The following is an 82,198-nucleotide window of genomic DNA, read 5'->3' on the forward strand; positions in this document are numbered from 1 at the left end:
CAGAAGGCAAAGTGGGACAATGAAAAGTCTAGTGTTGACCAGATTAGCAAGATCAAAGAAGAGTTAGAACAGGTCAACCATGAGATTGACGAAGCTAAGAGAAATTACGATTTGGAAAAGGCGGCACAGTTACAGTACGGCAGACTGCCGGAGGTTCAGAAACGTCTGGAAGAGGCCGAAAAGAAGGTACAGAATAAAAATCTGGATTTGGTACATGAGAGTGTTACCGAAGAAGAAATTGCAAAGATTATTTCCAGATGGACAGGAATCCCGGTTGCCAAGTTAAGCGAATCTGAACGGGAAAAGACCCTGAATCTGGATACACTTCTGCATAAGAGAGTTGTTGGACAGGACGAGGCTGTTACGAAAGTAACAGAGGCAATTATCCGTTCAAAGGCAGGCATTAAAGACCCGACCAAACCGATTGGTTCATTTCTGTTCTTAGGACCTACCGGTGTCGGTAAGACAGAGCTTGCAAAGACACTGGCAGAGAGTCTGTTTGATGATGAAAGCAATATTGTCCGTCTTGATATGTCAGAGTACATGGAGAAATATTCTGTTTCGAGATTAATCGGAGCGCCTCCGGGATATGTCGGATATGATGAAGGCGGTCAGCTGACTGAGGCAGTCAGAAGAAAACCGTATTCTGTTGTTCTTTTTGATGAAATTGAAAAGGCACACCCGGATGTATTCAATGTATTGTTACAGGTACTTGATGACGGACGAATCACCGATTCGCAGGGCAGAACGGTAGACTTTAAGAATACAATTATTATTATGACAAGTAATATCGGTTCAACCTATCTGCTGGACGGTATTGATGAAAATGGCGGCATTAAGCAGGAAACAGAAGACCTCGTTATGAATGATCTGCGCGGACATTTCAGACCAGAATTTTTAAACCGTCTGGACGAGATTATTCTGTTCAAGCCGCTCACAAAAGACAATATCGGCAATATCATTCATCTGCTGATTGCAGACGTCAACAGACGTCTGGCAGACAAGGAATTGCAGGTACGTCTGACAGATGCGGCAGAAAGCTATATTACAGAACACGGCTTTGACCCGATGTACGGCGCAAGACCGTTAAAGCGTTACGTTCAAAAGACGGTAGAAACACTGGCAGCAAAGTTAATCTTAAAGGGTGACATCAATACGGGTGATGACATTGTGATTGATGTTGTAAACGGTGAACTTACGGCAAGAGCCGAGGGCAGAAAAGCCATCGAAGAAAAATAAAACAGCAGTAAAGAGCATAAGATTATAAAAAGCAAAGAAAAGGCGGGTGGTACTGTTATATTTCAGTGCCACCCGCTTTTTACGTGCGCCAAACATCAGATAAACTGATTGCGTGTAGTATCGTATTCGTAATCAATTCCTTTTAAAGTCTGTACGATTTCCGTTTCATCTACCATAAAGGCTTTGCAGAATTCTGAAAGATTCGGATAAAAGTCGCGAAGCTGTGTATTTGTAAATGAAAGCAGCATAACGGGATCTTTTGGTAACTGAGCCATAGTCATACAATCTCCTTTTGATACAAAACTGCTTTGAAAGCAGTCTGTGAATTTCTGTTGCCTAGCATACCGCAAAAATCAATCATTTTCAAGATAAATATTCACTTGTCTTTTGACTTTGTGGTATACTGACGGTAAATAGGCGAATAGATAAATGTGAATGGAGAGCGATATGATTATTTTAAAAGCGGAAGGCACTCTTGCGGCAGTCTTTCATAAAACAATAAAAGTCATGGAACAGAATGTAGAGTGGAATGAAACATTTGCAATTAATAATAACACGCTGATTCTGCCCGGTACATTAAAATCGTTGTTTTTCAGTTTTGATAATAAAAAAGTGCTTGGAAATGTCATAGAAGAACCCATTAAAGAAGAACCACGGCTAATGCTTGGAAATGCCCTGCTTGAAAATACCATTAATTTAGTTCTTTACATATTTGGTAAGTGGGGAAAAATTAAAGGGCTAACCGTTGAAAAGGATTACAGACAGTTAGAACAACAGATGAATGACATCCTGCGGGAAGTAGAAGTACAGGCATCCTTAGATGCCACGCAGTGCCGTTTCTATCATGAGGGAATACGCATTACCTATGAAGAAGTGATTGAGCGGATTTTAGAATACATGAAGCCGGATTATCTAAATGAGGAGGAAGAAGAACAAGACGATACGGAGATTCACGATGTTTCCGACTGGGAGAAAAAGTATCAGCTCGGATTGTGGCATAAAATTGTCTGGAAATCCTACGAAACCAGTATTAGCAAAAAGAAGTTATCCGCCAAAGAGCGGGCGGCAGGGCGAATTGGAAATGACTTTTACATCACGGGCTATCAGTGCCCGGAATGTAAAAAGCCAATGTACATGGTGGTTTATCCGAAAAATAAAGAGTTTCATATCGACACGGACGAGGGCAGGGTTATTCTTGCAAGGGCATATACCTGTATGGACTGTCATCGTTTTTATACGCCAAAGCCCTACAAACTGCTGATGGAAGGCAGTATTTATATGATGGATTTTGAGGACGATAACACGGCGTATGAGGATTATCAGGAACTGCTCGGCGCAGACGGACAGCGTATATCCAACAGCCGGTTTAACCGTTATGAGAGCAGTGCGCTACAGTCCGATTTTGAAAATGAAGCGGATGACCGTCTGGAAGAACTTTATAACAATATGCCTGAAATGTCTGTAGAAGAAATTTTTGATATTGCCGACATGCTGGATTCGGAATTCTATCCGCAGTCCCGGCGGGAAGCAATTGAAGAACAGGTAGACAAAGCGGCGGCAGATAAAGGCATGGACCGTAACGTTCCGCCAAAAAACTGGCAGAAGCACCGGGAAAAAGTGCAGAAAGAAAAACAAAAGAACGAAAAGGCACAAAAGGAAAAAGAGAGGTCAGAATCTGCGCAGGGACGGTCTGATGAGAAAGAACCGTCAGCAAGATACAGTACGCAGAATCTGCAGGAACAGTGGGATGGCGGACAAGTCAAAGACAGGACATTTACGGACAGTCAGACTGCGCCGCAAGACGGAACGAACCGACCGGACAGAGCAGCAGACGATTACGTGACATCACAGGACAAAGCTGCACCGTCTACAGCCGACACCCGGACACAAAAGCAGGGTACACATGTACAGCTGCAGACCAGCGGGGCAGACGCACCGCAGTCACGCAGAACTTCCGAAGAAGAAATTGCGGCTTCCCAGAAGGAAGTGTTGTCTATCGCACTGGCAGCAAAAAGCAAAAGCTATGCGGAATTAAAAAAGGCCTATCATACGATTCTTAAAAAAGACTGTCCGCAGTCGGCCAAAGATAGTGTGGCAGAAAATGTCAAAGACTGGATGCAGAAGCGCGGTGAGAAAGAACTGCAGGTGTTGGTAGAGCATTTTCCACAGCAGTATCAAAAGAAAGTCTATCAGCAGTTTCGTCAAAAATTTGAGGAATATAACGATATTGATAATACAAAATATATGAAGCAGCTTGAGGAAAAGCGTGATATGGCAGAGCAGAGCGCGTTGAAAGCATTTGTCAACCAGCAGAAAATCCGCCCGGGGGATAGAAAAAAGCTGTTGTCACTGGCAGAAGCAATCCGTCCTATGGAATATGAAGAAAAGAATAAACAAATCATCATTGACCAGCTAAAAGACCGCGTAAAAGATATTGACAGGAAAGCAATCGAACAAATCTGTCCGGACATTTTTGAGATGTCCTTTGACGAGGGGAAAGAAGCCTATCAAAGAATTGCGACAGGAGATTTTCTGCCGGAGCTAAAGACGGATATGTTAGGCAGAATCCGCAAGCGGCTTGAAGCCATGAAAAAGGATGAATGCAGAAGTCTTGTCAATAAAATGATTCGCGATACCGGTATTTCGGAGCAGACCATGGAAGGCTTTTATCCGTATGATATCCGCCGCATGAGCAATGAAGCCTGTGAAGATACCGATGCCATTATTGCAAATAATGCACTCAATACCTATGCGGGCGGAGAAGCATTTGAGTATCCGCTTCTGATATTTGATTCAACAAAAGGTGAAAACGGTAAAAAAGGCTTTGTGCTGACACCGGATCATGTCTACTACAATGGCAGTATGATGGCGGGAACGGTAAAGGTGCGTAATATCAAGGAATTTTACGCAGAGAGCGGATTGTTCCACAAGGGCATTTATATCCGTACCATGAATAACGGAGAAATGAAAATTACCGGAAACTACAAGGCAGATAAAGAAAAAATGGAACATTTTCTTGCTAAATTAAACCGCTTTATCCAGTATTTGCAGGAAAAGCCGGAGTCCCGCAGCGTGGAATACCTTGCCGAAGAAAAGCATCCGGTAAAATGCTGTTACCGCTGCGGTTATGTCTATGAGGGCGGCAATATCTGCCCGAAATGCGGCAGCCGCAATAACGACTAAAAGGAGTATACAAATGTTAGTAAAAATATATACAATGACCCACAAAAAATTCGATGTGCCAAACGACCCGATGTATGTTCCGTTACAGGTCGGCGCAGAAGGAAAAGAACCGCTCGGCTATGTGAGGGATAACACCGGGGAAAATATTTCCGCGTTAAATTGTTATTACAGCGAATTGACCGGGGTATACTGGATATGGAAAAACGATACTGAATCGGATATTGTCGGTGTCTGCCATTACAGACGGTATCTGTTAAATGAAAAAGGTGTGATGTTCCGTAAAGAGGAGATTGAAAAACTGCTTTCCGAATATGACTGTCTGACCAGCCGTCTGCTGACACTGGATTTTTCATATCATTACGGATTTTCCGACAATCACAATGTGCGGGATTTGGACGTGACAGGTGAAGTTATCCGTGAAAAATATCCGGAGGATTATCCGCTGTTTGAAAAGCTTGTCCATGAAAACCACACGTATTTTGGCAACATCTGCGTGATGAAAAAGCCGCTCTTTGATGCGTACTGTGCATGGCTGTTTGACATTTTTGCCGAGGTGCGAAAACGGATTAACATCGATTCCTATGACAGCTATCACAAGCGGGTATTTGGGTTTGTTTCGGAATTTCTGCTTTATGTGTGGGTGACAAAACACAAGCTGCGCGCATATGAGTGTATGGTGGGTATGATTGGCGAAAAGGCAGAAACAAAAGAAATGAAACAGCGGCTTGCGGATTATTTTGCGGAAAAAGATATTGTGGGTGCAAAGCAGTATTTTATGGAAATGTATACGAAACGACCGGATGTTTTAATGGAAGCGTCGGACATTACGGGCGATTTGCGGATTTGTATGCAGATAATTGCAACTGCGGAACGGGAGCTTGCCACAACCGGCGGCAGCATTTTAGACAGAAGCTGCACATTTGAAGATTATATGCACCTGTTTAAAACATTAAACGGCATTGTCAGAAGGTACTGCGTAGGCAGACAGACCACAAAGGATAAGGAAATGCTTGCAAAACTGCACTTATCGGAAGAAGCCGTCTATGTTTCCGTGCTTGCATTTTGCAAAGAAAAAGAAAAAACAGCAGAAATTCTAAATCAGATAAACATGGACATTTAGAGTGTAATGTGCTAATTTTAAGATAGAAATGCGTAATACAGGCTGCGTATTGCGGCAGAAATGGAGGGAAGTATGTCAGTTCAGGATTATATGAGTGCATCTAAAATCGGAAAAAGAGCATATCATGCCTGTGTCAACAAAGGCAGGTATCCATATCTTCCGGTATTGGAAAATATTGTAGATGAATCAGACATTGAGGCAGAGGTCAGTCTGGGAATCGACCAGATTCCGCTGCGGCTGGTTGTGGGAACGTGTAATGCGGGACGGACCAATGCCTTTGCAGATAATTTTATGCCGATTCTGGATTGGGGAACGGAATTTTCAGCAAAATGGGCGAGCTTAAGTGACAGCCAGAAAAATGAAGGCATCCGTGACCCGATTAAGGTCTATGAGTATATGAACAAGTTTTATGTACTGGAAGGCAATAAAAGAGTCAGCGTTTTAAAGTATTTTAAGGCTGTGACAGTCAATGCCGAAGTAATCCGTAAAGTGCCGAAGTATTCAGAAGACCCGGATGTTAAGATTTATTATGAGTTTATGGAATTTTATAAATGTACGAAGCTTAATGACATTTATTTCAGCAACGTCGGCAGTTTTCCGACCCTGATGAAGCTGGTCGGCATCAAAAAGGGGGAAAACATGGATGAAGATGCGAAAAAGGATTTTGTATCCTGTTTTCTATCTTTTAAAAACGCATATGATGCCAGAGGAGGCGAACGGTTTGATTATCCGGCGGGCGATGCATTTTTACGCTTTATTCATATTCACGGTTATGAGCATGTAAAGGATATGCTGCCGTCGGAAATGGCAAAAAATGTGGCAAAGACGTGGGCAGAGTTTGAACTGCTTTCTGAAAACAATGCCGTTGAGCTTCGTATGGATCCGACTTTAAACGAACCGAAAAAGAATATTTTAAGTTATCTGCTGCCAAAACCGGGAAATGGAAACAGAAAGCTAAAGGTCGGTTTCATTTACGAAAATACACCGCAGGATTCGGACTGGTGCTATACGCATGAGCTTGGCCGGCAGTATATTGACGATACATTTGGCGATCAGATTGAAACATTAAGTATTACGAATGTCAAACCGGATAAAGATGATGTGGCTGCCATTGAAATGATGGTTAAAAATAAGGCAGATTTAGTTTTTGTGACATCACCGTCCATGATTATGGCCTCTTTAAAAGAAGCGATTGCGCATCCGGAGGTCAAGATATTGAACTGTTCGCTGAACACGTCACACAAATATATCCGTACCTACTATGCGAGAATGTATGAAGCAAAGTTTTTGACGGGACTCATTGCAGGTGCGTTGACTGATAATGATAAAATCGGTTATGTAGCAGGGTATCCTGTGTACGGTGTGACGGCAAATATCAATGCTTTTGCGCTGGGAGCAAAATTTGTTAATCCACGGGCAAAGATTTATCTTGAATGGTCCTCTGTAAAGAATAGCAATCCGGCGGAAGCTTTTAAAAGAGAGGGTATCCGTTATGTATCGGATCAGGATATGATTACGCCGACCAGTACGGCACGCAGGTTTGGATTGTACAGCATAGATGATGAAACAACCCAGCATATCGCGATGCCGATGTGGCACTGGGGTGCATTTTATGAAAAACTGATTCAGAGTATTTTAAGCGGCTCATGGAACAGGGAACAGGATGCAGATAATGTAAAAGCGCTTAATTACTGGTGGGGACTGTCTGCAGATGTGGTTGACCTGATTATGTCAACGAAGCTTCCGGTAGAAACACAGCGGATGGTTACAACCTTTAAAGAGATGATTTCAAAAGATTTATTTGAACCTTTTGCGGACGAATTAAAAGATCAGAAAGGTAAGGTACGTAATCAGAAGGGCAGGGATCTGACACCGGAACAGATTATTACCATGGACTGGCTGCTGGATAATGTGATTGGTAAAATACCGGAACTGGAGGAGCTTGAAGAAGGCTGTGAGCCGATTGTAAAGGCACAGGGCATTATTCACCACGGATTATAAATGTAGAAAGTAGGAAGGCGGCAAAAAGAAGCTGCCACAATGAGAAAATATGAAGATACTGATATTAGCAGATGTGGAGTCAAAATACTTATGGGATTATTTTGACAAAAGTAAATTAGAAGGCGTTGATTTAATCCTGTCCTGCGGTGATTTAAATCCGCAGTATCTGTCTTTTCTGGCATCCTTTACGCAGTCACCGGTGCTTTACGTCAGAGGAAATCATGATGACTGCTATGAACAGACACCGCCGGAGGGCTGTATCTGCATTGAGGATAAGATTTATACGTATAAGGGGCTGCGGATTATGGGACTTGGCGGTTCAATCCGTTATAAAAAAGGTATCAACCAGTATACACAACGACAGATGCAGCATCGTGTCAGCCGTATGTGGCTCCAGTTAAAATGTAAAAAAGGCTTTGATATTTTGCTGACCCATTCGCCTGCTGCGGGCATTAATGACGGCTTTGACAGTGTACATCAGGGATTTACGGTATTTAACGAACTGCTTGACACGTATCACCCGGCTTATTTTATTCACGGTCACATACATAAGAATTATCAGGCAAACTTCGTGCGGGAACAGCAGTACAACGAAACAACGATTATTAACGGATATGAACGTTATATTATTGATGTTTAATAACAAAATAAAGTAATTTTGCAAAAAGTGTTGCATTCTGTAAGTTACTGTGATAATATCCTTTCAGAACAAAAAGACAAATGTCCGCCGTACAAAGACAAAAGCGGAAATTTGTTCTTGAAAAAAGAAAAGGGAGAAAGAACATGAGTGAGAAGTTAAGAGTTGGTATCCTTGGCGGTACAGGTATGGTAGGACAGAGATTTATTACACTGCTTGAAAATCATCCTTGGTTTGAGGTTGTATTGGTTGCAGCGAGCGGCCGTTCCGCAGGAAAGCTTTACGAAGAAGCTGTAGACGGACGATGGAAGATGACAGCACCGATGCCTGAATTCGTTAAGAAGATGACTGTTTATGATATGGATAAGGATTTCGATGAAATCGTATCAAAGGTAGATTTCGTATTCTGTGCAGTAAACATGCCAAAGGATGAAATCAAGGTATTAGAGGAAAAATATGCAAAGGCAGAAGTGCCGGTTGTATCTAACAACAGCGCAAACCGCTGGACACCGGACGTACCAATGGTGGTACCGGAAATCAACCCGGAACACTTAGAGGTTATTGAGGCACAGAAGAAGCGTCTTGGCACAACAAGAGGTTTTATCTGTGTAAAGCCAAACTGCTCAATTCAGAGCTATACACCGGCTTTAACTGCTTTAAAAGAATTCGGACCAAAGCTGGTTGTTGCAACAACTTATCAGGCAATTTCAGGCGCAGGAAAGACTTTTGAACAGTGGCCTGAAATGGTAGGAAACATCATTCCTTACATCGGCGGCGAAGAAGAAAAGAGTGAAAAAGAACCATTAAGACTCTGGGGTAAAGTAGAAGACGGAAAGATTGTTCCGGCTACAGATACTGTTATTACTTGCCAGTGTGTACGTGTTCCTGTATTAGACGGACATACAGCTGCTGTATTTGTGAACTTTGAAAAGAAGCCGACAAAGGAGCAGATTATTGAAAAGTGGAGAAGCTTCCGTGGCGAACCACAGGAATTAGACCTTCCAAGTGCACCAAAGCAGTTTATCCAGTATTTAGAAGAAGATGACAGACCACAGGTACAGTTAGATGTTAACTATGAAAACGGTATGGGCGTTTCTTTGGGCCGTTTAAGAGAAGATTCTGTGTTTGACTATAAGTTCATCGGTCTTTCACACAATACATTAAGAGGTGCAGCAGGTGGTGCTGTATTAATTGCAGAATTATTAAAGGCAAAGGGATATATTACTTCTAAGCAGTAATATGCAATAAAAAGTATAATATATGGCACAGAAAAAGACTGTTGCTTTGATGTTTCAAAATCGTCGAAGCACAGTCTTTTTTTGTTATGTATATTATTTTGAAATCCCGCACTTTAGTTGACATTAGTACGGCAGAATGGTAAACTAAATTCATATAATTTGTTGAACGGTTATGAGGTCAAGGGATAAAAATATGGATGGTAATGAAGAATTAAAGGAAAAATTATTAGATCACTCAATGACACGGGAAGAATTATTACTGGAACATACACATACATTTATTGCAGAATATTCTTATAAAACAGGACAGCTGGAAATTTATCCGGAAGATGGTCATTTTGTTGATTTTGATAGAAAGTCTTTGGATACGGATTTTGAACATGCCTTTTATAAAACTGTATTTAAACGGGATTTGCCACTGTACCAGCAGTTGATTGATTTTTCAGGGGTGACACACAGTGTTCAGCGGGATGCCAATATCCGTCTGTATGTTGTGCCGCATATTTATGAGTGGTTTCGGATTTCAGTGCTGTATTATATTGATGAGGACGGGGAAAGAGACCGGATTGTGCTGGCATTTACCAATGCCGAGAAAGAGCTGGAGGCTGTGCATGAACTGAAATCGCTGGTAACCGTGGATTCCCTGACACAGCTTCCGAATATCAATACCTTTTCCATGCAGACATGGGAATTGTTAAAGAATCATCCGGAGCGTGAATATGCCATTGTGCGGATGGATATCCGGAAGTTCCGCCTGCTGAATGAGTTTTATGGGACAAGTGAGGGCGATAATGTTCTCCGTTTTCTGGGTGTGAAATTACAGGAGTGTATGGATTCGGAAGAATTGTATACATATTGTCATCTGACTTCAGATATTTTTGCGGTCTGTATGTCCAGTGACATGGAGAGCATTTGCCGCGTGATTGACAGCATCCAGACTTCGATGAACCATTATCCGGTTAATTTTGAAATGGTCATGTCCTTTGGAATCTATATCATTACGGAAAAGGATAAGCAGGAAAGAATTCCGGTTGTAACGATGGTTGACCGTGCGGCAATTGCACAGCGGGTTAAGAATAATTACATGAATAAAATTGCCGTTTTTGATGATAAAATTGCTGAAAAAGAATATGCGGAACAGAATGTGATTATGGAGATGAATAATGCACTTGGTAGTGACCAGTTCCATATTTATTTACAGCCAAAGGTTGATATGATTACAGGCAGAATTGTCGGTTCAGAGGCACTTGTGCGTTGGATTCATCCGACAAAAGGTGTGATTTCCCCGGTGGATTTTGTGCCGATATTTGAAGGCAACGGCTTTATCTCGGAAATTGATTTTTATATGCTTGAGCAGGTTTGCAAAATGATCCGCAGATGGCTGGATAAAGGTCTTGAAGCAAAACCGGTATCAGTAAATTTATCCCGCAGCAATCTTTACAGCCCGCGTATTTTAAATGACATTATGACCTGTGTGGAAAGATACAGCGTGCCACATGATTTGATTGAATTTGAGATTACGGAAAGCGCATTTGCAGTTGATAATATTCATCTGAATCAGTTGATGGAACAGCTCCAAAAGAATCATTTCAGAGTACTGATGGATGATTTCGGAAGTGGTTATTCATCATTGAATGCACTGCGTGAGCTGAGTGTGGATATTTTAAAAATTGATATTAAATTCCTGCCGGTCAGCCAGAATGATAAAAGGGCAGATATTATATTAAGAAGTGTAACGCAGATGGCAGACCAGCTGGGACTGGAAATTGTTGTGGAAGGCGTGGAAACCGAAGCGCAGGCAGACCTGCTGAAAAAAATGGGCTGCAGGATTGCACAGGGGTTTTTATATTATAGACCGATGCCGATTGAAGAATATGAGCGTGTATTGAAAAAACAAAAATAGGGGAAAGCAGGAAATGAGTATGGAAGATTTGATTTTAATTGTAGATGATGCCCGCTTTGCAAGAAGAATAGAAACAAAAGCTTTGCAGGATGCGGGGTTTGAACACATTGTAGAGGCAAAGACTGCAAAAGAGGCATTGCAGATTTTTGAGGAGCAGGCACCGGAGCTGACATTGCTTGATATTACACTGCCGGATAATTCGGATCTGACACTGCTGCGGACAATGATAAAAATCCGCCCGGAAGCAAAGATTGTCATGAATTCGGCAATCGGCCAGGAACTGATTATTCAGGATGCACTGAATGCGGGAGCAAGAGATTTTATTACAAAGCCTTTTAAGGAGAAAGAATTTATAGAGAAAATCGTTAAAGTGATGAAGGGGAATTGATAAGGGGGAAAGCAAATGGAATTATTTCAAGGAAATGGCCAGTTAGATGAAGACGTCGAAGACATATTATATGAACTGGGAAATGTCGGCGTAGGAATGGTTAGCACAACGATTGGTTCAATGCTTGGTGTGCGGGCTGAAATCGGTATCCCGGTGATTACAAAAGCAGATATGCATATTGTGGAACAGATTGATAAAAAGCAGACTGAAAAGATAGGAATCTATCTGAATTTTGCTAATACACTTAACGGTGCGGTTCTTTTATTGATGGATATGCAGTTCATTCATCAGATTGTGGAAGTACTGCTGGAACAGCCTGTAGCAGAGCAGAAGCTGCTCACGGATGAGGAAAGTGCATCTGCCATTGCAGAATTTGCCAACATTATTGTGGCGTCTTACATGAATGCAATGGGAAGTTATACGGGAATCCGTATTTTTGTGACACCGGTAAGTGTAAAATTGGGCTATGCGGATGAACTGGTAGAGGATGCGTTGCAGAATTTGAATTTATGCTGCAATGAAGCGATTTGTGTTAATACCGGACTTTCTACAATTGATGCAAATGGCGGGGGACTTAGCGATGTCGGGCATTTTATTATGATGCCGGATGATGTGTCAGTGCAAAAAATTATGGAAGCAATTTCTATATGAGGTGGACAAAGCAATGGATGAACAGTTTGAAAAAACAGAAAATTCTATGAGCATTTACTATACTGTAAATAAGATGCTGATTGCATTACACATGGCGTTGCTGGTATTCTTTGTTGTGATGAGGGTTTATGTCATGGTGGCTTTCTGTGCGGCGGGGATTGTTGTATATATCTTTTCATACCGGCTGCTAGATAATCAGATGAATAAACACTATTACAAGATTACGTATTATGAAATCTGGATATGTGCGGCAGGTTCAGCCTGTATTATGGGACCGGAATACGGATTCCATCTGGCATTGATTGCAATGCTGCTGCCGGTAGCACTGGCTGTCAATACAGAAAATTTGGGGAATGATACGCGCTTTTTTAAATGCAGTTTTACGAAAAAAGAGGGAGTTTTTTTAGTTGCTGCAACAATTATTGTTTATGTCATGATGAAATTGGGAACTTATCATGACAGTTTTTTTGGCAGACATATTATTCTGCATAATTCGGTATTACAGAATGTTGTTTTTTTGGCCAATACGACATTTATTATTATATATATCTTTTATTATTTAAGCAGTTATGCAGTATATATTAATAAGAGTGAAGAATTTTTACGGCAGAAAGCTGATTATGATGAACTGACAGGGCTGTATAACCGAAACCGTATCCGTTTTATTTTAGAACACAATTATGCGGCAGCAAAAGAGGGAAATAATCCGTTTGGCGTTGCTATTATGGATATTGATGATTTTAAAAAAATTAATGACGGTTATGGACATAATGCAGGCGACTTTGTGCTAAAGCGTTTTGCGGGCATTGTAGACGGCATTGTAAGAAAATGCGAAGGACAGATCGTAGCCGGAAGATGGGGCGGAGAGGAATTCCTGATTCTGTATTACGGCGAGAATAAAGAAGACTTTTATATGCTCTTGGAGTATATCCGCATGAAGATTTACGAGGCACAGTTTTTATATGACCGAAACAGATTAAGTGTTTCCGTAACAATCGGTATGGCAGCGTTTGCAAAGGATATGTCTTTGGATGAGATTATCAACAATGCGGATATGAAGCTGTATGAAGGTAAAAAGAGCGGTAAGAATAAAGTTATGTAATGATTAAATAAGAGCTGAAATGACATCACGGCAGAGCTGTGATGTGAAATCGGAATATCAGAATATTGTGAGAATGGAGTATCAGATGAACAGCGGATATTTTTATGCGATGCTTTCCAGAATGAAATATATTAACCGCTGGGGGCTGATGCGCAATACGAAAAATGAGAATTTAAGCGAGCACAGTCTGGAAACGGCATTTATTGCACATGCATTGGGCATTATTAATAATGAAGTGTTTCATGGCAGTGTGAATGCCGAACATCTGGCAGTGCTTGCAATGTATCATGATGCAACGGAGATTATCACGGGTGATATGCCGACACCGGTCAAGTATTACAGTGAGCAGATCCGCAGGGCATACGGCGAAGTCGAAGATATTGCGGGGCGCGAGCTTTTGACCGCCATACCGGAAGAACTTAGAAGCCGTTATGAAGAACCGCTTTTGGAGTCCTCATGGAATGAGGAAGATTACCGCTTTGTCAAAGCAGCGGATAAATTATCTGCATGGTTAAAATGTATTGAGGAACGGAAAATGGGCAATACCGATTTTTACGATGCAGAGTGTACAATTCAAAACGAATTGGTAAAAATGCAGCTTCCCGAAGCAGATTATTTCTGCGAACATTTTATTCCGGCATATACAGAAACGATTGACCGGTCGGGAAATGCAGCAACGAATGGAGAATAAATGTGGGAAAATCAGTATTTATAGCGGAAAAGCCGAGCGTTGCGCAGGAGTTTGCCAAAGCCCTGCATGCGGACTTTAAAAGAAGGGACGGCTTTTTGGAATCAGAACAGTATATTGTGACATGGTGTGTCGGACATCTTGTGACAATGAGCTATCCTGATAAGTATGATGAACGTTTAAAACGCTGGAGTTTTGACACACTGCCGTTTTTGCCGAAGGAATTCAAATACGAAGTCATTCCTGCGGTGGAAAAGCAGTTTCAGATTGTAAAGGGTCTGCTGACCCGTGAAGACGTCAAGACGATATATGTATGCACCGACTCAGGACGGGAAGGAGAGTACATATATCGTCTTGTTGAACGTATGGCAGGCGTTAAGGATAAAGAGGAAAAACGTGTCTGGATTGATTCCCAGACAGAAGAAGAAATTTTAAAAGGAATCGAAACGGCAAAAGATCTGTCAGAATATGATAATCTCTGTGAAGCCGCTTATCTGCGGGCAAAGGAAGATTATCTCATGGGCATTAATTTTTCAAGGGTACTGACGTTAAAATACGGCAGAAACATTTCCAATTATTTAAAAATGGACCGTGCCGTTGTATCGGTCGGCCGTGTAATGACCTGCGTGCTGGGCATGGTAGTGCGCCGTGAACGGGAAATCCGCGCATTTGTAAAGACACCGTTTTTTAAAGTTATCGGTAAAACGGCGAATTTTGATGCTGAATGGCGCGTCTGTGAGCAGAGTAAATATTACAACACGCCGTATTTATATAAGGATAACGGATTTGTTGATAAAGAGAAAGCACAGGAGCTTGTTACATTTTTGTCAGACCCGCTTCCGGCACAGGCAGTCATTGAAAAAATAGAGCGGAAAAAAGAAACAAAAAATCCGCCGCTGTTATTTAACCTCGCTGAAATTCAGAATGAATGTGCAAAGCAGTTTAAAATCAGTCCGGATGAAACGTTAAATATTATTCAGGAACTGTATGAAAAAAAACTGGTAACGTATCCGAGAACCGATGCCAGAGTGCTTTCAACGGCAGTCTGTAAAGAGATTCATAAAAATATCGGCGGCTTGAAAAATTATCAGCCTGCCGCGGAATTTGCGGGAGAAATTTTAGAAAAACAGCTTCATAAAAATATTGCAAAAACGCGGTACTGCGATGATAAGAAAATTACCGACCACTATGCAATTATCCCGACCGGGCAGGGACTTTCTAATTTAAACCGTCTGTCACAGACCGCAGTACGGACATATGAGCTGATTGTCCGACGTTTTTTAAGTATATTTTATCCTGCGGCACAGTACAGTAGAGTAAGCATTACTTCCAAATGCAAGGCGGAAGCATTTTATGCAACCTTTAAGGTGCTGACAGATGAGGGCTATTTAAAGATTGTTAAGAACTCATTTTCCAAGCCATCCAAAGAGGATGAAGATGGAAAATGTACCCGGGAAGTCTTAGAGGCATTGAAAAAATATAAAAAAGGCGATATGATAGATTTTAATGGTTTTGAAATCAAAGAGGGTGAAACCTCGCCGCCGAAAAGATATAATTCCGGTTCGATGATTCTTGCAATGGAAAATGCAGGACAGCTGATTGAGGACGAAGAACTGCGTGCGCAGATTAAGGGAAGCGGTATCGGAACCAGTGCTACAAGAGCAGAAATTTTAAAAAAATTAAATACCATAAAATATATTTCTACAAATAAAAAGACACAGGTTATTACACCAACATTACTTGGTGAAATTATTTACGATGTGGTGGAATGTTCCATGAAGCAGCTTTTAAATCCGGAGCTGACGGCAAGCTGGGAAAAGGGACTGACCTATGTCGCAGAGGGCAGTATCACCTCACAGGAATATATGGATAAACTCGAAGGCTTTGTAGGAAGAAGAACACAGGCAGTAATGGGACTCAACAATCAAAGACAGCTGATCATGATGTTTGATGAGTCTGCGAAAAATTATAAGTAACAGAAAGGACTGGAAACAATGTGTGGAATTGTTGGCTATGTAGGTGACAGGGACTGCGCGGATGTATTAGTGGATGCGCTGTCAAAACTGGAATACAGAGGATATGATTCGGCAGGAATTGCTGTCGTTGAAAAAGGAGTTATTAAGGTTGAAAAATGCAAGGGACGTCTTGCTAATTTAGTTGATAAAATGGCAGTAGACGGGAAACCGCAGGGACATTGCGGTATCGGACATACCCGCTGGGCAACCCACGGAGAACCGTCTGATATTAATTCCCATCCGCACGGCAATAAGCGTGTTTCAATTGTACATAACGGTATTATTGAAAATTACAAGCAGATTAAGGACTTCCTGATTGAAGAAGGCTACAGCTTTGTGAGTGAAACGGATACGGAAACCGTAGCAAAGCTGTTAGATTACTATTATGTTGATGACCCGGTTGACACCATTATTAAGGTGCTTTCCGAAATTAAAGGCTCTTATGCACTCGGCATTATGTTCCGTGATTATCCGGATACTGTATTTGCTGTCCGCAAAGAGTGTCCGTTAATTGTCGGTGTCGGTGAAAATGAGAATTTTCTCGCGTCTGATGTACCTGCGATTATTAAGTACACCAGGGACTATTATCTTTTAGAGGCAAATGAAATTGCCGTGGTAAAAAAAGACAGTGTCCAGATTTATGATATGCACAAAGAACCGGTGCATAAAGAAATTAATACAGCAGACTGGGATGTCGATGCGGCTGAAAAGGGCGGATATGAACATTTTATGCTCAAGGAAATCCATGAACAGCCGGCGGCAGTCAGAGATACGGTCAGCCCCCGTATTATAAACGGTATGCCGGACTTGTCACAGGACGGCGTTGATATGCAGAAGTTAAAGGATTACCGTCAGATTTTCATTGTTGCCTGTGGTACGGCGATGCATGCAGGTATGGTGGGCAAGTACGTGATTGAAAAGCTTGCAAGAAAACCGGTGATAGTTGATATTGCATCGGAATTCCGCTACCGTGATCCGATTATCACAAAGGACGATCTGATGATTGTGATTTCACAGTCCGGTGAAACGGCAGATACCATGGCAGTACTGCGTCTTGCAAAAGAAGTCGGTGCGGCAACACTGGCAGTTGTCAATGTGGTCGGTTCTTCAATTGCAAGAGAAGCCGATATGGTCATCTATACCCATGCCGGTCCTGAAATTTCCGTGGCTTCAACCAAAGCCTATATGGTACAGATTTCGGTGATGTATCTGCTGGCATTTGAACTGGCATATGCAAACGGTACAATTGACAAGGAAAGGTGCATGGAACTGACGGCACAGCTTGGTCAGATGCCGGATATTATCAGAGAAACGCTGGAATTAAAGGATACCTGTTCCTTTGTGGCTTCAAAGCTTGTCAATGCAGAAAGTCTGTTATATATCGGACGGGGACTGGACTATGCACTGAGTATGGAAGGCTCTTTAAAATTAAAAGAGATTTCTTATATTCATTCTGAGTCCTATGCAGCAGGTGAATTAAAGCACGGGACAATTTCACTGATTACGGAGGGAATGCCGGTGATTGCCGTGGCAACGCAGAAAAAGCTGATTGAAAAAACGGTAAGTAATATCCGTGAAGTCAAAGCCCGTGGTGCGATGGTTATCTTGATTTGCGACAACAGTATTGAAGTGGGAGAAGGTGTGGCAGACTACATTATCCGTCTTCCGCAGACCGACGAACAGCTTATGCCGATGGCAGCGGCAGCTCCGTTACAGCTGATTGCTTATTATACCTCTGTTTTAAAGGGCAATGATGTAGATAAGCCGAGAAACCTTGCAAAATCGGTTACGGTAGAATAAAAAGGAAAGGCGGAAAATTTCATGAACGAACAGATTACAATTTCTGCACTTTATGACTTAAACGAAACAATCGCCGCAGACATTTTTAAGGATTGTACTTATCCGTGGGAAGTGCTTGCAAAAATCGGTGATTTTATCAAAGAACTGGGAAAGACCCTGCCGGAGGATGAATACGAACAGCGGGCAGAAGATGTCTGGGTTGCAAAGAGCGCAACTGTTTATCCGACAGCGTATATTAACGGTCCGTGTATTATCGGCAAAGAGGCGGAGGTACGTCACTGCGCATTTATCCGCGGCAAGGCAATTGTCGGAGAGGGCGCTGTTGTCGGCAATTCGACGGAATTAAAAAATGTGATTTTATTTAATAAAGTACAGGTGCCGCATTATAACTATGTGGGCGATTCCATTTTGGGATATAAGGCACACATGGGCGCCGGTTCGATTACATCCAATGTCAAGTCCGATAAAAAGCTGATTACAATAAAGGCGCCGGATATGCCAATCGATACCGGAATCAAAAAAATCGGTGCATTTTTAGGAGATGGTGTAGAAGTCGGCTGTGGAAGCGTATTAAATCCGGGTACGATTGTTGGCAGAAACAGCAACATTTACCCGCTTTCGAGTGTGCGTGGCTTTGTACCGGCGGGAAGCATTTATAAGAATAAGACGGAAATCGTCGAAAAAAATCAATAAAGCACATTGACTAATTACAGAGATTGTGAGAAAATAAGCAAAGTACGAATAAAGTAAGTACTGTATATTTGCTTTAAGTTACGAAAGGAGTATGAAAATGATTTATACACAAGAAGTAGAAAATATGTGTCCAGTAGCACAGGGCGTTCATCATGGCGCAGCCCCGGTTCCTACAGAAGGAAAATGGGTACAGAACAAGGAAGTTAAGGATATTTCAGGCTTTACACACGGTGTAGGCTGGTGTGCACCACAGCAGGGTGCATGTAAGCTCACTCTGAATGTAAAGGAAGGTATCATTCAGGAAGCACTCGTTGAAACAATCGGATGTTCAGGTATGACACATTCAGCAGCGATGGCAGCTGAAATTCTTCCGGGCCTCACAGTAATGGAAGCTTTAAATACTGACCTTGTATGTGATGCAATTAACACAGCAATGAGAGAACTTTTCTTACAGATCGTATACGGAAGAACTCAGAGTGCATTCTCTGAAGACGGTCTTGCAGTTGGTGCAGGTCTTGAAGATTTAGGTAAGGGACTTCGTTCTCAGGTTGGTACAATGTACGGTACATTAAAGAAGGGACCTCGTTATCTTGAGATGGCAGAAGGTTATGTAACAGGTATCGCTCTTGACAAGGATAACCAGATTATTGGTTACAAGTTCGTAAGTCTTGGAAAGATGACAGATTTCATCAAGAAGGGTGATGATCCGAACACAGCTTATGAAAAAGCAAGTGGACAGTACGGCAGAGTTGCTGACGCTGTAAAGATTATTGACCCAAGAACAGACGAAGAAGTAAAGTAAGGAGGAGATACGACAATGGCTTTATTTGAATCATATGAAAGAAGAATAGATAAGATTAACTCCGTATTGAACAGCTATGGCATTTCTTCTATTGAAGAAGCAGAAAAGATTACTAAGGATGCAGGCTTAGATGTATACAATATGGTAAAGGGCATTCAGCCGATTTGTTTTGAAAATGCATGCTGGGCATACACAGTAGGTGCAGCAATCGCAATCAAGAAGGGTGCAAGAAAGGCTTCTGAAGCAGCTGCTGCTTTAGGTGAAGGTCTTCAGGCATTCTGTATTCCGGGTTCTGTAGCTGACCAGCGTAAGGTTGGTTTAGGACATGGTAACTTAGGTAAGATGCTTCTTGAAGAAGATACAGAATGTTTCGCATTCTTAGCAGGTCATGAATCATTTGCCGCTGCCGAAGGTGCTATCGGTATCGCAGAAAAGGCAAACAAGGTTCGTAAAAAGCCTTTAAGAGTTATCTTAAACGGTCTTGGTAAGGACGCTGCAAAGATTATCTCAAGAATCAACGGATTTACATTTGTTGAAACAGAAATGGATTACAAGACAGGCGAAGTTAAGGAAATTTCCAGAACAGCTTACTCTGACGGACTCCGTTCTAAGGTAAACTGCTACGGTGCAAACGATGTAACAGAAGGTGTTGCAATCATGTGGAAGGAAAATGTTGATATCTCTATCACAGGTAACTCAACAAACCCTACAAGATTCCAGCATCCGGTTGCAGGTACATATAAGAAGGAAAGATTAGAAGCCGGCAAGAAGTATTTCTCAGTTGCTTCAGGCGGTGGTACAGGACGTACACTTCACCCGGATAATATGGCAGCCGGTCCTGCTTCTTACGGTATGACAGATACTATGGGACGTATGCACTCAGATGCACAGTTCGCCGGTTCTTCATCAGTTCCTGCTCACGTAGAAATGATGGGTCTTATCGGTATGGGTAACAACCCAATGGTTGGTGCTACAGTTGCAGTTGCAGTTGCTATTCAGGAAGCTGCTGACAACGGTAAGTTCTAATTAAAAACAATTCGTCAGGAATTAAAATCTAATAAAACCGCTTAACGTGGAGTTTACAGGGTAAATCAGATTCGATGTAATTCGGTTTGATTTATCCTGGTTTTTACTTTATAGGAAATTAAATAGGATAATTACATCAGCATAAAATGATGAACTGATGGTATTTGGACAGCTCGACATTGATGAGAGTGCAATCTGGAGCCTTTTGCTGGCAAGGAGATATTGAAGCGGTAAATTATTATATGAATAAAGTTGCATCAGAAATATTCAGCTTTTTTTGATGTTGGTATGATGCAGAGCTTATTGCAAGGGGCATTTCAAAGGAAAGAATAAAACATTATGGATTTGCGTTTGAAGGAAAAAATGTACTTATTGCACAAGCATAGAATATCAGTTGCAGTACAAAAATACTCTGAACAGAATAGGAGAAAGAAATGAATTTTTTTGTAACAAAAATCGTTGAAGATTCGGATGTGACGTATAACCTGACCGTGGCGGGATATGTGGCACTGGCGGCAGTGATGCTGGTCGTATTTGCGGCAGGCTGTATGTTTCGGGACGAAAATAAAAAAATGGATGCAAAGCAGATTGCATTCTGCGCCATGGCAATGGCACTTGCAGTTGTTACGTCCATGTTTAAAATTATTGATATGCCAATGGGTGGTTCGGTGACATTGTTTAGTATGCTGTTTATCGTGCTGACAGGCTATTGGTTCGGTGTCAGAACCGGTATTACAACGGCAGTGGCATACGGCATTTTGCAGTTACTGATTAATCCGTACATTATCAGTATCTGGCAGATGTTAATGGACTATATTTTTGCATTTGGCGCATTAGGACTTGCCGGATTATTTTCCAATAAGAAAAAGGGTCTGATAAAGGGATATATTGCCGGTATTTTAGGACGGTACTTTTTCTCATTTTTATCCGGATGGATATTCTTTGCCGTGTATACACCGGATTTTTTTAACAGTGCCATCTTATATTCGCTGGCATACAACGGTGCTTATATCGGGCTGGAAGCAGCAATTACATTAATTGTGCTGGCACTTCCGCCGGTCAATGAGGCAATGCAGGCAGTAAAAAAGCTGGTTTGTGAGGCGTAAAACCAGTAATTACATAATATATTTGTTCCAAACCAATAATGCAAAATAAAAAAAATTGCCTTGACTCTACAATCGTTATAGAGTTTATACTGTGTAAGCAATAAATGTAAAATACAAAAAGTGCAAAAATGATATGGAAATGAGGAAACATAGGATATGGAACAGGATTTAACAACGGGCAGTGTTTTCAAACGCATTGTATATTTTTCACTGCCGTACTTATTGTCTTATTTTTTACAGACATTATACGGTATGGCGGATTTGTTTATAACAGGGCAGTTTTACGGAGTGGATACGATTACAGCCGTATCAAACGGCAGTCAGATCATGCACATGATGACGGTCATTATTGTGGGGCTGGCAATGGGCACAACGGTTACAATCGGGCACAGCGTGGGCGCAAAATGCATGGAGCAGGCAGAAAAAATCATCGGCAATACCATTACGCTTTTTATGGGAATTGCCGTTGCATTTACCGTCATACTGGTTGCACTGGTAAAGCCGATAGTGGTTCTGATAGCAACACCGCAGGAAGCAGTGGCGGGAACAAGCATATATCTTTTAATCTGTTTTATCGGGATTCCGTTTATTACCGCTTATAATATTATCAGTTCGATTTTCAGGGGATTGGGCGATTCCAAAAGCCCGATGTATTTTATTGGAATTGCCTGTGTGATGAATATTGCATTGGATTACCTGTTTATGGGTGCATTTCATATGGGTGCGGCAGGCGCAGCACTTGGAACGGTCTGCGCGCAGACGTTTAGTGTACTGGTGGCATTATGGGTAATCCGCAGAAGAAAAACAGGCATTTCTTTAAAGAAAAGTGACTTTAAAATTGAAAGAGCAGTTATCGGGCAGGTATTAAAAATTGGAATTCCGGTGGCACTGCAGGACGGTTTTATACAGGTTGCATTTATGATTATTACGGTGATTGCCAATTCCAGAGGTGTATCCGATGCGGCGGCAGTCGGCGTTGTTGAAAAAGTAATCAGTGCTTTATTTATTGTTCCGTCATCAATGCTTGCGACAGTATCTGCGCTTTCCGCACAGAATCTCGGTGCGGGAAAAGAAAAGCGTGCAACGGATACCCTGCGTTATGCAACGGTTATTACGACAATATATGGCGTGATTGTTGCCGTGCTTATACAGTTTATCGCGGAAAATGTAGTTGGTATTTTTACATCGGATACGACCGTAGTTACCATGGGAAGTGCCTATATCCGTTCCTATATCTGGGATTGCATCTTTGCGGGAATCCATTTCAGCTTCAGCGGCTATTTTGCGGCATGTGGAAAGTCCTATATTGGATTTCTGCACAATATAATTTCGATTACATTTGTGCGTGTTCCGGGTTCGTATCTGGCATCGAAATATTTTACCGATACGCTGTATCCAATGGGACTTGCGGCACCGGCGGGGTCACTGGTATCCGTGGCAATTTGTGTGACTGCATTTATATTGTTAAAGAGAAAAAGCCGTGTGGCACAGACAGTATGAACCAGGATGGAAAATCGTTCAATAGGTGAAGTGGCGAAAGAGCGCAAAATTACACATCGGTTAAAACGCATTTTCGTCGGCATCGTGATTGCAAAAGAACAGTCGCTGATATAAAACTGACCATAAAGCCGCGACTATCTGGCTATAAAAGATAAAGCTGAAATGAGTATTTACGAAAAGACCAATGTCCGTTATTCTATTATGTAAATGAATTACGGGAAGGAATGGACAATAATATGAGTAGTAGTACAAATGCAGTAAAAAGAGAAAGTATCCATCTGAGTATGACGGATTTTTGTATGACGGCGGTGTGTATGGCACTGACCTGTATCGCAACCATGCTGATTCAGATACCGATTCCACTGGGATATGCACATCTTGGCGACAGTGTGATTTTAATAACCGCTTATTTATTCGGACCGGTGGTTGGAGCACTTGCAGGCGGTATCGGCTCGGCAATGGCAGATATTCTGACAGGATATCCGGTGTGGGCAGTACCGACACTTCTGATAAAGACAATAATGCCGCTCATTGCCTGCTATATTTTTCAGAATAAGGTTTCAAGAAAGCCGGTTATATCGGTACGCGTTCTTGTGGGAGCAGTTGTGACATTGCTGTTTATGACAGCAGGATATGTATTTTTCGGCGGAATCCTGTACGGAAGCTGGGCATTAGGACTGGCATCAGCACCGGGACTGCTGTTAAAATCCGTTGTCAACCTTATTGTATTTATAGTTGTAGGCACAGGCTTATCAAAAGTTGTAAAAAACAGATAAAATGAAAGAAGAAAATGAGTCTTGTTGAAATACATTACAGAGTATTTCAACAAGGCTCATTTTGCGTTATCGGCAAAAGCAGCCCGTAAAATATTGAAAAATTTAATAAAATATTTTCTGAAAATAATTTGCCCCACATACGTATTGTGCTATAATGTGCGTAAGCAATGAGCCGTGCCAGACGGAAGCGGAAAAAAGAGCTGTGCTTGTACAAAGCTCTTTTAGACGATTTCGTCTGATAGGGCGAACGCCCGACAGTGCAGGGGCGCGAAGCGTTCCTGCACATGCACGGCGAAAGAGAGCCGAAGGGAAGCGGAAAAAAGAGCTGTGCTTGCACAAAGCTCTTTTAGACGCATTCGTCTGATAGGGCGAACGCCCGACAGTGCAGGGGCGCGAAGCGTTCCTGCACATGCACGGCGAAAGAGAGCCGAAGGGAAGCGGAAAAAAGAGCTGTGCTTGCACAAAGCTCTTTTAGACGCATTCGTCTGATAGGGCGAATGCCCGACAGAGAGAGGAAATATACGAATGTTGAAGGTTTATTATTGTAAAAGTTGCAATAAAATATTTTATCTACAGCGGGAAACGGATATTTCCTGCAAAATCTGTTCAGAACCGATGATAAAACTCAGCAAGCCTTATGAAGAATACACACGGCTCGACGAAGAAGAACGTAAAGAATTTATCGGACAGGACATTCAAAAACATATTCAATCAGATATACGGAAGGGGGATTAAAGCGGTGTCGGAAGTCAGGTTAATGCTTGGAAACGAAGCGATTGCAAGAGGAGCTTATGAAGCGGGGGTAAAGGTTTCGGCGGCATATCCGGGAACACCGAGTACAGAGATTAATGAAAGTCTTGCGCAGTATCGTGAGGTATACTGCGAGTGGTCGTCCAATGAAAAGACCGCACTGGAAACGGCAATCGGCGCGTCGCTTTCGGGTGTGCGTGCTATGGCCTCCATGAAGCAGGTCGGAGTCAATGTTGCCAGTGACCCGCTTTATACGGCAGCGTATATGGGGGTAAACGGTGGACTGGTGCTGGTAGCGGCAGATGATCCGGGAATTTACAGTTCGCAGAATGAACAAGATACGCGTTGTATTGCAAAAGCGGCACAGATACCGGTATTGGAGCCTGCAGATTGCTGTGAGGCTAAGGCATTTATGAAAAAAGCATTTGAATACAGTGAACAGTACGATACGCCGGTAATTTTACATACAACCACAAGACTTTCCCACTCCAGAGAACCGGTTACGGAAGAACCACGCATTGCGAATACAGAAAAGCCCTATGTGAAAAATGCGGCAAAGAATGTTATGCTTCCGGGTTTTGCCCGCAAACGGCATATATTTGTTGAAGAACGCATGGAACAGTTGGAGCGGGAGTGTTCTGATTTTGACATCAATACCATAGAATATCAGGACATGGATATCGGTATTATTACAGGCGGTATAGCCTATCAGTACGTCAAGGAAGCCATGCCACAGGCTTCGGTTTTAAAGCTGGGTATTGTCAATCCACTGCCAAAAGACCTGATTACTGCATTTGCAAAAAAGGTAAAGCAGCTTTATATTGTTGAAGAATTAGAACCGGTGATACAGGAAAAGGTGCAGTCGTGGGGAATTGCCTGTCAGGGAAAGGAACTTTTTACACGACACGGAGAATACAGTGTGAATCTGATTCGCCATGGCATTTTAAATGAACCGTTAAAAGAAGCTATAACAGGAGATTTGATGCGCAGACCACCGTCTTTTTGTCCGGGTTGTCCGCACAGGGCAGTTTTTTCACTGTTAAAGCAGATGAATTATCATGTGGCGGGGGATATCGGCTGTTATACGCTTGGAGCACTTCCGCCGTTTGAAGTGATAGATGACGTGGTGTGTATGGGTGCGGGAATTTCAACCCTGCACGGCATGGAAAAGGCAAAGGGCAGTGCGTATATCAAAGACTGGGTTGCAGTAATTGGGGATTCAACTTTTATGCACACAGGAATAAACGGTCTGATAAATATGGTGTACAATAAAGGCACAGGCACAGTGATTATACTGGATAACGGTACAACAGCAATGACCGGACATCAGGACCATGCCTCTTCGGGTGCAACGCTTCAACAGGGCGAGGTTATGCCCATTTCTATTGCAAAATTATGTCGTTCACTGGGTATTTTGGATGTTTACGAGGTCAATGCATTTGATACAAAGAAAATGAAGGAACTGCTGTTGGAAGCAGTTCCGCGGAAAAGTGTTACGGTTATTATTGCACAGGCACCGTGTGTATTAAGAAAGAGGCACAGAGAATGATAAAAAATGTTATAATTGCAGGAGTAGGCGGCCAGGGTACGATCTTTGCAGGAAAGATACTTGGCACAATGGCATATCAGACAGGGCTGCATGTGAAAATATCGGAAATTCATGGAATGTCCCAGCGGGGCGGCAGTGTCGTGACACAGGTGCGCTTCGGGGAACATGTATATGCGCCGCTTGCACAAGCCGGAGAGGTTGATGTACTGATTGCCTTGGAAGAACTGGAAGCCCTGCGGTACGCATCATATTTAAAAGAAAATGGAATTTTGCTGATGTGTAACTGCCGGATTAAACCGACAGCATCAGACGGCGGTATATATCCGCAGAGTATCCGCACACAGCTTGAACAGAAATACTACGTATATTATATGGAAGAAATTCCACTTCGGGATAAGACATTAAACGTCCGTATGGTCGGTGCGGCAGCAGGATGCCTTGGATTTTCAAGGGAGGACGGAATAAAGGCACTGGAACAGAATGTAGCAGCCGAATTTTTAGAGAAAGATAAGAAAGCATTTCTTGAGGGCTGGGAGATTTATGAGCAGACACAAAAATCGCCTGCGGAATGGAGAGTAGTATGCACAACGAATTGACGAAAAATGATATAAAAAAAATGGAAGATGAAATTGAGTACCGTGTACAGGTTGTCAGGAAACAGGCTTTGGAGGATGTAAAAGAGGCGAGAGCGCATGGGGATTTAAGTGAAAATTTTGAATACCATGCCGCTAAAAAATTTAAAAACCAGAATGAAAGCCGTATCCGATATTTGCAGAGAATGATTAAATCTGCGGTTGTCATTTCCGATGAATCGGCAGAAGATGAGGCAGGGGTCAATAATACGGTTGAAATCTATTATGAAGACGATGGCTCGACAGAAACAATTAAGCTGGTTACGACGGTGCGCGGCGATTCGCTGGAAGGCTATATCAGCATTGAATGTCCGCTGGGAAAGGCACTGCTCGGACATAAGGTCGGTGACCGTGTACTCGTAGAGGTGAATGACCATATCAGCTATTATGTTGTGATAAAGTCGATTCAGAAAACAGATGATTCGGGGGATAAAATCCAGAGCTATTAAAAGAAAGCAAAAGAAAGGATGAGGCAGGAGATTGGAATTTCACAAAGCACAGTTAGAGGCAATCCGGCATTTTAACGGACCGTGTATTACGCTGGCAGGGCCGGGAAGTGGAAAAACCACTGTATTAACATACCGCATTTTAAATCTGATTGAAAAATGCGGTGTTGCGCCGGAGCATATTTTAGTGATTACTTTTACGAGGGCGGCGGCAACAGAGATGAAGGAACGATTTTTGAAATTGTCGGATAACCGGTATTCGGGTGTCTGCTTTCAGACGTTCCATAGCTTCTTTTTTATGATTTTAAGAAAAGCATACGGATACCGTGCAGATAACATTATTACACAGCAGGAGCAGACACGGTTTTTTAAAAATATTTTAAATGAGTATGAACTGGAAATTACAGATACCATGGAACTGATTCGGCACGCTACGGCGTGGATTAGCAATGTAAAGAGGAGTGGGAAAAGCCCGGATACACAGCCGGTGGCAGCTGCGGGAATCTGCCCGCAGGAGATTCTTTGTGAAATCTATCACAAATATCAACAATATCTTACGGCAAAGCGGCTGATTGATTTTGAAGATATGACAGTGTATTGTTATGACCTGTTTTCACAGCGGAAAGATATTTTGTGGCAGTGGCAGGAACAGTATCAATATATTTTAGTGGATGAATTTCAGGATATTGATGCACAGCAGTTTCAGACGTTGCAGTTACTGGCAGACAGATATCGCAATCTTTTTATCGTTGGTGACGATGACCAGAGTATTTACGGATTCCGCGGAGCCTGTCCGGATTATATGCAGGAATTTAAAAAGATTTATCCTGAAGCGGTTCAGATTAATCTGTGTGTGAATTACCGGTGCAGGGCTCCGATTGTGGCGGCGGCAAAATCTGTGATTGCACATAATAAAAACCGTTATGAAAAAGATATTGTGGCGGCGCAGACCGGGTACGGAATGCAGACCGCGTGTGTTGTCGTCAAAGAGTTTGAAAGTACAGAAAAACAGAATCAGTTTCTGGCAGAACAAATCTTAAAACATTCAAAGCAGGGGAAATTTTCCGATATTGCCGTACTGGTGCGGACAAATACCGGGGCACAGGATTTTCTACAGACATTTCTGCAATATAAAATTCCATTTACAATTAAAGAGCATTTCTTAAATCCGTTTGAACACTGGATTGCACAGGATATTCTGGCATATATTCATCTGGCAATGGGAAGCCGTGAAAGAAAATATTTTTTTCGTATTATCAACCGTCCGGTGAGGTATTTATCCAGAGAAGCATTTGCGGATACAGTAGTTGATTTTGAAAGGGCAAAAGCTTTTTATGCAGAAAAAAGTGCGCTGAAAGACCGGGTAGAACAGTTGGAAGATGATATTTTAATCTTGTCAAAATTTTCACCGTTTGCCGCAGTCAATTATATACGAAAGGCCATTGGATACGAGGACTACATCCGCCAGTATGCAGATGAAAAAAAGCAGGATAAAGCATCACTTTATGAAATACTGGACGAGATTTCACAAAGCACAAAAACGTGTCGGACTTTTCCGGAGTGGTTTGAATACATTAAAGCATATACAGAGCAGTTGCAGAATAAAAAGCCGGATAATGCAGGTGGCGACAGAGGCAGAAACAGCATGGACAGTGTCACCGTCAGCACTATGCACGCCTCAAAGGGGCTGGAGTATAAAAAAGTTTTTCTTGTCGGATTAAATGAGGGGAATGTGCCGTACCATAAGGCGGTACTGGAAAAGGAACTTGAAGAAGAACGCAGAATGTTTTACGTAGCAATGACAAGGGCAAAGGAAGAACTGCATTTATATTTTCCAAGGGAGCGCGCAGGAAAAGCACAGAAAATATCCCGCTTCTTACAGGAAATAGACAGAAGCAGTGTCGTATGGGAACTGATTGAGGATAAATAAAAAATCCCGACGGAAGTAAATATCAACTGCCGCCGGGATGATTTTCAGGGATGAAGCGTTTTAGGCTTCTTCGTTTTCTTCGTCTTCCTGTGCATATAAATCTTCATATTCCATCGCATCTAATTCTTCATCAAAAGCTTCGGAAACCAGTTCGTATTCTTCATCGGATTCGATGTTTAAAAGCGAAGGTTCCCGGCCGTCATTTTCAACATAACGGTACAGATAAACTTCGTCCTGTTCGGCGGCTTCGCCTTCTAACGGAAGCAGGGCAATATAATCATTTTCACCGGCAGGGAAAATGCGGATAATCGCACATTCACATTCAGTTCCGTCATCTAAAGAAAGGGTTACGGTATTATATTCACTATTGTTTGTCTGTTCTGACATAAAAATCTCCATTCTGCCGCAGATACGGCTTTTTATTAAAGTGTACAGTTCATTAAAACTTTAGCAGAAGAAGCAAAAAAAAGCAACTGCAATAAAGAATATTAAGCAAAAAGATGGAATTTTTTATATATTAAAAAAATTATTGCGCAAACGGACAAATTGTTGTATAGTAGCAATAAATAAATAACGATGTCAATGGGGACAATTTTAAAGGCGGTATATTATTTAAACCATACTTTAGAATTGTCCTTTTTATGTATTTTATATACAAAGACTTGAGAAATAAATGTCGTAAAAACGACGGAATGGAGAGCAAGATGGATAAGATTGATAAAAAACTCATTACATTATTACAGCAGAATGCGAGAATGCCGTTAAAGGCACTTGCCGAAAAGGTGTTTTTATCATCACCGGCGGTTTCTGCAAGAATTGAGCGTCTGGAGAAGGAAGAAATTATTGAAGGATATGAAGTAAAGATTAACCAGTTAAAGCTTGGCTACCATATTACGGCATTTATTAATCTGGAGGTTGCGCCGGTGCAGAAGCCGGAGTTTTATCCGTTTATTAAATCTTGTCCGAATGTGGTGGAGTGTAACTGTGTTACAGGGACGTATTCCATGCTGTTAAAGGTGGTGTTCCCAAGCACGATGGAGCTGGATACGTTTATCGGACAGCTTCAGAAGTTCGGCAGAACCAGTACACAGATAGTCTTCTCGACACCGGTTGCACCAAGAGGAATTGATGTCAATGCAGAAATGCCTGCAGACGAATAAATTATAAGAAAAGAATGAAAAAGTATGAAAAAACTGGCATTGTGTTGCGGCAATGACAGTTTTTTTGTTATACTCATAACAGTTGAATTAAAAAATCGGAGGGTATAAAAATGGGTATGAATTACCAGAAAAAAGCAATAGAAATTATGGATAATGTTTCCAAGGTGATTGTAGGAAAGGAAGACGTGACAAAACTGGTTCTGACAAGCCTGATTGCAGGGGGACATGTCCTGCTTGAAGATGTTCCGGGAACCGGAAAGACAATGCTTGCAAAGACCGTTGCAAAGTCTGTCGATGCACAGTTTAGCCGGATTCAGTTCACACCGGATTTACTGCCATCGGATGTAACGGGAATTAATTATTACAATCAGAAGGCCGGTGAATTTGTCTTCCGCAGAGGACCTGTATTTTCCAACATTTTGCTGGCAGATGAGATTAACCGTGCAACGCCGCGTACACAGTCGGCACTGCTTGAATGTATGGAGGAACATCAGGTGACGGTGGATTCCGATACGTACCGGTTAGAAGAACCGTTTTTAGTAATCGCAACGCAGAATCCGATTGAAACAGCGGGTACATATCAGCTTCCCGAAGCACAGCTTGACCGATTTCTGATGAAAATCTGTATGGGATACCCGGAAAAGGACGGAGAAATCGAGATTTTAAACCGTTTCTTAAAGGCAAGTCCGCTTACATCAGTGGAGAGTGTATGCAGTAAGGAAGAAGTCCTTAAAATGCAGCAGGAAGCAAAAGAGGTGTATGTACATCCGTCCCTTATGGGCTACATTGTAGATATTGCAGCGGCAACAAGAAAACACAGCAGTGTGGCAATCGGTGTCAGTCCGAGAGGAACGCTTACCATGGTTAATGCCGCACGCGCATTTGCGTATATTGAAGGACGGGAATATATTGTGCCGGAAGATATCCGCATACTCGCAGAGCCGGTCTTTGCACACAGACTGGTATTAAGACACGGACTGACTTATCAGGACAACAGAAATGCACTTATGCAGACAATTATGGAATCGGTAGAAGTACCAACCGAAGACTGGGGTAAATAATGGTAGTATTGATAATGCTGATTGGGGCAGGTCTGGTGTACTGGGCAGTCGGGCAGCTGTATGCGCGTTATTGGAATAAGGGGCTGTCCGTGGAAATCCGTTTTTCATCAGACCATGCCGTAAAAGGCGATGAAATTGAATTGATTGAAACCGTGGCAAACAGAAAATATCTGCCACTGCCGTATATTTATGTGAAATTTCAGACGGATAAAAGCCTGTTTTTTTTAGGAAAGGATGGAAGCAATGCGGTATCGGATAAGGCATACCGCAATGACGTCTTTTCATTAATGAATTATCAGCAGGCGGTACGGCGGATTCCGCTTCGCTGTACGAAAAGAGGCATATACCGTATCCGTAATGTGCAAATGGTGTCTACCGGTGCATTTATGGGAGATGTGCTTGCTGCGGAGTCAGCGCAGGATGCTGTCATTACCGTTTATCCGAAAACAGCAGACACGGATAGGCTGGCAGTGCCGTTTTTTCAGATGATGGGCACGGTGGAGCGCAATAAATATCTGTATGAAGACCATTTTATGTTTCGTGGAATCAGGGAGTATCAAAGCTACGATTCCATGAATCAGGTCAACTGGACGGCAACCGCCAAAAGCGGGCAGTTAATGGTCAACCAGTACAATGAAAGCACCTGCCAGCAGGTTTGCATTTTGTTAAATGTTGAGCCGGAGGGCATGATTCCAAAGGAAAAATTATCGGAGGAGAGCATTTCCATTGCATCAGGACTGGCGCAGATGTTTATCGAACAGGGTATACAGGTATCGTTATTGAGCAATGCAAGAAACGGTGAAACCGGGGAAGAAGCAGTTGTTTACGGCGCAAGCGGGCTGGCACATTTAAACAATGTGAATACGGTGCTTGCGGGACTTGATTTAAGCCTTTCCGTGCGGGAGTTTAAGGACATTATAAAGGAAATGCAAAACGGTGTGTACGGTGAGGATTACCGGGCGGTACCGGGCAGTACGAATATGACGTATATTATGATTTCGCAGAATCGCCGTGAAAATTTAAAAGAAGGCTACAGACAGCTTACCGGCGGCATATCGGGTAATGTGTCAGGCGGCGCGGGAAACGGCGGAATGTGGATTGTGCCGTACTTTATTGATGAAAGAGAAGAAGTATTCCCGGCGGGAATGACCGACAGTATGGATTTTACGGCATGGGAGGTGGACAGAAATGACGGATAAAAAGCTATCACGTTCCATGGAAATCTTGGAAGTTGTTATTCAGATGATTACATTTTACAGTGCATTTATGGCAGTTTATTTCGGTGCATTGCAAAAGCCGGTTTCACAGTTGTGGAAATCCCTGATTATCTTTGTGTTTGTGGCGGCGGCATATTACAGCCGCAGAAAAATCAAACTGTTTAAGCCGTTTATCGTGCTTCATATTGCGATTATTGCGGCGGCATTTTTTATGGGAACAACCGATGCGGAGCGGTTTTCATACTTTTTAATTGCGGCACTGATTGCGGGGTATTCGATTCGTTTAAAAACAATTACACTGCAAAAGAATGATTTGAGCAATACGCCGTTATCCGATGATGCCGACGGACTGGATTTGGCGGAACAGCTTGAAATCAAAAAAAATCTGGTGGCAAGCGAACAGATTCCGCTGCCGTTTTGTGCATTTATGATATTAGGATACATGATTGGACACCTTGTGGAGAGTAATCTTGTCATGAACAGCGAAGTTGTGCTGTTTGTGTTGTTTGTTCTGCTGGAGGTTGTCTACCGGGATTTAAAGAAATTAAACACAGTATTTCTTACTAACAAAGATAAGACCCATTTTCCGGTACAGCAGTTAAAGCAGGTCAACACCCGGATTATTCTCACAACAGTATTTTTAATGCTGATTGCAATGCTGTTGTTCTATAACGGCGAGTACGGCAATATATTTCAAGTGATAGGTGCCGGTGGCATGGCGGCGCTGAAAGGACTGTTAAAAGTTATTCTTGCAATATGGGGCAGTGGAGGTGGAGATTCGACCGTTGCGGAAGAACAGACAACGCAGGCTGAAACTGATGCGGATTTGAGTGATGTAGAGGAAATTTATGAACCTTCTGCGGCGGCATCGGCTGTTTTGGAAGCACTTGCGGTTATTTTAATCATTGCGGCAGCTGCCGGTATCTGTTATCTGATTTACCGCTATGTAAAGAACTTTAATAAAAAGAGAAAACCACAGGGTTATATTGAAGAAATTACAACGCTTGAAAAAGAAACCGTGCGTGTCAGAAAGCAGAAAACAGAAACAGATACCGTAAAGACGGCACCGGAAACGGAAAGCCTGCGAAAAGCGTATAAGCGGCAGGTGCTAAAAAAGGCAAAAGAACACCGGCCGGACGGTACACAGACCCCACAGGAGCTTACGGCAGAATATATTACAAAGGACGATGGATACGGTGCGCAGATTACGCAGTTATATGAAAAGGCACGGTATGCGAAAGAGCCGGTTTCCAAAGAGGAAACAAAGCATTTTAAAGAAATGTTAAAACAAGACTTGACATCTTAAAGTCAATCATGTATGATGATTACCATAATAAGTAAATGCAATGAAGAGGAATATTAGATGTCTACCGGAGTCAGAGAGTTATCGGTTGGTGTGAGATAACGGAAGGGAAGCATTGAACTCGCCTTGGAGCTGCTATCTGAAAAAAGCATGACATATAAGATTGTTTTGAGTAGGCGTAGCCGGGAGCCAGCCGTTATAGTGGACAGAATATAAGGTTTTTGCCCGTATTCAGTGAGTGCACGAGGATTTTCGTGAAATAAGAGTGGTATCGCGTGAGATTATGGTCTTTCGTCTCTTAGCATAGGTTTGATATGCTGGGACGGAAGACTTTTTGTTTTACTTATTATAATCAGATGCAGGGGCAATAGCTTTTAGATTTTTGCTTCGGGCATCATAATAATATTATTGGAGGAATGAAGAATGTTCGATTACAGACAGTATCAGAGAGGTTATTTTATGCCGCCGGTTTCCTGCATGGACTGGACAAAGAAGGAGTATGTTGATAAAGCACCGGTCTGGTGTTCCGTGGATTTAAGAGACGGCAATCAGGCTCTTGTTGAGCCGATGAGCCTGGAACAGAAGCTTGAATTTTTCAAACTTCTTGTAGCGGTCGGATTTAAGGAAATTGAAGTCGGTTTCCCGGCAGCTTCAGAAACAGAATATGAATTTTTAAGAACATTAATCGAAAAGGATATGATTCCGGACGATGTAACAATTCAAGTATTAACACAGGCAAGAGAACATATCATTAAGAAGACTTTTGAAGCGGTAAAGGGTGCGCCGAGAGCTGTTGTACATGTATACAATTCAACTTCACTGGCACAGAGAGAACAGGTATTTAGAAAGTCTAAGGAAGAAATCAAGCAGATTGCCGTTGACGGTGCAAAGCTGTTAAAGGAATTGGCTGAAAAAGAAGAGGGCAACTTCGCGTTTGAATACAGCCCGGAAAGCTTTACGGGAACAGAACCGGAATATGCGTTGGAAGTATGTAATGCCGTATTAGACGTCTGGGAACCGACCGCTGATAACAAGGCGATTATCAATCTCCCGGCGACCGTAGAAATGTCTATGCCGCATGTATTTGCAAGTCAGGTTGAATATATGAGCAAAAACTTACATTTCCGTGACAATGTAGTGCTTTCACTTCACCCACACAACGACAGAGGAACAGGTGTTGCCGATGCGGAACTCGGGCTGCTTGCTGGCGCAGACAGAATCGAAGGAACATTATTCGGCAACGGCGAGCGTACCGGTAATGTCGATATTATCACACTGGCAATGAATATGTATGCACAGGGTGTCAATCCTGAATTAGATTTATCCAATATGCCAAAGCTTGCTGAAACCTTTGAAAGACTGACAAAGATGAAGATTCATGAAAGACATCCGTACTGCGGAAAGCTTGTATTTGCAGCATTTTCCGGTTCTCATCAGGATGCGATTTCAAAGGGTATGCATTATCGTGTGGAAAAAGACCCTGCACATTGGACAGTACCGTATCTGCCAATTAATCCGGAAGATGTTGGACGTACTTATGATTCCGATGTTATCCGTATTAACAGTCAGTCCGGCAAGGGTGGCGTCGCATATGTCTTAGAGCATAACTACGGCATGATTATTCCGAAAAAAATGCGTGAAGATTTGGGATATGCAGTCAAAGATATTTCCGATGTACAGCATAAGGAAATTGCGCCGGACGAAGTGCTTGAAATCTTTGAAAAGCGTTATAAGAAATTTACACCGGTATTTAAGATTACGGAAGTTCATTTCAAACAGGTGGACGGTATCCAGACCGTTGTAACGATTGAGCAGGACGGTAAAAAGGTTGAAATCGAAGCCAGCGGCAACGGTCGTTTAGATGCAGTCAGCAATGCTCTTGCAAAGCATTTCAACAAGCCTTGTGAAATTATGTGCTATGAAGAACATGCTTTAAAAGACGGCTCAGATTCCAGCGCCATTGCTTATGTCGGCATTGAACACGGCGCAAAGGGCAGCTTCGGTATCGGCATCGACCACGATATTATCCGTGCTTCCATTGATGCACTTGAATCAGCAATGAACAGAAGCCTGATTGAAGAATAAATCATAAAATGCAGGGCCGCCACACCGGGCCGATTGTCTTAAAAAGGCGGGCTTTGTGTGGCGGTTTTTATGCGGTAAAAATAAATGGAGAGAATTATGCAGAAAATAATACTGGCATCGGGTTCGCCAAGAAGACGGGAACTCTTGACACAGATTGGAATGCCGTTTGAGGTTATCACAAGTGATGTGAAGGAAGTGACAACGGCCACACAGCCGGATGAGATTGTAAAAGAATTATCAAAGATAAAAGCAGAAGCCGTGGCACAAATCTGTAAGGAAAAGGGAGAATCGTACCGGGATGTGGTGATTCTCGGTGCAGATACGATTGTGTATCACAACGGAAAAGTGCTTGGCAAGCCAAAATCCGAGGAAGATGCGTACTTGATGATTGAAAGTCTTGCAGGAAAAGAGCATTTTGTATATACTGGAGTTACAATACTGACACCGAAGAAGCAGATTTGTTTTGCTGAGGCGGTAACGGTATCGTTATATGAGATGTCCGCGGAAGAAATTAAAAGCTACATTGCGACCGGTGAACCGATGGATAAAGCGGGGGCATACGGTATTCAGGGCAGATTTGCCGCATTTGTCAAAGGAATCAGCGGCGATTACAATGCAGTTGTGGGACTTCCGGTGGCGAGAGTTTATCAGGAATTAAAAAATGCAGAAGTGCTTAATATTTAGAAATGAGGATTAACATGATAAAACTGGTGGCAAGTGACCTTGACGGCACACTTTTGTTAAATGGTGCGCAGAGTGTAGAGGATTCCATGTTTGAAACGATTGGAAAGCTTTTGGACAGAGGAATTTTATTTGCTCCGGCAAGCGGAAGACAGATGACAAGTTTAAAACGGCTGTTTGCACCGGTGGCGGAAGAACTGGTATATATCAGTGAGAACGGTGCACTGGTTTCCTATAAAGGAAAGACGATTGCAAAGACACCGATGAAGCGGGAACTGGCACTGGAAATCATTGAAGATGTGCTGGCACAGGAATACTGTGAAGTGCTGGTATCCGGCGAAAAGACGGCATATATTAAGCCAAAGACCAAAGAATATCACGACAGAATGACAAAGGTGGTCAATTACCATACGACACTGGTGTCGGATTTTTCGGAGATTCAGGAAGACATTTTAAAGGTTGCAGTCTGTGATTTGTCGGGCATTGAACATTCAAAGGAGCATTTTTTCAAGCGCTGGGGAAATGAAGCAGCGGCAGTTGTATCCGGTTCGCTGTATCTGGATTTTATGGATTTAAAGGTCAGCAAAGGCAATGCCATGAAACAGATTCAGCAGTCTATGAATATTTTACCGGAAGAATGTATGGCGTTTGGCGATAATTATAATGATATACCGATGTTAGACAGTGTGGGACATGCTTATGTCATGGAAAAGGCAGTCGATGACATAAAAAAGCATGGTCAGTTTATTACGGCAAATGTTGAATATACTTTAAAAGATGTATTTCATTTATAGAAGAATTTAAAATCATCACGACAAATATTTTAAAAGGAAACAGGTGAAAAAATTATGGAGCAGTATTTAGAAGAATGTGCAGAAGTATTTTTAAAGGACCAGGGAAAGCTATTTGATGAACCGGTAGCAGAAACGATTGAAGAAGCAAAAGAATTTTTGGAAGACTGCTTTGCACAGGTATTTGAAAATATTTCAGAGGTGCGGGCATATTTAGACGAAGAAGGCATGGACGTATCAGGTGTATCCGATGAAGAACTGGCAGACGAACTGGAGGTATTTGCCATTTCAGATGGCAGATATTTTGTCGTTGAAGCGTAAGCGGTAAAAGCATAAGACAGGACAGAAAGGATACAGCGGAAAATGCATATTACAGTAATCTGTGTTGGCAAGATTAAAGAAAAATTTTATACAGATGCCCTTGCAGAATATCAAAAGCGGCTGTCAAAATACTGCAAGCTGGATATTGTGGAACTGGCAGACGAAAAGACAAAGGAAAATGCCAGCGCGCATGAAGTTGAACTTGTAAAGGCAAAAGAGGGCGAGAGGATTCTTTCGGCAATAAAGGAAGATATGTATGTCATTGCACTTGCGATTGAAGGGAAAATGCTTGACTCCGTGGAATTTTCCAAGAAGCTCGAGAATCTGGGCATTTCAGGCAGCAGTCATGTGGCATTTGTCATTGGCGGCTCTCTGGGACTGGATAAACGCGTTCTGGATCGTGCGGACATGAAACTGAGTTTTTCTAAGATGACATTTCCGCACCAGCTGATGCGCGTAATTCTTTTGGAACAGGTTTACCGTGCATACCGGATTATGACGGGTGCGCCGTATCACAAATAAAGAGCAGATGAAAGACGGATATTCTTAAAGATGAAATTCTTTGGGAATATCTTTTTTTTCAAAAATACTTGACTTAAAGTTAAGTTTAACTTGTATGATAAGGTTGTAAAGGTTCGTGAGGAACTGCCGGAACTTAAAAAAGTAGTTTAGCTGCGTTTGGCACGGGTGTTTGCGCCGCAGGCATCACAAATATCCTTTATTGCAGAATAAAAATCAGTTCCGTCCGCAATTTCTCCGGTATTGGAATGGAGGTTCATATGAAGACAACAAACAAAGAAGAATTTGAAAAACAGAATGTATTTGGTATGGGAAATGCCAATACGGCATATGCACAGTATTTTAGCGGTGAATCTTTTTTGAATCCGCTGACAAAGCCGGAAACAGGCGTTTTTCTTGCAAACGTGACATTTGAGCCGGGCTGCAGAAATAACTGGCATATTCATCATGCAACAAAGGGCGGTGGACAGCTGCTTGTCTGTACAGCAGGTGAAGGCTGGTATCAGGAAGAAGAAAAAGAAGCTGTCAGCTTAGTTCCGGGAACGGTTATTACAATTCCAGCAGAAGTCAAGCACTGGCATGGAGCAAAGAAGGACAGCTGGTTTTCACATATTGCCGTAGAAGTGCCGGGTGAAAATTGCAGTAATGAGTGGTGTGAGCCGGTATCTGATGAAGAATACGGAAAATTAGGTTAAAATCAGGAGGAAAAGAAATGTTACAGGAAACATATACTTTAAGTAATGGAAAGCAGATTCCAAAGTTAGGACTTGGAACATGGTTTATTGATGATGACAAGGCAGCAGAAAAGCCGGATACCGTCTGATTGATACAGCACAGGCGTATGGTAATGAGAGAGGTGTTGGTGAAGGAATTCGCACCGGTGGCGTGCAAAGAGAGGAACTTTTGGTAGTATCAAAAGTAGCTGCAGGGCACAAAACTTATGAAGACAAATGCAGAGGTTTTCCTGTTTATGATGGAAAGATATAATGTGAATAATAGGTTGTATTTATCCTAAAATTTGTATATACTATAGTAAATAAATCACGGAGGTGATCATATGACTATAGATACAAAAACAATGGTGTCTATTTCAGACGCTAACCAGAATTTTTCTAAAGTAGCAAGATTAGTGGACGAATGCGGTTCAGCAGTGATTTTGAAGAATAATGTACCAAGATATCTTATTATAGACTTTAGTAAAGCAGATAAGGATTTTACTGCATCTGATGAAGATGTGTTAAGTATTTCAAAGCAGCTTATGGAGCAGAATAAGGAAGCATATGAGGTACTGGCTAAATGAAAAAACTGAGCAAAAAGCAGATTCTTATGCTTCACACTCAATTGATTTAGCAGACTGGTGGAAGCGAAGGAGTTAGAGATTACAATTTACGGGACTCAGCTTTAGAAACTCCTTTTCAGTCTTTTGGAGGGGATGAATTGTATCCTACGATACAAGCGAAAGCCGCAAGATTAGGATATGGGTTGATTAAAAACCATTGTATGATAGATGGGAATAAAAGGATTGGAACGCATGCAATGTTGGTTTTTCTTGCTTTGAACGGGATAGAACTTAAGTATATGCAAAAAGAATTATACGAAACTATTCTTGATGTTGCAGCTGGGAAAATAGAATATGAAGACCTATTGCAATGGGTTCTTGACCATCGAAACTAAATAGTGTAACTGGAAAAAGACCGCTCAGAGATAATCTGTTCGGTCTTTTGTTTTGAACAAATTGGGATGGGATTTATAATTGAAACAATTACGCCGATATATATATTGTATATGAATAGGTAAACGGATTTACAATAAGATATGTGATTTTAAAATTAATTGATGTGAAAAAATTTGACAGTGATGCGGTGTGGATACGGTATCGGTGTTAGAAGTCGATTGCAATTCTGCCCCAACTTGAGGCAGAATTGGAGCTTTAGTAAAGCAGATATGTGGTGGAAGTTATGTATCTGCTTTTTATGTTGTAATTTGTAAGAAGTACAAATTAACTTTCATGCTCGAAAATAATATAATAATAAGCACAAAAGTCAAAGAGAAAAATGAAAGGAATGTATCAGATCAAATAATCCAGATTGCAAAAGAAAATAATGGAGTTGTAACAACTGCGGATATCACAGAAAGGGGAATTCTTCGTGGAAATATAAAAACTCTTTTGAATTCGGGAAAATTAGAACGAACAGCACGAGGTGTTTATATTTTGCCGGAAATATGGGAGGATGAGTTTGTGAATTTGCAGGCTCGTTTTAGAAAAGGAATTTTTTCTAACGAGACAGCACTTTTTTTATTGGATTTAACTGACAGAACGCCAAATAGGTTTGACATGACATTTCCTGCAACTTATAATCTTACGAATGTTAAAAAAGAACAAATCATTGCATTGACTGTGAAGAAAGAGTGGTACGAAGAAGGAATATTACAAGTAAGATCTCCTGGAGAAAATAATATAAAAGTATATAATATGGAGCGAACGTTATGTGATATCTTGCGTAAACGAAGTGGAGTAGATGCTGGAATTATAGTGGAAGCGTGCAAGCGTTATGCAGAAATGCATGATATTGAGGCGCTTTGCGTATGATAAAAGAAAGCGGAGGAGAAGAAAGAAGCAAAGAAAAAGGAGTTGTCAAAGCAAATTGAAGTAAGAAAATGCTTTTTAATCCGCCATAAATTGTTGTCCCCATTCGCACATAGAGTTCAATAAAGGAATCAGTGTTTTGCCTAACTCACTTAAGCTGTATTCTGTTTTGGGAGGAATTATAGGATATATTTTTTTGATGATTAAGTTATCACTTTCAAGCTCGCGTAACTGTTGGGCAAGCTTTCATTTCTTTAATATTGCAGACATGATTAGAAGACAAGGCAGTGAACCAATAATGGTTTACTGCCCTTTTCACAACAAAAAAAAGGTCATTTCACAACATTCCAGATAGATATTGCATGAACTTATCCGATATAATAGCTATAAATATATGTAAGCAAGGAAGTGACAATATGCGAATTGCTATCTGCGATGATGAAGTATCTATGGTTCAGATACTGGAAGAAAAAATAAAAAAGCTATTGCCGGATGCGGTTATAGAGAAATATTTATCAGGTGATGAACTGATTGCAAGTGGCAGTAAGCCGGATATTCTTTTTCTGGATATTCAGATGCCGGGAATGGATGGGATGGAAACGGCAAAGGTGCTTCGTCAGGACAATGAGGATATGATACTCATTTTTGTGACAGCAGCAGAGGAGTATGTCTTTCAGGCATTTGATGTCGGAGCATTTCAATATCTGGTTAAACCGTTTTCCGACGAGAAATTGAAAGAGGTTGTGACAAAGGCAGTCCATAACATAAAAAGGAGTTCCAGACTTGAAAAAGACGAAAAGTATATCATGGTACAGACCGCCGGAAGTCATATAAAAATTTTCCTGCGTGATATTGTGTATGCCGAGGTGTATAACAGAAAAGTTATTATCCATACACGAAGTACGGATATTGAATACTATGGTAAATTACAGGAATTAAGTGATATGGCAGGAACAGATTTTTTCCGAACACACAGAGCCTATCTTGTGCATTTTAAATATGTAGAAAAATATGATGCAACTTGTGTAACTATGAAAAATGGAACTGCATTGATTGCAAAAAAGAATTATCCGGAATTTGTGAAGCAATATCTGAAGTATAACCAGAGGAAAGGAAATGAAGTCAGATGAGTTTAGTGGAAAGATGCTGGATGATCACATCGAAGTTTTCTGTTATTGCAATTTTGATTATTACAGGAATCTGTTTTGGTGTTTTTGTATATCCATATATGAAAAAGAAAAGGGAAGCTGCTCTGGTCAGTATTGTTTATATTGGAATTATGTCTGTGCTGTATCTGATACCGCAGCAGATTGGCAATTTTTCTGCATATATGCTGGGGGTTGTGGCTGCATTTTTTGTGATGTATGTACGGGACAGAAGAAACATCTATCAGAAAATATTTCTTGCAGTGACATTTTTTTCTATCCGTTGGCTTGCGGTTGCAATGGCAGGCAGACTGGATGATTTTATCACAAAAGCTCTGGTTTTTAGGAATACGATTGCAGGAAGACAATGGCTGCAATATGGACTTTATGCTGGAACGAGAATTCTGGATATTGTGCTTTGTATCGTTTTCCTTGCAGTTGCAATCGGTCTGATCAATAAAGCATATGTATACAAAAATGATGAAATGAGCGTTAAAGAGCTGGTAATGCTTATCATACCTTCTCTTGTGGGAGTTACAGGATATGGCATTCTGCAATATTATCTGAATATTTATGAAAAAGATACAGGAAAGAGCCTGACAGATACCTATGGATTTTATGGAGCTTTAAGCTTTGTGCATTATTTTATCTCTATCATAGCAATTCTTGTTATGACTACGATGTTTCAAAACTGGAAGGTGGCACAGGAAGAACAGACAGGGCAGGAGCTGGTATTAAATCAGGTCAGTAATATGAAAAAGCATATCGGGGAAGTGGAAAAGCTGTATCAGGATATCCGCAGCCTGCGTCATGACATGGGGAATCATATACAGATGCTGGAACATCTTGTGGCAGAGAATCATATGGATGATGCAGCAGAATATATGGAGCATTTGAAAAAGGAGTGGAATGAAATATCTCCTGAGATAAAAACGGGGAGTCCTGTCATTGATGTGATTCTGATGGAAAAGTTAAGAGAAGCAAAGGAAAAGCAGATTCGTTTTATATCAGATTTTCATTATCCGGGGGATACGAAATTAAATGCATTTGATTTAAGCGTGATCTTAAACAATGCACTGGATAATTGCATGGAAAATGTAAGTGGAGAAAATCCTTATATCTGTATCTCTTCTTTTCGGAAAAACAGTATTTTTATGATAACCATAAAGAACAGATATGAGGGAGAGTTAAATTATAAGGACAGTGATCTGCCGGAAACAACGAAATCCGGGAAGGAGCATGGAATTGGACTGCATAATATCCGAAGGGTTGCAAGGATGTATATGGGAGATATATCTTTAGAGCAGGAGAATCAGGAAGTGGTTCTAAGTATTATGTTACAGGTAGAATAAGGACAAAAAGCACTAAGTAATCTGTGAAACATCAGAATATTTAGTGTTTTTTATTTGCTTCACAACAAAAAAAGGGCGGTTCACAACATCGCTGTTTATTGTAAAGAAAGATATGCCGAAAGAATCAGTAAAGAGAAATCATGTTGTACAGATTTTTAAGGAAACGGATTTCAGAATTTAAGCTCAAGGAGGCCAAATCCTCTCCTCACCAAAGGGTTCGGATTTTGCTTCGCAAAACAAGGAGGATTAAAATGAGAATCAATGGATTTAGTGGGACAAATACGCAGACAGGAACAATGGGAATGTCACAGGGGAATGATTCTGTAAGTAAAAATATTCAGAATCAGATTGCAAATGCACAGCAGAAGCTACAGGATTTATCATCAAATGAAGAAATGTCATTAGAGGATAAGATGAAAAAGCGTCAGGAGATACAGCAGGAGATTAACAATCTCAATCAGCAGTTAAGACGGCACCAGATCGAGCAGAGAAAGGAACAGCAGAGTAAAAATTCGTCATCTATGGATGATATGGTGGCTGGAACAAGTAGCACTTCTAAAAAGAAAGACACCGGATTGTCACAGGCAAGTATGCAGGCGATGATTTCCGCAGATTCTTCCATGAAACAGGCAAAGGTGCAGGAAAGTATGGCAACACAGATACAGGGACGTGCCAGTGTGCTTGAATCTGAAATCAAACAGGATGCCGGAAAAGGAAATACTGAGAAGAAGGAAGAAGAACTGGCAGAGCTGCAGGCAAAGGCACAGTCTGCGACAGCAGCACAGATGTCTACACTTGCAGATGCAAATAAATCAGTAGAAGAAGCTGCAAAAGCGGAGAACAGCAATACAGAAGACACTGCAACAAAGAACAATACTGATAAATCCGAGAAAACACAGGAATCTGCGGGGGCTGCGGCAGAGGAGACAGACAGCGTAAAGAATACGGATATCAAAGGGGAAACACAGGTGACAGTAGAAACACCGACTCTGGAAAATGCACAGAATGCAACACAGCAGGCAGTGTATACACCGATTGATATTCGTTTATAGTTGGTAAAGGAGAATGGTATTATGTCAGAGATTAAGAGTTTTAGTGATTACACAAGTAAATATAACAGCAATGTAGATTATTCCGCATTATTTGGAGGAACTTCCGACAGTTCATCCGTAGGAAACACCAATATGCTTTCTGATTATGCTGCGATTAAAAACGGAAGCTATGGAAAACTTATGAAAGCATATTATGCAAAGCAGGATGCAGAAAAATTATCGGGTAAAGGCGATACTTCACAGAAGCTTACACTGATGAAAACAAGTGCGGATTCCCTGAAAAAATCAGCAGATGCACTAAACGATGCGTCACTCTGGGAAAAAAAGAAAATAAAAAAGAAGGATGAAAAGACCGGGGAAGAAACAGAGGTAGAGGATTATGACTGGGATGCAATTACCAAAAAAGTGAAATCTTTTATTGATGATTATAATGACGTTGTTAAGGAGGCAGGAGAATCCAATACAAAAGATGTTCTTAGAAATGCTTCATGGATGACAGGCATGACAGACAAAACCAGTCATTTACTTTCTAAAATAGGTATTACCATAGGAAAGGGGAATAAGTTGGAGCTAGATGAAGATGAATTGAAGAAAGCAGATATCAGTTCACTGAAAACGGTTTTTACAGGTTACAATTCCTTTGTAGGCAAAACAGCCCAGAAAGCAACTGGTATATCAAATGCTGCGAACCGGGCAAGTGCAACTTATACAAACAATGGTACATATTCTAAAACGAATTCTTCTCTAACGTCAAGTAAGATAGATAAGGAAGTATAGTATGTTAAGCCTAAATGACAAGAAGAAAAATCTTTTGTATTAATTTGTCGGGAAGGAGGAACCAGATGAGTTTTACAGTCAATTTATCCGGTGGAGGTTTACTGATAAATAGATTTAATAGTTCTAATATGTTGAAAAGTACACAGGAAAAATTGCAGCGACAGCAGGAACGGGATAATAAGGTGGCTTTTTTTGAAGCACAAAAAGAAAATTTGAAAAACCGAAAGGCTGACAGTTTGGAAGAAATCTCTGAAAAGCTGGAAATGTTTCATAATTATGAGGATGAAATTGCGGCAGCAAATCAGGAGTATAATAATTCACAGATGTTTCATGTCATGGACGAGGCAGAAGAACATGGCGAAAAGATTGCGGAAGCTGCTGAGAGGAATAAGCCTAAAACAGAAGAAGAACGAAAGGAAGAAATGGTGGATGAAGCTCTTGGAACAGAGGAAAACAAGGGCATGATGTCTGAAATCATGGACGAACTTTCGGAGACAACCGAAGAAATGACAGAGCAGATGACGGAAAAAACTGTGGAGAATATGGAAGAACTTCCAGACGAGGTTTTGCAGGAGCAGCTTGCTACAGATAGTTTAGAGGCAGCAGAAATGGTACAAACAGACACAATTAAAAGGTATGTGCCGATTGATATTAGAGTCTAATGGTATTTATCTGGGAAGGAAACAGCTATGAAGATTTACAATAATACAAATATTACATATTCTGCAATCGAACATAACAGCAGGGAAAATACAAAGCAAAATGTTCCGGCAGATTTAGAAAAGAAAATGACACAGTATACAGATACACTTTCCATTTCCAAAACAGGGCAGGAGAGCTTTCGACATTTATCTTCTGTCAGTTCTATGGATTATCAGAACCGTTTTGAGAAGGAAGTGACGGATATATTTGTCAAAGAAGATACAGAGAGTGTAAAAACTGATTCCTTTGAACATCATGTAAACAGAATGGCAGAAGCATATAACAAAATGAAAAACAGCATTGAAGAAAAATATGCGGAACAAGATTATGAGCCGGAGTATTATGTGACAGAATCGGGCAAAATTGAGGAATTAACCAAAGAAAAAGAACTGGATATGCTGAATCAGGCATATGAAAATCACAGTAATTTTATGGCAACTTCAACAGAAATCTGGTCAGAATTACAGGATTTTACCCCATCGGTAGTTTACCATAAAGGAAGTGAACAGACAGCAAATGAACAGAACATAGGTGAGAATCAGGAGAATACTGCAAAATCTAAAGAAAAGGGGGTTATCCAAAATTCGGCATATCAGGCATTTTTATCCGCCATCAAGTCGGATAACCAGAAATTATCGCAGCAGTATTCGGGTGACTGGAAAGATTTAAGGCTAAATCTGAATGTATCAGATGGTGATCGGAAAATGCTTAATGGTATTTGGGATTATTATGCTAATAAAAGGTAATGAAAGCTTTGTCATACGAAAGGAGATGTTAGTATGGCAGTTACAGGTGTAAACAATTACTCTAATATTTACACAAATGCTTATACCGGTAATATACGGAAAAATAATGCTAAGGAAACCACAGAAAAGCAGGTTGTGGAGCAAACAGAAGATGTAAAGACAGGGACAACCCGAAAAACTGCAGCGGATGAACTTTCCTATCTTTCTAAAAAATTTGACAATTATAGTTTTGTATCAGCAAATTATAGTCCGGGGATGAAATATGGTAAATCAATTACCACGAATGTAGCGATTTCTCCTCAGTTTTTAACAAAAATGGCAAATGATTCAGACTTAGAAGATGAGTACATAAAAGAAATTGGTAACATGAAAAAATTAGATGAGCAGTTTGCAAAGCAACAAGCAGATATTGGATGGAGAGTTGAACAGGGATGGGCAATAGATAAAGATGGAAATATTAGTTCATGGGCAATAGGACATAAAGATTCAAAAGTAAAATCGTTTCTTCAGAATATGAGTGAAAAAGCCGAAGAAATCCTACAGAAGCAGTTGGAAAAAGCAAAGGATACAAAGGAAGAAAAAGAAGTATTCTCGATGAAAAAGCATAAAGAAGTTTCAAAAAAGAACAATGTCGATTTGAAGGTGTAAATAATCAGATTCGAAGTATTATGCAGAAAAAATGCATAGCATTGAGGGAGCCTTGCGTATGTCAGATGAAATCAATGCCCAGTTCGGATTTGAAAGAGTATTCGGTAAGACTAACGACAATGCAGATACTGATACAAAAATTACAAAATTTGGCATCTCTTTTAATAGTGACGGAACTACCACATTCTTTGCAGAGTTAGAAAAATCATCAGCCAGTCAGAAAGAATATCTTGAAAAGCTTCAGGAAAAGAAAGCTGATGAGAATAAAATCGGCGGAAGATTTAATTTTTTAGTTTAGTGGATTCAGATGAAAATAGAAGCAATTTCATAAAATCTTACATACACACTTGACAATATGCCTCTGAGCGCGGTGTTGGCGAAGGTGTCAGAACCTGCGGTGTGGCAAGAGAACAGCTTTTTGTTGCAAGTAAGGTGGCGGCAGAGCATAAGACCTATGAAGAAGCGATGGCTGGCATTGATAAAACACTTGAAACAATGGGACTGGATTATCTTGATTTGATGATTATTCATTCTCCGCAGCCTTGGGATAAGGTCAATCAGAGTGATGACCGGTATGTGGAAGGCAACCGGGCTGCATGGAGAGCCTTAGAAGATGCTTACAAGGCAGGCATACTTAAAGCAATCGGCATATCCAATTTCCAGATTGGTGATATTGAAAGCCTTGTTAAAACATCAAAAATCAAGCTGATGGTAAACCAGATTCTACTTCATATCAGTAATACGCCGCTTGAACTAGTAGAATACTGCCAGAAAAACGGCATTACGGTTGAAGCATATTCACCGATTGCACATGGTGAAATTTTAAAACAGCCGGAAATTAAGGCTATAGCAGATAAATACGGCGTAACCGTTGCACAGCTTTGTATCCGCTATACAATCCAGCTTGGTACAGTTTCACTGCCAAAGACAGCTAATCCAGAGCATATGAAATCTAATTCACAGGTGGATTTTGAAATTAGTGATGAAGATATGAAGATACTCAAAAATTTCAAAAAAATTGAAAGCTATGGTGAAAGTGGTATCTTCCCGGTATACAGAGGAAAAATGTAAAATGAAAAAGCCATATATTATATGCCATATGATGACATCTGTGGACGGAAGAATTGACTGTGCCATGACGTCAAAGTTAAGCGGTGTATCCGATTATTACACCACGCTGGCTCAGATTAATGTGCCGACTACGGTAAGCGGAAGAGTGACAGCAGAACTTGAAATGGCAGAGCCGGGAAAGTACGCTGTGTCAAACACTGAAATTTACGGACAGGAAGGCTTTTCAAAAAAGGCAGACTGTGCCGGTTATGAAGTGATTGTCGATACAAAAGGCACACTGATTTGGCCGGATGCCGCAGACATGGAGAAGCCGTATCTGCTTCTTTGTTTTTGAGGACTCCCCATTGATAACCGGTGATGAATGGCATATAATAGATTAGGTTATGATTATTTGGAAACGGGGATTATATTCATGGTAAAGATAGATTTGATTACAGGATTTCTGGGTTCAGGCAAGACAACATTTATCAAAAAATACGCACAGTATCTGATGTCACAGGGATTTCATATCGGAATTCTTGAAAATGATTACGGTGCAGTCAATGTTGATATGATGCTGTTGCAGGATTTAATGGGAGAACAGTGCGAACTGGAAATGATTTCGGGCGGCTGTGATAAAGAAACGCATATCCGCCGTTTTCGTACAAAGCTGATTTCAATGGGGATGTGTGGCTATGACCGTGTGATTGTCGAGCCTTCCGGTATTTTTGATGTGGACGAATTTTTTGACGTACTGCATGAAGAACCGCTGGATAACTGGTATGAGATTGGTAATGTAATAACGGTCGTTGATGCTGAACTTGAAAATGAACTGTCGGCGGAGGCAGATTATCTGCTGGCTTCGGAAGCCGCCAATGCCGGAAAGATTCTTTTAAGCCATGCAGACGAAGCAGACGGAGCGCAGATAGAACAGACGATTGCACATTTAAACCGTGCCATGGCGCAAATCGGCTGTAAAAGAAGATTTGACACGGAGATTGTAAAAAAGGGAACGATACAGCTTACCAATTCGGATTTAGAAAGCTTTTCCCTGTGCGGATACGTTTATGAAAATTATCAGAAAATGGATTTATCGGAGCAGAACGTTTTTCAATCGCTTTATTTTATGAACAGCACAATGTCGGAAGAAACATTAAAAGCGGCAGTAAAAAAGCTGTTTGAAGATGAAAACTGCGGTAATATTTTCAGAATAAAAGGATTTTTAAAAGCAGACAATGACAAGTGGCTGGAATTAAATGCCACACATAGCAAAATCACTTTACAGCCGATAGCCGAGGGGCAGGATGTACTGATTGTAATCGGGGAACGGTTGAACAAAGAAGCGGTTGAAAGTTATATACAAAGTGATAGCTTCCGCATGTAAGACAGATATCATGAAGATTTCTGCCCGCATTATCATGAATTGTAAAATCTAAAATGTGTGTATAGATATTGTTGTCAAGCAGAGTATAAAAATATGAGCTATCATAAAAAGACTGTGAATTTAACGGTTCAATATACTCCCGATTCCGGGGACATATCAAAAGCCGTTAAGACACAGTCTTTATTTTTACAGACTTATTATTCTGTTCATTATTAATACTGAATGACACCGAACTGCGCCAGTGTATAGAAAACTAAAATAATTAAAAGCAGTACCGGTGCGATATAGCGGATCATCATGCGGTAAATATTTTTGCGCTTGAAGGTTTCGCCGTTTTTGGTGGCTTCTGCAATAATGTAATCGGCGCCGACAAACCAGCCAATCATAATGCAGGTTAAAAATGCAACAACCGGCAGCAGTATACTGTTACTGATAAAATCACAGAAAGTCAGGAAATCCATGCCAAAGATTGTAAATCCGGACCATATACCGTTGCCTAAAGAGCATGGCACACCGAGCAGAATGGAAAACAGTACAATACCGATACAGCATTTAATACGGCTCAGCCCAAAGCGGTCCATCATCATCGAAACAATTGCTTCCATGACAGATACGGAACTTGTCAGTGCGGCAAACAATACCAGTGTAAAAAAGAGTGCACCCATAAAACGTCCACCTGCCATTTGTGAAAAGACCTTCGGCAGTGTAATAAACATCAGTCCGGCGCCGCCCTGTGACATTCCGGCTTCTCCGCTGAAAATGTATACGGCAGGAACAACCATCAGTCCGGCAAGCAGGGCAATAACCGTATCAAAAATTTCAATCTGATTGACAGATTTTACCATGCTGACATCGTCACGTGTGTAAGAACCATACGTAATCATAATGCCCATTGCAAGGCTCATGGAATAAAACATCTGCCCCATTGCGGCACAGACGGTTTTCAATGAAAACTTTGAAAAATCCGGTAACAGGTAATATTTTAATCCGGCGGCAGAACCCGGCAGTAATACAACGTAAATGCAGATAACAACTGCAAGAATGATTAAAACCGGCATTAAAACACGGCTGACATTTTCGATTCCTTTTTCAACTCCACACACGACAATCAATGCGGTCAGTGCAAGGAAAATAAAAAAGAAAATGAGTGGTGCGTATTCCTGACTGATAAAGTTTGAAAAAAACGAAGTTTCTGCGGCGGCTTCATTTTGTCCGGAGATAAATACAGCCATGTATTTTGTTACCCAGCCGCCGATTACGCAGTAATACGGCAGGATAATAACCGGAATGATAAAAGCAATCGGTCCGATAAATCCAAATTTTTTATGCACTTTTGCATAGGCTCTTGTAGGACTTAATTTGGTTTTCCGTCCGATTGCAATTTCGGTGGTCATGAGTGTAAATCCAAACGTCAGTGCCAATATAATATAAACTAAGATAAAAATGCCGCCGCCGTACTGTGCAGCCAGATAAGGGAACCGCCACAGATTTCCGAGTCCGACAGCACTTCCTGCGGCGGCAAGTACGAATCCAAGCCCGCCGGTAAAGCTTCCTCTATGTTTCTTTTCCATAAAACCTCCATTATTGAATCAAATTATTGTTGTTGAATGCTGATACTGCCCAAAGACAGTTTACAAACAGATTATTATCATAACAGAAGCGTGAAAAATGTGCAAGCACAGGTGTATAAAATATTAAGGATTTATAAAAACAATAAAAAAATAAAAGAAGACTTGACTTTAAGTAAACTTTAAGTTGTATGCTATAAATAACAAAAAATGACTACGCAGCATTACTATGGCTGTGGAATGGAGGAATTTATGTATTTGGAAAAGATTCAGTCACCTGAAGATGTAAAAAAATTAGATGTAGAACAGTTAAAGGTGCTTGCAGGCGAAATGCGCCAGGCACTGATTCAGAAGTTAAGTGTCCACGGCGGACATGTCGGTCCGAACCTTGGTATGGTTGAAGCCACAATTGCCATGCACTATGTATTTGATTCACCAAAGGATAAAATGGTATTTGACGTTTCACATCAGAGTTACTGCCATAAAATGCTGACAGGACGTGCAGATGCATTTTTAGATGAAGCAAAATATGATGATGTATCGGGATATTCTGAGCCGTCCGAGAGTGCACACGACTTTTTCTGCATCGGACATACGTCAACTTCAGTCAGTCTTGCCTGCGGTCTTGCAAAGGCGAGAGATCTGGCAGATGAAAATTATAATGTTATTGCAGTTATTGGAGATGGTTCTTTAAGCGGTGGCGAAGCACTGGAAGGACTGGATTTTGCAAAGGAATTAAACGGCAATCTGATTGTGGTTGTCAATGATAATGAAATGTCTATCGCAGAAAACCACGGCGGTTTATATGAAAATTTAAAGTTGTTACGTGATACAAAAGGGCAGGCAGAATGCAACATTTTTAAGGCAATGGGCTTAAATTATGTTTTTGTGGAAGACGGCAATGATTTGACACAGCTTATTGACGCATTTAAAAGGGTCAAGGATTCTAAGGCGCCGGTTGCAGTGCATATCCATACATTAAAGGGTAAGGGATATACATTGGCAGAAGAAAACAAGGAAAGTTGGCACTGGCATATGCCATTTGATATTGAAACCGGCAAAACAAAAGGAAATTATGACGGTGGAGAAGATTACGGTACGTTGACCGCAGATTATCTGTTACAGAAAATGAAAGAAGACGCTTCTGTTGTAGCAATTACTTCCGCAACACCGACGGTTTTTGGTTTTACAAATGATAAGAGAGAGCAGGCGGGAAGACAGTTTGTGGATGTAGGTATCGCGGAGGAACATGCGGTTGCACTTGCATCCGGACTAGCAACGGGCGGTGCAAAGCCGGTTTACGGTGTGTACAGCACATTTTTACAGAGATGTTATGACCAGTTATCACAGGATTTATGTGTCAATAACAGTCCTGCAACAATTCTGACATTTTGTGCTTCCGTATACGGAATGAACGATATTACCCATATCGGATTTTTCGATATTCCGATGATTGCAAATATTCCGAATTTAGTATACCTTGCACCGACCTGTAAGGAAGAATATTTTGCAATGCTTGACTGGGCAGTAGAGCAGAAAGACCACCCGGTAGCGATCCGTGTACCTGCAACAGGTGTGGCAACTTCCGGCAGACCGGTTGATGCGGATTACAGCACATTAAACCGCTATGAAGTTACAGAAAAAGGCAGTAAAGTGGCAATTCTTGCATTGGGTGATTTCTATACATTAGGCGAGGAAACAGCAGAACTTTTAAAGAAATCCGGTATCCATGTAACACTGATTAATCCGAGATTTATCACAGGCTTAGATAGTGAACTGTTAGAAAATCTGAAAGCAGAACACAGTATGGTTGTGACACTTGAAGACGGCGTGTTAGACGGTGGTTTCGGTGAAAAAATCGCACGTTTTTACGGTGCTTCGGATATCAAGACCTTAAACTTCGGATTAAAGAAGGAATTTTTAGACAGATATAATGTCGAAGATGTCTTAAAGGCAAATCATCTGACACCGGAGCAGATTGCAGAGGATATTCAGGCAGTGATGTAAGGTAATTGACAGAATAGATGATACCCCGGGAATATATCAGGCGGTTGGGCTTATATATTACTGGGGTGTTTTTGTATTGACAATAAAAAGGCTCTTTGTCAAGAGTGGAGGTTAAAAAGCAGGCTTTCTTGATTTGCTGAATATTGTGTTAATCGGCATTACAAATGAACTTCCAAAACATGATGAGAAATATGAATTACATCGTTTGATTGGAGCATTATGTGTAATCTGAGTCAGGGAATTGAGGATAAGGCAGTTGCAAGGATTGTTTTGAATATGCATAAGATAGGCTATACATCAAATCAGATAGCTGATGCTGTCGGAATCCGCCGATTCAATCACAATAAAAAGAATCGGTGGACTGGTTTAACTTTTGCCTTTAATTCTGCATAAACGCTTTCATAATATTCACTTCTTTTGCAGTCTTTAAAATAGACTCCTGCTGCATTTTCAGATACAGTTCCAGTGCTTTGACTTCCTTTTCGGAAAAGCCGTCATTGGAAATAATCGTGCAGTCCGGAATTTTACCCTCGGCACTTTTTCTGCCTTCGCTAAACAGTACGAAAGCTGTCGGTTTGCCGTCTTTTTGAAAAATCTGCGAAATAGACATGTTCATTTTACCGTTCATAAGCATACATTCCTTTGCTATATTTATTATATTGTTCTGCGTAACAGCCTGTATGGAATTGTCGAATCCAAACAGCATTTAATTAAAAATATTATAGCAGAACATTTTACAAGAAGCAAACTTAAAACAAAGAAAATCAACTCAAAATAGCTTTTCTAAAATGAAAATTAATGTTATAATAACATGAAATATTTTCGTTCCGGGGACTGAAAAAATCGGTGAAAAGCCGGAACAGCAGGAGGATTGTGGTGAAAAGAGGAAAAAAACGAATTATCGGACTGGTTATATTTGCAGTGGCAGTGGCGCTGATTGCAGGATATATAAAATTTTTTAACGGAACATTTTTATACATTTCGACAGGTTTAAAAGATGATGTCGTATTAAAAGCAGGCAATTCAAAAGCCTACACATGGGAGGCAGATATTCTGCTTTCCGATGCGAAAAAGGAATATGAAAATGTTTTCGGAAGCGGTGTGTGGAGTCAGAGCATGGAAGGTGTCAACATGGATGACTATGTAAAGGAACAGGTGCGCTCCAAGTTAATCCGCGTAAAATGTATGAATCTTTCGGCAAAGGAAAAGGGGGTTGTGCTTTCACGTACCCAGAAAGATGCCGTAAGCAGTGCGGCAGATACATTTTTTAATGCACTGACACAGGAGCAGGTTTCAGCGTTAAATGTAACAAAAGACCAGATTGAAAAAATGTTTACGGAGTTTGCAATTGCAGATACATTATATGACGATGTAACTTCGCAGATTAATACGGAAGTCAGCTCCGATGATGCAAGAGTGATTACAATACAGTACATCTGTGCGGGTTCCAAGTCGGACATTTCTTCCGCAAAAGAGCGTTTGGATAACGGAGAGTCGTTCTATTCCGTAGCAAAGGATTTTGGCGGGGAAGAAGAATCCGAAATAGAATGCAAGCGCGGTGAAATGGAACAGGCATTTGAAACGGCAGCCTTTAATTTAAAGACAGGCGAAACCAGCAGTATTGTTGAAGCAGGCGGAAAATATTACATTATCCGCTGTACCAGTGACAATGAAAAGTCCAAAACGGAAGCTAATAAAACGGCGCTGATGGATGAAAAGAAGCTGGAATATTTTAACAGTGTCTTTGAAAGCTATGAAGCTTCTAAGTATGTGGAAATGAATAAGAAGGTCTGGAACAGCAAGAAGACCGCCAATGCCACAGAACTGCCGGTAAGCTTTGAAACAGTTTTTAATGAGCTGGTAAAATAAATTACGTATTTGTAATGTGATTCTGACAGCAAAGATATTTAAAAGATAAAAAATATAAAATAGAAATAAGAAAAAGAATGGAGAAAATCATGGCAGAAAAGAAATATGATGCGTCCAGTATTTCCATTTTGGAGGGGCTGGAAGCAGTCCGCAAACGTCCCGGCATGTATATCGGAAGTGTCGGAACAAAGGGGCTGAATCATTTAATCTATGAAATTGCGGATAATGCGGTCGATGAACATCTGGCAGGATACTGTACGCAGATTGACGTATCATTAAATAAGGACGGCACGGCAACAATTAAGGATAATGGACGAGGAATTCCTATTGGGATTCACCCGAAGGCAGGAATCCCGGCAGTGGAGGTTGTCTTTACGATTCTGCATGCGGGTGGCAAGTTCGGTGACGGTGGATATAAGATTTCAGGTGGACTTCACGGTGTAGGTGCATCTGTTGTCAATGCACTTTCAGAATGGCTGGAGGTTGAAATTCACGTAGACGGCGGCATATACCGTCAGCGTTATGAGCGCGGTAAAGTGATGTATCCGCTTGAAAAGACCGGTACCTGCCGAAAGAGCGATACGGGAACGACAGTTACTTTCCTGCCGGATAAAGAAATTTTTGAAAAAACACGTTTTAAAGCCGATTCTATTCAAAGCCGTCTGCATGAGACGGCTTATTTGAACCCCGGACTGACGATTCATTTTACGGATAACCGCATTGAACCGGCAGCAGAAGCAACATATCATGAGCCGGACGGCATTAAGGCATATGTAAAGGACTTAAATACAGGCAAAGAGCCGGTGCAGGATATTGTGTATTATAAAAAGAGCGAAGACGGCATTGAAGTGGAAGTTGCATTCCAGTATGTCAATGAATTTGAAGAAAATATTTTAGGCTTCTGCAACAACATTTATACACAGGAGGGTGGAACGCACATCACCGGTTTTAAGACGAAATTTACCATGGTCATGAACCAGTATGCGAGGGAGCTTGGTATTTTAAAGGAAAAAGACCAGAATTTCACCGGTGTTGATGTCCGCAACGGTATGACGGCGATTGTAGCAGTGAAGCACCCGGCGCCGCGTTTTGAAGGACAGACAAAGACCAAACTGGACAACCCGGACGCGGGAACGGTAGTAAGTTCCGTGACAAATGATGAAATCCAGCTTTATTTTGACAAACATCTAGACGACTTGAAGGCTGTGCTTGCCTGCGCAGAAAAGTCTGCAAAAATCAGACGTGCCGAAGAAAAGGCAAAGACCAATATGCTCTCAAAGCCGAAATTTTCGATTGACAGCAACGGAAAGCTGGCAAACTGCGAAAGCCGTAATGCGGAGGAATGTGAAGTTTTTATTGTCGAGGGAGATTCTGCCGGCGGTTCGGCAAAGACAGCGAGAAACAGACGGACACAGGCAATTCTGCCAATTCGTGGTAAGATTTTAAATGTAGAAAAAGCAAGTATTGATAAGGTTCTTGCAAATGCGGAAATCAAGACGATGATTAATTCTTTCGGCTGTGGTTTTCTTGAAGGCTACGGCAACGACTTTGATATCAGCAAACTGCGTTATCATAAAATTATTTTAATGACCGATGCCGATGTGGACGGTGCACATATTGATACACTGCTGTTGACATTTTTCTACCGCTTTATGCCGGAGCTGATTCAGCAGGGACACGTATACCTTGCAACGCCGCCGCTTTACCGTGCCGAGTTAAAGAAAAAGGAAAAAGGCGCAAAGGCGGGAACAGTCGAATATCTGTATGATGACAAGGCACTTGAAAAGTACAGAAAGAAGCATCCAAGCGGCTCATTTTCATTACAGCGTTACAAAGGTCTGGGAGAAATGGATCCGGAACAGCTTTGGGAAACTACGCTGAATCCTGAAACGCGTATTTTAAAACAGGTTGAAATCGAAGATGCCAGACTGGCAACAGAGGTAACTTCGATGTTAATGGGCAGTGAAGTACCGCCGCGTAAGCAGTTTATCTATGCACATGCAGACGAGGCGGAAATTGATGCGTAGAGCATTTCTGGTATAGTAAATAAAACGATATGATTTAATAAATATAATCAGCAGAATTTAATAAATTCAGTTCATTGTTTTTTGAAATGAAAAGATAATAAAAACTGATTTTCAAATGCAGAGATAATAAGAACTGAAAAATCAAGAGGAGAATAAAATGGCAGAGCAGATAGTAAAGACCGAGTATTCCGAGGTCATGCAGAAGTCCTATATCGACTATTCCATGAGTGTCATCACAGCCAGAGCGCTTCCTGATGCCAGAGACGGATTAAAGCCGGTACAGCGGCGTGTTTTGTATGCAATGGATCAGTTGGGCTTAAATTATGATAAACCACACAGAAAGTCGGCACGTATTGTCGGTGACACAATGGGTAAGTATCACCCGCACGGCGACAGTTCCATTTATGAAACGCTGGTCGTCTTGTCGCAGGACTTTAAAAAGGGCATGGCACTGGTGGACGGACACGGCAACTTCGGTTCAATCGAAGGGGACGGTGCCGCCGCCATGCGATATACGGAGGCCAAGTTAAAGAAATTTACGCAGGACGTCTACCTTGCGGATTTGGATAAAAATGTTGTCGATTTTGTACCGAACTTTGATGAAACGGAAAAAGAACCGGCAGTGCTTCCGGTCAGAGTGCCGAATCTTTTAGTAAACGGTGCGGACGGTATTGCAGTCGGTATGACAACCAATATCCCGACACACAACCTCGGCGAAGTGGTTGACGCGGTCTGTGCGTATATGGACAATGAGGAGATTACGACCAAAGAACTTATGCAGTATTGCATCGGTCCGGATTTTCCGACCGGCGGTATCGTCATCAATAAAAGTGAGCTGGAACAGATTTACGAAACTGGAAACGGTAAAATCAAGCTGCGCGGCAAGGTCGAATTTGAACCGGCGGCAAAACGCTCGGAGCGTGACAAGCTGGTTATTACAGAGATTCCATACACCATGATCGGTGCGAATATCGGAAAATTTATTTCCGATGTGGTAGACTTGATTGAAACAAAGAAAATTACAGATGTCGTAGATATTTCCAATGCTTCTTCCAAAGAAGGTATTCGCATTGTGCTAGAATTAAAGAAAAATGCGGATGTGGAATATTTAAAAAATGTATTATATAAAAAGACAAAGCTTGAAGATACGTTTGGTGTCAATATGCTTGCGATTGTTGACGGAAGACCGGAAACACTGGGCTTGAAGCAGATTATCAAACACCATATTGATTTCCAGTATGAGATTGCAACCCGTAAATATACGACCCTTTTAAATAAGGAACTTGACAATAAGGAAATCAAAGAGGGGTTAATCAAAGCCTGCGATATTATTGATTTAATTATTGAAATCCTGCGCGGCAGTAAGAATTTAAAAATGGCAAAGGACTGTCTTGTAAACGGCAATACCGAGGACATTCAGTTTAAATCCGAAGCTTCAAAAAAGCAGGCGGCAGGGTTGAATTTCACGGAACGTCAGGCACAGGCAATTTTGGAAATGCGCCTGTACAAGCTGATTGGACTTGAAATTCTTGCATTGCAGAAGGAATATGAAGAATGTCTGGAAAAAATTGCAAAATACGAGCGCATTTTAGGCAGTAAAAAAGAAATGGCAAAGGTCATTAAGGCAGATTTACTCAAAATCAAGAAAGAATACGCACTGCCGAGAAAAACGCAGATTGAAGATGCCAAGGCGGTTGTATTAGAGGAGAAAAAGGTGCAGGAGCAGGAAGTGATGTTTATTATGGACCGCTTCGGCTATGCAAAGACCATTGATATGTCGGCGTATGAAAGAAATAAGGAGGCGGTACATAATGAGAACCGCTATGTATTCTCTTGCATGAATACCGATAAAATCTGCATTTTCACGGACAACGGCAGTCTGCATCAGATTAAGGTGCTGGATATTCCATTTACGAGATTCCGTGACAAGGGAACGCCGATTGACAATCTGGGCAACTATGACAGCAGTGGTGAAAATATCCTTTATCTGACACCGTTTGAACAGTTAAAGGGTAAAAAAATGCTGTTTATGACAAAACTGGGTATGGCAAAGCTGGTGGACACCTCAGAATTTGAAGTCAGTAAACGTACCGTAGCCGCGACCAAATTACAGGAAGACGATTTACTGGTCGGCATCTATGTGACCGATGCGGTAAAAGAAGTTTTCTCAAGGTTTTCACTGGACGGGGAAGTCAAAGAAGAAGAAATGATTGTGAGCAGTCAGCATGTTATCGTGCAGACAGCGGACGGATACTTTTTACGCTTCCCGCTTTCAGATGTGCCTGAAAAGAAGAAGGGTGCGGTCGGTGTGCGCGCAATCAAACTGACCGGAAAAGATACGGTCGAAGATGTGTATCTGCTTACACAGGGAGATGAACTCACGATAGAATACCGTGGTAAAAACGTAGACTTTGCCCGATTAAAAATGGCGCATAGGGATACGAAAGGAACGAAAATACGAGTCTGAAAAAATAATCTGCTGTACCTCAACGTGTTACTTGACTTCGGTACAGCAGATTATTTTTTCTGTATAGTGGGTGGCTGAGGTTGTACGGAGGAGAGGTCGGGAGTAATGGTGTGTCGGGAATGGAAAGTATGAAATATGATATATAGTATTAGAGTCCGCGTAATCAGGCATTCTGCCTGATTTTGCGGACTCTTTTTGACGGATATTATCACCATAAAACTGAGATATTTATCTGATTTAGTCATTTAACAAATATCCTTCATATTTTTCAATAACCTGCTTCATGACATCAGGTCCCGGGGCGCCGAGGGTCAGACGTTTTTCAACGCAGGTCTTTAAGCTGATGGCATCGTAAATATCCTGTTCAAATACAGGGCTGATTGCTTTGTATTCGTCTAATGTAAGGTCGTCTAATGCGATTCCCTTTTCGATACAGGTTAATACAAGCTGACCGACAATACCGTGGGCATCGCGGAACGGAACACCTTTTTTTACAAGGTAGTCAGCAGCATCTGTGGCATTGGTAAAACCGTGCTTTGCGCTGTCTTCCATGCGCTTCGGATTAAAACGCATTGTGGCGATCATGCCTTTAAACAGGCTGACACAGCCCTTTACCGTATCAATCGCATCAAAGGAGAGTTCCTTATCTTCCTGCATATCCTTATTGTAAGCAAGCGGAATACCTTTCATGGTTGTCAGCAGGCTCATTAATGCGCCGTAGACACGTCCAGTCTTTCCACGGACGAGTTCTGCAATATCCGGGTTTTTCTTCTGCGGCATGATAGAACTGCCGGTGCTGTATGCGTCATCTAACTCAATGAATTTATATTCATTGGAATTCCAGATACAGATTTCTTCTGAAAAACGGCTTAAATGCATCATAATCGTAGAAAGTGCATTTAAAAATTCAATCAGATAGTCACGGTCAGAAACAGAATCCATACTGTTTAAAGTTGGGCCGTAAAAATCAAGCAGGCTGGCAGTCAGTTCACGGTCAAGCGGATAAGTCGTTCCGGCAAGTGCGCCTGCACCGAGCGGGCAGTAGTTCATTCTTTCGTAAATGTCATGCAGGCGGCTTCTGTCACGCTTAAACATTTCAAAATAAGCGCCGAAGTGATGTGCAACCGTAACCGGCTGTGCCTTTTGTAAATGTGTAAAGCCCGGCATATAGGTTTCGGTATTTTCCTTCATGATTTTTAAAATCACTTCCATGAGTTCTTTGACTTCCTGATTGACGTTTAAGACCTCATCACGTGTATAAAGGCGCATATCCAGTGCAACCTGGTCGTTACGGCTTCTTCCGGTGTGCAGCTTTTTGCCGGTGTCACCGATGCGCTCAATCAGAGTTGCTTCCATAAAAGTATGAATATCTTCATATTCGTCTGTAATTTCAAGCTTACCGCTTTCAATATCGGAAAGGATTCCGTTTAATCCGTCAACAATTTTTTTGCTTTCGTCTTCTGAAATGATACCCTGCTTTCCGAGCATTGTTGCATGGGCAATACTGCCGCGGATATCCTGTCTGTAAAATTTCTGGTCAAAAGAAATAGAAGCGTTAAAGTTATTTACAAGCTGGTCTGTTTCCTTTGTGAATCGTCCTCCCCAGAGTTTCATAGTGTCCTCCATTCTGCCGTTTTGGCGCTGTAATTTTGTGTAAGTTTTTAAGTAATGCTTATTTGGTATCGTCCGTAATATCCATATTTTCAAAATCATCTAAAGTGTCAATATCTACCGGAGGGGCAGTATCTTGTTTTATTTGATTAATGTCGGACTGTGTCATGATAACTTTTGTCTTGCGGTGCATGAATAATGTGTCTGTTTCAGAAAGATATTCCTGAAGCAGCGGTGGAAGTTTTGTGGTGTCAATCTTTCCATTAACCCGGTATTTTCCGAATAAATGTACCGCAACTAATATAATAATGCATAAAAGTGTAATTATGCAACCCTTAATCAGATTTACCGGCATATATTTTAGTACAATTGTGTGTTCTCCGGCTGAAACAGAAACTGCAAGCAGGGCATCTTTTACTGCATAAGTATTCACTTTTTTACCGTCTATATAAACACTCCAGCCGCCGTCATACGGAATTGAAAACAGCATTGTGCTGTCGCTTTGTGCCGTTACGGTGCCTTTTATTTTCGTATCAGAGTGTGAAGTGATGTTTAATCCGCCGTTATTTAAAATGTTATAGGCGTTGATAAAACGTTCTTCTTCTAACGTATAAACGGAAAGACCCATTGGGGTATCGCCGTATACTTCAATGGAATCGGCAGTTGTAACATAGCCGATGTCAATTAAATGATTGCCGTTTTTTAATCCGGAGTAGTTATTGACCGATCCGTTGACTTTAACACCGACAGAATCGACATTTGTACCGGATACGGCAAGATACATATGACCGTTTTTAATCGGTTCAATATTAACATCTGTTTCCGATGTATATTCGTAAGTCAGCGTAAAGACATTGGCAATGCCTGTGGCAGCCTTAATCAGGCTGTTTTGGCTTTCAATGCCGTTATACATCGAACTGCTTGTCCATTCATCTTCAAAATTCGTCGGTACGAGATAACCCAGTGGCAGTGTATAATTATTTTTATAAATAAATTCACCGTCACTTCCGGTCACATACTGTAATAGCCGGCTTTCTGCCAGGTGCTGGTTACTGATAACATATTTTACGGAAAACAAAGAATTCGTTACCATGGTAGCACCTTCATATCCATACGCATTGGTTGAATGTTCAAATCCGAGATAACCGAATAAATCGGAAATGCCTGCGTTGGAGGTTGATGAAAATGTTGCAAGAGAGTGATAATTGTGCCATGCCCCGTCATTTTTGGAGCGCGCGCCCGTTATCTTATCCATGCGGTAAAAGGTGGAATCCGATGCGGCAATCGTATCGGTAACCGTTTTCACGGCATCGTAATCGAGCAGATAAGCGGTACGGTTCGTTGTGCCAAGACCTGTCGATTCCATATTCATCGTACATTCAATGATGCTGACGGCAAATGCTGCAAATAAAATAACCGGAATTTTAAAGCTTGTCCGGCGGTGAAGCTGAATCAGCAAGGCGTAAGCTAAGATAAATGCACCGCTGATATAAACGCTCTTTGCATCGTAAGTGCTGTCTGTCGTAAACATCTGCTCAATTACAAATAAAAGTCCGACAGCAATCCACACAGCCGCTGCCAGCTGTTTGTCTGTTGTTTCTTTTAAATAGTAAAAGGCTTCAAATGCCATCGTCAGCACAAAGAAAACGTAGATAAAGGACTGACGGCATGGCAGGCTGTTCGGATAATGGAATCCGTGCCAGATGAAATTAAAAATGTTAATGTTAAATGCCAGCAAAAAGACCAGTAAAATACAGAATTTTCCGATACGTTCTCTTGGCTGAATCTTTTTATTCATGGCATACAGCGGAATCAGTAAAAAGATAAAGACACCGCAGTAAATGTTCGGATAGTGGTCCAGTCCCAGATGTACCGGAATGTTTATCAATTGTCTGGTAAGCATTTCAAGCATGGAAAAATACACGCTTAACGTTTTCGGGAAAGACACGTCACTGGAAGCGGATAACGAGAATGTATACAGCTCCGGCAGTAACAGACAGGCAGACAGGCCGCCCGCAAGCAGGGAGTATACGCACCAGTGAATAAATTTCTTTAAATAAATGCGCGGATGGCGTGTGCCGTTGTAAGAAACCATTAAAACAATGAAATACAATACAACCGCCATACATACCATGATTGCAATATAGTAATTGGTGAAAATGCAAAGTCCGAGACTGATACAGTACAGCAGGCATTTATTTTCATTGACCAGACGTTCCAGTCCCAGCATAATCAGCGGTACTAAAATAACGCAGTCCAGCCACATAATATTCCAGCTGTATGCGGCAACGAAGCCGGAGAGTGCATAAAATGTTCCGAATAATGCAATCGAACAGCTTTTTGTGTGAAAATGCTTTGCAATATAATATGCAAAGGAGACAGAAGCTGCTGCCAGCTTTACAATAATCATTGCATTCATGATTTCAATCATGGAACGCTGCGGAAACAGTGCAATCAGCCAGTTGGCAGGACTTGCAAGATAGTAGGCAAACAGGGAAGTGAAATTCGTTCCCATGCCGATATCCCATGAGTAGGTCAGGCTTTCGCCGCTTCGGATTTTATGCCAGAATTCCGAAAAAAACGGTGCATACTGATGATACATATCAGAACGCAGATAGCAGTTTGAACCAAATGGGAAAATGTCGCGCACATAATACAGTGCAGCCAAAATAATAACCGGAATCAGAAATGCCATTACAAAGGTAATATTACCGCTTGGAATGGAACCGTTCTCATCATCCAGCAGTGAAAAATGAAATCTTTTCTTAGTGTCAGCCTTTGCTGACTTGATTTTCTTTGACAAGATGTGCCTCCTCGAATCATAATAATAATTTATTTTACTATAATGGGAAATTTCTGTAAACATTTTGTTAAATAAAATGTTTCTGGTACTTTCGTTTGTTTTGTGATTTTCTGCTTGTAATCTACGATTGATTTCGGTAAAATAAAAAATGAGCACAAAGGGGGCTTTATACTTGTAAAAAATAAAGTATAAGGAGATGTGGTCAATGAAAAAAGAACAGGTTATTAAAGCTGCTGCCATTGCAGCCGTAATTTTAATTTCAGGGGTGTTTTATACAGTAAAACAGCAATCTGAAACCGGGGCAGCAAAGGCAGCGGTTGTGCATACGGAAGAATCTGTTACACAGGAAGAAACAGAAAACACACAAAATGTAACCGGGCAGGAAGAACAGAAAGCACTTTGTTACGTATATATCTGTGGGGCGGTTGTAAGTCCCGGTGTATATGAAGTTCCGGAGCATACAAGAATTTATGAAGTTGTTGAACTGGCGGACGGTTTTACGCCGGAAGCAGATGATACGGTATTAAATCTTGCAGAAAACGTGTTGGACGGGCAGAAACTCTATATTCCCAAGCAGGGAGAAATAACAGAAAAAGCAGATACGGCACAGGATGTGCAAGGTGTGGGGAAAGTGAATATTAATACAGCAGATAAAACGGCGTTGATGACACTTCCGGGAATCGGAGCGTCTAAAGCGGAGGATATTATACAATACAGAAAAGAAAACGGGTCTTTTCAAAAAATTGAAGATATAAAAAAAATTTCCGGTATTAAAGATGCTGCGTTTAACAAAATCAAAGAGTTGATTTGTGTTTGAGAAAACCTGCAGGCCGGAGGGATGAGGAGAAACATGGCAAACAAAGTTTTAGTAGTGGATGATGAAAAGCTGATTGTAAAGGGATTAAAATTTAGTCTGGAACAGGATGGCATGCAGGTAGAATGTGCATATGACGGAGAGGAAGCACTGGAATGTGCCAGAAAGAATTCATATGATATGATTCTTTTAGATATTATGCTGCCCAAAATGGATGGCATGGAAGTGTGCCAGCAGATACGTGAATTTTCAGATGTTCCGATTATTATGCTGACTGCAAAGGGTGAGGATATGGACAAGATTCTCGGTCTGGAATACGGTGCAGATGACTATATTACAAAGCCTTTTAACATTTTAGAGGTAAAGGCACGGATTAAGGCAATTTTACGCCGGAATTCAAAGGCATCAGCCAAAACGGAAGCAAGCAGCCGGATTGAAACGGGAGATATGCGTATGGACTGTGACAGCCGCAGTTTATTTATCCATGATAAGGAAGTGTATCTTACGGCAAAAGAATTTGATTTACTGGAATTACTGGTGTTAAATCCCAATAAAGTTTACAGCCGGGAAACACTTCTTAATACGATCTGGGGTTATGACTATCCGGGGGATGCACGGACAGTAGATGTACATGTACGCCGTCTGCGTGAAAAGATTGAAGAAAATCCGAGTGAGCCAAAGTATGTTCATACTAAGTGGGGAGTAGGATATTATTTCAATGTTTAAGAATTTAAAACCGGATCGGTTAAAAATCGTAAAATTTCATAAAAAAAGTCTGCCGGAACTTGTAAGATTGGTTTTTAGAAAACTCAAAAGTGCAAGGGTGCGGCTGTTTATGATACTGGCAGTCTTTTCAATTGTGCCACTGTATTTCGTGGATGTCATGATTCCATATTATTACAGAAGCTCCATGATTAAGGACAGAAAGGCAGACCTGCAGACGAAAGCAGCTGTCGTTGCCGGAGAGTATGCGGATTTTGAGTCGCTTGCCGAGGCAGAAAAAGCCGGTATGTATAATCAGATGGTGCGCTACTCCGCATTTGAAACCATGCGTATCCGTGTTATTAATACGAATTTTGTCATACAGTCGGATTCTTATTCTTTTGAAACAGGAAAGACGATTATTAATTCACGTGTCATCAGCGCATGTAATTCCAAAAAGAGTTTTTCAGGATATGATAAAACAACCGGAACAATAGAAACTGTTGTGCCGCTGTACAATAAAAATAATGAACTCATGGGGGTACTTTCTGTGGGTGTTGATGTTTCCGAGATTGATAAGTTCCAAAGCGAGGTTAGTTACCGTACCGGAATTATCCGAACGGCATTGGTAACGATACTGTTGGCAGGAGCATATATTATATCCAAGCTGTATGGAAAGACATTAAGAAAGCAGTTTCATACGGTCGAGGAAATTGCAAACGGACATACAGAAAAAAGACTCAGCATAAAAGGTGACACACAATTACAGGATTTTGCCCGCAATTTTAATCTGATTATGGATAAGGCAAGTGTATTAGATGAGAGCCGTCAGGAATTTGTATCTAATGTGTCACATGAATTAAAGACACCGATTACATCGATTAAGGTGCTGGCAGATTCCCTGAATTTGCAGGAAGATGTGCCGATTGAACTGTATAAGGAGTTTATGCAGGATATTGTCAATGAAATTGACCGCGAAAGTAAAATTATTGACGATCTGCTTTCGCTTGTGCGGATGGACAAGCCGTCCGGTGCGATGAATATTTCGTCTGTGAATCTGAATGAATTAATGGAGATTGTACTTAAGCGTTTAAAGCCGATTGCACAGAAAAAGAATATCGAACTGCTGTTTGAAAGCTTCCGCCCGGTCGTTGCAGAAATTGACGAAGTCAAGTTTACACAGGTTGTATCCAATCTTGTTGAAAATGCGATAAAGTACAACAATTTAGACGGCTGGGTGCATGTAGCCCTAAATGCCGATTATCAGTATTTTTATGTGCGTGTAGAGGATTCGGGAATTGGTATCCCGAAGGAAAATCAGGATATGGTATTTGAACGCTTTTACCGTGTGGATAAGGCACGTTCCAGAGAAACCGGAGGAACGGGTCTGGGACTTGCAATTGTAAAGAAAATTATCCTTATGCACCACGGAACGATAAAAATGCACAGCGAAGAAGATGTAGGAACGACATTTACGGTCAGAATTCCGTTAAATTATGTTCAGTCCGATACAGAACAGGAGGGACGGCTTTCGTGAAAAAAATAGTTGGATATATACTGGTTTTATTGCTGGCTGTCAGCAGTTGTTTTGCGTATACCGGATGTCAGAAAAACACATCGGAAAGTCAGGTGTATAAAGTTTACTATATGAATAGTTCGGCCAATAAACTGGTAGAAAAAACATATAAAACGGAAACATCAGATACGCTGGTGCTGATGCGGGAATTGATGCAGCAGATGAATACACGTCAGAAAAAGGAAGACTGTGAAGTCATTAAGCCGGAGCAGGTCCGTTTAGACCATGTGACTTTTGATTCGTCCAAAAGCACGGCGAATATTTATTTCAGCAGGGAATATAACGAATGTGACAATTCTGTTAAACTGCTTTTAAATGCGGGAATTGTAAAAATGCTCACACAGATTAACGGTGTTTCTTATGTGCAGTTTTATGCGGACGGCAGTGTAGCGGAGTACCCTGACGGAACGCAGATCGGACTGCTGTCCATGGAAGATTTAGTCGATGACTCGAATGAAGCAATGGGAAATATTGAATGGAAGAATCTCAATTTGTATTATGCAGACAAGCTTGGGGATAAACTGGTAAAAACATCGGTTGCAGTCGCTTACAGCAAGAACGTATCCTTGGAAAAAATGGTTGTAGAACGGCTGATTAAAGGTCCTTCTGATACGTCGGTATATGCAACACTGCCAACGGATTTAAAACTGCTCAATATTTCCGTAAGTAACCGCGTGTGTTATGTCAATTTAAGCACGACATTTTTAACGGAAATGGTTAACGTGTCCAATGAAATACCGGTGTATTCTATTGTGAATTCATTGTGTGAACTGGATAGTGTGGATGCTGTTAAAATTATGATTAACGGGGACTCCAGTAAGACATTCCGTGAAAGCATCAGTTTAGATAGTACATTTACATTTAATGAAGCAATTGTAAGTTCATAAATGCATTATGCATAAAACAGGAGGGGATTTTATTAAAAGACCGATGGTATTTGCGGCACTTGTCACGGTATATATTGCGCTGTGTATGACTGCTGCAGGCAAAATATATCTGCTTTGTGGGCTGCTTGTTATGACGGCAGCAGTTCTGGTAATTGTTAAGAGAACAGGCAGGAAATGGACTGTCTGCCTGTCCTTTCTTTTTTCTTTGATTTCTTATGGAATAATCTCTGTCCGGTCAAAACCGGCATCCTTTGATTCCGTTATACAGCAAAAGGCACAAAAAAGTACGGTTACAGGAACGGTCTGTGCCGTGGAACAAAAAGATGGATATGACTGTATTATATTAAAAAATACAACGGTATCCATACAGAATAGCGACAAAACTGAAAATCCGGAAGAAAGAGCAGGAAAGCTTCTTGTATCCATTGTTAATACATATTCTGATAAAGGCGGGGTACAGGGGGATGGAAAAACGGTGTCAACAGTTGAGATTGCACCCGGTGATATGCTTTTAGTGTCCGGAACATTAAAGTGTTTTGAAACTTCACGCAATGAGGGCGGTTTTGATAGCAGAATGTATTACAAATCTATCGGGATTCATTATAAAATGACAGCCGAAGATGTGACGGTGCTTACCAGGAAAAGACAGACGGCAGGCTATTTGTTATCAGAATTCCGCTTGAAAATTAAAGAAGTCTATGAACAGATTGGCACAAAAGAAAAGGCAGGTTTGTACAGCTCGATTGTTCTTGGCGACAAGAGCAGTCTGGATGGTGATATTAAAAAGCTTTACCAGCGCAACGGAATTGCACATCTGCTGGCAATCAGCGGACTGCACATATCGCTTGTGGGAATGGCATTATACAGGCTGCTGCGCCGCGCAGGAACGTCATATGTATTTTCTTTTGCGGCAGGAACGCTTTTTATAACCGGATATGTTCTGATGACAGGAAATACGCTGTCAGGACTGCGGGCATTGGTGATGTGTCTTTTGATGATGTATGCACAGGTGCTAGGAAGAACATATGATATGCTGTCTGCGTTAAGTACAGCAGCAGTGATGTTTATCTGGAATAATCCATACGTGTTGTATAACAGCGGCTTTTTGCTGTCTTTTTGTGCAATAATGGGAATTGCGGTCGTTCTGCCTGCGTTGAAACGTGTTTTTCTGCCGGATCGTCTGCAGAGTAACCATGCAGAAAAACGGTGTTTTATAGATACACTGAGGGATACTGTAAAAGCTTCTTTTTTAACCAGTTTTTCTGTTACGGCAGCAACGCTGCCGGTCATTTTGAATTGTTATTATGAATTTCCTTTATATAGTGTATTTTTAAATCTTCTGGTGATTCCGTTGATGCCGCTTGTCATGTTATGCAGTGTGAGTGCTGGTGTTACAGGACTTTTTTGTAAACCGGCAGGTGTGTTTTTACTGGGAACAGCCCATTTTATTTTAGAATTTTATGAAGTTTTATGCGGAACAGCTGGAAAACTGCCGTATGCAAGAATTGTTGCAGGAAAGCCAAAGCTATGGCAGTGTGTAGTATATCTGTTGGTTTTGGCACTGTTTGTCGTATTATCGCATTCTCCGTCGGATTTTTGGAAGAAACTTCTTTTTAATGCAACGCACAGAAAGAGGAAAGGAGCTGCACATTTTAATAGAATGACAAAAAGTACAGGAAATACAGAGCCTAAAAATACAAGAACTATTGAATCTGAAAAAACAACAAAAGGTGAATGTGCTGCAGAATTAAAAAAATCAGCAGAGAACACAAAAACAGTGAAATATTCAAAGATTGTAAAAAAGTGTGAGCTAATATTTTTAGCTGTTGCTATCATGATTATCATGCTGCCGAAAAAGCCGTCTTTTGAAATTGACATGCTGGACGTGGGGCAGGGGGACGGCATCTATATGATGACACCGGAAGGTGAAACGTATCTATTTGACGGCGGGAGCAGTGATGAGAAAAATCTGGCACAAAATACGCTGGTACCGTTTTTAAAATCCAAAGGTGTTGCGCGGATAGATTATGCACTGGTCAGTCACACCGATACAGACCATATCAGCGGCATTATGGAACTGATGCAGGGAGATGAAATTACTGTCGGGGCAGTGCTGCTGCCGGAGGCATTGAAAAATTGTGATGATACAAATTACATTAAATTTATCAAGATTGCGCAAGACTGTAATATTCCGGTGTGGCATGTCAAAACCGGAGATTTTGTCGGAAACAGTCAGGTTACGGTGCAGTGTCTTCACCCGGAAATATCATACCACACGGATTCAGTGAATGATATTTCGGCGGTTTACCGGATTGACTATGGAGAATTTTCTATGCTGATGACGGGGGATGCAGGAATAAACGTTGAAAATGAATTGCTGGAAAATGGTGTATTATCGCCGGTTACGATTTTAAAGACCGGGCACCACGGTTCAAAAAGTGCCAGCAGTGAAGCATTTTTGGAGAAAATCCGTCCACAGGCGGCACTGATTTCATGCGGGGTCAATAACCGTTATCACCATCCGTCGGAGGAAGTAATACAGCGTTTAAAAAAAATGGATATACAGACAAAGGTAACGGCGCAGTGCGGTCAGATTACCGTTAAAAGTGACGGAAAAACTTATCGGCTTATGCAGTGGCAATAACGGCAGGAATATGTTATGATTGTTTCTAAAGCGGAAGCAGGCTGCATAGAAGAGAGGAAAGTGTGAAAAATCCTTAAATCTAAGATTTTTCACAAGACAGATTGATGAGGCAGGTGTCATCAATCTGCCTTATCGCAGGACTGAATAAATTCAGTCCGCGAATCCTCCGGCATTGGAAGGCCTGCGGAAAAGAGAGATTATTGTGAAAGTAATTAATGAACAGATTAAAACAGGGGAGTTTCAGAGCGTATATCTTTTATACGGTGAGGAGGAATATTTAAAAAAGCAATACCGTGATAAGTTAAAAAAGGCAATCAGCGGGGACGATACCATGAATTATTCTTATTTTGAGGGAAATAAAATCGTGGTAAAAGAAGTGATAGATATGGCAAATACACTGCCGTTTTTTGCACAGAAGCGGTTAATTATCATTGAAAACAGCGGCTTTTTTAAATCTTCACAGGAAGAACTGGCAGATTTTATAAAAAATATGCCGGATTATCTTATTTTTGTTTTTGTTGAATCGGAAGTTGATAAGCGAAATAAAGTATACAAGGCAGTCAGCACGGCAGGATATATCTGTGAAATGAAACAGCAGAGCACTTCCGTACTTGTGCAGTGGATTGTAACCCTTTTAAAAAACGAAGGGAAGACCATTGACCGTCCGGCGGTCGATTTGCTGCTGTCCAAAACCGGCGCAGGCATGGATTTAATCTATGCAGAGGTTGAAAAACTGGTCTCATACTGTATCGACAGACCGCAGATAACCGCGGAGGATGTTGAAGCCGTATGTACAACACAGACCACGAGCCGTATTTTTGATATGATTACGGCGATTGCAACCAAAAAGCAGAAGCAGGCATTGGATTTATACTATGATTTACTGCTGTTAAAAGAACCGCCGATGCGTATTTTATATCTGCTGGCAAGACAGTTTAACGGCATTTTGCAGGTCAAGGAATCATTAATGCGTGGCAATGCCAATGCACAGATTGCAAGAGAAATGGGGGTTGCACCGTTTATTGTCGGCAAATATGCCGCACAGGCAAAATATTTTGAAAGCGCACAGATAAAAGAAGCACTCCGGGATTTTGCGGAAACAGAGGAAGCGGTAAAGACCGGTAAAATAGAAGACAAGCTCGGTGTTGAACTGATGATTATAAAATACAGTCAAAAGTAAAAAAAGAAGCAGATGTGAGTGGGTGACAACATCTGCTTCTTTAAAATACATTATAAAATTAAGCCATAGCGTTTACAGCTTTTGTAATGCGGGAAACCTTTCTTGCAGCTGTGTTCTTGTGGTAGATACCCTTAGAAGCAGCCTTAGAAATTTCGCCGATAGCAACTGGTAATGCAGCTTCAGCAGCAGCCTTATCGCCTGCAGCAACAGCAGCGTCAACCTTCTTTACATAAGTCTTAACTCTAGACTTAACAGCCTTATTTCTATCAGCTCTGATCTGACTTGTTAAAACTCTCTTCTTAGCAGATTTGATGTTAGCCAATCCGTACACCTCCAAAAAAATTATATTTAAAAGATTAATCTGTTTTGCATTAAATCCGGACACGGACGTTCTAATGTAAACATACTACTGTATTATAGCGGGAAGGGGAGAGGATGTCAATAAAATTTTCCATTTTTTTAACGGATTTTTAAAAAGATACGACACATACTAGTATTAACTTCTAATGGCAGATAAAAAACTGAACATGAAACTGCCACTTTGTGAGATTAGAAAATGGAGGGCAGTTAAAAATGAAAAATGTATTTGAAATCAGAACAGACCTTGCATTAGAGGTCAATGAGCAGGTTAATAGGGAAAAGGGAAGATTAAAAGGTGTTATTATAAATGAAATGAAGGATAATAAAACAGGGATTAAGGTCACGGTGCTTGAAATTACCGGGAAAGAAGGTGTCAAGGCACTGCACCGTCCGGAAGGAAAGTATATTACAATTGAAGCCGGAAAGCTGGGAACAACCGATGATGAATACAGCCAGCGCACGGCAGTTATTCTTGCCAAAAATCTCGAAGAACTCTTGTCCGGGTATATCCGCGAAAAAGAAAAAGCGACTGTTTTGGTGCTGGGGCTTGGCAATGCTGATGTGACAGCCGATGCACTCGGACCGGATGTTGTAAAAAATATTGAAATTAACCGCCATTATGCAAAGGAAGCCGGTATACAAGTTGCAGTGGCGGGACTGGCACCGGGTGTTATGGCACAGACCGGCATGGAAACGGCGGAACTGGTGCGTGGCGTGGTGCGTCAGTTAAAGCCTGATGTTTTAATTGCAATCGATTCGCTGGCGGCGCGGGACAGCAGCCGCTTAAATACGACAATCCAGTTATCCAGTCAGGGAATTCATCCGGGGTCCGGTGTCGGCAATCACCGTGTTGGCATTACGGAAGATGTTGTCGGTGTGCCGGTGCTTGCAATCGGAGTGCCGACCGTGGTGGACGCCCCGACAATTGTCAATGATACGATGGAAAATTTTTTAAAAGCCATTGCACAGTCGAAAGAATTAAAGTCTGTCAGCCGTATTTTTTCAGAATATTCCCCACGGGAAAAATATGAATTGATACGGGAAGTCATTTCGCCGGAAATGGTGAATATGTATGTGACACCGAAAGATATCGATGCCAATATCAAGGCAATCGGGCATATTCTTGCAAAAGCGATTGATATGGCGTGTGAAGATTTACAGATGATTGGGATTTAAAGGTATATCCGGCGGCAGAACAGAATAGGATAGTGTTGAACCTGAAAGAGGGTTTAATTAAACAGCCGGAGTTAGTGTGAAAAATAACGCTGATGCGCTTATTTTTCACACCACTATTTGTTTTTGAGCGAAAACAAATAGCCATGATTGCAGATGAGAAATCGCCTACGCGAATTTCTCATCGCATCTTCGCGACAAGTCGCTCAGAAATGGGTATTAATATGAATAAAAATAAGTACAGGCTTACAGGTGTTATCGTAATATTTTGTGCGGTGTATAGTGTTTTGATTTTCTGGAATAAGACAAATATGAAGACGGTTCTTACAGAGGTCTGTAAAGAACTGCTGTTACAGACCGGTGTACCGTCCTATGCCTATATTAAAAATGTGGACAATGACGATTTCACATTTTTTGAAAATGTAATCAATGATATTTGTCCTATTAATGAGTATTTAATGGCAAATGAAAATACAGGAGCGGTTTACACTGCGGCGGATGGCATTGCACAGGGAAATCCGGCGCAGGATTCGGAAAATACTTCCGGTAAATCTTCCGAAAATGCTGCGGATGTGCAAATCTCAGCTGAGCAGACAGACCGGACGGTACCATCGCAGGAAAATACTTCAAATGCGGCACAGCCGGATAACAGTGCGCAAAATGCAGACACACAGGCACAGCAGGGAAAAAATGCGGATGCCCGCCAGGTTATTTCAAGAAATACGGTAACAGGTACGGTATTTTCTAAAGCCCAGCTATGTGATTTTTCGTTTGTTTCCAAATTCTATACGGTAACAAGCATTACATCGTTGACAGAAAATATTTTAAGACCGGAAGAATTTTTAAATAAAGATTTGTCTATTACAAAGGATGTCACCAAGCCGCAGATTTTGATTTTCCATACCCATTCGCAGGAAACATTTGCAGATTCCGTGGCAGGTGACCCCACAACAACGATTGTGGGGGTGGGCGACTATCTGACGGAGCTGCTGACACAAAAGTACGGTTATCAGGTGATTCATGATACGAGTGTTTACGATTATGTTGACGGTAAGCTTGACAGAAGCAAGGCGTATACATATGCGGAAGAAGGTATTGCAAAGATTTTGCAGGAAAATCCGTCGATAGAGGTTGTGATTGATCTGCACCGGGACGGTGTGGCGGAAACCACGCATCTTTTAACGGAAGTTGATGGCAAAAAAATGGCTAAAATTATGTTTTTTAACGGTTTAAGTTACAGTCGTGTCAATGGGGATATCGGCTATCTGTACAATCCGTATCGTGATGACAATCTGGCGATGAGCCTTCAGATGCAGCTGATTGGAAAGGCTTATTATCCGGATTTTCTGAGAAATATTTATGTCAACGCATACCGTTACTGTCTGCATGAGCGGGGACGTTCCATGCTGATTGAAGCCGGGGCACAGACCAATACGGTAGAAGAAGTTAAAAATGCCATGGAGCCGCTGGCGGACATTTTAAACAAGTTTTTAAGCGGTGAAAAAGTGTATGAATAAGAGTTGATAAAATAAGACATTTGCACTATACTAGTAACGAAATGCAGTGGTAAAATGCATTTTATAAAATGATGATGTTGCAGACATTACAGTAAAAAGGCTTTTTTGTAATCCGTTCTTTGGGGCGGGTGTGGCAAGGAGATTGGATTTTCAATGTCTGCGGAATGGAGAGTTATATGACATTAGAACAGTTAGAGCCAAAAGAAGTATTTCATTATTTTAAAGAAATTTGTAAGATTCCACACGGTTCAGGAAATGTAAAGCAGATTAGTGATTATTGTGTTGATTTTGCAAAACAGCACGGATTAAAATACAGACAGGATGAAAGTCTGAATGTAATTATCTGGAAAGACGGTACGTCAGGATATGAAAACAGCCCGGCAGTTATTTTGCAGGGACATATTGATATGGTTGCGGTAAAAGAAGAAGACTGTGTAAAGGATATGGAAAAAGAAGGACTGGATTTAGAGATTCAGGACGGATATTTATCTGCAAAACAGACTTCACTCGGTGGAGATGACGGTATTGCGGTTGCATACAGCCTTGCCCTGTTAGCGTCTACGGATATTCCACACCCGCCGCTGGAAGCCGTATTTACTGTTGATGAAGAAATCGGTATGCTGGGTGCTGCGGCAATCGACCTTTCTGATTTAAATGGAAAAATCATGCTGAATATGGATTCCGAAGATGAAGGTATTTTCTTAGCAGGCTGTGCGGGCGGTGCTTCCGTACGCTGTGACATTCCTGTGACAAAAGGTACAGAAACCGGTGTCGGACGTACACTCACTTTAAAAGGATTTACCGGCGGACATTCCGGTACGGAAATCATCTGCCAGCGTGCCAATACGAATGTCTTAATGGGCAGAATTTTAATGGAATTAAACAATGAAATGTCTTTCTTTGTGACATCAATTTCCGGCGGTGAAAAAGATAATGCGATTGCAAAGGTCGGTAAACTGGAATTATTAATCCAGCCGTCGGATGCGCAGACATTTACAGAAACTATGGAAAAGATTACGGCAACGTTAAAGCGTGAATACGAAGTAACCGACCCGGATATGCAGATTGTGATAACAGAAGATAATGAAGAAAAAGAAACGCTCGTATATCACCCATCCTGCACGATGAAGTTAATGCTTGCACTGGTACATCTGCCATACGGTGTTGTAAAGATGAGCAATGATATTAAGGGACTGGTACAGACGTCTTTAAATCTGGGTATTATTAAGGAAACGCAAGACTGTGTCAGATTGTGTTATTCTGTAAGAAGCAGTGTAGGTTCCGAAAAAGAATGGCTCATTGAAAAGCTGTACAGCCTGACTGAATTTTTAGGTGGAAGCTGTACAATAGACGGTCCTTATCCGGCATGGGAATATAAGAAGGATTCCAAGCTGCGCGAGATTATCTGTGAGGTTTATGAAGAACTTTATCATGAAAAACCGCTGATTCAGACAATTCACGCAGGCGTGGAATGTGGACTGTTCTCTGAAAAGATTCCGGGACTGGATTGCATTTCATTCGGTCCGAATATTTTGGATATTCATACAACAAATGAACATCTTGATATTGCATCTGTAGAAAGAACATGGAAGCTGATTCTTGAAGTGCTTGAAAAACTTAAATAAGGCATTGGTACAGCAGTTCAACCGCTTTGGCAATCGTATCTGTCTTTAAGGCAGAATAATTAATAACGAGCGTGTGGTTTACGGCAATGTCCCGATGAAAATAATACTGGGAGAGGCAGGTGATTTTAAGACCTGCCTCTTTTGCTTTTTGTGTAAGCTGTTCATCACTCATAGACGTATCTACTTTCATCAGGAAATGCAGACCGGCATCCTTTTCCTGAATAGTTACAAGTGCATCCAGCGGGCTTTTTTTAATGGCAGAGATTAGAAAGTCGCGCTGATTGCGGTAATAAATGCGCATACGGTTGATATGCTTTTCAAAATGTCCTTCACGGATAAAGCGCGCCAGCGTGTACTGTTCAAAATTCGATACCGTACAGGAATAAAAGCCAAGCCGCCGGTTAAACTGCTCCATTAACGGGAGCGGCAGAACCATGTAACTGATACGGATTGTCGGTGCGAGACTTTTGGTAAAGGTATTCATATAAATAACCTTATTCATCACATCAATGCTTTGCAATGACGGAATCGGTTTGCCAAGCAGGCGGAATTCACTGTCATAATCGTCTTCAATGATGTATCTGGAAGGCTCTTTGGAAGCCCAGCCTAACAGTTCGTAGCGGCGGCTGACCGGGGTTACGATACCGGTCGGATAGTGGTGTGACGGCGATAAATGTAAAATGTCCGCATTGCAGGCAGAAAGCGCCGCCATATGAATTCCTTCATTATCTAAAGGAAGACACAGACAGTCTACGCCGTGGCTTTCATAAATCATGCGGATTTTGCTGTATCCGGGGTCTTCAACGGCAAAGGTCTGATCTGTTCCGAAAAGCTGGATTAAAAGACCGTACAGGTATTCCGTACCGGCACCGACAATAATCTGTTCCGGCAGGACTTTCATGCCGCGGAAATCGGACAAATGCCGTGCTATGGCTTCACGCAGTTCTAAAATGCCGGCAGCAGGAGAAGGGGTCAGCAATTCGCTGCTGCAGTCAGACATGACTTCCTTCATCAGCTTTGCCCATGTATAAAACGGAAAATTGGCGCCGCTTGCGTGATTGGTCGAAAAGTCAATCTGATAAGAAGTATCTGCATCAGGTTGTTTTGAAAATGTTAAAGATGTATGGGCGGCAGACAAAAAATTCGTATTTTCAGGCTGTGAATGTGAATAGGAAGCAGCAAAAACAGGCTGTCCTACAGCCGCAATATCGGTCACATAGTAGCCTTTTTTGGGCAGGGAATAGATGTATCCTTCGGCAATTAACTGGGCATATGCATTTTCAACGGTAATGGTGCTGATGCCGAGATTTTTGGCAAAAGAGCGTTTGGAAGGCAGTTTGTAATCCGGTGCAAGTTCACCGGATAATATATCATTTTTAATACATTTGTATAAATGTTCGTAAAGGCTGTCAGAGCCGGTATTATCAAAAGAGTAAGTAAGCATATGGTTCTCCTTGCTGTAGTATATGTTAGAAATTATAATCGCTTCCGGCAGGAATGTAAATGCTTATTCATAACAAAAAAATATTAGTTGACAAATATTAAAAGATAGCATATACTAATAACAGATTTTCAATAATCCTTTTTCACAGGCAGTATTTTGTGTAAAAGGTTCTTAAAATTCAACAATGGAGCAATCCATAAATCAGCCGGCATGTCCGGAATAATCCATTATTTATTTGTGAATATCTTGAATTTTCAAGTATATTTAAATTAATATTTTATGCAAAGGAGAGTAACATGGAGTACGGGGATTTTTTACAGTGTGTACAGGAGTACGCAAAAAAAGAAACAGGCAGAGGAGGTGTTGTAAGCATTAATCATGTTATCAAAAATAATGGCTGTGAACTGGACGGTCTGGTCATTATGGAAGAAGGAAAACATATATCGCCGACAATTTATCTGAACGGGTTTTATAAACAGTATCAAAATGGCAGGACGGTAGAGGATATTGTCAGAGAGATTCTTCACATATATAATGAAAATAAAGATAACATTCAAATTTGTCCGGACTGGTTTCAGGATTTCGATAGGGTGAAACAAACCATCGCATATAAAGTCATTAATTATTCCAAGAACGAAAAATTATTAAAAAAGATTCCGCATAAGAGGGTATTAGACCTCGCAGTAGTATATTATTGCCTGCTCAGCCAGTCAGAAGGAGAAACGGCAACGGCATTAATATATAACAACCATCTGGAGGGTTGGCATGTAACAGAACAGCAGGTGCATGAAATTGCTGTAAGTAATACGCCGGGCTTGTTGCAGAGCCAGATTTATCCGCTGTCTTCCCTGATAGGACTGGTATTAGAGGATTTAAAAATGGAAAAGGAACTGCTTATGGCAGCGGAAATGTATGTGCTGACCAATAATACAAGGCTTAATGGCGCAGCGTGTATCTTTTATGAGGATGTCTTGAAAAAGTTTGCCGATACGCTCCAGACAGACTTATATATTCTTCCCTCCTCCATTCATGAGGTGATTCTGCTGCCCAAACTGGCACGTTACGATGCGATGAATCTGGAGGATATGGTGCGGGAAGTCAATACTGACGGCGTATCAAGGGAAGAAGTATTGTCGGATAAAGTGTATATATACCGCCGCAGTGATGGATTTATTACGATGTCATTTTAAATACCGGATTTTTCAGCCGGAATGCTGTGTGGTATTTAAAACAGAATCGGCATTTATGCAGGATATTGGGGATTTAAAGAAATATTACACATCAATTTCTGATAGAACAAAAAACAGCGGCAATAACACTGCCGCTGTAAAATGGATGTACATGATGGGGGTCGAACCCACGGCCTTTCGCTCCGGAGGCGAACGCTCTATCCACTGAGCTACATGTACGAACTCAATTATTTTACAACAAAAAATCATTTTTGGCAATGATTAATTGAATTAAATTTAAAAAAAATAAAAGCACCTTGAAAATTTAATGCTGCACGGTAATTTATCGATAGACAGGCGGGGTCTGTTCCATTATAATAAAATACAACGCTAAAAAAGGAAAAAAAATTTTATGACAAGATTAAAAGCATTATTAAAAAAAGCAGACAAGGCGGCAGTTATCGGCATGACAGCTGCGGTAGTAGCAATGGCGACACTGGGTGCAGGAGGGGTAAAGACTTACGCATCCGATTATTCCGTACAGAAGTATGTGGACAGTTCCGATGAAAGCCTTGTGCTTGACGGGGATACATGGCACTGCTACAAAAACGGACAGATTGACTATGACTATGACGGCATTGCCTTAAACGAATACGGCTGGTGGAAGGTTAATAACGGTGAAGTTGATTTTTCCTATTCAGGAATGGTGTTAAACCAGTACGGCTGGTGGTATGTCAATAACGGCGGACTGGACGGCAGCTACAGCGGCATGGGTGTAAATGAGTACGGTTGGTGGAAGTATGACAACGGAACGGTTGACTTTAACTACAGCGGCATTGCCTTAAATGACTACGGCTGGTGGAAGTTTACCAATGGTTCAGTTGATTTTAATGCAAACGGACTGGTTTTCGATGAAGCAACCAATACATGGTGGTATTTTAACGGCGGTGCGATTGATTTCGCATTTGACGGTAGGGCATTAAATGACTACGGCTGGTGGAAAGTCAACAACGGTTCGGTAAACTTCGGCTTTAACGGCTTATGCAGCAACGAATACGGCACATGGAAGTTTAATAACGGAACGGTTGACTTTGGCTACAACGGATTTGCCGCAGACGGCGAGAATACATGGTACGTCGTAAACGGCAGGGTAGCGACAGAATACTCCGGCACGGTAGACGGCAAGGCAGTCAGAAACGGTCAGGTGATGGATACCATTGTAATTCAGGTCGTACACCACGACAGGGACAGAACGGGAGCAGTAACAGAATCCCGTGCAGATACAAGCGGACTGGTAGGATATATTGAATATCTTGCAGTACCGGTGGATAAAGACGGCAACATCACAGAGCCGGTGTATGCAAGTTACTGGAAGCCGGATGATTGGAAGGGCTTTACATCAGGCTATATTGTTACAGCAGAAGTACTTGCAGATGGCAAACTTATTCATTCTAAGGATGACCCTGAAAAAACAGATATTAGACCGTATATTAAGGATGGGGCAGTAAATCTGTATTTATCATGGTTTATGATGTAAAAATAACACAATTAAATAAGGAAAGTGTTAATCGGGGCAGGAATTAATCCTGCCTCGATTTTTACTTTTTCTGTCTGTCATATTTCAATGGCAGGAAGAAACCGGACAATTTTTAAGAAGGGAGAACGGAATGTTTAAAGGAAAGATAAAAATTAAAAAGAAACAGCTTCGTACAGCGGTAGTAGCTGCCATTGCGGCAGCACTGACCGCGGGGATTATCGGCACGGTAGTGACAAGTGTCAAGGCAGCGCCGCTTACATGGCAGGATATCTGCAGCCGCGGCGAAAGTGACTTGACCGTTGTTTCATCATACGACATCAAGGCAGACTGTATGCAGTATGGCTATAATCAGACACTGGATGCGGGTCCGACCGGAAATATTTATACGGGAACGAACCACCATTATGACAATGTCGTGGGTCAGGTAGACAGCCGTTCCATGTATGCACATAAGCTGAGAGTGGCAGACGGTATGACAATCAGCATTGTGGCGGCGCAGGAAGATACGGAAGATGAGGGAGGACTTACCTATTTAAAAGGAAATAACTCCGGGGAGAACCTGTACTTCTACTGGTCCATCGGCGAGTATGATGCTGATGGCAACGTGGTGTTTGACGGGGACTGGAGAGGTGTCAATGAATCATGGAGCATTGGACGTGAGGCAAACCATGCCTCTTACGGTGCGTCCGGGTATCCGTCAGGAATTTCACAGGCAGACAGACAGCAGCGTGTGACCTACATCATGCCGGTATTCCGATGGGCAAGGGGAAGCCTTGCAGTCGGCGGCGGAATGGAGTTTGACTTTCGTATGCAAAACCTGCATGACAGCTTTGAAATTATCCAGCTTGTCACAAAGCCCTTTACCTATACCTTCGACCTAAACGGCGGACAGGTCAATGGTTCCGGCAGTGCAGTTACCATGGAGCGCCTTGGCATTAATAATGTCAGTGTGGTTGAAACACCGACAAGACCGGGTTATGTATTTACCGGCTGGAAGATTACATCCACAGGCGGCAAGCAGGCAGGAAAGGTATACGATGCCGGACAGCTTGCAACGATGCTTTCAGACAGCAAATACTATTCATCTTTGTTTGCGGATGCCACCTTTGAAGCCCAGTGGACACACGCAGACCAGTTTGTAAGCTACATGGGAAACGGCGCTGACAATACCGGTGATTACGTTATTTCCTATAACGCAGCCCAGGGCATTGACAATAAGTACAGCGTATTCAACTTCAAAAAGACCGGATATTCAGGAAGTGGAAACTGGATCCAAAAAGACCAGTTTATGAACACGACAGGAACCGTATCAGGAAGCGGCAGGGAAAGCATGCCGCAGCTGTCCGGGCTTACATCAATCCGTACAAAGTGCGGCGGCAGATATAGCAGATATAAATGCGTGGATATTAATGCTGCAAGTATTGACAATGGTGCCAATGTACAGATATGGGACTGCATAAAC

Annotated in this window: 69 protein-coding genes, 1 tRNA gene, 4 pseudogenes and 1 other annotated feature (1 of these 75 running past the window's edge); of the genes and pseudogenes, 64 read left to right on the forward strand and 10 right to left on the reverse strand. The window is 41.5% G+C overall.

The annotated features are described in order from the left end of the window. Positions 1 to 1,239, forward strand: partial view of an ATP-dependent chaperone ClpB gene (clpB, locus tag WMO37_RS01960; protein ID WP_349154200.1) — the 3' portion only. Its footprint begins 1,371 nt before the window's first position; the window shows 1,239 of its 2,610 coding nt (coding positions 1,372–2,610); the start codon falls outside the window, past its left edge; its stop codon occupies positions 1,237 to 1,239. A 95-nt stretch (positions 1,240 to 1,334) separates the two neighbouring features. Here the strand turns inward: clpB and WMO37_RS01965 are convergent, their stop codons facing one another. Next, a complete protein-coding gene (locus WMO37_RS01965; RefSeq protein ID WP_331464603.1) occupies positions 1,335 to 1,514 on the reverse strand; it encodes a DUF4250 domain-containing protein in 180 nt (59 codons plus the stop codon). Between the two features lie 172 nt (positions 1,515 to 1,686). Between WMO37_RS01965 and WMO37_RS01970 the strand changes: the two genes are divergently transcribed. From WMO37_RS01970 to WMO37_RS02075, 22 genes are all read left to right on the forward strand, one after another. After that, a complete protein-coding gene (locus WMO37_RS01970) occupies positions 1,687 to 4,422 on the forward strand; it encodes a hypothetical protein (protein WP_349154201.1) in 2,736 nt (911 codons plus the stop codon). Positions 4,423 to 4,435: 13 nt separating this feature from the next. Then, on the forward strand, positions 4,436 to 5,542 hold the full coding sequence (locus WMO37_RS01975; protein WP_349154202.1) for a DUF4422 domain-containing protein: 1,107 nt from the start codon (positions 4,436 to 4,438) through the stop codon (positions 5,540 to 5,542). A 72-nt stretch (positions 5,543 to 5,614) separates the two neighbouring features. Further along, positions 5,615 to 7,543 (forward strand): BMP family ABC transporter substrate-binding protein, encoded by a 1,929-nt coding sequence (locus WMO37_RS01980; RefSeq protein ID WP_022433300.1) that lies wholly within the window; start codon positions 5,615 to 5,617, stop codon positions 7,541 to 7,543. 49 nt (positions 7,544 to 7,592) lie between these two features. After that, entirely contained in the window at positions 7,593 to 8,183 is a 591-nt protein-coding gene (locus WMO37_RS01985) for a metallophosphoesterase family protein (RefSeq protein WP_022433301.1), read from the forward strand. Between the two features lie 143 nt (positions 8,184 to 8,326). Further along, positions 8,327 to 9,418, forward strand: a complete 1,092-nt coding sequence (asd, locus tag WMO37_RS01990; protein ID WP_227089652.1) for an aspartate-semialdehyde dehydrogenase — start codon at positions 8,327 to 8,329, stop codon at positions 9,416 to 9,418. Between the two features lie 193 nt (positions 9,419 to 9,611). Continuing rightward, entirely contained in the window at positions 9,612 to 11,321 is a 1,710-nt protein-coding gene (locus tag WMO37_RS01995) for a putative bifunctional diguanylate cyclase/phosphodiesterase (RefSeq protein WP_227089653.1), read from the forward strand. A 19-nt stretch (positions 11,322 to 11,340) separates the two neighbouring features. Then, positions 11,341 to 11,709, forward strand: a complete 369-nt coding sequence (locus WMO37_RS02000) for a response regulator (protein ID WP_022433304.1) — start codon at positions 11,341 to 11,343, stop codon at positions 11,707 to 11,709. Positions 11,710 to 11,724: 15 nt separating this feature from the next. After that, on the forward strand, positions 11,725 to 12,360 hold the full coding sequence (locus tag WMO37_RS02005) for a chemotaxis protein CheC (RefSeq protein ID WP_349154203.1): 636 nt from the start codon (positions 11,725 to 11,727) through the stop codon (positions 12,358 to 12,360). Positions 12,361 to 12,373: 13 nt separating this feature from the next. Then, the gene (locus WMO37_RS02010) at positions 12,374 to 13,462 is read left to right on the forward strand and encodes a GGDEF domain-containing protein (RefSeq protein WP_022433306.1); all 1,089 of its coding nucleotides are present in this window, start codon (positions 12,374 to 12,376) and stop codon (positions 13,460 to 13,462) included. Positions 13,463 to 13,481: 19 nt separating this feature from the next. Next, on the forward strand, positions 13,482 to 14,153 hold the full coding sequence (gene yfbR / locus WMO37_RS02015; protein ID WP_320055221.1) for a 5'-deoxynucleotidase: 672 nt from the start codon (positions 13,482 to 13,484) through the stop codon (positions 14,151 to 14,153). A gap of 2 nt (positions 14,154 to 14,155) precedes the next feature. Continuing rightward, positions 14,156 to 16,126 (forward strand): DNA topoisomerase, encoded by a 1,971-nt coding sequence (locus WMO37_RS02020; RefSeq protein ID WP_227089655.1) that lies wholly within the window; start codon positions 14,156 to 14,158, stop codon positions 16,124 to 16,126. 18 nt (positions 16,127 to 16,144) lie between these two features. Further along, positions 16,145 to 17,965, forward strand: coding sequence for a glutamine--fructose-6-phosphate transaminase (isomerizing) (gene glmS / locus WMO37_RS02025; protein ID WP_022433309.1), 1,821 nt, complete (start codon positions 16,145 to 16,147; stop codon positions 17,963 to 17,965). Positions 17,966 to 17,986: 21 nt separating this feature from the next. Beyond that, positions 17,987 to 18,658 (forward strand): acyltransferase, encoded by a 672-nt coding sequence (locus WMO37_RS02030; RefSeq protein WP_349154204.1) that lies wholly within the window; start codon positions 17,987 to 17,989, stop codon positions 18,656 to 18,658. A 97-nt stretch (positions 18,659 to 18,755) separates the two neighbouring features. Then, entirely contained in the window at positions 18,756 to 19,460 is a 705-nt protein-coding gene (locus tag WMO37_RS02035) for an iron-sulfur cluster assembly scaffold protein (RefSeq protein ID WP_022433311.1), read from the forward strand. A gap of 15 nt (positions 19,461 to 19,475) precedes the next feature. Beyond that, positions 19,476 to 20,486 carry a GGGtGRT protein gene (locus WMO37_RS02040; protein WP_227089656.1) on the forward strand — a complete coding sequence of 337 codons (1,011 nt, stop codon included), beginning with the start codon at positions 19,476 to 19,478 and terminating at the stop codon, positions 20,484 to 20,486. Positions 20,487 to 20,920: 434 nt separating this feature from the next. After that, a complete protein-coding gene (locus WMO37_RS02045; RefSeq protein ID WP_349154205.1) occupies positions 20,921 to 21,592 on the forward strand; it encodes an energy-coupled thiamine transporter ThiT in 672 nt (223 codons plus the stop codon). Between the two features lie 156 nt (positions 21,593 to 21,748). Beyond that, a complete protein-coding gene (locus WMO37_RS02050) occupies positions 21,749 to 23,092 on the forward strand; it encodes an MATE family efflux transporter (protein ID WP_349154206.1) in 1,344 nt (447 codons plus the stop codon). A gap of 236 nt (positions 23,093 to 23,328) precedes the next feature. Further along, entirely contained in the window at positions 23,329 to 23,868 is a 540-nt protein-coding gene (locus WMO37_RS02055; RefSeq protein WP_022433315.1) for an ECF transporter S component, read from the forward strand. Positions 23,869 to 24,607: 739 nt separating this feature from the next. Further along, positions 24,608 to 26,167: a thiamine pyrophosphate-dependent enzyme gene (locus tag WMO37_RS02060; protein ID WP_227089657.1), complete on the forward strand. Its 1,560-nt coding sequence runs from the start codon at positions 24,608 to 24,610 to the stop codon at positions 26,165 to 26,167. Next, a complete protein-coding gene (locus WMO37_RS02065) occupies positions 26,164 to 26,763 on the forward strand; it encodes an indolepyruvate oxidoreductase subunit beta (RefSeq protein WP_349154207.1) in 600 nt (199 codons plus the stop codon). Before WMO37_RS02060 ends, WMO37_RS02065 begins: the two co-directional genes overlap by 4 nt. Beyond that, on the forward strand, positions 26,748 to 27,248 hold the full coding sequence (locus tag WMO37_RS02070; protein ID WP_022433319.1) for a GreA/GreB family elongation factor: 501 nt from the start codon (positions 26,748 to 26,750) through the stop codon (positions 27,246 to 27,248). The genes WMO37_RS02065 and WMO37_RS02070 overlap by 16 nt, the downstream gene beginning before the upstream one ends. Before the next feature lie 31 nt (positions 27,249 to 27,279). Then, the gene (locus WMO37_RS02075; protein ID WP_349154208.1) at positions 27,280 to 29,175 is read left to right on the forward strand and encodes an ATP-dependent helicase; all 1,896 of its coding nucleotides are present in this window, start codon (positions 27,280 to 27,282) and stop codon (positions 29,173 to 29,175) included. A gap of 60 nt (positions 29,176 to 29,235) precedes the next feature. Here WMO37_RS02075 and WMO37_RS02080 read toward each other — a convergent pair whose 3' ends face one another. Further along, the gene (locus WMO37_RS02080) at positions 29,236 to 29,562 is read right to left on the reverse strand and encodes a DUF1292 domain-containing protein (protein ID WP_022433321.1); all 327 of its coding nucleotides are present in this window, start codon (positions 29,560 to 29,562) and stop codon (positions 29,236 to 29,238) included. Positions 29,563 to 29,879: 317 nt separating this feature from the next. Here WMO37_RS02080 and WMO37_RS02085 point away from each other — a divergent pair, with 317 nt between their 5' ends. From WMO37_RS02085 to WMO37_RS02150, 14 genes and pseudogenes are all read left to right on the forward strand, one after another. Beyond that, positions 29,880 to 30,335, forward strand: a complete 456-nt coding sequence (locus tag WMO37_RS02085) for an Lrp/AsnC family transcriptional regulator (protein WP_022433322.1) — start codon at positions 29,880 to 29,882, stop codon at positions 30,333 to 30,335. 110 nt (positions 30,336 to 30,445) lie between these two features. Further along, complete coding sequence (locus WMO37_RS02090) at positions 30,446 to 31,396, forward strand: AAA family ATPase (protein WP_022433323.1); 951 nt, start codon at positions 30,446 to 30,448, stop codon at positions 31,394 to 31,396. Further along, the gene (locus WMO37_RS02095) at positions 31,396 to 32,595 is read left to right on the forward strand and encodes a DUF58 domain-containing protein (protein WP_349154209.1); all 1,200 of its coding nucleotides are present in this window, start codon (positions 31,396 to 31,398) and stop codon (positions 32,593 to 32,595) included. Before WMO37_RS02090 ends, WMO37_RS02095 begins: the two co-directional genes overlap by 1 nt. Then, positions 32,585 to 33,919 (forward strand): hypothetical protein, encoded by a 1,335-nt coding sequence (locus tag WMO37_RS02100; RefSeq protein WP_349154210.1) that lies wholly within the window; start codon positions 32,585 to 32,587, stop codon positions 33,917 to 33,919. The genes WMO37_RS02095 and WMO37_RS02100 overlap by 11 nt, the downstream gene beginning before the upstream one ends. Before the next feature lie 31 nt (positions 33,920 to 33,950). Then, positions 33,951 to 34,218 (forward strand) — a binding site (T-box leader). Positions 34,219 to 34,339: 121 nt separating this feature from the next. Further along, the gene (locus WMO37_RS02105; RefSeq protein ID WP_227089663.1) at positions 34,340 to 36,001 is read left to right on the forward strand and encodes a 2-isopropylmalate synthase; all 1,662 of its coding nucleotides are present in this window, start codon (positions 34,340 to 34,342) and stop codon (positions 35,999 to 36,001) included. 96 nt (positions 36,002 to 36,097) lie between these two features. After that, positions 36,098 to 36,685 (forward strand): Maf family protein, encoded by a 588-nt coding sequence (locus tag WMO37_RS02110; protein WP_349154211.1) that lies wholly within the window; start codon positions 36,098 to 36,100, stop codon positions 36,683 to 36,685. A 14-nt stretch (positions 36,686 to 36,699) separates the two neighbouring features. Next, complete coding sequence (locus tag WMO37_RS02115; protein WP_022433327.1) at positions 36,700 to 37,476, forward strand: Cof-type HAD-IIB family hydrolase; 777 nt, start codon at positions 36,700 to 36,702, stop codon at positions 37,474 to 37,476. A 54-nt stretch (positions 37,477 to 37,530) separates the two neighbouring features. Beyond that, entirely contained in the window at positions 37,531 to 37,794 is a 264-nt protein-coding gene (locus tag WMO37_RS02120) for a hypothetical protein (RefSeq protein WP_022433328.1), read from the forward strand. 42 nt (positions 37,795 to 37,836) lie between these two features. Then, complete coding sequence (gene rlmH / locus WMO37_RS02125; RefSeq protein ID WP_349154212.1) at positions 37,837 to 38,316, forward strand: 23S rRNA (pseudouridine(1915)-N(3))-methyltransferase RlmH; 480 nt, start codon at positions 37,837 to 37,839, stop codon at positions 38,314 to 38,316. Positions 38,317 to 38,573: 257 nt separating this feature from the next. Further along, entirely contained in the window at positions 38,574 to 39,008 is a 435-nt protein-coding gene (locus WMO37_RS02130; RefSeq protein WP_022433330.1) for a cupin domain-containing protein, read from the forward strand. 127 nt (positions 39,009 to 39,135) lie between these two features. After that, the gene (locus tag WMO37_RS02135; RefSeq protein ID WP_334301371.1) at positions 39,136 to 39,300 is read left to right on the forward strand and encodes a hypothetical protein; all 165 of its coding nucleotides are present in this window, start codon (positions 39,136 to 39,138) and stop codon (positions 39,298 to 39,300) included. Between the two features lie 70 nt (positions 39,301 to 39,370). Further along, positions 39,371 to 39,613: a type II toxin-antitoxin system Phd/YefM family antitoxin gene (locus tag WMO37_RS02140; RefSeq protein WP_227089668.1), complete on the forward strand. Its 243-nt coding sequence runs from the start codon at positions 39,371 to 39,373 to the stop codon at positions 39,611 to 39,613. A gap of 83 nt (positions 39,614 to 39,696) precedes the next feature. Then, a pseudogene (locus WMO37_RS02145) lies at positions 39,697 to 39,987 on the forward strand (type II toxin-antitoxin system death-on-curing family toxin); the annotation flags it as partial. A 334-nt stretch (positions 39,988 to 40,321) separates the two neighbouring features. Next, on the forward strand, positions 40,322 to 40,903 hold the full coding sequence (locus tag WMO37_RS02150; protein ID WP_022433334.1) for a type IV toxin-antitoxin system AbiEi family antitoxin domain-containing protein: 582 nt from the start codon (positions 40,322 to 40,324) through the stop codon (positions 40,901 to 40,903). A 75-nt stretch (positions 40,904 to 40,978) separates the two neighbouring features. Here the strand turns inward: WMO37_RS02150 and WMO37_RS02155 are convergent. After that, positions 40,979 to 41,131: pseudogene (locus WMO37_RS02155) on the reverse strand (winged helix-turn-helix transcriptional regulator); the annotation flags it as partial. A 185-nt stretch (positions 41,132 to 41,316) separates the two neighbouring features. Between WMO37_RS02155 and WMO37_RS02160 the strand changes: the two are divergent. The 11 genes and pseudogenes from WMO37_RS02160 (at position 41,317) to WMO37_RS02210 (ending at position 49,756) form a co-directional block, all read left to right on the forward strand. Continuing rightward, positions 41,317 to 42,030, forward strand: coding sequence for a LytR/AlgR family response regulator transcription factor (locus WMO37_RS02160; RefSeq protein ID WP_227089669.1), 714 nt, complete (start codon positions 41,317 to 41,319; stop codon positions 42,028 to 42,030). Further along, entirely contained in the window at positions 42,027 to 43,397 is a 1,371-nt protein-coding gene (locus WMO37_RS02165; RefSeq protein WP_227089670.1) for a GHKL domain-containing protein, read from the forward strand. The genes WMO37_RS02160 and WMO37_RS02165 overlap by 4 nt, the downstream gene beginning before the upstream one ends. A 251-nt stretch (positions 43,398 to 43,648) precedes the next feature. Next, the gene (locus tag WMO37_RS02170) at positions 43,649 to 44,449 is read left to right on the forward strand and encodes a FlxA-like family protein (protein ID WP_227089671.1); all 801 of its coding nucleotides are present in this window, start codon (positions 43,649 to 43,651) and stop codon (positions 44,447 to 44,449) included. A gap of 21 nt (positions 44,450 to 44,470) precedes the next feature. After that, entirely contained in the window at positions 44,471 to 45,226 is a 756-nt protein-coding gene (locus WMO37_RS02175; RefSeq protein WP_227089672.1) for a hypothetical protein, read from the forward strand. 65 nt (positions 45,227 to 45,291) lie between these two features. Then, entirely contained in the window at positions 45,292 to 45,888 is a 597-nt protein-coding gene (locus WMO37_RS02180) for a hypothetical protein (protein WP_006859435.1), read from the forward strand. Positions 45,889 to 45,915: 27 nt separating this feature from the next. Beyond that, complete coding sequence (locus WMO37_RS02185; RefSeq protein ID WP_116443693.1) at positions 45,916 to 46,674, forward strand: hypothetical protein; 759 nt, start codon at positions 45,916 to 45,918, stop codon at positions 46,672 to 46,674. Positions 46,675 to 46,707: 33 nt separating this feature from the next. Continuing rightward, the gene (locus tag WMO37_RS02190; protein ID WP_227089673.1) at positions 46,708 to 47,322 is read left to right on the forward strand and encodes a DUF6033 family protein; all 615 of its coding nucleotides are present in this window, start codon (positions 46,708 to 46,710) and stop codon (positions 47,320 to 47,322) included. Between the two features lie 16 nt (positions 47,323 to 47,338). Continuing rightward, a pseudogene (locus WMO37_RS02195) lies at positions 47,339 to 47,620 on the forward strand (DUF6033 family protein); the annotation flags it as partial. A 71-nt stretch (positions 47,621 to 47,691) separates the two neighbouring features. Further along, positions 47,692 to 48,393: pseudogene (locus WMO37_RS02200) on the forward strand (aldo/keto reductase); the annotation flags it as partial. 1 nt (position 48,394) lies between these two features. Beyond that, positions 48,395 to 48,727, forward strand: coding sequence for a hypothetical protein (locus WMO37_RS02205; RefSeq protein ID WP_349154213.1), 333 nt, complete (start codon positions 48,395 to 48,397; stop codon positions 48,725 to 48,727). A gap of 78 nt (positions 48,728 to 48,805) precedes the next feature. Next, positions 48,806 to 49,756, forward strand: a complete 951-nt coding sequence (locus WMO37_RS02210) for a CobW family GTP-binding protein (RefSeq protein WP_227089675.1) — start codon at positions 48,806 to 48,808, stop codon at positions 49,754 to 49,756. Positions 49,757 to 49,968: 212 nt separating this feature from the next. Here the strand turns inward: WMO37_RS02210 and WMO37_RS02215 are convergent, their stop codons facing one another. Beyond that, positions 49,969 to 51,327, reverse strand: coding sequence for a sodium-dependent transporter (locus tag WMO37_RS02215; RefSeq protein ID WP_022432962.1), 1,359 nt, complete (start codon positions 51,325 to 51,327; stop codon positions 49,969 to 49,971). 249 nt (positions 51,328 to 51,576) lie between these two features. On the opposite strand from WMO37_RS02215, the gene WMO37_RS02220 reads away from it, so the two are divergent. Then, positions 51,577 to 53,331 carry a 1-deoxy-D-xylulose-5-phosphate synthase gene (locus WMO37_RS02220; protein WP_349154214.1) on the forward strand — a complete coding sequence of 585 codons (1,755 nt, stop codon included), beginning with the start codon at positions 51,577 to 51,579 and terminating at the stop codon, positions 53,329 to 53,331. A gap of 379 nt (positions 53,332 to 53,710) precedes the next feature. Here the strand turns inward: WMO37_RS02220 and WMO37_RS02230 are convergent, their stop codons facing one another. Beyond that, entirely contained in the window at positions 53,711 to 53,959 is a 249-nt protein-coding gene (locus WMO37_RS02230; RefSeq protein ID WP_022432960.1) for a hypothetical protein, read from the reverse strand. Between the two features lie 248 nt (positions 53,960 to 54,207). Between WMO37_RS02230 and WMO37_RS02235 the strand changes: the two genes are divergently transcribed. The 3 genes from WMO37_RS02235 to WMO37_RS02245 all read left to right on the forward strand — a co-directional run bounded on the left by WMO37_RS02235 (position 54,208) and on the right by WMO37_RS02245 (position 59,694). Next, the gene (locus WMO37_RS02235) at positions 54,208 to 55,200 is read left to right on the forward strand and encodes a peptidylprolyl isomerase (protein ID WP_349154215.1); all 993 of its coding nucleotides are present in this window, start codon (positions 54,208 to 54,210) and stop codon (positions 55,198 to 55,200) included. Between the two features lie 89 nt (positions 55,201 to 55,289). Then, complete coding sequence (locus WMO37_RS02240; protein WP_022432958.1) at positions 55,290 to 57,227, forward strand: DNA gyrase/topoisomerase IV subunit B; 1,938 nt, start codon at positions 55,290 to 55,292, stop codon at positions 57,225 to 57,227. Positions 57,228 to 57,384: 157 nt separating this feature from the next. Then, positions 57,385 to 59,694, forward strand: a complete 2,310-nt coding sequence (locus tag WMO37_RS02245) for a DNA gyrase/topoisomerase IV subunit A (RefSeq protein ID WP_349154216.1) — start codon at positions 57,385 to 57,387, stop codon at positions 59,692 to 59,694. 237 nt (positions 59,695 to 59,931) lie between these two features. On the opposite strand, the gene argH is transcribed toward WMO37_RS02245, so the two are convergent. Together argH and WMO37_RS02255 are read right to left on the reverse strand one after the other, a co-directional pair. Then, a complete protein-coding gene (argH, locus tag WMO37_RS02250; RefSeq protein WP_349154217.1) occupies positions 59,932 to 61,308 on the reverse strand; it encodes an argininosuccinate lyase in 1,377 nt (458 codons plus the stop codon). 58 nt (positions 61,309 to 61,366) lie between these two features. Beyond that, positions 61,367 to 64,108 (reverse strand): YfhO family protein, encoded by a 2,742-nt coding sequence (locus tag WMO37_RS02255; protein ID WP_349154218.1) that lies wholly within the window; start codon positions 64,106 to 64,108, stop codon positions 61,367 to 61,369. Positions 64,109 to 64,313: 205 nt separating this feature from the next. Between WMO37_RS02255 and WMO37_RS02260 the strand changes: the two genes are divergently transcribed. From WMO37_RS02260 to holA, 6 genes are all read left to right on the forward strand, one after another. Further along, positions 64,314 to 64,925, forward strand: a complete 612-nt coding sequence (locus tag WMO37_RS02260; RefSeq protein WP_022432954.1) for a helix-hairpin-helix domain-containing protein — start codon at positions 64,314 to 64,316, stop codon at positions 64,923 to 64,925. Positions 64,926 to 64,958: 33 nt separating this feature from the next. Then, positions 64,959 to 65,648, forward strand: coding sequence for a response regulator transcription factor (locus tag WMO37_RS02265; protein WP_022432953.1), 690 nt, complete (start codon positions 64,959 to 64,961; stop codon positions 65,646 to 65,648). Further along, the gene (locus tag WMO37_RS02270) at positions 65,641 to 67,161 is read left to right on the forward strand and encodes a sensor histidine kinase (RefSeq protein ID WP_349154219.1); all 1,521 of its coding nucleotides are present in this window, start codon (positions 65,641 to 65,643) and stop codon (positions 67,159 to 67,161) included. Before WMO37_RS02265 ends, WMO37_RS02270 begins: the two co-directional genes overlap by 8 nt. After that, complete coding sequence (locus WMO37_RS02275; RefSeq protein WP_022432951.1) at positions 67,158 to 68,087, forward strand: GerMN domain-containing protein; 930 nt, start codon at positions 67,158 to 67,160, stop codon at positions 68,085 to 68,087. The genes WMO37_RS02270 and WMO37_RS02275 overlap by 4 nt, the downstream gene beginning before the upstream one ends. A 7-nt stretch (positions 68,088 to 68,094) precedes the next feature. Then, the gene (locus WMO37_RS02280) at positions 68,095 to 70,731 is read left to right on the forward strand and encodes a ComEC/Rec2 family competence protein (protein ID WP_349154220.1); all 2,637 of its coding nucleotides are present in this window, start codon (positions 68,095 to 68,097) and stop codon (positions 70,729 to 70,731) included. Between the two features lie 202 nt (positions 70,732 to 70,933). Next, on the forward strand, positions 70,934 to 71,911 hold the full coding sequence (holA, locus tag WMO37_RS02285) for a DNA polymerase III subunit delta (RefSeq protein ID WP_349154221.1): 978 nt from the start codon (positions 70,934 to 70,936) through the stop codon (positions 71,909 to 71,911). Between the two features lie 58 nt (positions 71,912 to 71,969). On the opposite strand, the gene rpsT is transcribed toward holA, so the two are convergent. Next, positions 71,970 to 72,233, reverse strand: coding sequence for a 30S ribosomal protein S20 (gene rpsT / locus WMO37_RS02290; protein ID WP_022432948.1), 264 nt, complete (start codon positions 72,231 to 72,233; stop codon positions 71,970 to 71,972). Between the two features lie 251 nt (positions 72,234 to 72,484). On the opposite strand from rpsT, the gene gpr reads away from it, so the two are divergent. The 3 genes from gpr (at position 72,485) to WMO37_RS02305 (ending at position 76,586) form a co-directional block, all read left to right on the forward strand. Then, positions 72,485 to 73,447 carry a GPR endopeptidase gene (gene gpr / locus WMO37_RS02295; RefSeq protein ID WP_227089686.1) on the forward strand — a complete coding sequence of 321 codons (963 nt, stop codon included), beginning with the start codon at positions 72,485 to 72,487 and terminating at the stop codon, positions 73,445 to 73,447. A gap of 221 nt (positions 73,448 to 73,668) precedes the next feature. Continuing rightward, positions 73,669 to 74,961, forward strand: coding sequence for a stage II sporulation protein P (locus tag WMO37_RS02300; RefSeq protein ID WP_227089687.1), 1,293 nt, complete (start codon positions 73,669 to 73,671; stop codon positions 74,959 to 74,961). Between the two features lie 176 nt (positions 74,962 to 75,137). Beyond that, a complete protein-coding gene (locus WMO37_RS02305; protein ID WP_022432945.1) occupies positions 75,138 to 76,586 on the forward strand; it encodes an aminoacyl-histidine dipeptidase in 1,449 nt (482 codons plus the stop codon). Here WMO37_RS02305 and pdxR read toward each other — a convergent pair. After that, entirely contained in the window at positions 76,579 to 78,030 is a 1,452-nt protein-coding gene (gene pdxR / locus WMO37_RS02310; RefSeq protein ID WP_349154222.1) for a MocR-like pyridoxine biosynthesis transcription factor PdxR, read from the reverse strand. The genes WMO37_RS02305 and pdxR overlap by 8 nt on opposite strands. 296 nt (positions 78,031 to 78,326) lie before the next feature. Between pdxR and WMO37_RS02315 the strand changes: the two genes are divergently transcribed. After that, positions 78,327 to 79,220, forward strand: coding sequence for a DUF5688 family protein (locus WMO37_RS02315; protein ID WP_022432943.1), 894 nt, complete (start codon positions 78,327 to 78,329; stop codon positions 79,218 to 79,220). A 146-nt stretch (positions 79,221 to 79,366) separates the two neighbouring features. Here the strand turns inward: WMO37_RS02315 and WMO37_RS02320 are convergent. After that, positions 79,367 to 79,439 (reverse strand) — tRNA-Arg (locus WMO37_RS02320). Positions 79,440 to 79,611: 172 nt separating this feature from the next. Here WMO37_RS02320 and WMO37_RS02325 point away from each other — a divergent pair. Then, positions 79,612 to 80,736 carry a hypothetical protein gene (locus WMO37_RS02325; protein ID WP_349154223.1) on the forward strand — a complete coding sequence of 375 codons (1,125 nt, stop codon included), beginning with the start codon at positions 79,612 to 79,614 and terminating at the stop codon, positions 80,734 to 80,736. A gap of 130 nt (positions 80,737 to 80,866) precedes the next feature. Next, the coding region (locus WMO37_RS02330; protein WP_349154224.1) for an InlB B-repeat-containing protein at positions 80,867 to 82,198 on the forward strand (1,332 nt) is incomplete at its 3' end.

This window comes from Lachnospira intestinalis (genome assembly GCF_040095895.1).
Lineage (GTDB): Bacteria > Bacillota > Clostridia > Lachnospirales > Lachnospiraceae > Lachnospira > Lachnospira intestinalis.

Bases quoted from the DNA above. Each gene is read 5' to 3' on its own strand.
- WMO37_RS01965 (WP_331464603.1), bottom strand. From the start codon at position 1,514: ATGGCTCAGTTACCAAAAGATCCCGTTATGCTGCTTTCATTTACAAAT.
- WMO37_RS01970 (WP_349154201.1), top strand. From the start codon at position 1,687: ATGATTATTTTAAAAGCGGAAGGCACTCTTGCGGCAGTCTTTCATAAA.
- WMO37_RS01975 (WP_349154202.1), top strand. From the start codon at position 4,436: ATGTTAGTAAAAATATATACAATGACCCACAAAAAATTCGATGTGCCA.
- WMO37_RS01980 (WP_022433300.1), top strand. From the start codon at position 5,615: ATGTCAGTTCAGGATTATATGAGTGCATCTAAAATCGGAAAAAGAGCA.
- WMO37_RS01985 (WP_022433301.1), top strand. From the start codon at position 7,593: ATGAAGATACTGATATTAGCAGATGTGGAGTCAAAATACTTATGGGAT.
- asd (WP_227089652.1), top strand. From the start codon at position 8,327: ATGAGTGAGAAGTTAAGAGTTGGTATCCTTGGCGGTACAGGTATGGTA.
- WMO37_RS01995 (WP_227089653.1), top strand. From the start codon at position 9,612: ATGGATGGTAATGAAGAATTAAAGGAAAAATTATTAGATCACTCAATG.
- WMO37_RS02000 (WP_022433304.1), top strand. From the start codon at position 11,341: ATGGAAGATTTGATTTTAATTGTAGATGATGCCCGCTTTGCAAGAAGA.
- WMO37_RS02005 (WP_349154203.1), top strand. From the start codon at position 11,725: ATGGAATTATTTCAAGGAAATGGCCAGTTAGATGAAGACGTCGAAGAC.
- WMO37_RS02010 (WP_022433306.1), top strand. From the start codon at position 12,374: ATGGATGAACAGTTTGAAAAAACAGAAAATTCTATGAGCATTTACTAT.
- yfbR (WP_320055221.1), top strand. From the start codon at position 13,482: ATGACATCACGGCAGAGCTGTGATGTGAAATCGGAATATCAGAATATT.
- glmS (WP_022433309.1), top strand. From the start codon at position 16,145: ATGTGTGGAATTGTTGGCTATGTAGGTGACAGGGACTGCGCGGATGTA.
- WMO37_RS02030 (WP_349154204.1), top strand. From the start codon at position 17,987: ATGAACGAACAGATTACAATTTCTGCACTTTATGACTTAAACGAAACA.
- WMO37_RS02035 (WP_022433311.1), top strand. From the start codon at position 18,756: ATGATTTATACACAAGAAGTAGAAAATATGTGTCCAGTAGCACAGGGC.
- WMO37_RS02040 (WP_227089656.1), top strand. From the start codon at position 19,476: ATGGCTTTATTTGAATCATATGAAAGAAGAATAGATAAGATTAACTCC.
- WMO37_RS02045 (WP_349154205.1), top strand. From the start codon at position 20,921: ATGAATTTTTTTGTAACAAAAATCGTTGAAGATTCGGATGTGACGTAT.
- WMO37_RS02050 (WP_349154206.1), top strand. From the start codon at position 21,749: ATGGAACAGGATTTAACAACGGGCAGTGTTTTCAAACGCATTGTATAT.
- WMO37_RS02055 (WP_022433315.1), top strand. From the start codon at position 23,329: ATGAGTAGTAGTACAAATGCAGTAAAAAGAGAAAGTATCCATCTGAGT.
- WMO37_RS02065 (WP_349154207.1), top strand. From the start codon at position 26,164: ATGATAAAAAATGTTATAATTGCAGGAGTAGGCGGCCAGGGTACGATC.
- WMO37_RS02070 (WP_022433319.1), top strand. From the start codon at position 26,748: ATGCACAACGAATTGACGAAAAATGATATAAAAAAAATGGAAGATGAA.
- WMO37_RS02080 (WP_022433321.1), bottom strand. From the start codon at position 29,562: ATGTCAGAACAGACAAACAATAGTGAATATAATACCGTAACCCTTTCT.
- WMO37_RS02085 (WP_022433322.1), top strand. From the start codon at position 29,880: ATGGATAAGATTGATAAAAAACTCATTACATTATTACAGCAGAATGCG.
- WMO37_RS02090 (WP_022433323.1), top strand. From the start codon at position 30,446: ATGGGTATGAATTACCAGAAAAAAGCAATAGAAATTATGGATAATGTT.
- WMO37_RS02095 (WP_349154209.1), top strand. From the start codon at position 31,396: ATGGTAGTATTGATAATGCTGATTGGGGCAGGTCTGGTGTACTGGGCA.
- WMO37_RS02100 (WP_349154210.1), top strand. From the start codon at position 32,585: ATGACGGATAAAAAGCTATCACGTTCCATGGAAATCTTGGAAGTTGTT.
- WMO37_RS02105 (WP_227089663.1), top strand. From the start codon at position 34,340: ATGTTCGATTACAGACAGTATCAGAGAGGTTATTTTATGCCGCCGGTT.
- WMO37_RS02110 (WP_349154211.1), top strand. From the start codon at position 36,098: ATGCAGAAAATAATACTGGCATCGGGTTCGCCAAGAAGACGGGAACTC.
- WMO37_RS02115 (WP_022433327.1), top strand. From the start codon at position 36,700: ATGATAAAACTGGTGGCAAGTGACCTTGACGGCACACTTTTGTTAAAT.
- WMO37_RS02120 (WP_022433328.1), top strand. From the start codon at position 37,531: ATGGAGCAGTATTTAGAAGAATGTGCAGAAGTATTTTTAAAGGACCAG.
- rlmH (WP_349154212.1), top strand. From the start codon at position 37,837: ATGCATATTACAGTAATCTGTGTTGGCAAGATTAAAGAAAAATTTTAT.
- WMO37_RS02130 (WP_022433330.1), top strand. From the start codon at position 38,574: ATGAAGACAACAAACAAAGAAGAATTTGAAAAACAGAATGTATTTGGT.
- WMO37_RS02140 (WP_227089668.1), top strand. From the start codon at position 39,371: ATGACTATAGATACAAAAACAATGGTGTCTATTTCAGACGCTAACCAG.
- WMO37_RS02150 (WP_022433334.1), top strand. From the start codon at position 40,322: ATGCTCGAAAATAATATAATAATAAGCACAAAAGTCAAAGAGAAAAAT.
- WMO37_RS02160 (WP_227089669.1), top strand. From the start codon at position 41,317: ATGCGAATTGCTATCTGCGATGATGAAGTATCTATGGTTCAGATACTG.
- WMO37_RS02165 (WP_227089670.1), top strand. From the start codon at position 42,027: ATGAGTTTAGTGGAAAGATGCTGGATGATCACATCGAAGTTTTCTGTT.
- WMO37_RS02170 (WP_227089671.1), top strand. From the start codon at position 43,649: ATGAGAATCAATGGATTTAGTGGGACAAATACGCAGACAGGAACAATG.
- WMO37_RS02175 (WP_227089672.1), top strand. From the start codon at position 44,471: ATGTCAGAGATTAAGAGTTTTAGTGATTACACAAGTAAATATAACAGC.
- WMO37_RS02180 (WP_006859435.1), top strand. From the start codon at position 45,292: ATGAGTTTTACAGTCAATTTATCCGGTGGAGGTTTACTGATAAATAGA.
- WMO37_RS02185 (WP_116443693.1), top strand. From the start codon at position 45,916: ATGAAGATTTACAATAATACAAATATTACATATTCTGCAATCGAACAT.
- WMO37_RS02190 (WP_227089673.1), top strand. From the start codon at position 46,708: ATGGCAGTTACAGGTGTAAACAATTACTCTAATATTTACACAAATGCT.
- WMO37_RS02205 (WP_349154213.1), top strand. From the start codon at position 48,395: ATGAAAAAGCCATATATTATATGCCATATGATGACATCTGTGGACGGA.
- WMO37_RS02210 (WP_227089675.1), top strand. From the start codon at position 48,806: ATGGTAAAGATAGATTTGATTACAGGATTTCTGGGTTCAGGCAAGACA.
- WMO37_RS02215 (WP_022432962.1), bottom strand. From the start codon at position 51,327: ATGGAAAAGAAACATAGAGGAAGCTTTACCGGCGGGCTTGGATTCGTA.
- WMO37_RS02220 (WP_349154214.1), top strand. From the start codon at position 51,577: ATGTATTTGGAAAAGATTCAGTCACCTGAAGATGTAAAAAAATTAGAT.
- WMO37_RS02230 (WP_022432960.1), bottom strand. From the start codon at position 53,959: ATGAACGGTAAAATGAACATGTCTATTTCGCAGATTTTTCAAAAAGAC.
- WMO37_RS02240 (WP_022432958.1), top strand. From the start codon at position 55,290: ATGGCAGAAAAGAAATATGATGCGTCCAGTATTTCCATTTTGGAGGGG.
- WMO37_RS02245 (WP_349154216.1), top strand. From the start codon at position 57,385: ATGGCAGAGCAGATAGTAAAGACCGAGTATTCCGAGGTCATGCAGAAG.
- argH (WP_349154217.1), bottom strand. From the start codon at position 61,308: ATGAAACTCTGGGGAGGACGATTCACAAAGGAAACAGACCAGCTTGTA.
- WMO37_RS02260 (WP_022432954.1), top strand. From the start codon at position 64,314: ATGAAAAAAGAACAGGTTATTAAAGCTGCTGCCATTGCAGCCGTAATT.
- WMO37_RS02265 (WP_022432953.1), top strand. From the start codon at position 64,959: ATGGCAAACAAAGTTTTAGTAGTGGATGATGAAAAGCTGATTGTAAAG.
- WMO37_RS02270 (WP_349154219.1), top strand. From the start codon at position 65,641: ATGTTTAAGAATTTAAAACCGGATCGGTTAAAAATCGTAAAATTTCAT.
- WMO37_RS02280 (WP_349154220.1), top strand. From the start codon at position 68,095: ATGCATAAAACAGGAGGGGATTTTATTAAAAGACCGATGGTATTTGCG.
- gpr (WP_227089686.1), top strand. From the start codon at position 72,485: ATGAAAAATGTATTTGAAATCAGAACAGACCTTGCATTAGAGGTCAAT.
- WMO37_RS02300 (WP_227089687.1), top strand. From the start codon at position 73,669: ATGAATAAAAATAAGTACAGGCTTACAGGTGTTATCGTAATATTTTGT.
- WMO37_RS02305 (WP_022432945.1), top strand. From the start codon at position 75,138: ATGACATTAGAACAGTTAGAGCCAAAAGAAGTATTTCATTATTTTAAA.
- pdxR (WP_349154222.1), bottom strand. From the start codon at position 78,030: ATGCTTACTTACTCTTTTGATAATACCGGCTCTGACAGCCTTTACGAA.
- WMO37_RS02315 (WP_022432943.1), top strand. From the start codon at position 78,327: ATGGAGTACGGGGATTTTTTACAGTGTGTACAGGAGTACGCAAAAAAA.
- WMO37_RS02325 (WP_349154223.1), top strand. From the start codon at position 79,612: ATGACAAGATTAAAAGCATTATTAAAAAAAGCAGACAAGGCGGCAGTT.